The organism is Allobosea sp. GW821-FHT10B12, assembly GCF_059415545.1.
On the sequence record NZ_JBWKNL010000002.1, the window covers coordinates 666,715 to 779,534 of the forward strand.

General features: G+C 66.1%; 107 protein-coding genes and 3 tRNA genes (2 of these 110 only partly in view). 30 read left to right on the forward strand and 80 right to left on the reverse strand.

What is annotated here, in order from left to right; all coding sequences use genetic code 11:
* A protein-coding gene (locus AC07O0_RS08485) for a methyl-accepting chemotaxis protein (protein WP_494621886.1) crosses the window boundary here: on the reverse strand, positions 1-1,320 show its 5' portion. The gene continues 777 nt to the left of window position 1, outside the view; the window shows 1,320 of its 2,097 coding nt (coding positions 1-1,320); its start codon is at positions 1,318-1,320; its stop codon lies beyond the left edge, outside the window.
* A gap of 132 nt (positions 1,321-1,452) precedes the next feature.
* Positions 1,453-1,584, reverse strand: coding sequence for a hypothetical protein (locus AC07O0_RS08490; protein ID WP_494621888.1), 132 nt, complete (start codon positions 1,582-1,584; stop codon positions 1,453-1,455).
* Between the two features lie 189 nt (positions 1,585-1,773).
* Here AC07O0_RS08490 and AC07O0_RS08495 point away from each other — a divergent pair, with 189 nt between their 5' ends.
* Positions 1,774-3,639 (forward strand): ABC-F family ATP-binding cassette domain-containing protein, encoded by a 1,866-nt coding sequence (locus AC07O0_RS08495; protein ID WP_494621890.1) that lies wholly within the window; start codon positions 1,774-1,776, stop codon positions 3,637-3,639.
* A 3-nt stretch (positions 3,640-3,642) separates the two neighbouring features.
* Here the strand turns inward: AC07O0_RS08495 and AC07O0_RS08500 are convergent, their stop codons facing one another.
* The 5 genes from AC07O0_RS08500 to AC07O0_RS08520 form a co-directional block, all read right to left on the reverse strand.
* On the reverse strand, positions 3,643-4,065 hold the full coding sequence (locus AC07O0_RS08500) for a YegJ family protein (protein ID WP_494621892.1): 423 nt from the start codon (positions 4,063-4,065) through the stop codon (positions 3,643-3,645).
* 235 nt (positions 4,066-4,300) lie between these two features.
* Positions 4,301-4,555, reverse strand: coding sequence for a hypothetical protein (locus tag AC07O0_RS08505; protein WP_494621894.1), 255 nt, complete (start codon positions 4,553-4,555; stop codon positions 4,301-4,303).
* A 3-nt stretch (positions 4,556-4,558) separates the two neighbouring features.
* A complete protein-coding gene (locus AC07O0_RS08510; protein WP_494621896.1) occupies positions 4,559-4,969 on the reverse strand; it encodes a hypothetical protein in 411 nt (136 codons plus the stop codon).
* Positions 4,966-5,418 (reverse strand): DNA polymerase III subunit chi, encoded by a 453-nt coding sequence (locus tag AC07O0_RS08515; RefSeq protein WP_494621898.1) that lies wholly within the window; start codon positions 5,416-5,418, stop codon positions 4,966-4,968. The genes AC07O0_RS08510 and AC07O0_RS08515 overlap by 4 nt, the downstream gene beginning before the upstream one ends.
* Positions 5,419-5,464: 46 nt before the next feature.
* On the reverse strand, positions 5,465-6,958 hold the full coding sequence (locus AC07O0_RS08520) for a leucyl aminopeptidase (RefSeq protein WP_494621900.1): 1,494 nt from the start codon (positions 6,956-6,958) through the stop codon (positions 5,465-5,467).
* A gap of 169 nt (positions 6,959-7,127) precedes the next feature.
* Here AC07O0_RS08520 and lptF point away from each other — a divergent pair, with 169 nt between their 5' ends.
* Genes lptF through rsmA form a run of 5 tightly spaced genes read left to right on the forward strand, consistent with a single transcriptional unit; the run spans position 7,128 to position 13,860 of the window.
* Positions 7,128-8,318 carry an LPS export ABC transporter permease LptF gene (gene lptF, locus AC07O0_RS08525; RefSeq protein WP_494621902.1) on the forward strand — a complete coding sequence of 397 codons (1,191 nt, stop codon included), beginning with the start codon at positions 7,128-7,130 and terminating at the stop codon, positions 8,316-8,318.
* A complete protein-coding gene (gene lptG / locus AC07O0_RS08530; RefSeq protein WP_494621904.1) occupies positions 8,318-9,406 on the forward strand; it encodes an LPS export ABC transporter permease LptG in 1,089 nt (362 codons plus the stop codon). Before lptF ends, lptG begins: the two co-directional genes overlap by 1 nt.
* Positions 9,407-9,442: 36 nt before the next feature.
* Complete coding sequence (locus AC07O0_RS08535; protein ID WP_494621906.1) at positions 9,443-11,980, forward strand: LPS-assembly protein LptD; 2,538 nt, start codon at positions 9,443-9,445, stop codon at positions 11,978-11,980.
* Positions 11,981-11,986: 6 nt separating this feature from the next.
* Positions 11,987-13,006 (forward strand): 4-hydroxythreonine-4-phosphate dehydrogenase PdxA, encoded by a 1,020-nt coding sequence (gene pdxA / locus AC07O0_RS08540; RefSeq protein ID WP_494621908.1) that lies wholly within the window; start codon positions 11,987-11,989, stop codon positions 13,004-13,006.
* Positions 13,003-13,860, forward strand: a complete 858-nt coding sequence (gene rsmA / locus AC07O0_RS08545) for a 16S rRNA (adenine(1518)-N(6)/adenine(1519)-N(6))-dimethyltransferase RsmA (protein WP_494621910.1) — start codon at positions 13,003-13,005, stop codon at positions 13,858-13,860. Before pdxA ends, rsmA begins: the two co-directional genes overlap by 4 nt.
* On the opposite strand, the gene gmk is transcribed toward rsmA, so the two are convergent.
* The 3 genes from gmk to pdxR all read right to left on the reverse strand — a co-directional run bounded on the left by gmk (position 13,861) and on the right by pdxR (position 17,051).
* A complete protein-coding gene (gene gmk, locus AC07O0_RS08550; protein WP_454027378.1) occupies positions 13,861-14,508 on the reverse strand; it encodes a guanylate kinase in 648 nt (215 codons plus the stop codon).
* A 5-nt stretch (positions 14,509-14,513) separates the two neighbouring features.
* Positions 14,514-15,395: a YicC/YloC family endoribonuclease gene (locus AC07O0_RS08555; RefSeq protein ID WP_494622374.1), complete on the reverse strand. Its 882-nt coding sequence runs from the start codon at positions 15,393-15,395 to the stop codon at positions 14,514-14,516.
* A 177-nt stretch (positions 15,396-15,572) separates the two neighbouring features.
* Positions 15,573-17,051: a MocR-like pyridoxine biosynthesis transcription factor PdxR gene (gene pdxR, locus AC07O0_RS08560; protein WP_494621913.1), complete on the reverse strand. Its 1,479-nt coding sequence runs from the start codon at positions 17,049-17,051 to the stop codon at positions 15,573-15,575.
* A 41-nt stretch (positions 17,052-17,092) separates the two neighbouring features.
* On the opposite strand from pdxR, the gene AC07O0_RS08565 reads away from it, so the two are divergent.
* Positions 17,093-18,295, forward strand: coding sequence for an MFS transporter (locus tag AC07O0_RS08565; protein ID WP_494621915.1), 1,203 nt, complete (start codon positions 17,093-17,095; stop codon positions 18,293-18,295).
* A 35-nt stretch (positions 18,296-18,330) separates the two neighbouring features.
* Here AC07O0_RS08565 and mltG read toward each other — a convergent pair whose 3' ends face one another.
* From mltG to fabD, 5 genes are all read right to left on the reverse strand, one after another.
* Positions 18,331-19,701 carry an endolytic transglycosylase MltG gene (mltG, locus tag AC07O0_RS08570; protein WP_494621917.1) on the reverse strand — a complete coding sequence of 457 codons (1,371 nt, stop codon included), beginning with the start codon at positions 19,699-19,701 and terminating at the stop codon, positions 18,331-18,333.
* Between the two features lie 134 nt (positions 19,702-19,835).
* Positions 19,836-21,101 (reverse strand): beta-ketoacyl-ACP synthase II, encoded by a 1,266-nt coding sequence (gene fabF, locus AC07O0_RS08575; protein WP_494621919.1) that lies wholly within the window; start codon positions 21,099-21,101, stop codon positions 19,836-19,838.
* A 56-nt stretch (positions 21,102-21,157) separates the two neighbouring features.
* Entirely contained in the window at positions 21,158-21,391 is a 234-nt protein-coding gene (locus AC07O0_RS08580; protein ID WP_043236751.1) for an acyl carrier protein, read from the reverse strand.
* Positions 21,392-21,648: 257 nt separating this feature from the next.
* Entirely contained in the window at positions 21,649-22,386 is a 738-nt protein-coding gene (gene fabG, locus AC07O0_RS08585) for a 3-oxoacyl-[acyl-carrier-protein] reductase (RefSeq protein WP_494621922.1), read from the reverse strand.
* 32 nt (positions 22,387-22,418) lie between these two features.
* Complete coding sequence (fabD, locus tag AC07O0_RS08590) at positions 22,419-23,363, reverse strand: ACP S-malonyltransferase (protein ID WP_494621924.1); 945 nt, start codon at positions 23,361-23,363, stop codon at positions 22,419-22,421.
* 345 nt (positions 23,364-23,708) lie between these two features.
* Between fabD and rpsF the strand changes: the two genes are divergently transcribed.
* The 10 genes from rpsF to AC07O0_RS08640 all read left to right on the forward strand — a co-directional run bounded on the left by rpsF (position 23,709) and on the right by AC07O0_RS08640 (position 33,541).
* Complete coding sequence (rpsF, locus tag AC07O0_RS08595) at positions 23,709-24,161, forward strand: 30S ribosomal protein S6 (RefSeq protein ID WP_494621926.1); 453 nt, start codon at positions 23,709-23,711, stop codon at positions 24,159-24,161.
* A gap of 2 nt (positions 24,162-24,163) precedes the next feature.
* Complete coding sequence (gene rpsR / locus AC07O0_RS08600; protein WP_038367644.1) at positions 24,164-24,409, forward strand: 30S ribosomal protein S18; 246 nt, start codon at positions 24,164-24,166, stop codon at positions 24,407-24,409.
* A gap of 202 nt (positions 24,410-24,611) precedes the next feature.
* The gene (locus AC07O0_RS08605; RefSeq protein WP_494621928.1) at positions 24,612-25,556 is read left to right on the forward strand and encodes a DUF2232 domain-containing protein; all 945 of its coding nucleotides are present in this window, start codon (positions 24,612-24,614) and stop codon (positions 25,554-25,556) included.
* 36 nt (positions 25,557-25,592) lie between these two features.
* Positions 25,593-26,156 carry a 50S ribosomal protein L9 gene (gene rplI / locus AC07O0_RS08610; protein WP_494621930.1) on the forward strand — a complete coding sequence of 188 codons (564 nt, stop codon included), beginning with the start codon at positions 25,593-25,595 and terminating at the stop codon, positions 26,154-26,156.
* A 164-nt stretch (positions 26,157-26,320) separates the two neighbouring features.
* Positions 26,321-27,814 (forward strand): replicative DNA helicase, encoded by a 1,494-nt coding sequence (locus tag AC07O0_RS08615; protein ID WP_494621932.1) that lies wholly within the window; start codon positions 26,321-26,323, stop codon positions 27,812-27,814.
* Positions 27,811-28,941, forward strand: coding sequence for an alanine racemase (gene alr, locus AC07O0_RS08620; protein WP_494621934.1), 1,131 nt, complete (start codon positions 27,811-27,813; stop codon positions 28,939-28,941). The genes AC07O0_RS08615 and alr overlap by 4 nt, the downstream gene beginning before the upstream one ends.
* Positions 28,942-28,948: 7 nt before the next feature.
* Entirely contained in the window at positions 28,949-30,349 is a 1,401-nt protein-coding gene (gene radA / locus AC07O0_RS08625; RefSeq protein ID WP_494621936.1) for a DNA repair protein RadA, read from the forward strand.
* A gap of 107 nt (positions 30,350-30,456) precedes the next feature.
* Entirely contained in the window at positions 30,457-31,170 is a 714-nt protein-coding gene (locus AC07O0_RS08630) for a CvpA family protein (protein WP_494621938.1), read from the forward strand.
* A 141-nt stretch (positions 31,171-31,311) separates the two neighbouring features.
* A complete protein-coding gene (purF, locus tag AC07O0_RS08635) occupies positions 31,312-32,781 on the forward strand; it encodes an amidophosphoribosyltransferase (protein ID WP_494621940.1) in 1,470 nt (489 codons plus the stop codon).
* A 19-nt stretch (positions 32,782-32,800) separates the two neighbouring features.
* Entirely contained in the window at positions 32,801-33,541 is a 741-nt protein-coding gene (locus tag AC07O0_RS08640; protein ID WP_494621942.1) for an SDR family NAD(P)-dependent oxidoreductase, read from the forward strand.
* A gap of 182 nt (positions 33,542-33,723) precedes the next feature.
* Here AC07O0_RS08640 and AC07O0_RS08645 read toward each other — a convergent pair whose 3' ends face one another.
* From AC07O0_RS08645 to AC07O0_RS08660, 4 genes are all read right to left on the reverse strand, one after another.
* On the reverse strand, positions 33,724-34,134 hold the full coding sequence (locus tag AC07O0_RS08645; RefSeq protein WP_494621944.1) for an NUDIX hydrolase: 411 nt from the start codon (positions 34,132-34,134) through the stop codon (positions 33,724-33,726).
* Positions 34,134-35,525 (reverse strand): ribosome biogenesis GTPase Der, encoded by a 1,392-nt coding sequence (gene der / locus AC07O0_RS08650; protein WP_494621946.1) that lies wholly within the window; start codon positions 35,523-35,525, stop codon positions 34,134-34,136. The genes AC07O0_RS08645 and der overlap by 1 nt, the downstream gene beginning before the upstream one ends.
* A 106-nt stretch (positions 35,526-35,631) precedes the next feature.
* Entirely contained in the window at positions 35,632-36,294 is a 663-nt protein-coding gene (locus tag AC07O0_RS08655; RefSeq protein WP_494621948.1) for a tetratricopeptide repeat protein, read from the reverse strand.
* Positions 36,295-36,383: 89 nt separating this feature from the next.
* Positions 36,384-36,989, reverse strand: coding sequence for a TetR/AcrR family transcriptional regulator (locus AC07O0_RS08660; protein WP_494621950.1), 606 nt, complete (start codon positions 36,987-36,989; stop codon positions 36,384-36,386).
* 70 nt (positions 36,990-37,059) lie between these two features.
* Between AC07O0_RS08660 and AC07O0_RS08665 the strand changes: the two genes are divergently transcribed.
* On the forward strand, positions 37,060-37,464 hold the full coding sequence (locus AC07O0_RS08665; protein ID WP_494621952.1) for a VOC family protein: 405 nt from the start codon (positions 37,060-37,062) through the stop codon (positions 37,462-37,464).
* 63 nt (positions 37,465-37,527) lie between these two features.
* A complete protein-coding gene (locus tag AC07O0_RS08670) occupies positions 37,528-38,544 on the forward strand; it encodes a purine-nucleoside phosphorylase (protein WP_494621954.1) in 1,017 nt (338 codons plus the stop codon).
* 3 nt (positions 38,545-38,547) lie between these two features.
* Here the strand turns inward: AC07O0_RS08670 and queA are convergent, their stop codons facing one another.
* From queA to AC07O0_RS08810, 28 genes are all read right to left on the reverse strand, one after another.
* Positions 38,548-39,642 (reverse strand): tRNA preQ1(34) S-adenosylmethionine ribosyltransferase-isomerase QueA, encoded by a 1,095-nt coding sequence (gene queA, locus AC07O0_RS08675; RefSeq protein ID WP_494621957.1) that lies wholly within the window; start codon positions 39,640-39,642, stop codon positions 38,548-38,550.
* An 81-nt stretch (positions 39,643-39,723) separates the two neighbouring features.
* Positions 39,724-40,191 carry a peptidylprolyl isomerase gene (locus AC07O0_RS08680; RefSeq protein WP_493684843.1) on the reverse strand — a complete coding sequence of 156 codons (468 nt, stop codon included), beginning with the start codon at positions 40,189-40,191 and terminating at the stop codon, positions 39,724-39,726.
* Positions 40,191-40,820, reverse strand: coding sequence for a cell envelope integrity protein TolA (gene tolA / locus AC07O0_RS08685; RefSeq protein WP_494621960.1), 630 nt, complete (start codon positions 40,818-40,820; stop codon positions 40,191-40,193). The genes AC07O0_RS08680 and tolA overlap by 1 nt, the downstream gene beginning before the upstream one ends.
* A gap of 4 nt (positions 40,821-40,824) precedes the next feature.
* Entirely contained in the window at positions 40,825-41,385 is a 561-nt protein-coding gene (locus tag AC07O0_RS08690) for a peptidylprolyl isomerase (RefSeq protein ID WP_494621962.1), read from the reverse strand.
* A 392-nt stretch (positions 41,386-41,777) separates the two neighbouring features.
* Positions 41,778-42,008, reverse strand: coding sequence for a DUF1467 family protein (locus AC07O0_RS08695; protein WP_454027353.1), 231 nt, complete (start codon positions 42,006-42,008; stop codon positions 41,778-41,780).
* Positions 42,005-42,406 carry a RidA family protein gene (locus AC07O0_RS08700; RefSeq protein WP_494621964.1) on the reverse strand — a complete coding sequence of 134 codons (402 nt, stop codon included), beginning with the start codon at positions 42,404-42,406 and terminating at the stop codon, positions 42,005-42,007. The genes AC07O0_RS08695 and AC07O0_RS08700 overlap by 4 nt, the downstream gene beginning before the upstream one ends.
* A 3-nt stretch (positions 42,407-42,409) precedes the next feature.
* Positions 42,410-42,814 (reverse strand): methylmalonyl-CoA epimerase, encoded by a 405-nt coding sequence (mce, locus tag AC07O0_RS08705; protein WP_126111733.1) that lies wholly within the window; start codon positions 42,812-42,814, stop codon positions 42,410-42,412.
* On the reverse strand, positions 42,811-43,725 hold the full coding sequence (locus tag AC07O0_RS08710; RefSeq protein ID WP_494621967.1) for a translation factor GTPase family protein: 915 nt from the start codon (positions 43,723-43,725) through the stop codon (positions 42,811-42,813). Before AC07O0_RS08710 ends, mce begins: the two co-directional genes overlap by 4 nt.
* A gap of 89 nt (positions 43,726-43,814) precedes the next feature.
* On the reverse strand, positions 43,815-45,485 hold the full coding sequence (locus tag AC07O0_RS08715; RefSeq protein WP_494621969.1) for a ribonuclease J: 1,671 nt from the start codon (positions 45,483-45,485) through the stop codon (positions 43,815-43,817).
* Positions 45,486-45,592: 107 nt separating this feature from the next.
* Positions 45,593-46,372 carry a biotin--[acetyl-CoA-carboxylase] ligase gene (locus AC07O0_RS08720; protein ID WP_494621971.1) on the reverse strand — a complete coding sequence of 260 codons (780 nt, stop codon included), beginning with the start codon at positions 46,370-46,372 and terminating at the stop codon, positions 45,593-45,595.
* A gap of 115 nt (positions 46,373-46,487) precedes the next feature.
* A complete protein-coding gene (gene nuoN, locus AC07O0_RS08725) occupies positions 46,488-47,918 on the reverse strand; it encodes an NADH-quinone oxidoreductase subunit NuoN (protein WP_494621973.1) in 1,431 nt (476 codons plus the stop codon).
* Between the two features lie 10 nt (positions 47,919-47,928).
* Positions 47,929-49,440 (reverse strand): NADH-quinone oxidoreductase subunit M, encoded by a 1,512-nt coding sequence (locus AC07O0_RS08730; RefSeq protein WP_494621975.1) that lies wholly within the window; start codon positions 49,438-49,440, stop codon positions 47,929-47,931.
* A 4-nt stretch (positions 49,441-49,444) separates the two neighbouring features.
* The gene (gene nuoL, locus AC07O0_RS08735; protein ID WP_494621977.1) at positions 49,445-51,490 is read right to left on the reverse strand and encodes an NADH-quinone oxidoreductase subunit L; all 2,046 of its coding nucleotides are present in this window, start codon (positions 51,488-51,490) and stop codon (positions 49,445-49,447) included.
* A 26-nt stretch (positions 51,491-51,516) separates the two neighbouring features.
* Entirely contained in the window at positions 51,517-51,825 is a 309-nt protein-coding gene (nuoK, locus tag AC07O0_RS08740; RefSeq protein WP_494621979.1) for an NADH-quinone oxidoreductase subunit NuoK, read from the reverse strand.
* Complete coding sequence (locus AC07O0_RS08745; protein WP_137880615.1) at positions 51,822-52,445, reverse strand: NADH-quinone oxidoreductase subunit J; 624 nt, start codon at positions 52,443-52,445, stop codon at positions 51,822-51,824. The genes nuoK and AC07O0_RS08745 overlap by 4 nt, the downstream gene beginning before the upstream one ends.
* 129 nt (positions 52,446-52,574) lie before the next feature.
* Positions 52,575-53,063, reverse strand: coding sequence for an NADH-quinone oxidoreductase subunit NuoI (gene nuoI, locus AC07O0_RS08750; protein ID WP_057192642.1), 489 nt, complete (start codon positions 53,061-53,063; stop codon positions 52,575-52,577).
* A 21-nt stretch (positions 53,064-53,084) separates the two neighbouring features.
* Positions 53,085-53,324 (reverse strand): hypothetical protein, encoded by a 240-nt coding sequence (locus tag AC07O0_RS08755; RefSeq protein ID WP_346356999.1) that lies wholly within the window; start codon positions 53,322-53,324, stop codon positions 53,085-53,087.
* On the reverse strand, positions 53,324-54,343 hold the full coding sequence (gene nuoH / locus AC07O0_RS08760; protein WP_454027343.1) for an NADH-quinone oxidoreductase subunit NuoH: 1,020 nt from the start codon (positions 54,341-54,343) through the stop codon (positions 53,324-53,326). Before nuoH ends, AC07O0_RS08755 begins: the two co-directional genes overlap by 1 nt.
* Before the next feature lie 7 nt (positions 54,344-54,350).
* Positions 54,351-56,414: an NADH-quinone oxidoreductase subunit NuoG gene (gene nuoG / locus AC07O0_RS08765; RefSeq protein WP_494621983.1), complete on the reverse strand. Its 2,064-nt coding sequence runs from the start codon at positions 56,412-56,414 to the stop codon at positions 54,351-54,353.
* Positions 56,415-56,418: 4 nt separating this feature from the next.
* Positions 56,419-57,723 carry an NADH-quinone oxidoreductase subunit NuoF gene (gene nuoF, locus AC07O0_RS08770; RefSeq protein WP_494621985.1) on the reverse strand — a complete coding sequence of 435 codons (1,305 nt, stop codon included), beginning with the start codon at positions 57,721-57,723 and terminating at the stop codon, positions 56,419-56,421.
* An 11-nt stretch (positions 57,724-57,734) separates the two neighbouring features.
* A complete protein-coding gene (gene nuoE / locus AC07O0_RS08775; RefSeq protein WP_494621987.1) occupies positions 57,735-58,976 on the reverse strand; it encodes an NADH-quinone oxidoreductase subunit NuoE in 1,242 nt (413 codons plus the stop codon).
* Positions 58,976-60,166: an NADH-quinone oxidoreductase subunit D gene (locus AC07O0_RS08780; protein ID WP_454027339.1), complete on the reverse strand. Its 1,191-nt coding sequence runs from the start codon at positions 60,164-60,166 to the stop codon at positions 58,976-58,978. The genes nuoE and AC07O0_RS08780 overlap by 1 nt, the downstream gene beginning before the upstream one ends.
* Positions 60,167-60,169: 3 nt before the next feature.
* The gene (locus AC07O0_RS08785; protein WP_494621989.1) at positions 60,170-60,574 is read right to left on the reverse strand and encodes a hypothetical protein; all 405 of its coding nucleotides are present in this window, start codon (positions 60,572-60,574) and stop codon (positions 60,170-60,172) included.
* A complete protein-coding gene (locus AC07O0_RS08790; protein ID WP_494621991.1) occupies positions 60,574-61,026 on the reverse strand; it encodes a GFA family protein in 453 nt (150 codons plus the stop codon). Before AC07O0_RS08790 ends, AC07O0_RS08785 begins: the two co-directional genes overlap by 1 nt.
* A gap of 4 nt (positions 61,027-61,030) precedes the next feature.
* Positions 61,031-61,636: an NADH-quinone oxidoreductase subunit C gene (locus tag AC07O0_RS08795; protein WP_494621993.1), complete on the reverse strand. Its 606-nt coding sequence runs from the start codon at positions 61,634-61,636 to the stop codon at positions 61,031-61,033.
* A gap of 4 nt (positions 61,637-61,640) precedes the next feature.
* Positions 61,641-61,964 (reverse strand): hypothetical protein, encoded by a 324-nt coding sequence (locus tag AC07O0_RS08800; RefSeq protein WP_494621995.1) that lies wholly within the window; start codon positions 61,962-61,964, stop codon positions 61,641-61,643.
* Entirely contained in the window at positions 61,961-62,539 is a 579-nt protein-coding gene (locus tag AC07O0_RS08805; protein WP_454027335.1) for a NuoB/complex I 20 kDa subunit family protein, read from the reverse strand. The genes AC07O0_RS08800 and AC07O0_RS08805 overlap by 4 nt, the downstream gene beginning before the upstream one ends.
* A 79-nt stretch (positions 62,540-62,618) precedes the next feature.
* Positions 62,619-62,984 carry an NADH-quinone oxidoreductase subunit A gene (locus tag AC07O0_RS08810; RefSeq protein WP_137880769.1) on the reverse strand — a complete coding sequence of 122 codons (366 nt, stop codon included), beginning with the start codon at positions 62,982-62,984 and terminating at the stop codon, positions 62,619-62,621.
* A 408-nt stretch (positions 62,985-63,392) separates the two neighbouring features.
* Between AC07O0_RS08810 and AC07O0_RS08815 the strand changes: the two genes are divergently transcribed.
* Positions 63,393-64,016 (forward strand): YcbK family protein, encoded by a 624-nt coding sequence (locus AC07O0_RS08815; protein ID WP_494621998.1) that lies wholly within the window; start codon positions 63,393-63,395, stop codon positions 64,014-64,016.
* Positions 64,017-64,040: 24 nt separating this feature from the next.
* Here AC07O0_RS08815 and AC07O0_RS08820 read toward each other — a convergent pair whose 3' ends face one another.
* Complete coding sequence (locus AC07O0_RS08820) at positions 64,041-65,360, reverse strand: aspartate aminotransferase family protein (protein WP_494622000.1); 1,320 nt, start codon at positions 65,358-65,360, stop codon at positions 64,041-64,043.
* A 130-nt stretch (positions 65,361-65,490) separates the two neighbouring features.
* On the opposite strand from AC07O0_RS08820, the gene AC07O0_RS08825 reads away from it, so the two are divergent.
* Positions 65,491-66,279, forward strand: coding sequence for an IclR family transcriptional regulator (locus AC07O0_RS08825; RefSeq protein WP_494622002.1), 789 nt, complete (start codon positions 65,491-65,493; stop codon positions 66,277-66,279).
* A gap of 8 nt (positions 66,280-66,287) precedes the next feature.
* On the opposite strand, the gene AC07O0_RS08830 is transcribed toward AC07O0_RS08825, so the two are convergent.
* The 6 genes from AC07O0_RS08830 to AC07O0_RS08855 all read right to left on the reverse strand — a co-directional run bounded on the left by AC07O0_RS08830 (position 66,288) and on the right by AC07O0_RS08855 (position 74,173).
* Positions 66,288-67,235 (reverse strand): ABC transporter permease, encoded by a 948-nt coding sequence (locus tag AC07O0_RS08830; protein WP_494622004.1) that lies wholly within the window; start codon positions 67,233-67,235, stop codon positions 66,288-66,290.
* On the reverse strand, positions 67,232-68,110 hold the full coding sequence (locus tag AC07O0_RS08835) for an ABC transporter permease (protein WP_494622006.1): 879 nt from the start codon (positions 68,108-68,110) through the stop codon (positions 67,232-67,234). Before AC07O0_RS08835 ends, AC07O0_RS08830 begins: the two co-directional genes overlap by 4 nt.
* 49 nt (positions 68,111-68,159) lie before the next feature.
* Entirely contained in the window at positions 68,160-69,671 is a 1,512-nt protein-coding gene (locus tag AC07O0_RS08840) for an ABC transporter substrate-binding protein (protein WP_494622008.1), read from the reverse strand.
* Between the two features lie 62 nt (positions 69,672-69,733).
* Positions 69,734-71,242, reverse strand: coding sequence for a M81 family metallopeptidase (locus AC07O0_RS08845; RefSeq protein ID WP_494622010.1), 1,509 nt, complete (start codon positions 71,240-71,242; stop codon positions 69,734-69,736).
* Positions 71,243-71,426: 184 nt separating this feature from the next.
* Positions 71,427-72,722, reverse strand: a complete 1,296-nt coding sequence (locus AC07O0_RS08850) for an alanine racemase (RefSeq protein ID WP_494622012.1) — start codon at positions 72,720-72,722, stop codon at positions 71,427-71,429.
* Positions 72,713-74,173 (reverse strand): M81 family metallopeptidase, encoded by a 1,461-nt coding sequence (locus tag AC07O0_RS08855; protein ID WP_494622014.1) that lies wholly within the window; start codon positions 74,171-74,173, stop codon positions 72,713-72,715. Before AC07O0_RS08855 ends, AC07O0_RS08850 begins: the two co-directional genes overlap by 10 nt.
* 146 nt (positions 74,174-74,319) lie before the next feature.
* Between AC07O0_RS08855 and AC07O0_RS08860 the strand changes: the two genes are divergently transcribed.
* The gene (locus AC07O0_RS08860) at positions 74,320-75,888 is read left to right on the forward strand and encodes a M81 family metallopeptidase (protein ID WP_494622016.1); all 1,569 of its coding nucleotides are present in this window, start codon (positions 74,320-74,322) and stop codon (positions 75,886-75,888) included.
* Between the two features lie 36 nt (positions 75,889-75,924).
* Here the strand turns inward: AC07O0_RS08860 and AC07O0_RS08865 are convergent.
* A tRNA-Asp gene (locus AC07O0_RS08865) sits at positions 75,925-76,001 on the reverse strand.
* Positions 76,002-76,354: 353 nt separating this feature from the next.
* Between AC07O0_RS08865 and AC07O0_RS08870 the strand changes: the two genes are divergently transcribed.
* A tRNA-Val gene (locus tag AC07O0_RS08870) sits at positions 76,355-76,430 on the forward strand.
* Between the two features lie 20 nt (positions 76,431-76,450).
* Here the strand turns inward: AC07O0_RS08870 and AC07O0_RS08875 are convergent.
* The 7 genes from AC07O0_RS08875 to AC07O0_RS08905 form a co-directional block, all read right to left on the reverse strand.
* Positions 76,451-77,533, reverse strand: a complete 1,083-nt coding sequence (locus tag AC07O0_RS08875) for a MerR family transcriptional regulator (protein WP_494622018.1) — start codon at positions 77,531-77,533, stop codon at positions 76,451-76,453.
* 111 nt (positions 77,534-77,644) lie between these two features.
* Positions 77,645-80,074, reverse strand: a complete 2,430-nt coding sequence (gene lon, locus AC07O0_RS08880; RefSeq protein ID WP_494622020.1) for an endopeptidase La — start codon at positions 80,072-80,074, stop codon at positions 77,645-77,647.
* A gap of 392 nt (positions 80,075-80,466) precedes the next feature.
* On the reverse strand, positions 80,467-81,570 hold the full coding sequence (locus AC07O0_RS08885) for a retroviral-like aspartic protease family protein (protein ID WP_494622022.1): 1,104 nt from the start codon (positions 81,568-81,570) through the stop codon (positions 80,467-80,469).
* Between the two features lie 101 nt (positions 81,571-81,671).
* Positions 81,672-82,940 carry an ATP-dependent Clp protease ATP-binding subunit ClpX gene (clpX, locus tag AC07O0_RS08890; protein ID WP_454027322.1) on the reverse strand — a complete coding sequence of 423 codons (1,269 nt, stop codon included), beginning with the start codon at positions 82,938-82,940 and terminating at the stop codon, positions 81,672-81,674.
* 268 nt (positions 82,941-83,208) lie between these two features.
* Positions 83,209-83,829: an ATP-dependent Clp protease proteolytic subunit gene (locus tag AC07O0_RS08895; protein ID WP_454027321.1), complete on the reverse strand. Its 621-nt coding sequence runs from the start codon at positions 83,827-83,829 to the stop codon at positions 83,209-83,211.
* Between the two features lie 142 nt (positions 83,830-83,971).
* Positions 83,972-85,393, reverse strand: coding sequence for a trigger factor (tig, locus tag AC07O0_RS08900; RefSeq protein ID WP_494622025.1), 1,422 nt, complete (start codon positions 85,391-85,393; stop codon positions 83,972-83,974).
* Positions 85,394-85,477: 84 nt separating this feature from the next.
* Positions 85,478-85,562 (reverse strand) — tRNA-Leu (locus tag AC07O0_RS08905).
* Positions 85,563-85,729: 167 nt separating this feature from the next.
* On the opposite strand from AC07O0_RS08905, the gene AC07O0_RS08910 reads away from it, so the two are divergent.
* From AC07O0_RS08910 to AC07O0_RS08920, 3 genes are all read left to right on the forward strand, one after another.
* Positions 85,730-87,175: a multicopper oxidase family protein gene (locus AC07O0_RS08910; RefSeq protein ID WP_494622027.1), complete on the forward strand. Its 1,446-nt coding sequence runs from the start codon at positions 85,730-85,732 to the stop codon at positions 87,173-87,175.
* Positions 87,176-87,242: 67 nt separating this feature from the next.
* On the forward strand, positions 87,243-88,112 hold the full coding sequence (gene kdsA / locus AC07O0_RS08915) for a 3-deoxy-8-phosphooctulonate synthase (RefSeq protein WP_494622029.1): 870 nt from the start codon (positions 87,243-87,245) through the stop codon (positions 88,110-88,112).
* Positions 88,105-89,328, forward strand: coding sequence for an MFS transporter (locus AC07O0_RS08920; protein WP_494622031.1), 1,224 nt, complete (start codon positions 88,105-88,107; stop codon positions 89,326-89,328). Before kdsA ends, AC07O0_RS08920 begins: the two co-directional genes overlap by 8 nt.
* Positions 89,329-89,387: 59 nt before the next feature.
* Here the strand turns inward: AC07O0_RS08920 and queF are convergent, their stop codons facing one another.
* Positions 89,388-89,843, reverse strand: coding sequence for a preQ(1) synthase (gene queF, locus AC07O0_RS08925; protein WP_494622033.1), 456 nt, complete (start codon positions 89,841-89,843; stop codon positions 89,388-89,390).
* Positions 89,844-90,003: 160 nt separating this feature from the next.
* Here queF and eno point away from each other — a divergent pair, with 160 nt between their 5' ends.
* Both eno and AC07O0_RS08935 read left to right on the forward strand, forming a co-directional pair.
* Positions 90,004-91,287: a phosphopyruvate hydratase gene (gene eno, locus AC07O0_RS08930; RefSeq protein ID WP_494622036.1), complete on the forward strand. Its 1,284-nt coding sequence runs from the start codon at positions 90,004-90,006 to the stop codon at positions 91,285-91,287.
* A gap of 88 nt (positions 91,288-91,375) precedes the next feature.
* A complete protein-coding gene (locus AC07O0_RS08935; RefSeq protein WP_494622038.1) occupies positions 91,376-92,296 on the forward strand; it encodes a DMT family transporter in 921 nt (306 codons plus the stop codon).
* Here AC07O0_RS08935 and AC07O0_RS08940 read toward each other — a convergent pair.
* From AC07O0_RS08940 to AC07O0_RS08950, 3 genes are all read right to left on the reverse strand, one after another.
* A complete protein-coding gene (locus AC07O0_RS08940; RefSeq protein WP_494622040.1) occupies positions 92,270-93,061 on the reverse strand; it encodes a hypothetical protein in 792 nt (263 codons plus the stop codon). The two genes, AC07O0_RS08935 and AC07O0_RS08940, sit on opposite strands and share 27 nt — an antisense overlap.
* Entirely contained in the window at positions 93,058-94,182 is a 1,125-nt protein-coding gene (gene tgt, locus AC07O0_RS08945; protein WP_494622042.1) for a tRNA guanosine(34) transglycosylase Tgt, read from the reverse strand. The genes AC07O0_RS08940 and tgt overlap by 4 nt, the downstream gene beginning before the upstream one ends.
* Positions 94,183-94,253: 71 nt before the next feature.
* Positions 94,254-94,604 (reverse strand): ArsC family reductase, encoded by a 351-nt coding sequence (locus AC07O0_RS08950; protein WP_494622044.1) that lies wholly within the window; start codon positions 94,602-94,604, stop codon positions 94,254-94,256.
* A 230-nt stretch (positions 94,605-94,834) separates the two neighbouring features.
* Between AC07O0_RS08950 and AC07O0_RS08955 the strand changes: the two genes are divergently transcribed.
* On the forward strand, positions 94,835-95,419 hold the full coding sequence (locus AC07O0_RS08955; RefSeq protein WP_494622046.1) for a phosphoribosyltransferase family protein: 585 nt from the start codon (positions 94,835-94,837) through the stop codon (positions 95,417-95,419).
* Between the two features lie 15 nt (positions 95,420-95,434).
* On the opposite strand, the gene AC07O0_RS08960 is transcribed toward AC07O0_RS08955, so the two are convergent.
* Positions 95,435-96,061, reverse strand: a complete 627-nt coding sequence (locus AC07O0_RS08960; RefSeq protein WP_494622048.1) for a 2'-5' RNA ligase family protein — start codon at positions 96,059-96,061, stop codon at positions 95,435-95,437.
* A 63-nt stretch (positions 96,062-96,124) separates the two neighbouring features.
* Positions 96,125-97,000 (reverse strand): helix-turn-helix domain-containing protein, encoded by an 876-nt coding sequence (locus tag AC07O0_RS08965; protein WP_494622050.1) that lies wholly within the window; start codon positions 96,998-97,000, stop codon positions 96,125-96,127.
* A gap of 128 nt (positions 97,001-97,128) precedes the next feature.
* Here AC07O0_RS08965 and pobA point away from each other — a divergent pair, with 128 nt between their 5' ends.
* On the forward strand, positions 97,129-98,298 hold the full coding sequence (gene pobA, locus AC07O0_RS08970) for a 4-hydroxybenzoate 3-monooxygenase (protein WP_494622052.1): 1,170 nt from the start codon (positions 97,129-97,131) through the stop codon (positions 98,296-98,298).
* Between the two features lie 27 nt (positions 98,299-98,325).
* Here pobA and AC07O0_RS08975 read toward each other — a convergent pair whose 3' ends face one another.
* The 12 genes from AC07O0_RS08975 to AC07O0_RS09030 form a co-directional block, all read right to left on the reverse strand.
* Positions 98,326-98,739: a GFA family protein gene (locus tag AC07O0_RS08975; protein ID WP_494622055.1), complete on the reverse strand. Its 414-nt coding sequence runs from the start codon at positions 98,737-98,739 to the stop codon at positions 98,326-98,328.
* A gap of 44 nt (positions 98,740-98,783) precedes the next feature.
* A complete protein-coding gene (locus AC07O0_RS08980) occupies positions 98,784-99,248 on the reverse strand; it encodes an SRPBCC family protein (protein ID WP_494622057.1) in 465 nt (154 codons plus the stop codon).
* The gene (locus AC07O0_RS08985; RefSeq protein ID WP_494622059.1) at positions 99,245-99,574 is read right to left on the reverse strand and encodes an ArsR/SmtB family transcription factor; all 330 of its coding nucleotides are present in this window, start codon (positions 99,572-99,574) and stop codon (positions 99,245-99,247) included. Before AC07O0_RS08985 ends, AC07O0_RS08980 begins: the two co-directional genes overlap by 4 nt.
* Before the next feature lie 292 nt (positions 99,575-99,866).
* Positions 99,867-101,294, reverse strand: coding sequence for an HlyD family type I secretion periplasmic adaptor subunit (locus AC07O0_RS08990; protein WP_494622061.1), 1,428 nt, complete (start codon positions 101,292-101,294; stop codon positions 99,867-99,869).
* Positions 101,291-103,030 (reverse strand): type I secretion system permease/ATPase, encoded by a 1,740-nt coding sequence (locus AC07O0_RS08995; protein ID WP_494622063.1) that lies wholly within the window; start codon positions 103,028-103,030, stop codon positions 101,291-101,293. The genes AC07O0_RS08990 and AC07O0_RS08995 overlap by 4 nt, the downstream gene beginning before the upstream one ends.
* A 159-nt stretch (positions 103,031-103,189) precedes the next feature.
* Positions 103,190-105,547, reverse strand: coding sequence for a right-handed parallel beta-helix repeat-containing protein (locus tag AC07O0_RS09000; RefSeq protein WP_494622065.1), 2,358 nt, complete (start codon positions 105,545-105,547; stop codon positions 103,190-103,192).
* Between the two features lie 378 nt (positions 105,548-105,925).
* Entirely contained in the window at positions 105,926-106,117 is a 192-nt protein-coding gene (locus AC07O0_RS09005; protein ID WP_494622067.1) for a hypothetical protein, read from the reverse strand.
* A 107-nt stretch (positions 106,118-106,224) separates the two neighbouring features.
* The gene (locus AC07O0_RS09010) at positions 106,225-108,393 is read right to left on the reverse strand and encodes a GumC family protein (protein ID WP_494622069.1); all 2,169 of its coding nucleotides are present in this window, start codon (positions 108,391-108,393) and stop codon (positions 106,225-106,227) included.
* A 93-nt stretch (positions 108,394-108,486) separates the two neighbouring features.
* Entirely contained in the window at positions 108,487-109,962 is a 1,476-nt protein-coding gene (locus tag AC07O0_RS09015; protein ID WP_494622071.1) for an exopolysaccharide biosynthesis polyprenyl glycosylphosphotransferase, read from the reverse strand.
* 46 nt (positions 109,963-110,008) lie between these two features.
* Positions 110,009-111,019, reverse strand: a complete 1,011-nt coding sequence (locus AC07O0_RS09020) for an NAD-dependent epimerase/dehydratase family protein (RefSeq protein ID WP_494622073.1) — start codon at positions 111,017-111,019, stop codon at positions 110,009-110,011.
* 92 nt (positions 111,020-111,111) lie between these two features.
* Complete coding sequence (locus AC07O0_RS09025) at positions 111,112-111,903, reverse strand: WecB/TagA/CpsF family glycosyltransferase (protein WP_494622075.1); 792 nt, start codon at positions 111,901-111,903, stop codon at positions 111,112-111,114.
* Positions 111,903-112,820, reverse strand: the 3' portion of a protein-coding gene (locus AC07O0_RS09030; protein ID WP_494622077.1) for a UDP-glucuronic acid decarboxylase family protein. The gene runs 66 nt beyond the window's last position; 918 of the gene's 984 nt are visible here — the last part of the coding sequence; the start codon falls outside the window, past its right edge; its stop codon occupies positions 111,903-111,905. The genes AC07O0_RS09025 and AC07O0_RS09030 overlap by 1 nt, the downstream gene beginning before the upstream one ends.

Sequence of the window (112,820 nt, forward strand, 5' to 3'; positions counted from 1 at the left end):
CGAGACGGAGGCCGAGACGGTCCGCACCGACTCCTCGAGCTCGCCCGCAAGCTCGTTCAGCAATGTGCGCCGATGCTGCTCTGCCTCGGCCCGGCGCGTATCCTGTTCCGCCTCGCGCCGGCTTGCCTCGCCGCGCAGGGTTTCGCGGATCAATTCAATCGACTTGGCGATGCCGCCAATCTCGTCGCGACGCCGGGCACCGGGAATCTCCTCTTCGGTCCGCCCTGCGGCAACGCCCGCAAGCCTGTCCGAGAGCCGGGCGATCGGGCGCGCCACCGACCAACCGAGCAGGATCGCGATGCCGAACAGCGGCAACAGCACCAGCAGGCCCGCGGACACGACGGCGCTGCGAATCGTGCCGACCACGGCGAAAGCGCTCTCCTCCGGTGCGGTCAGCCAGAGCAGCCAGCACCAATCGCCGATCACCACCTCCTCGCCGCTCGCGACGAGCGGCAGGCCGTCATGGCTGGTCATGCGGATAAGCGCATTCGTCGGCTGCGCGGCGAGCCGGGTCCGGTCGAGCGTCTCGCGCGGCGAAGCCCCGTTGCGCCGGGCCGCAGGATTCGAGCGCATGAACCCATCGGAGCCGATCACGAAAATCCGCTCGGCGCTGGAGCCGACCGGGTTGAAGGCAAGCACATCGTCGATCAGACGCGTATCGACGGCGATGACGATCGTCCCGACCTGCTCCCCCCCGCCCGCCTCGGCGTCGTAGAAGGGTGCCGCCAGGAAAGCGCGCGGATCGCCGCCAACCGGATTGTAAGGGGCAAAGTCGAGCACCACCTGCTCGCCGGCGGGCTTGCCCCGCGCCAGCTCGACGGATCGGGCGAGGCCAGTGCCTGCCAGGTCCTCGTCGCTCAGCAGGCGGCCGAACTCCGATCCCTTGGTGACGCTGTAGACCACCCTGCCCTTGCGCGAGACCAAGTAGATGTCAGCGTAGTTGAACTGCTTCAACGCCGCGGCATAGGTCTCGTGGATCGGCACATGCCGCCAGGAATAGCCGTGCTGATGCTCGCGGCCGGTGCGGGCGATGCGTTCGGCCAGGGGCAGCGAGCCATCGCCCTGATAATGGCCGAGGATGCTCCGGTAATCGTGTTGGCCGAGCTCCATCCATTTGCCGATCTCATCGAGCGCAGAGACGGTGAAGGCACTGCGGGCCTGGACGGCGAGTTCGGCGCGAAGCTGCGACCAACGACGCTCGATGGCACGGACATGGCTCTCGGCCAGAGCGTGCATGCGCTCGCGCACCGCGCCCTGCGCCCAGCTCGACACGGCGAGATAGGCCGACGAGCCCACAGCCAATGCGGCCAGTAACGCCAAGGCCAACATCGCGATCGGAAGCCTGATCCTGAGGCTGAACACGAATCAGGGTCCCCGCCCGACGTCGACTGCGTCGAAACAGCCAACACGAGCGCGGTTAACGTTGCTTGAAGCGCGAGCGCCTTCTCGGCCTCACAAGGCGTTGGGAAGTGGCGCGAAAGCGGCGAGCGCAGCCGCGCCGCCGAGGATCACGGTGAGCAGCGCGACGGCGACGGCTGCGAGCGACACCCGGCGCGGTCGCCGGACCAGAGAGTCGAGCTGCATGGATCCTCGGTGCGAATCAGTGCGTTACCCCAACCCATGCCTGCTGCGACCGCCCGGCCATGCCGTGGCGGAAACATGGAGAAACCGTGGCTTGCCCTTGCGCAACCGTGACCGCCTGGACTGACTCTGGCGAATTCCCGTACTCGGCCGTTTCCAGCGAGGGCGAAAGCGCGCTAAACCCCGCCCGCCATGCTGACCCTCAACGACATCACCTATCGCCTCGGCGAGCGCCTGCTGCTCGACCACGCCAGTGCTTTCCTGCCGACCGGCTCGCGCGTCGGCCTCGTCGGCCGCAACGGCACCGGCAAGACGACGCTGTTCCGCATCATCACCGGCGACCTCTCGCCGGAGGGCGGCAACGTCGCCCTGCCCAGGGGCATGCGCATCGGCGGGGTGGCGCAGGAGGCTCCCGGTGGCCCGGAATCGCTGATCGAGGTCGTGTTGGCCGCCGACACCGAGCGCGCTGCGCTGATGAAGGAAGCGCAGAGCGCGACCGACCCGATGCGGATCGCCGAGATCGAGACACGGCTTGCCGATATCGGCGCCCATTCCGCCCCGGCGCGGGCCGCGACCGTGCTGTACGGGCTCGGCTTCGACGAGGAGGCACAACGGCGCCCCTGCTCCGACTTTTCCGGCGGGTGGCGCATGCGTGTCGCGCTCGCCGCCGTGCTGTTCTCCGAGCCGGACCTGCTGCTTCTCGACGAGCCGACCAACTATCTCGACCTCGAAGGCACGCTCTGGCTCTACGACTATCTCGAGCGCTACCCGCACACGGTGCTGGTCGTCAGCCACGATCGCGAATTGCTCGACACCTGCGTCGACCACATCCTGCATCTCGACCAGGGCAAGCTGACGATCTATCGCGGCGGCTACAGTGCTTTCGAGAAGCTCCGGGCCGAGAAGCAGGCCCATCTCGCCAAGGCGCGCGAGAAGCAGGAGGCCGAGCGCAAGCACCTGCAATCCTTCGTCGACCGCTTCAAGGCCAAGGCTTCCAAGGCCAGCCAGGCGCAATCGCGCGTCAAGCGACTGGAGAAGATGCAGGAGATCGCGGTCATCCAGGATCGCGATGTCCAGCCGTTCAACTTCCCGCCACCGGAGCGGCCGCTCTCACCGCCGATGATCGTGCTGGAGAGCGCCAGCGCCGGCTATGGCGAGCGCAAGGTGCTGCAGCGGCTCAACCTGTCGCTGGCGCCTGACGATCGCATCGCCTTGCTCGGGGCCAATGGCAACGGCAAGTCGACGTTCTGCAAGCTGATCGGCGGGCGCCTTGCGCCGCTGTCAGGCGAGATGCGCCGCTCCTCCAAGCTGGAGACGGCTTATTTCGCCCAGCACCAGCTCGACGAATTACGGATGGAAGACACGCCGGTCGGCCATATCCGCGAGTTGATGCCCGATGCACCGGAAGCGCGGGTGCGGGCCCGCACCGCGCAGGTCGGCTTTCCCGCCAACAAGGCCGACACTCCGGTCAAGAACCTGTCCGGTGGCGAAAAGGCCCGGCTGATGCTCGGCATCGCCACCTTCGGCGGCCCGCATCTGCTCATCCTGGACGAGCCGACCAACCATCTCGACATCGACAGCCGCACCGCGCTGGTCAACGCGATCAACGACTATCCCGGCGCCGTCATCCTGGTCAGCCACGATCGCTTCCTGATCGAGGCCTGCGCCGACCGGCTCTGGCTGGTCGGGGACGGCACCGTGAAGAGCTTCGACGGCGACATGGACGATTATCGCGACTACGTGCTCGGCCGCGACAAGTCGGCCCAGCGCGGCAAGGCGGAGGCGGATGGCGCGAGCAAGGCCGACGAGCGCAAGGGCGCGGCAGCGAAACGTCAGGCGCAGGGTCCGCTCCGGCAGAAGCTCAATCTGGCCGAAGCCCGCATCGCCAAGCTGACCGGGCTGATCGAGAAGGTCGACGGCGCGCTCGCCAACGGCGCCTTCTCGCGCGAACCGGAGAAGGCATTGCTGCTCTCGCGCCAGCGCGGCGAGCTGACGGAGGCGCTTGTCGCCGCCGAGGAGGAATGGCTGATGCTGAGCGAGGAGCTGGAAAGCGCCTGAGGCTCAGGGCAGCGGCGCGAGCTTGAGGCCGAGCTCCCTGACCTGCGAGGGAGTGAGCTTCTTGACTGCGACACGGGTGGTGTAGCTGCCATGCATCTGGCCGCCCGACATGTAGTTCCAGTCGCTGATCATCGCGCTGCCGGCACGATAGCTGTCGCCGTTGCTCAATCCGTCGAGATGGACGGGATCGTTTGCGATCCTGCCGATGAAGACGTCGCCTTCGATCGCCGTCAGGTTCATCCAGATGTGCTCACGCCCGCGATCATGGGGGATAGCGACCTTCACGGCATGACGCTCGCCCTTGCCGCTGCGATAGAGCGCGACGAAATCCGGCAGGGTCTTGCGGGCCTCGGCGATCGCGCGGTTCATCTCGCGGTCAGAGGAACGGAAGTCGACCACCTGCGCGGCCAAGGGCGACGCGACCATGAGTGCTGCGCCCAAGAACCCCAGGCCGCCGAGCACCGCCCGCCTCTGCCGTTGAACCTGCATTTCGACACTCCCGCTTCTGCGCCTTCGGCCGTTCCGATCAACTCACAAACGAGCCAATCGATCGAACGGTTGCCTTGGCCGGGTCAGAGACGGATTCCTCGGTCAAGCAGCCTCGACGTCTCGCCGAGCCGCAGAGGGATGGTTGATTCTGAGCCGCTTTACACGACGGCTCTTATTGCGGCCATTCGCCACCATTCCGACTACGGACGCGTGCGCGCGCTGCATCCAGCAACGCCCGATAATCGGCGTTCATCGCCTCCGGTATATTGCGTTCGAGCGCCGAATTTAGAGCGTTCAGCGCCCAAAGCTCGGCATCATCCACGATTCTGTCTCGAATAGTTCGACCACATTCGTCATCGAACCAGCGATGCAACAGCTCGGACAGGACCAAAATCTCGTCTTGTCCGATATCGAGAACTTTCGACATCACTCAGCCCTGCTGCTCGGGCTGCCCCGGCCTGACGATCCGGCTCAGCCGGTTGTCGGTGAACATGTAGATCTCGCGATTGGCCGGCTCGGAATAGAGCACCTGCACCTCGCGCTGCCCCCTGCCATTGTCACCGATCAGCACGTCGGTCGGCCGCTTGGCCTTGAGCCTGACGAGCTCGCATTCGGTGATGCCGACCGCGATCTCCTTGGGCAGCGGCCGCGTCGAGGGGTCGAGTGAGACATCGGCGCTGCATTCACCCTCCGGCGTCAGCATCGCCTCCTGCGTCGAGACGCGGGCCGAGGCACTGCTGGTTTGGGTGCCGCGCTCATTGGACACAAAAGAGAATCCGCCCATGTCGACGGAGCAGCCGGCGAGCGCAGCCGCCAAAGCGAGGGCAACAGGAACTTTCACGCTTTCTTCTCCCAGCGGCCGGTCTCGTCCTGCTGCCAATAGGTGGCGGCGATGCCGAGCGTCCGCAGCTTTTTCCAGTCTTCCCGAGCCGAGGCGAGCGCATCGGGATCGTCGCCGTCGAACATCAGGATGACGCGCTCGTAAGACTCCAATGCGTCCGGAATGCGAACGCCATCGACGCAGAAGCGAACCTGCGCGCCGTTCGGGTTGTCGGAGGCGGTGGTGAGCACGATCGGATTGGTGGCGGCGTCCGGCTCGGCCGCCGTCGCATGCGGCAGGAAGGATTCGTCGGCATAGGTCCAGAGCCGGTCGTCGAGCCCGGCCAGACGCTCGCGGCTCGACAATTCCACCACCGCCTTCCAGCCGCGGGCAAGCGAACGCTCGAGCAGGGTCGGAATGACCTGCTCGAGTGGGCGTCCCTGCAGATGGTAGAACAAGACCTCGGCCATAACCAAATTAACTCAAATTCTTATGCGATTCGGCTGATAATCCGAATCAGCTCTCGTAGTGATCTGCCACCAGCCGGTCGAGCAGGCGCACGCCCCAACCCGAGCCCCAGGAACGGTTGGTCTCGCTGTTCGGCGAGCCCATGCCAGTGCCGGCGATGTCGAGGTGCGCCCAGGGCGTATCGTTGACATGACGCTGCAGGAACTGCGCCGCCGTGATCGAGCCGCCATGGCGGCCGGCCGAGTTCTTCATGTCAGCGAACTTGGAATCGATCATCTTGTCGTAGGCGGGCGACAGCGGCATGCGCCAGACCGTCTCGCCGGTCGCCTTGCCGGCAGCCGAGAGCCGCTCCGACAGTTCGTCGTTGTTGGAAAACAGCCCGGCATTCTCCTGCGCCAGCGCGACGAGGATCGCGCCGGTCAGCGTCGCCAGATTGACCATGAAGGCCGGCTTGAAGCGCTCCTGCGTGTACCAGAGCACATCGGCCAGCACGAGCCGCCCCTCGGCGTCGGTGTTGATGATCTCGATGGTCTGCCCGGAGAGCGAAGTGACGATGTCGCCCGGCCGCTGGGCCTTGCCGTCCGGCATGTTCTCGACGAGCCCGATCACGCCGACGGCGTTGACCTTGGCCTTGCGGGCGGCAAGCGCCTGCATCAGCCCAGTGACGCAGGCCGCGCCCGCCATGTCGCCCTTCATGTCTTCCATGCCGCCGGCCGGCTTGATCGAGATACCGCCGGTGTCGAAGGTCACGCCCTTGCCGACGAAGGCGACCGGCTTGTCGCCCTTGCCGGCGCCGTTCCAGCGCATCACCACGACGCGGCTCTCGCGATGCGAGCCCTGGCCGACGCCGAGCAGCGCCCGCATGCCGATCTTCTTCAGTTCCTTCTCGTCGAGAATCTCGACCTCGACACCGAGCTTCTCAAGCTTGCCCGCCCGTTCGGCGAACTCTTCGGGGAACAGGACGTTCGGCGGCTCGTTCACGAGGTCGCGAGCAAGCTCGACGCCGCCGGCAATGGCTTCGCGCGCCTTGAGCGCCTTCTTGACCGCAGCCGGGTCGTCGACGCGCAGTGTCACCGTCTTCGGGTCGGACTGGTCCTTGTCGCGGCTCTTGGTCTTGTAGCGGTCGAAAGCATAGCTCCTCAGCCGCAGGCCAAGCCCGATCTCGGCGATCTCGGCGGCCGAGAGCTCGCCCTCCGGCAACGCCGCGATGATGTCGGCGCTGCGGCCGTGCCCGAGCTTGCCTGCGATGGCGCCGCCGAGCGCGGCGAATTCGAGCTTTCCGCGTTCAGTCGCCGGCCCGGTCCCGATCAAGATCAGGCGCTCATAACCTGCTCCGTCCGGCGCGAGCAGTGTCAGTCCCGAAAGCGCCTTGCCCTTGAAACGCTCGGCGGCGGCGGCGCGCGCGATCAGGGTATGGGCCCCTGGGCCGATCCACTCTTCCGTGGCCTTTGGCGGCGCCAGCCTATCCGAGACAAGGATGACCAGATCCTCCCCGGCAATGGCGTTCAGGGCTTTGACCTCAAGCTTCAGGCGCTGCGACATCGAAGGCTCATCGGTTACGGGATAAGGAGCGGACCGGGATCGGGGCTCGCAAAGGCCACAAACGATTCCCGTTTGCGCCATGATCGAAGCTATACCATAGGGAGTTCGAGGCGAGCCGTCCAAGGGGAGCGCCTTCTTCAAGGATGGCAGCCCCAGGATCCTCACCCTCGTGCGTTTCGGACTTCTCGACCGCTACATCCTGAAGATCGCCACCAGCGCGGCGGTGATTCTGCTCGTCGGCCTGACCAGCGTGATCTGGGTGACGCAGGCTTTGCGCGAGGTCGACCTGATCACCGGCAAGGGCCAGACCGCGCTGATCTTCTTCACCGTGACCCTGCTCTCGCTGCCGGCACTGATCGCCGGTATCGCGCCGGTCGCGCTGTTCATGGCGACGCTCTACACGCTCAACAAGCTCAACAGCGATTCCGAGCTGATCGTGATGAATGCCGCCGGCGTCGCGCCACGCCGGCTGACACGGCCATTCATCGTGCTGACGCTGATAACCGCCGCTTTGGTCGGCTGGATGTCGCTTGGGGTGATGCCGGCCGGCTTCCGGGCGCTGCGAGACCTGATCACGCTGATCCGCGCCGATTTCGTCGCCAATGTAGTGAAGGAAGGCCAGTTCGTCTCGCTCGATTCCGGCGTCACCTTCCACTATCGCGAGAAGCAGGGACAGGCCCTGCTCGGCATCTTCATGCAGGACCGACGCGACCCCAACCAGCCGGCGGTCTACATCGCCGAACGCGGCCAATCGGCCGAAGCCGGTGGCAACAGCTTCCTGATGCTGGAAAAGGGTACGATCCAGCGCGAGAGCCGCAATCAGAACTCGAGCTCGATCATCTCGTTCGAGCGCTACGCTCTCAATCTCTCCGCGCTGACGGGCGACGCCGACGGCGCCGGCGGCGGAGATGGCGACAAGGTGATCTACAAGCCACGCGAGCGCACGACCTGGGCGTTGCTCACTCAGGACCGGAACGAGCCCTACTACAAGATTCAGGAGGGCCGTTTCCGCGCGGAGCTGCACAACCGGCTGTCGGCGCCGCTCTATCCGATCGCCTTCATGCTAGTCGCCTTCGCCATCCTCGGCGAGGCGCGCACGACCCGCCAGGGCCGCGCCGCCGCGATCCAGATCGCGATCTTCCTGGTCGGAGCCATCCGAATTGGCGCCTATGCCGCCTGGACCGCCAGCGTGCGCTCGCCCCTCGCGGCCGCCCTGCTCTATATCCTGCCGCTCGCAACCATCCTCCTCTCGGCCCTCGCCATCGGCTTCGGCTCGCGCACCCGCGTCTTCATCGACCAGCTGACGGAGCCGCTGATCGCCCCCCTCCTCGCCTTTACGGCACGTTTCCGGCGCGCCTGATGCTGCTGTTCAAGACCTTCGGCCGCTATCTGACGGCGCGCTTCCTGCGTGCGATCCTGAGCGTGTTCGGCACCTTCTTCTTCCTGATCGCGACACTCGACTTCGTCGAGCTGATGCGGCGCGCCGGCGATTCTCCCACCGCGACGACGCCGAGCATCATCCAGCTTGCGCTCTATCGCGCCCCCTCCGTCGCCGAGCAGATCTTTCCGTTCGCGGTGCTGTTCGGCGGCATGTTTGCCCTGCTCAATCTCAGCCGGAAGCTGGAGCTGGTCGTCGCACGCTCGGTCGGCATCTCCGCCTGGCAGTTCCTGCAACCGGCAGCGCTGGTCGCCGGCCTGGTCGGCCTCATTTCAATCGGCATCTACAATCCGGTCGCCGCTGAGCTGAAGCAGCGCGCCACCGCGCTCGAAGCCTCGCTCTTCGTCCGCACCGGACAGGTCGTCGGCGGCAAGGAAATCTGGATTCGCCAGCGCAGCGTCGACGGCCAGGCGATCATCCGCGCGGCCGCAGCCCTGCAGGATGGGGTGGGGCTCGCCCAAGTCGCCTTCTTCACCTTCTCGCCCGATGGCGGCTTCAGCGAGCGCATCGAGGCGAAGCAGGCGGTGCTCTATCGCGGCTATTGGGAATTGTCGGAGGCGCGCGTCACCTCGGCCACGGAAGAGCCACAGACGTACTCGACATACCTGGTCGCGACGACGCTGGAGCCCGACCAGGTGCGACAAAGTTTCACCCCGCCCGACTCCGTCGGGTTCTGGTCGATGCCGGCCGTGCTGGACCGGACCCAGAAGGCGGGACTCGACACGACGCGCTACGAATTGCGCTATGAATCCCTCAAGGCACGGCCGTTGCTGCTGATCGCGATGATCCTGGTGGCAGCATCCGTTTCCTTAAGATTTTTCCGGTTTGGTGGTGTGACCAGATTGGTGGTAGGTGGCGTCGCGGCTGGGTTCATGCTCTATGTTGCGACACAGTTATCTGAAGAGCTGGGCTCATCGGGGATCGTCAACGCCTCGGTGGCCGCTTGGCTGCCCGCAGTCGTGGGCACGCTACTCGGCGCACTTGCCCTGCTCCATCAGGAAGATGGCTGAGAATACGGTGGCTATGGTTAATTTTGGATTGAGTTCATGGCTTCCGGCGTAAGACGCATCACGCGCCTTGCGGCTGCGACCGCGCTGGCGACCACCCTCGCCCCGGTCCTTGGCTGGACGAGCCTTGCCTATGCCCAAACTCCGGCGGCCAAGCCGCAGGAGCGCATGGTCGTCGACGCGCGCGAGCTCGTCTACGACAAGGACAACAACACCGTCTCGGCGGTCGGCGATGTCCAGATTCTCTATCAGGGCCGGACGATCGAGGCCGACCGCGTCGTCTATGACCGCCAGAGCAAGCGTGTCGTCGCGACCGGCAACGCCCGCATCACCGAATCCAACGGCACGGTGATCACCGGCGACCGCTTCAACCTGACCGACGATTTCCGCGACGGCTTCATCGATTCGCTGCGCGTGGTGAACACCGACAAGACCCGTTTCTCGGCGCCCCGCGCCGAGCGCACGGACGGCGAGGTCTTCGTCTTCGACAAGGGCATCTACACCGCCTGCGAACCTTGCGTGGACCAGCCCGAGCGCCCGCCATTCTGGCAGGTGCGCGCCGCTCGGATCATCCACAAGAAGTCCGAGCAGATGATCTATTACGAGGAGGCCCGGCTCGAGTTCGCCGGCATCCCGATCGCCTATGTTCCGTTCATGTCGGGGCCGGACGCGACCGTTAAGCGCAAGACCGGTTTCCTGGCGCCGAAGTTCATCAACACCTCGGCGCTCGGCTACGGCGTCGGCCTGCCCTATTTCATCAACCTCGCGCCGAACTACGACCTGACGGTCACGCCGACCTACCTCTCGCGCCAGGGCCTCCTCGGCGAGGTCGAGTGGCGGCACCGCTTCGTCAACGGCTCGTACAACATCCGCGCCGCCGGCATCTTCCAGCAGGAGAAGGAAGCCTTTCTGCCGAGCCCCTTCGGCGCCGGCGACGACAAGTTCCGCGGCTCGATCGAGAGCTCCGGCAAGGTGTTCATCAACCCGCGCTGGAATTTCAGCTGGGATGTGGCCGGCTCGACCGACCGGTTCTTCTTCAAGAACTACCGGATCCGCAGCGAGAGCATCACCGCCTCGACCTATCTGCAGGAATCGACCTCGACCGTTTCGCTCAACGGCCAGACCGCGGATGCCTGGTTCGACATGCGCGGCTACTATTTCCAGCCGCTGACCTATTACGACTGGCAGAAGCAGCAGCCTGTCGTCGGACCGGTGGTCGACTACAACAAGCGAATCCACAAGCCGTCGATGATCGGCGGCGAGCTGTCGTTCACCGTCAATCTGACGCATCTGCAGCGCGAAGCGGCCGCTTTCAAGGAACTGCCGCTGCAGAAGAGCTACCTGATCTCGACGCCGCAATACTCGCTGTTCGACGGCTGTGCGGTCTACCAGAAGGGCCAGTGCCTGGTGACGGGCCTCGCCGGCTCGATCGCTCGCGCCACCGCCGAGGTCGACTGGCGGCGCAACTTCGTCGACCCGATCGGTCAGGTCTGGACGCCTTATGCCTCGCTCCGGGCCGACGTGTTCTCGATCAATCCGAACACGACCAACTACGCCAACGCCAATGTCAGCACGATCGCGGACGTCTCCGATGAGGTGTTCGGCCGCGCGATGCCGGCGATCGGCCTGATGTACCGCTTCCCCTTCGTCGCTTCGACATCCTGGGGCACGCATATCCTCGAGCCGGTCGCGCAGGTCGTGGCGCGCCCGAACGAGACTAACAGCCTGCGCGTCGCCAACGAGGACGCGCAGAGCCTGGTCTTCGACGACACCAACCTGTTCGAATGGAACAAGTTTTCCGGCTACGACCGGGTCGAGGGCGGCAGCCGCGCTAATGTCGGCCTGCGCTACAGCGGCACGTTCGGCAAGGATTCCTACGCCAACCTGCTGGTCGGGCAGTCCTACCATCTCGGCGGCCGCAACTCCTACGCCACCGGTGATCTGGTCAATACCGGCCTCAATTCGGGGCTAGACACCCGCCGCTCCGACTATGTCGCCAAGGCGCAATACCAGCCGTTCAGGGGCCTGCTGCTGCAGGCTGGCGGGCGCTTCGACGAGTCGACCTTGGAGCCGCAGCGTGTCGATGCCTCGGCGGCCTTCAGCTACAAGTTCCTGGCGACCACGGTCGGCTACAGCCGCTACGAGCCGCAACCGGATCTGGGCATCCCGCGCCGCCGCGAAGGCTTGAGCATCAGCCAGTCCGTCTCGTTCGCCCAGTATTGGAGCGTGCGCGGCAGCGTGCTGTTCGACCTCGACAAGTTCAAATACGACCGCGAGCGCTATCGCGATGCGCTGTCGCTCTACATGGCGAACCCCGCCGCCTATGCGAACCCGGTCTATCCGAATACCGGCCCGTTCCAGACGGCGTCGGCATCATTGGGGCTGCGCTATCAGGACGAGTGCACGATCTTCGACGTGTCCTATTCGCAGTCCTATGCCGACCGGCAGGCGGGCTCGACCAAGGATACCCGGACCGTCATGTTCCGCCTGGAACTGCGCACGCTCGGCGAGATCAGCTATTCGCAGAATCTCGGTGCGTCCAGCGCTGGCGACGGCGTCTCCTCCAGCAGCCGCTGAGCGCGCTTGTCGCGGCATCTGCTCGCCCTGACACAAGGCGATCCGGCCGGGATCGGCCCGGAACTGGCGCTCGTCGCCTGGCGGCAGCGCGAGGAGCGGGCCGTCCCGCCCTTCGCCTATCTCGGCAATGCCTCGGCGCTCGCCGGATTGGCGGAGAGGCTCGGCCTCCAGGTGCCATTGCGCACTATCGGCTGGGACAAGGCTGAAGCCTGCTTCGCGACCGCCCTGCCGGTGATCGAACTCGACAACGGTTCGCCGGCAACCGCCGGGTCTCCCGATCCGGCCAACGCAGCCGGCGTGATCGAAGCGATCGAGCGAGGGGTCGACGCGGTCGAGACCGGGCGGGCTGCGGCGCTCGTCACCAACCCGATCGCCAAGAGCGTGCTCTACGCCGCCGGCTTCCGGCACCCAGGACATACCGAGTTCCTGGCGGAGCTGGCGGGCCGTGGCCGAGACGCCACGCCGCGGCCGGTGATGATGATCTGGTCGGAGGAGCTCGCGGTCATTCCGGTGACCATCCATATTCCGCTGGAAGCAGTACCGGAGCAATTGACGACGGAATTGATCGTCGAGACCGGCCGGATCGCTGCGGCCGATCTCAAACGCCGCTTCGGCGTTGCCCGGCCGCGGCTGGCGCTATGCGGCCTCAATCCACATGCCGGCGAAGGCGGCGCGCTCGGCAAGGAGGATGCGGCGGTGATCCTGCCAGCCGTCGAGCAGTTGCGGGCGCTCGGCATCGAGGCGAGCGGCCCCTATCCAGCCGATACCCTGTTTCATGCACGGGCGCGCGCCGGCTACGATGTGGCGCTCGGCATGTATCACGACCAGGCGCTGATCCCGATCAAGACGATCGCCTTCGACGAGGGGGTCAACGTCACGCTCGGCCTGCCCTTCATCCGGACCTCGCCTGACCACGGCACCGCCTTCGACATTGCCGGCAAGGGCATCGCGCGGCCGGACAGCCTGTGCGCGGCCTTGCGGCTTGCGGCCCGCATGGCCGAGGCCGAGCGCGGAACAGAGGCATGAGCAGCGCCACCGCCCAGGACGGATTGCCGCCACTGCGCGAAGTGGTCGAACGCCATGGGCTGATGGCGCAGAAGGCGCTCGGCCAGAACTTCCTGTTCGATCTCAACCTGACTGGCCGAATCGCCCGCGCCGCCGGCCCGCTCGAAGGCCAGACTGTCGTCGAGATCGGCCCCGGCCCGGGGGGACTCACCCGCGCTTTGCTGGCGAACGGAGCCGGGCGCGTCATCGCCATCGAGCGCGACCGGCGCTGTATGCCGGCGCTGGCCGAGATCGGCGCGCATTATCCGGGACGGCTGGACGTCGTCGATGGCGACGCGCTCGCGGTCGACCTCTCCGGCCTGCTCGGCGGCAGCCCGGCCCGGATCGTCGCGAACCTGCCCTATAATATCGGCACGCCCTTGCTGGTCGGCTGGCTCAGCGCCGAGCCTTGGCCGCCCTGGTGGAGCTCGCTGACACTGATGTTCCAGCGCGAGGTCGCCGAGCGCATCGTCGCGACGCCGGAGCAGCGCGCCGCCTATGGCCGGCTCGCCGTGCTCGCCAACTGGCGCTGCGAGACGAAGATCCTGTTCGACGTGCCGAAGACTGCCTTCGTGCCGCAGCCGAAGATCACCTCCTCGATCGTCCAGCTCGTGCCGCGCCAGCAGCCGGAGCCCTGCGACAGGCGTTTGCTCGAACGGGTGACGCTTGCCGCCTTTGGCCAGCGCCGGAAGATGCTGCGCCAGAGTCTCAAGGCCGTGCTCGCCGACCCGGCGGCGATGATCGAAGCCGCCGGGCTGTCGCCGACCATGCGGGCCGAGGAGGTCTCGGTCAGCGGCTTCGTCGCGCTCGCCAACGCCTTTGCTCGGCAGAGCTGATCAGCTGGTCTTTTCGCCCAGCAGGGTTTCGACGAATGCCGGCATGCCTGTGGCCCGGCTGCGCTTCAGCCGTTCGGCGGCCAGGATCGAGCGAACCGCCTCATAGGCGGCGCCGAGATCATCGTTGATGATGACGTAGTCGTAGACGTTCCAGCGCGCGATCTCGTCGCGGGCATTGGCGAGCCGCCGCGCGATCACCTCCGGAGCGTCTTCGGCGCGCCGGACCAGGCGCGAGCGCAGCTCGGCCATGGACGGCGGCAAGATGAAGATCGCGACGACGTCCTCGCGCGCCTTCTCCAGGATCTGCTGCGTGCCTTGGTAATCGATGTCGAACAGGACATCGCGCCCGGCCTTCAGCGCCTCCTCGACCGGCCTGCGCGGCGTGCCGTAGCCATTGCCGTGAACCTCGGCCGACTCAAGCAGATCGTCACGCTCGCGCAGCAGATCGAAAGCGTCGCGCTCGATGAAGCGGTAATGGACGCCATCGATTTCCGACGGGCGGCGCTCGCGCGTCGTCACCGAGATCGAGAGATCGAGATTGGTTTCCTTCTGCGACAGCGTCCGCGTCAGCGTCGACTTACCGGCGCCGGAGGGCGACGACAGGACCAGCATGAGGCCGCGGCGAGCCGGACGGATGAGATCGGCCATTGCGGTCACTCCACGTTCTGGACCTGCTCGCGCAGCTGGTCGACGGTCGTGCGCAGCTCCAGCCCGATCCGCGACAGGCCGGGGTCGCCAGCCTTGGCGCAGAGCGTCGAAGCCTCGCGACCGAACTCCTGCGCCAGGAAATCGAGCTTGCGGCCGATCGGCCCGCCCTGGGCGAGCAATTCGCGCAGCGCCGCGACATGGGCATGCAGCCGGTCGATCTCCTCGCGGATATCGGCCTTGACCGCAAGTAACGCGGCTTCCTGGTGCAGGCGCTGCGGCTCCAATGCGGTGCTCGCTTCCAGCAGCGCCGCGATCTGTCCCGTGAGGCGGGCGCGGATGGCTTCGACGCTGCGGCCAGGATGAGCTTCGGCATCGAGAGTCAGACGGGCGATGGTGTCGAGATGGCCGGAGATGATCGCCTCCAGCGCCCGCCCCTCGGCGAGCCGCGCCTGCTTCAGCGCCGCGATCGTCTCGGCGAGCGCAACGAGCACCGGCTTTTCGAGTTCCGACAGCACATCCCCGCTCTCCTCGGAGACCTCGACCACGCCGCGGATCGCCAGCAGGCCGTCGAGCGTCGCCGGGGCGATGCCGGCCGGCAGCTTCACCTGGCTCGCGGCCTCGATCAGCGCGGCAAGCGCCTCCTGGTTGATGCGCGGGCGCGGAGCGGACGCTTCACTGGTGATGGCGAGGTTGACATGGAGGGTGCCGCGGGTGAAGGCGGCCGAGAACTGCTTACGCGCCGCTTCGGAGAAGCTGTCGAAGCCCGTGGGGACGCGGACGCGGACGTCGAGGCCGCGGCCGTTGACGCTGCGGACCTCCCAGGCGAAGGCATGCATGCCGGTCGTTCCAGCCGCCCGGGCGAACCCCGTCATGCTCTCGATCGCCATATCGTTCAAACCCTCTTCCGGAATGCGGCCGGACCGTAGAGAGGCGTTGCCCCGGTCGCAAGCTGCCGGCGCAGCAAATTTGGGGGCATCATTCCGCCGACGCTCCATCGGCCCTGATCCATCGTAAGTCCGAACTCGCGTCGCTCACGAAGCAAAGTCGAATTTCATTCGGGCCGATCAATCGGCCGGCATGCAGCTTCCCGCGATATAGGTGTCGACGGCTCGGCCGAGCCGCCCGGCAGCCGCGATCAAGTCGCGATCGTCATGTCCTGAAAAGCCGAGAATGAAGCCCTCCGTGCTGCTTGGGGACAGGCTGGTCTCGGACAGCAGTCTTGTTTCGACCGCAGCCATCGCGCGAATGCGGGCACCGGCATCGATGGGAAGGCCGGCGGGGAGATAGGCGACCATATGCAGGCCCTGCGGCGGCACGGCGATGCGCAGCCGCCCACGGCTCGCGTCCTCCAGCGCCGATGCAACGGTTTCGCGAGCCTGACGATAGCGCAGGCGAGCACGCCGAAGATGTGCGGCAAGCGCACCATTCGACATCAACTCGGCCACCGCATCCGACAGGAAGGCGGGCGGAAATCGATCAGCCGCGCTCCTGGCCTTTATCACCTGCTCGGCTACCGTCCGGGGCAGGACGAGGTATGCAAGGCGCAAAGAAGGAAACAGCGTCTTCGAGAAGGTGCCGCTATAGATCACGCGCTCGCCGCCAAGGCCGGCCAGCGCCGTAAGCGGTGGCCCGGCATAACGAAACTCGCTGTCGTAATCGTCTTCGATGATCCAGGCCTGCACCGCATTCGCCCAATCCAGCAACGCCACCCGCCGCGCCATGCTCATGGTGACGCCGGACGGAAATTGATGCGAGGGGGTCACGTAGGCGGCCCGCGCCAAGGGAGCGAGCTCTCGGCCATCGTCCACCCTGATGCCTTCGCCATCGACGGGCACCGGGATCAATTGCATCCCGGCGGCGCGCAAGGTGCCATGGGCTGCGTAATAGCCCGGCTCTTCCAGCCAGATCGCATCGCCCGGGGACAGCAGGGCTTCGGCGCACAGGCGCAAGCCCTGCTGCGTGCCGCCGGTGATCATGATGCAACCGGGATCGCAACGAATGCCCCGGCTGGCCGCGAGATGCCGGGCGATCTCGATTCGAAGCTGCAGGCTGCCGCGTGGATCGCCGTAGCCGAGCTGGTCCGTGCTCGCCGCGACGATATGACGGCGAACGCTCGTGCCGAGTTGGCGCAGCAGGCCGCCATCGACATGAGTCCGCCCCAACGCAAAGGCGCGGCTCGGAAGGCTTTCGACGTCGAGCCGTGTGGGAACCGCTGCTGAATGAGCCGCTGGCAGATTGACTGCCACATAGGTGCCAGAGCCATGCCGAGCCTCCGCCAGCCCATCGCTGAGGAGCTGTTCATAGGCCGCGACGACGGCATTGCGGGGCACACTCCATTGCTCGGACAGCGCCCTGCTGGATGGCAGCTTCAGACCGGCGCTCAAATAGCCGTCGACGATGGCCCCTCGCAGCGCGGCATGAACCCGCGACGCTTGATTGGAGATGCCCGCATCCAATGCGATCGGCAGGTCGAAAGTTCGCCGCGACGAAGTGGTTGCCATTTCCACTCTCAAAGTGGGCCTATCAACAACCACTTTCGCCATGCGACGCCTCTCAAGTCAAACGCCGAGCTGGGAGGCAGATCATGCGGGGAATCGGTGTGGGCTTGTTGTTCCTCGGCGCCTTGCTGACTGCCACGGGCTATGGCGCGACATTCTTGCTGACGGAGCATTTCCGCAGTCTCGGCGGCAGCGAGATCGAGACCGGCAGGGCTCTCGCCGGCGCGATGGTCGGCACCTTTGTCGGAGTTCCCCTGATCGGATGGGTCGGCGCCCGGTTCGGCGGCGCACGCCTTGCCGCCATCGGGTCCGTGCTGGTCGCTGCCGGCTATCTGCTGCTCGCCGGCATCACCTCTCTCCCCAGCTCCATCGTGATCGCCGGCTTTATGGTCGGCTGCGGCTGGGGGATGTTCTATCTGGCCGCCCCGATGGCGGTTTCGGAACGGGTGAGCGATCTCGACCGCGGCTTCTGGTTCACGCGCTTCGGCGCATTTCAGATGGCGGGTATCGGTGGCGGACCGGCATTGGCCCTGCTCTTCGTCAACCTGTTCGGCCTGTCGACCACCGCGCTTTTCCGCCTGCTCGCGCTCGCCTGCCTGTGTGCCTCCGCCTGCTTGTGGGCCTTCGAACTGACCACGCCTCGGCCAGCTCGCCCTCTCGCCGCTGGCACCCAGGCGCCAAAGAACTGGATCATGTCGATCGTCCCCCTGGCCGGAACCAGGGCGATCTATCCAATCCTCATGGTGGGGGTTGGGGCTTGCGTCTTTACGGGCATGCTGACGTTTCAAAGCTCGCTGGCGCGCGGCGGTGGCCTCGACCCCAGCCTGTACTTCACCACTTATGCACTCGTGGTTGTCGTCGCGCGCTTTACGCTCGCTCCCGCCATCAACCGCGCCGACGGCAGCCGGATGTCGGTCTTGCTGCTCATCCTGATGTCGGCTGGCGTTCTGACCTACTTCGCTATCGGCTATGGCGCTCCGGTCCAGATCGTCAGCGGCATCCTGCTGGGGCTCGGCTACGGGCTGGTCTACACGGTCATTCAGACGCAAGTCGTGAACGACGCGCCGGAAGCTCACCGTACCGGCGCGCTCACATGGTTCGTCATGTCGTACTTCGTCGGAATCTTCGGCTTCCCGGTGATCGGCGGGTGGCTGATCGTCCGCTGGGGCACACAGGCCTTCCTTGCGGTCGTCCTTGTCTGTGCCCTGGCCGAGCTTGCTCTGGCTCTCGTGCGGAACCGATCCCGCAGGAGCGATGATGCCGCGCTGACCACTGCTCCCCGCCCGTAATTGGGCGTTTCCTGCGGGGCAACGCCTCAAATGCGTCAGGGCTTCAGCGGCGGGACTTGCTTGGGGCTGTTGAGATCGAAGGTCTTGTTCAGCAGCGGATCGCGCGCCGTGCCTTCCGAAGCGTCGAAAGCGCGCGCCCTCGTACCGGCCGGACCGCTCCCTGCGTCGGCAGCGGCGCGACGGTTGCCCGGAACGGGGAAGGTTTCCGGCTCAGCCGCCTGATTGTCCGGGCGGCCGGCGGCCGGCGCCTCGGTGCGCTGATCGGGTGCCGGCGGCGGCTCGGCGCGGTCGACGCCGCCATCGACCGGCGGGCGGCCGGATTCGCGGCGGGCCGACTCGACCTGGCGCCAGCGCACGACATTGCGGTTGTGCTGATCGAGGGTCTCGGCGAAGGCGTGACCACCGCTGCCATCCGCGACGAAGTAGAGATCCTTGGTCCGCGAATGGTTGACGACCGCCTCCAGCGCCGCGCGGCCCGGATTGGCGATCGGACCCGGCGGTAGTCCCTCGATGACATAGGTGTTGTAGGGCGTCGCCTGGGTGATTTCGGGGCGGGTGATGCCGCGGCCGAGCGTGCCCTTGCCGCCGACGAGACCGTAGACGATCGTCGGATCGGATTGCAGCTTCATCTTGCGGTTCAGCCGATTGATGAAGACACCTGCGACGCGCGGGCGCTCATCAGCGCGGCCGGTCTCCTTCTCGACGATCGAGGCGAGGATCACCAGCTCCGCCGGCGTCTTGATCGGCAGATCGGCCGGCCGCTTGGCCCAGACTTCTCTGAGGATGCGGCTCTGATCGCGCGTCATCCGGTCGACGATGGCCTGGCGCGTCGAGCCGCGCTGGAACTTGTAGGTATCAGGCAGGATCTGCCCCTCGCGCGGCACCTGGATGACATCGCCGGAGAGCATATCGTTCTGCTGCAGGCGAGCCATGATCTGCTCGCTGGTCAGCCCCTCGGGGATGGTGATCGAATGCTCGACCGCCCTGCCCTCGGCGATGACGTCGAGGATGTCCTTCTGGCTGGCGCGCGCCTTGAACAGGTACTCACCGGCCTTGAGGCTGGCCGCCTTGCCCGAGGTGTAGGCCGAGACCTTGAAGGCCCAAGGATGCTCGATCAGCCCCTCGCGCTGCAGCAGGTCGGCGATCTCGGTCACCCCGTTCTCTTTTGGGATGATCAAGACGCGATCGGTCGCGAGCGGGCCGGGTGCCTTGCTGCGGCTGTCGAGATAGGCAATGCCGCCGCCGAGAGCGCCGGCCAGAATGAGGGCCGTCGTGAACAGCCCGCTGAGCAGGGCGATGAAGGGCGAGCGCCGGCGCTTGCGCACCTTCGGCGGCGGGGCCGGCGGCGCGACTGGCTTCAGCGCTTCATTGGGGCTCCTCGGCGCGACGCGAGGCGGCTGACTCATGGTGCTTTCGCCTGATTCCCTGACATCGCGCCCGGCGATGCCGGCGTCGACCCGTTCCAATGGCAATGCCGGCCGCATACTGGCACGACGGCGGCGACAGGCTAGCGAAAATTGTGGCGAAAGCGCGCTTGTCCTCAGTCGGCCAAGCGGCGCATCACCAGCGAGGCGTTGGTGCCGCCAAAGCCGAACGAATTCGACAGGGCGATATCGACCTTCCGCTTCTTGGCCTTGTGCGGCACGAGATCGAGCTCGGTCTCGACGGAGGGATTGTCGAGATTGATCGTCGGCGGCACGATCTGGTCGCGGATCGCCAGCACCGAGAAGATCGCCTCGATCGCGCCGGCGGCGCCGAGCAGGTGGCCGGTCGCCGACTTGGTCGAGGACATGGCCGGCCGGTTCGGCGCATTCGCGAGCAGGCGCTCGACGGCGCGCAGTTCAATCTCGTCGCCAACCTGAGTCGAGGTGCCGTGCGCGTTGATGTAGTCGACATCCGAGGCGCGCAGGCCCGCGCGCTTCAATGCCGCCTGCATGCAGCGATAGGCGCCGTCGCCATCCTCGGAGGGCGAGGTGATGTGGTAGGCGTCGCCCGACATGCCGTAGCCGACGATCTCGGCATAGATGCGCGCACCGCGCGCCCTGGCGTGCTCGAGCTCCTCGAGCACCACGACGCCGGCGCCCTCGCCCATGACGAAGCCGTCGCGATCCTTGTCATAAGGACGCGAGGCCTTCTCGGGCGTCTCGTTGAAGCCGGTCGACAGCGCCCGGCAGGCGCAGAAACCGGCGATGCCGATGCGGTTGATCGCCGATTCGGCGCCGCCCGCCAGCATGACCTCGGCATCGCCGAGCGCGACCATGCGGGCCGCATCGCCGATGGCATGAGCCCCGGTCGAGCAGGCGGTGACGACCGCGTGGTTCGGCCCTTTCAGCCCATGCTCGATCGAGACATAGCCGGCGGCGAGATTGCTGAGGCGGCCGGGGATGAAGAATGGCGAGAGCCGGCGTGGGCCGCGCTCCTTGAGCAGGAGCGAGGCCTCGTAGATGCCGCCCAGTCCGCCGATGCCGGAACCGATGGCGACACCGGTCGCGATCTGGTCCTCGTAGCTCTCGGGCTTCCAGCCGGAATCACGCAGCGCCTGCGTCGCCGCGGCCATGGCGAAGATGATGAAATCGTCGACCTTGCGCTGCTCCTTCGGCTCCATCCAATCATCGGGATTGAAGGTGCCGTTCGAGCCGTCGCCGCGCGGGATGCTGCAGGCGATCTGGGCCGGCAGGTCGGAAACGTCGAAAGTAGTGATCGGGCCGGCGCCGCTTTCGCCAGCCAGAATGCGCGACCAGCTCGGCTCGACCCCGCATCCGAGCGGGGTCACCATGCCCAGTCCGGTGACGACGACACGTCGCATCGGTCTTCCTCAATTCAGCTCCGGCGCGCGTGAAGCGCGCCGGGGCCAAGGCCTTGTCAGGCCGACTTCGACAGGAACTTGACCGCGTCGCCGACGGTCACGATCGTCTCGGCCGCGTCGTCCGGGATCTCGACGCCGAACTCTTCCTCGAAAGCCATGACCAGCTCGACCGTGTCGAGGCTGTCGGCGCCGAGGTCCTCGATGAAATTGGCGCCCTCGACAACCTTCTCCGGCTCAACGCCGAGGTGCTCGATCACGATCTTCTTCACGCGCTCGGCGACATCGCTCATGGGTCTTTCCCTCAAACCTCGAAAACACACCGCTGACAGCGACGCGTGGGTGAAAACTGATTTCCCGGCCCGGATCCTTCGCCTGGCGGCGGACCACGCCGGGAGTTCATGGCTGCACAAACGCAACAACCGGGCCGGCGTCAAGTCCCTTGAACACCGATCGGCGCTTGGCCGGCAGGGTCATTAACACACTCGTAATGGGCTGGCGAGAGCGCAACCCAAACCTTTAAGTGTGCAAAAAGACCCGTCTAACCGGCTCAGATCATTACCATTCCGCCGTTGACGTGCAGGGTCTGCCCGGTGACGTAGCCGGCCTCGTCGCTGGCGAGATAGGCGACAGCGGCGGCAACGTCCGCTCCCTGCCCAAGACGCCCCATCGGAACGTCGGCCAGAATGCCCTCGCGCTGCTTGTCGTTCAGCGCGTCGGTCATCGGCGACTCGATGAAGCCCGGCGCGACGACGTTGACGGTGATATTGCGGCTCGCCACTTCCGCAGCCAGCGACTTCGACATGCCGACCAGCCCTGCCTTGGAGGCGGCATAGTTGCCCTGCCCGGGATTGCCGCCGGTGCCGACGACCGAACCGATCGAGATGATGCGGCCATAGCGGCGGCGCATCATGGTCTTGACCGCGGCGCGCGAGAGCCGGAAGGCGGCTGTGAGGTTGACGGCGAGGACGAGGTCCCAGTCATCGTCCTTCAGACGCATGAATAGGTTGTCGCGGGTCACGCCGGCATTGTTGACGAGAATGTCGAGCCCACCGAGCTTGGCCTCGGCCGCCGGCACCAGCGCCTCGACCGAATCGCGGTCGGACAGATCGCAAGGGGCGATCTCGGTCCGCTCGCCCAACTCCTTCGCCAACGCCTCGAGCGCCTCGACGCGAGTCCCGGACAGGGCGACGGTCGCGCCCTGGGCATGCAGCCTGCGCGCGATGGCGCCACCGAGGCCGCCGGTCGCGCCGGTGACCAGCGCCTTCTTACCCGTCAGATCGAGCATATTGCCTCCCTTGTCCCGGCTCTGGCGCCGGTTCAGCCCTTCTGGGCCTTGTAAGCCGCGATATCATCGGGCGAACCGATCGACACCGCAGCCGTTCCCGCCGCGATGCGCTTGACCAGACCGGCGAGCACCTTGCCCGAGCCGACCTCGTAGAACTGGGTCACGCCGGCAACCGCCATCGCCTCGACGCATTCGCGCCAGCGCACGGTACCGGTGACCTGCGCCACCAGCGAGGCGCGGATCGCGGCCGGATCGCTGAGCGGAGCGGCGCCGACATTGGCCATCACCGGCACGACCGGCGCCTGCATCGAGACCTCCGCGAGCGCCGCCTGCATGGCTTCGGCCGCTGGCTGCATCAGGGCGCAATGGAAGGGCGCGGAGACCGGCAGCAGCATGGCGCGACGCACGCCGCGCTCGCCGGCGAGCGCGATTGCCCGCTCGACCGCCGCCTTGGCGCCGGACAGGACGACCTGACCGCCGCCATTGTCGTTGGCCGCCTGGCAGACCTGGCCCTGCGCGGCATCGGCTGCGATGGCGCGGGCCTGGTCGAGCTCGACGCCGAGCAGCGCCGCCATCGCGCCCTCGCCGGCCGGCACGGCCTTCTGCATCGCATCGCCACGGATGCGCAGCAGGCGGGCCGTGTCACCGATCGAGAAGGTGCCGGCCGCCGCCAGCGCCGAATATTCGCCGAGCGAGTGGCCGGCGACGAAGGCCGCGTCGCTCTTGAGCGAGAGCCCAGCCTCGGCCTCGAGCACACGGATCGCAGCGAGGCTCGTCGCCATCAGCGCCGGTTGGGTATTGGCCGTCAGGGTCAGCTCTTCGCCAGGACCTTCCCACATCAAGGTGGAGAGCTTCTGCGAGAGCGCGGCATCGACCTCGTCGAAGACAGCCCGCGCCGCCGGGAAGGCTTCGGCAAGCGCCTTGCCCATCCCAACTGCCTGCGAACCCTGCCCCGGAAAGATGAACGCCGTCGCCATATCGCACTGATCCTGAAAACGATGCTTGGTTAACAAGTTGGGGCGCACTCGCACCGTGCAGCCGACCAAGTCAAGGCGTTTACGCGACGAAAGTCGACTTGCACCGGCATTTTCCGGTGTTTTCCGCTTGCATGATGGTCTGCCTCGCTGTAACGACCGCCTCGGTTTGTTCGGCCGGAGGCTGAACGGACGGCGAGGCGATTCCCACAAGGAAGCGTTTCGTAGGCTCCTCATTGAAGGGCCGCCGTCCCGTGTCTCCGCCTTCGAAGAAATCCTGTCGGGCCTTTATCCAGGGCTCGGAGGGCTCCGCGTCGAACGAAACCGGTGAACGAAGAAAGGCCAATCATGGCATTGTACGAGCACGTTCTGCTCGCGCGGCAAGATGTCAGCGCGCAGCAGGTCGAGGCCCTTGTCGAGCAGTTCAAGGGCATCGTCGAGGCGAATGGCGGTTCCGTCCCCAAGGTCGAGTACTGGGGCGTGAAGTCGCTGGGCTATCGCATCAAGAAGAACCGCAAGGCGCACTACTCGCTCTTGAACATCAACGCTCCCGCCGCGGCGATCGCCGAGATGGAGCGCCAGATGCGCATCAACGAAGATGTGCTGCGCTTCATGACCATCCGCGTCGAGGAGCTCGAGGAAGGCCAGTCGGTCATGCTGCAGAAGCGCGACCGCGACGAGCGCAGCGATCGCTTCGACCGCGGCCCCGGCGGCGGCGACCGTTTCGACCGCGGCCCGCGCCGCGAGCGTCCGCGTCGTGACGACGAAGCGACCACCGAAACCCCCGCTGGGGAGGCCTGAGCATGTCGACTGCATCCGCCGGCGCTCGCCGCCCCTTCTTCCGTCGCCGCAAGTCCTGCCCGTTCTCGGGCGAGGGCGCGCCGAAGATCGACTACAAGGATGTGCGCCTGCTCTCGCGCTACATCTCCGAGCGCGGCAAGATCGTGCCGTCGCGCATCACGGCCGTCTCGGCCAAGAAGCAGCGTGAGCTCGCCCAGGCGATCAAGCGCGCCCGCTTCCTGGGCCTGCTGCCCTACGTCATCCGCTGAGCGGATGAGGATTTTCCCGGCGGCGCCAAGCGCCGCCGGGTCTTCTATCTGACATAAGCCTACTGCATCGGCTTTTCCGAAAACCGGTTTCCACTTTTCGGGCCGATGCTTTCGAGTCGCCAGGCGGTGAAAACCCGTCTGGTATGTTGAGGCGATCAGCCTCTCACCCTGCCCTTTTGAGCAGCGGGACAGCAGGACGGACATGTTACCTATCGTCGGCATCGGCGCCGGGCTGGTCTCAGCCCTTCTGTTCACAGTGGTGATCACCGGATCGCCGCTGGCGCTGCTGTTGTCCTATGTCGCCCCGCTCCCGGTCTTCATCGCCGCACTCGGCTGGAACCATCGCGCCGGGCTGGTGGCAGTCGCCGCCGGCACGCTTGCCGTCACCGTCGTGCTCAAGCTGTCGCTCGGCCTCGCCTTCGCGATCGGCGCGGCACTGCCGGCCTGGTGGATCGCCTACCTGGCCTTGCTCGCCCGCAACGACGGCCAGGGCAACAGCGAATGGTATCCGCTCGGGCGCCTGCTGGTCTGGATCGCTACCGTCGCGACGCTGGTGACGGTCGGCGGCGCGCTCGCCATCTCGACCGATTTCGAAACCTATCACCGCGTGATGACGCACGGCCTGCAGCTGGTGCTTACCGGGGGCCAGGGCATCGGCCCGGTGGTCCGACTGCCGGCCGGCGTGGATGCCGGCGAGCTCGCGGCGCGGCTCACAGCCCTGGTCCCTGCCGCGGCCGGCGCCTCCTTCGTGCCGATGATCGTCGCCAATCTCTGGCTGGCGGCGAAGGCGGTCCAGCTTTCCGGCCGGCTGCCGCGGCCCTGGCCTTTCATCCCGTCGACCCGTTTGCCGCCCCTGGCCGTGGCCGGCCTCGTCGGCGGCATCCTGCTGAGCCTCGCCGGCGGTTTCGTCGGCCTTGCGGGCGCAGCTCTTGCCGGCGCGCTGATCGCTGCATTCGGGCTCGCCGGGCTTGCCGCCATCCACGATCTCAGCCGCGGCAAGGCCTGGCGGTCGCCGACCCTGTTCGCGCTCTATCTCGCGCTGGTGATCATGCTGATCACCGTCTTCCCATTTCTCGCGCTGCTCGGCATCGCCGACGCGCTGATCGACCTTCGCCGGCGCAAGCCGCCAGCGTCGCCTGCTGCCTGAACCTACGCCTATTCACGAACTCAAAGGAGAAGACTCATGGAAGTGATCCTGCTCGAACGCGTCGCCAAGCTCGGCCAGATGGGCGAGACCGTGCGCGTGCGCGACGGCTATGCCCGCAATTTCCTGCTCGCCCGTGGCAAGGCCCTGCGCGCCACCGAAGAGAACAAGAAGCGCTTCGAGACCCAGCGCGCCCAGCTCGAGACCCGTAACCTCGAGCTGAAGCGCGAGGCCGATTCGGTCGCCGAGAGCCTGAACGGGCAGTCGGTCGTGATCCTGCGCCAGTCGGGCGAGTCCGGCGTGCTCTATGGCTCGGTCTCGACCCGCGACATCGCTGAGGCGCTGAGCGCCGCCGGCTTCTCGGTCGACCGCAACCAGGTCACGTTGAACACCCCGATCAAGACGCTCGGCCTGCACACCGTCCCGGTCGTGCTGCATCCGGAAGTCTCGGTCACCGTGACCGTGAACGTCGCCCGCTCGGCTGAAGAGGCTCAGCGCCAGGCCGCCGGCGAGAACGTCACCGCCCGCGAGGAGTTCGACCTCGACGATCTCGGCCTCGAGGTCGGCGCGGCGCTGGCCGAGGCCGGCGACGACGACCGCTGAGCCCTTTCAGAGGCTTGCACGAGTCAATGGGCGCCGTGGCAACACGGCGCCCTTTTTGTATCGCCTGTGAACTTGGGTGGATTGCGTTCCTGACACTCGCCAAGCGCCAGCAAATGCTAGAGTGAACTAGTCCCGACTCATCCTAGCGAGATTGCCTGCAGGCTATGGCCACTGCCACCGCCCTCGTCGCCCGCCTCGAGACGAATCAAGAGGCGAACTTCCGCGTCCAGCCGCACAATATCGAGGCTGAGCAGGCGCTGCTGGGCGCCATCCTGGTCAACAACGACGCGTTCTACCGGGTCTCGGACTTCCTGCAGCCCGAGCACTTCTTCGAGGAGTTGCACCGGCGGATCTTCGAGCTGATGAGCAGCATGATCCGGGCGGGCAAGATAGCGACGCCGATCACGCTCAAGACCTTCGTCGGCGAGATCGACCTCGGCGGCATCACCGCGCCGCAATATCTCGCCCGGCTCGCGGCCGAGGCGACGACCGTCATCAACGCCGCCGACTATGGCCGGACCATCTATGACCTCGCCATCCGCCGCCAGCTGATCGGCGTCGGCGAGGAACTGGTCAACGTCGCCTATGACGCGCCGGTCGAGATGGCGCCGCGCGAGCAGATCGAGGACGCCGAGCGCAAGCTCTACGCGCTCGCCGAAAAGGGCCGCTACGAAGGCGGCTTCCAGAAATTCGACGGGGCGCTGCGGCTCGCCATCGACATGGCGGCTAGCGCCTTCCAGCGAGCCGGCGGCCTCTCCGGTATCTCGTCCGGCCTGCGCGACCTCGACCAGCGCATGGGCGGCCTGCAGCGCTCCGACCTGATCGTGCTCGCCGGCCGCCCGGCCATGGGCAAGACTTCGCTCGCCACCAACATCGCCTTCAACATGGCCAAGGCCTGGCGCGGCGAGCGCCAGGAGGACGGCTCGATCAAGTCGGTCGACGGCGCCATCGTCGGCTTCTTCTCGCTCGAAATGTCGGCTGACCAGCTGGCCACCCGTATCGTCGCCGAGCAATCCAGCATCTCTTCCTACAAGATCAGGCAGGGCCGCATCACCGAGGCCGATTTCGCCCGGCTGACCGACGTTGCGGCCCAGATCGAGAAGTTGCCGCTCTATATCGACCAGACCGGCGGCATCTCGATCGCCCAGTTGGTCGCCCGCGCCCGCCGGCTGCAACGCCAGAAGGGTCTCGACGTCCTGTTCATCGACTACCTGCAGCTGCTCTCCGGCTCGTCGAAGAAGGGCGAGAACCGCGTGCAGGAGCTGACCGAAATCACCACCAGCCTGAAGGCGCTGGCCAAGGAGCTCAACGTCCCGATCATCGCGCTCTCCCAGCTCTCGCGCCAGGTCGAGAACCGCGACGACAAGCGCCCGCAGCTCTCGGACCTGCGTGAATCCGGCTCGATCGAGCAGGACGCCGACGTGGTGATGTTCGTCTATCGCGAAGAGTACTATCTCAAGGCCAAGGAGCCCCGGCCGGGCACCGATGAGCACAACAAGTGGGTGATGGAGATGGAGGCGGCGCATGGGCTGGCCGAGCTCATCATCGGCAAGCAGCGCCACGGCCCGACCGGAACCGTCGCGCTGCAGTTCGACGCCGACGTGACGCGCTTCTCCGACAGGGCTGACCAGAGCCATCTACCGGAACGCCTCGAATGAACGCCTTCGACACGCCCGAAAACGCCGGTCACGGCGCCATCCTGACGATCGATCTCGGCGCGCTCGTCGCCAATTGGCGCATGCTGAAACAGCGTGCCGGCACGGAGGCCGCCGCCGTGGTCAAGGCCAATGCCTATGGCATCGGCATCGAGCCGGCGGTGACCGCGCTTGCCAAGGCCGGCTGCAAGAGCTTCTTCGTCGCGCACCTCTCGGAAGCCGTGCGGGCGCGCGCCGTCGCGCCGGAGGCGACGATCTACGTGCTCAATGGCCTCGCGCCGGAGACCGGCGGGATTTATGCCGAGCACGACCTCTCGCCGGTGCTGGGCTCGCATGAGGAGCTGCTCGAATGGGCCGGTTTCCGGCAGAGCGGCGCCAGGGTCAGGCCGGCAGCACTGCATGTCGACACGGCGATGAACCGGCTCGGCCTCTGGCCCGGAGAAGGCCTCGACCTGGCGCGCGAGAAGAGCGGGGTCATCGCGGCCGCCGGCATCGGGCTGGTGATGAGCCATTTCGCCGCCTCGGAGGTGATCGACGACCCGGCCAATGCCCGGCAGGTATCGGCCTTCGCCGAAATCGCCGCGGCCTTCCCAGGCGTGCCCGCCTCGCTGCTCAACTCCTCCGGCCACTTCCTGCCGGGCTGCCCGTCCTATCAGCTCACCCGGCCGGGCTATGCGCTCTATGGCGGCAATCCGACGCCCGGAAAGCCGAATCCGATGCAGCCCGTCGTCGGGCTCGAGGCGCAGATCATCCAGCTGCGCGAGGTCGAGGCCGGAACGCAGGTCGGCTATAACGGCACCTGGACGGCGAAAAGTCGGCGCAAGCTCGCGACCATCTGCCTGGGCTATGCCGACGGCTATCCGCGCAATGGCAGCTGGACCGACCGCTCGCAAGGCGGCTCGGCGCTGGTCGGCGGCGTGCGCTGCCCCTTCGTCGGCACGGTCTCGATGGATCTGATCATCGTCGACGTCTCCGACGCCCCGGCCGATGCGGCCGTGCGTGGCGCGGCGGTGACGCTGATCGGCGGCGAGCTCGACCTCGAAGCGGTCGGCGCCGGCGCCAAGACGATCGGCTATGAGATCCTGACCAGCCTCGGCCGCCGCCATGTGCGGCGCTATCTCGGGCTCTAGGGCGTAAATGGCCAAGCGCGGCCCGACTTACATCTGCCAAGCCTGCGGCGCGGTCTACCATCGCTGGCAGGGCAAGTGCGATTCCTGCGGCACCTGGTCGTCTCTGTCCGAGGAGGCGCAGGCTGCGCCGGCTCCCGGTGGCGGCCGGCCGCCCTCGGGTGGGCGGGCGCGCGGCCGTATCTTCGCGCTGGAGAGCCTGAAGGGCGAGACGCAGGATGCTCCGCGCATCGTCTCCAGCATCGGCGAACTCGACCGCGTCACCGGCGGTGGCTTCGTGCCGGGCTCGGTCCTCCTGATCGGCGGCGATCCCGGCATCGGCAAGTCGACGCTGCTGATGCAGGCCTGCGCCGCCATGGCGATGACCGGCCGGCGCGTCGTCTATGTCTCCGGCGAGGAATCGACCAGCCAGGTCCGCCTGCGGGCCCAGCGCATGGGCCTCGCCGAGGCGCCTGTCGACCTCGCGGCCGAAACCAATATCGAGGACATCATCGCGACCCTCGGCCAGGGCGAGCGCCCTGCCCTCGTGGTGATCGATTCGATCCAAACCATGTGGTCGTCCGAAGTCGAGAGCGCGCCCGGCACCGTGACCCAGGTGCGCGGCTCGGCCCAGGCGCTGATCCGCTATGCCAAGACCTCCGGCGCCTGCCTGATCCTGGTCGGCCACGTCACCAAGGACGGCCAAATCGCCGGGCCGCGCGTGGTCGAGCACATGGTCGACGCGGTTTTGTCCTTCGAGGGCGAAGGCACGCATTCCTTCCGCATCCTGCGCGGCCAGAAGAACCGCTTCGGCGCGACCGACGAGATCGGCGTCTTCGAGATGACCGGCGCCGGCCTCTCCGAAGTCGGCAACCCCTCTGCCCTGTTCCTCGCCGGACGCGACCAGGATGCGCCGGGTGCGGCCGTGCTCGCCAGCATCGAAGGCACGCGGCCGGTGCTGGTCGAGATCCAGGCGCTGGTCGCACCGAGCGCGCTCGGCACGCCGCGCCGCGCCGTGGTCGGCTGGGAGAACAGCCGCCTCGCCATGGTGCTGGCCGTGCTGGAGACGCATGGCGGCCTGAAGCTCGGCCAGCACGACGTCTATCTCAACGTCGCCGGCGGCCTGCGCGTCGGCGAGCCGGCAGCGGACCTTGCCGTGGCCGCTGCGCTTGTCTCCTCGCTCACCGGCGCGATCCTGCCCTCGGGCGCGGTTCATTTTGGCGAGATCGCCCTGTCGGGTGCGATCCGACCCGTCTCGGTCGCTGCAGCGCGGCTGCGCGAGGCTGCCAAGCTCGGTTTCGAGAGCGCCGTATTGCCTTCGGCGGGAGCCGATATCGGCGACGGAAACGGCCTGAGACTGAGGCGCCTTAGCCACGTTGGCGAACTCGTTGCAGAAATCGCGGCGAGTGCCCCTCGCCGCAGTGCAAAATGAGCCGACTGCATGGGTGACGCGCGGCACGCGAGCGGGTATAGCAAAATCCGCCCGGCCCACCCATTTGACGCGTGCCGGCCCCGATTTTGCAGCGAAGCGGCCCTGACATGCCTGTGACCATTCTCGATCTCGTCGTCATCGGCGTGGTGCTGATCTCGGCTTTGCTGGCAGCCGTGCGCGGGCTGACGCGCGAAGTGCTGGCGATCGCGTCCTGGGCCGCCGCCGCCGTCGTCGCCTGGATCTTCCACCCACAGCTGCTGCCGCTGGCGCAGCAGTATATTCCCAATAAGACCGTGGCGCTGGTCGCGGTGATCGCGGCGCTGTTCCTCGGCACGCTGATCGTCGTCTCGCTGATCACGGCGCGGATCTCGGACTTCGTGCTCGATTCGCGCATCGGTGCGCTCGACCGCACCCTCGGCTTCGTCTTCGGCGCCGCCCGCGGCCTGCTGCTGGCAGTCGTCGGCTATCTCTTCTTCACTGCGCTGGTGCCGGAGAAGATGCAGCCGGCCTGGGCGCGCGATTCGCGCTCGAAGCCATTGCTGGAAGAAACCGGCCGCAGCCTGCTCACAATGTTGCCGCAGGATATCGATTCAGAGTTCGTGAAGAAGCTGCTGCAGCCGAAGGCGCCCGAGGCGACGGAGCCGCCGGCCGAGGAGCCGCGCACGCCCGGCACCAACCCACCGGCCGGCACCGCCCCTGCCGACCCGCAGCGCCGCACCCAGGCGCCCGCCACCGACCGGCAGGCGCTGCAGCGCGTGATCGATACGACCGCTCCGGCCGCCACCGGCGCGACACCTGCCCCGGCGCAACGCCGGCCCTAACTGAGACCAGAGCATTGTTCATCACAAAACCGGCAACCGTTCTTGTGATGGGGCGATGCTCCAACAAGTAGTTGGCAAATTCTTCCCGTTGGGTCGGTCCGGCCGAATGGAAAGCGTACTGAAGCCGCGATGGAGCCTGCGATGAGCCTGATCCACGATGCCGACGCCGTGTTCGATCCGAACGCCGATCGTTTGCGCGAGGAGTGCGGCGTCTTCGGCATCTTCGGCCATGACGACGCCGCGGCGCTGACCGCGCTCGGCCTTCACGCGCTCCAGCATCGCGGCCAGGAAGCGACCGGCATCGTCTCCTTCGACGGCAAGCGCTTCCACACCGAGCGCCAGCTCGGCCTGGTCGGCGACGCCTTCTCCGACGCCAGCGTGATCGAGAAGCTCAAGGGCAAGCAGGCGATCGGCCATGTCCGCTACTCGACCACCGGAGAGACCATCCTGCGCAACGTCCAGCCGCTCTTCTCCGAGCTGCATGGCGGCGGCTTCGCGGTGGCGCATAACGGCAACCTGACCAACGGGCTGACGCTGCGGCGCAACCTCGTCCGCGACGGTGCGATCTACCAGTCGACCTCCGACACCGAGGTCCTGCTCCATCTCGTGGCGCGCAGCCGCAAGCCCAAATTCATCGAGCGCTTCATCGACGCGCTGCGCCAGATCGAAGGCGCCTACGCCTTCGTCGGCATCACCAACAAGAAGCTGGTCGGCGCCCGCGATCCGCTCGGCATCCGTCCGCTGGTGCTCGGCGAACTCAACGGCTGCCCGATCCTGGCCTCCGAGACCTGTGCGCTCGACATCATCGGCGCCAAGTTCGTGCGCGAGATCGAGAATGGCGAGGTCGTCGTCATCTCCGAGCAGGGCATCGAGAGCCACAAGCCCTTCCCGCCGGTGCCGGAGCGGCCTTGCATTTTCGAGTACATCTACTTCGCCCGGCCGGATTCGATCGTGAAGGGCCGCAGCATCTATGAGCGCCGCAAGGCGATGGGCGCGCAGCTCGCGGCGGAAGCGCCTGCCGATGCCGACGTGATCGTGCCGGTGCCGGATTCCGGCGTGCCGGCGGCGCTCGGCTACGCCCAGGCGAGCGGCATCCCGTTCGAGCTCGGCATCATCCGCAACCACTATGTCGGCCGCACTTTCATCGAGCCGACGCAGAAGGTGCGTGAGCTCGGCGTGCGCCTGAAACACTCGGCCAATCGCAGCGTGGTCGAGGGCAAGCGCATCGTGCTGGTCGACGATTCGATCGTGCGCGGCACGACCTCGCTGAAGATCGTCAAGATGATGCGCGAGGCCGGTGCCCGCGAGGTGCATTTCCGCATCTCTTCGCCGCCGATCACCCATCCCGACTATTACGGCATCGACACGCCGGACCAGGCAAAGCTGCTCGCCGCGACCCATTCGCTCGAGGAGATGCGCCAGTTCGTCGGCGCCGATTCGCTCGCCTTTATCTCGGTCGACGGGCTCTATAAGGCGATGGGGCACGAACAGCGCGACGCGACCCGGCCGCAGTTCACCGACCATTGCTTCACCGGCGACTATCCGACCTCCCTGACCGATGTCGTCGGCGAGAGCGCCAAACAGCAGATGTCGCTACTGGCCGCCGGCTGAGCCTTTCGACGGGACTTTCATGACCAAGCCTCTGGAAGGGCGCATCGCGCTCGTCACCGGTGCGTCGCGCGGCATTGGCCGCGCCGCGGCGCTCGCCTTCGCCGAGGCCGGCGCCCATGTGATCGCGCTGGCGCGCACCACCGGTGCCCTGGAAGAGCTCGACGACGAGATCCGGGCGATCGGCGGCAGCGCGACACTCGTGCCGGCCGATCTCGCCGACGGCGCCGCGATCGAGAAGCTGGGCCCTGCCCTGCTGGAGCGCTGGGGCAGGCTCGACATCCTGCTCGCCAATGCCGGCATCCTCGGCCCGCTGGCGCCGCTGACCCATGTCAGCCCGAAGGAATGGGCCGAGGTCTTCGACATCAATGTCAGCGCCAATTGGCGGCTGCTGAAATCGGTCGAGCCGGCGCTGAAGGCTTCCGCATCCGGCCGGGCGATCTTCCTGTCCTCCGGCGCAGCCCATAAGGGCCTGGCCTATTGGGGGCCGTATGCGATTTCCAAGGCGGCGCTCGAGGCGATGGCGCGCAGCTATGCCGACGAGACCCGGAACACGAATCTGCGGGTCATGCTGGTCAATCCCGGACCCTTGCGGACCCGCATGCGCGCCCAGGCCATGCCGGGCGAGGACCCGATGACGCTGAAGACACCGGAAGACCTGGCGCCACATCTGGTCGCGATCGCCGCGCCAAGCTGGAGCGAGACTGGCAAGATCTTCGACTTCCCGCAGGGCAAGGTGCTGACGTCGCAGATGCCGGCTTAGGGCGCAACCGGTCCCCCTCTCCCCTTGCTTGAGAGGGTTAGGGTGAGGGGGCGCGCGACGCTGATCGCGATCTCACGGTCTCGTAGCCGATGCCTTCCAGACCTGAGCGACCCCTCATCCGCCTGCCGGCACCTTCTCCCGCAAGGGGAGAAGGGAAGAACTGCCCGAGCATGACGCGCTCTTCACACCGTCGCCGCGTACTCCCGCACCACCGCGATCAGATCCGGCACGGTCAGGTTCGGCAATGCCGCCATCTCGTCGAGCGAGAACCAGCCGATCCGGACATGCTCGTCGGAGAGGTTCTCCGCCTCGCCGCCGTCCCAGCCCGAGACGACATAGATGTGGTGCAACGCCGCGCCGTTGCGCTCGGGAAAACGCTCCTCAGCCGAGAGCATCAAGCGGTAGGTCAGAGGCGTCAGCCCGACCTCCTCGCAGCATTCGCGGATGAGCGCAGCGTCGAGAGCTTCATCCTGCTCGACCCGGCCGCCTATGGCGTCCCAATGATCGGCCCAGGCGCGCTTCCATGAGGCGCGCAGGCCGAGCAGCACCCGCCCGTCGGCGCGCAGGAAGAGCGCGCTGACGGTCTCGAGCATCAGCCCTTGCTCTTGTCGTAAGGGTTGCCGCCGCCGCGGGTATAAAGCCGGACGGGCGTGCCCGGCAGCTCAAAAGCCTCGCGCAGGTTGTTGGTGAGATAGCGCAAATAGGAGACCGGCAGATGCTCGAGCTGGTTGCCGAACAGCGCGAAGGTCGGCGGTCGCGCCTTGGCCTGCGTCATGTAGCGGATCTTGATGCGCCGGCCGGCCACCGCCGGCGGCGGATGGGCCGAGAGCACGCCTTCGAGCCAGCGGTTGATCTTCGCCGTCGAGACACGGCGGTTCCAGACCTCATAGGAGCGGAACACCGCCTGCATCAACCGGTCGATGCCCTCGCCGGCGATGCCAGAGAGCGGCACGATCTCGACGCCCCTGATCTGCGCCAGCAGATGATGCGCCTTCTCCTTGAGCTCGGCGAGCAGGCCCTGCTTGTCGGCGACCAGGTCCCATTTGTTCAGGCCGATGACGACGGCGCGGCCCTCACGCTCAGTCAGGTCGGCCAGCGTCAGGTCCTGCTTCTCGAAGGGGATGGTCGCGTCGAGCAGCACGACGACGACCTCGGCGAAGCGGATGGCGCGCAGCGAATCCGCCACGGCGAGCTTTTCCAGCTTCTCGTCGATGCGGGCGCGCTTCCTCATGCCGGCGGTGTCGAACAGCTTCACCGGCCGGCCGCGCCATTCCCATTCGACCGAGATGGTGTCGCGGGTGATGCCGGCCTCGGGGCCGGTGAGCAGGCGCTCCTCACCGATCATCTTGTTGACCAGCGTCGACTTGCCGGCGTTCGGACGGCCGATGATGGTGACGCGCAGCGGCCGGTTCGGATCGGCATCCTCATCGGACGCGTCGGCGGCAGGAGCGTCAGCCCAAGCCTCTTCCTCCTCGTCCTCCTCCGGCTCGTCGACGACGTAGGGCGCCAGCGCCTCCAGCAGGTCGGAGGTGCCCTCGCCGTGTTCGGCCGAGAACGGCACAGGATCACCGAGGCCGAGCGAATAGGCTTCCATGACGCCATCCTTGCCCTTGTTCCCCTCGGCCTTGTTGGCGAGCAGGATGACGGGCTTGCCGGAGCGGCGAACCAGCTCGGCGAAAGGCTGGTCCATCGGCGTCAGGCCGAGCCTGGCATCGATCATGAACAGAATGACGTCGGCCTGGTCGATCGCGGTTTCAGTCTGGGCGCGCATGCGGCCGGCAAGCGAATCCTTGTCGGCCTCCTCTAGGCCGGCCGTGTCGATCACCGTGAAACGCAAATGGCCGAGGCTGGCCTCGCCCTCGCGCCGGTCGCGGGTGACACCGGGCTGGTCGTCGACGAGCGCCAGCTTCTTGCCGACGAGCCGGTTGAACAGGGTCGACTTGCCGACATTGGGCCGGCCGACGATGGCGATGGTGGCGCTCATGATCCGTCTTTAATGCAGCATTGGGCCTCGTCCGGAAAGTGGTCCCACTCTCCGGTCCGAAACCCAGGCCTGGAGGACGACCGCCGGGGGGCGGCGGTGCCCGATTTCAGTTCTTGATGGTAACGGGGCCGCCGCGCACCAGCGTCAGATAGAGCTCGACGCGCTGGCGCAGCACCTGCGGCGATTGCGGATCGGCGACGACAGCGTCGAACCAGCGCCCGGCATCATCGAAGAGATTGGCCTTGAGCGCGGAAATGCCGAGGAATTCACGGGCCGAATGGCGCCAGAGCCCGGTCGGCGTCGCCAGCGGCTCGAGCTCCTTGCGCAGATCGGCATAAGGCAGCGTGTCGACGCGCAGCAGGCCGGCGCGCAGGCGGGCGAGATCGCGATAATACTGGTCGAGCGAAGCGTCGCCGGCGAGTGCGTCGAAGGCCGCCGCACCGGCAGCAGCATCGCGCTTGCCGACCTCGGCCGCGAGACGGAAACGCGAGAGCTGGCGATAGCCCGCGGGCGCATTGGCGGCGAGCTCGGTCAGGGTCGCCTCGGCCGTACTGGCGTCGTTGTCGCGCGAGGCACGTACCGCCGCCTCGAACTTGGCGCCGACGGCCTCGGCCTTCTTGCGCTCCTGCTGCTGCCAGAACTGCCAGCCGCCGACGCCGGCGACAGCCAGGACGGCGATGGCGATGAAGACATTGCCATACTTCTTGAAGATGGCGGTCGCCTTGTCGCGGCGAACCTCCTCGTCGATCTCGCGGAAAATATCGGACATGACGCCTCAAAACTGCTTTCGCCAGCCGGGTAGCATCTTTGCCGGCGGAATGCGAGCCGGAACGGCCACATAGGGCCGTCAGCGCGAGCCTATTGCGGCACAGCGCCAGGCATAGCCAACCCGACGAGTACCGTATCGATGAGCTTGCACCATTCGCCGGGATCGGCGCCGGCTGCGATGGCGAGCGAGGCCCTGTCATAAGCGGCGCCGAGCAGTTGTGTGGTCGCTGCCAATGGCAGGGACGGCAGCGCACCGGCTCGCATCGCGGCGCCAAGCCCCTCACGCAAGGTACGCCCGGCATGGCGAGCATCGATGGCGTCAAGTTCTTCGCGGCCGAGCACGGAGGCGGCATCGATCAGCAGCAACTGGGTCCGGCCCGGCACCTGCATCGCCTCCAGGAAGGCTGCGCCGCCTTTGCTGAGCGCCTTCAAGGGCGGAAGGCCGGGCCGAGCTGCGCTCTCGATCTCGTGCGCAATCGCGGCTGACTCTGCCTCGACGACGGCCCGGAACAGGGCCTTCTTGTCGGCGAAATGATGGTAGAGCGCGCCCCGCGTCACGCCTGCCTCTGCGACGAGCTCGGGCGTGCCGGTCTCGGCATAGCCGCGGCTGATGAAGAGCTTGCGCCCCGCCGCGATCAGCGCAGCGCGGGTGGTGTCGGAGCGGTCCTTGTTAGATCGGCGCGCCATCTCTTGCATACGTGCAGCCTGTATGTTATTTCATTAAAACATACAGATTGTATGTTTATGACGAAAGACAGGCAAGCCCATGAAAGTCACCAGCTATTACCCGGTGATCATGACCGAGAAGGTCGCCGAGACCGCCGCCTTCTATATCGCGCATTTCGGTTTCCAGGCCCTGTTCGAGGCCGACTGGTATGTCCATCTGCAATCGACCGTCGACGAGCGGGTGACGCTGGCGGTCCTCGACGGCAGCCATGAGACGATACCCCTCCCCGGCCGCGGCCGTGTCAGCGGGCTGATCCTCAACTTCGAGGTCGAGGACGTCGATGCGGAGCATGCCCGGCTCAAGGCGGCCGGGCTGCCGATCCTGCAGGAACTGCGTGACGAATGGTTCGGCCAGCGCCACTTCATCACCGCCGACCCGAACGGCGTGCTGATCGACGTGATCAAGCCGATCCCGATGAGCACCCCGCCCGAAGGCCACGCTTGATCGCGCGGTCCGTGGCAGGCACCTTGCTTCGGCTTCCGCCTTCACAGCGGCAAGGAGAGCACCATGAACCGGATCGCCAGCGGGCTGGGAGCAGCCCTTCTCAGCCTCGCCCCGCTCGGCATTGGCGGCGCGGCCGAGGCGGCGCCGATCAAGGTCAAGGTCTTCGTCGCCTCAATGTTCGAGATCGGCGCCAATACCGGCGACAGGGCCGGCGAGTTCCAGCACTGGTATGAGCGCTATTGGCAAAAGAGCCAGCCGCACGAGGCGCGCGGCGCCTTGAAGCCGGTTTACTGCAACGGCGACGGCGTTTGCGGCGCCGTACTCGGCATGGGCAAGGTCAACTCCTCCTCCTCGATGCAGGCGATCCTGCTCGATCCGGACTACGACTTCTCGCAGGCCTATTTCGTCATCACCGGTGTCGCCGGCACGCCGCCCTCGCGCGGCACGATCGGCGACGTCTCCTGGGGCACCTGGCTGGTCGACTATGATCTCGGCCATCGCTGGGCGCCGGAGGAAGGCAAGCCGGGTGAGCCGGTCTTCGTTCCGCGCAAGGGCTATGAGGAGTACCGGGTCTTCAAGCTCAACCCGGCGCTGGTCGGCTGGGCAACGCGGCTGAGCGCCGGCGTCAATCTCCAGGATTCCGATTCCGCGAAACAATATCGCCAGCGCTATCCGGACGAGAAGGCGCGGGCGGCGCCGTCCGTGCAGACCGGCACCCACATGACCGGCGACACCTTCTTCCACGGCCCCGGGCTGTCGAAGGAGGCGCAGTATATGGCCAAGCTCTATGGCGCCGACGACTATGTCATCACCGAGATGGAAGCCGCCGCGATCACGCTGGTGATCAAGCGCCAGTTCGGCACCGACCGGATCCTCAGCCTGCGCGGTGCGGTCAATTTCGACCAAGGCAACCCGAACGAGACGACGCTGCAGCATCTCGACCCGGCGCCGGGCCAGACGGCCGGCGGCTTCGCCGAGACCGTCGCCAATGTCGAGGCGGTCGGCTCGCGCGTCGTCGATCACATCGTCGGCAATTGGGGCGAATGGCAGAAGGGCGTGCCGCCGCTGCCGGCCAAATAGCGCTCAGGCCGGCGTGTCGGCCCGGAACAGCAGGCTGCCGTCGCCATAGGAATAGAAGCGATAGCCCTCGGCGATGGCATGGGCATAGGCGCGCTTCATCAGATCGAGCCCACTGAAGGCCGAGACCAGCATGAACAGCGTCGAGCGCGGCAGATGGAAATTGGTCATCAGCAGGTCGACGGCGCGGAAGCGATAGCCCGGTGTAATGAAGATCGCCGTGTCGCCCGAGAATGGCCCGATGACGCCGTCCTCAGCCGTCGCGCTTTCGAGAAGGCGCAGCGAGGTCGTGCCAACCGCGACGATGCGGCCACCGGCTGCCTTGGCCGCGTTGAGCGCGTCGGCCGTCGCAGCGCCGACGGTGCCCCATTCGGCATGCATGCGATGCTCGTCGGTGTCATCCGCCTTGACCGGCAGGAAGGTGCCGGCGCCGACATGCAGCGTGACGAAATGGCTGGAGACGCCGCGCTGCTTCAGCGCGTCGAACAATTCCGGGGTGAAGTGCAATCCGGCCGTCGGCGCGGCGACGGCGCCTTCCTCGCGGGCATAGGTCGTCTGGTAGTCGCGGGCATCAGCCTGGTCGGTCGCGCGCTTGCCGGCGATATAGGGCGGCAGCGGCAATTCGCCGAGCCGCGCAATCGCCTCGTCGAGATAGGGGCCGGTCAGCGAGAAGCGCAGGCCGATATCGCCGCCCTCCCCCTTGTCCTCGACCTCGGCCTGAAGTCGCGCGAGCTCGCAGGCATTGCCGGCGCCGTCGCTGTCGAAGACGACCGTCTCGCCGATCGCGAGCTTTTTGGCCGGGCGGGCGAAGGCGCGCCAGCGATCATCCGCCTCGCGCTTGTGCAGCATGATCTCGATGCGGGCCGAGGCCTCGCCGCGATAACGCCGCCCCCAGAGCCGGGACGGGATGACGCGGGTATCGTTCAGCACCAGCGCGTCGCCCGGCTGGAGCAGCTCGACGAGGTCGCGGATGCCGCGATCCTCAAGCGGCTCGGGCGTACCCGGGCGGACAACGAGCAGCCTTGCGGCATCGCGCGGGCTCACGGGCCGCAGCGCGATGCGTTCTTCGGGCAGGTCGAAATCGAAGAGGTCGACGTCCATAAGGTCGATCCTAAAAAATCATCCCGGGCCGACCGGAGGTCGACCCGGGATGATTTTGTTTTCTGAAAGCGTGGGAACGCCTCAGGCGTCCGCCTGCACCTTCAGCGAGACGATGGAGTCGGGATCGCGCACCGGCTCGCCGCGCTTGATGTTGTCAACGTTCTCCATGCCTTCCACGACCTGGCCCCAGACCGTGTACTGCTTGTCGAGGAAGCGGGCGTCGTCGAAGACGATGAAGAACTGGCTGTTGGCCGAGTTCGGGTTCTGGGCGCGGGCCATCGAGCAGATGCCGCGGACATGCGGCTCGGCATTGAACTCCTGGGCAAGGTCGGGATAGCTCGAGCCGCCGGTGCCGGTGCCGTGCGGGCAGCCGACCTGGGCCATGAAGCCGTCGATGACGCGGTGGAAGACGATGCCGTCATAGAAGCCCTCGCGGGCGAGCAGCTTGATGCGCTCGACATGCTTGGGGGCAAGGTCCGGACGCAGCTTGATCACCACGCGGCCCTTGGTGGTCTCCATGACGAGGGTGTTCTCGGGGTCGAGCGACATCAGACTGATCTTTCGTTGGTCGGCACGCGGCCGAAGAAGCGGATGGTAATCGGGCGGCCTGCGATACTCCCTCCGAGCCCCGGCGACAACCTCATCGGCGTGCAATCGCGCACGGCGCGCATCAGCGAGTCGGTGAAACGCTCGCGCAGGCCGGGCGGCGCGCGCCGCATCTCCCAGGTGACGCGCGGCTGGCCGAAGAGGCTGCCGTCGCGGCGCAGGCTGAAGCGGACACTGGCGCTCGCACTGTCTCCCACTTGAAGGGCCGGCGGCTTCCAGCAGCGCCGCAACGCCGGGCCGATGTGGTCGAGCCGGTCGACAGTCTCTTCGCCGAGGCCGATCGTCTCTGGGTTGACGGTGCCGATGACGCCGCGATCGACGCCGGGCGTCGGCGACGGCACGACCGGGCGGCGTGCGCCCTCGCCGAAGGGGCCGCCGATGCCGGGCATGTAGCGCTGGCCCGATTGCGGCGGCAGCACCGGGTTCTGCGAACCGGACGGTGGCGGCAGGACGGGGTTCTGGAAGCCGGAGGCGGGTGGCAGGCCAAGATCGCGCGTGTCCTGCGCCAGCGCCATGCCGCCGGCTGAGGCCAGCAGCAGGAGAGCGAGCGCAGGAACGCGCGAGCGGCGCATGGGCTTACTTTGCGTCCGCCAGCAGACGCATGCGGATGATCTTGTCGGGGCCACTGACCGAGCCGTTATTGGCGCTGCTGCCCTTCTTGATCTTGCGCACGGCATCCATGCCGGAGACGACTTCGCCAAACAGGGTGTACTGGCCCGTCAGCGAGCCGCAGCCCTCGAAGCAGATGAAGAACTGCGAATTGGCCGAGTTCGGGCTCTGCGAGCGCGCCATGCCGACCGAGCCGACCTTGTAGGGGGTCGGGGTGAATTCGGCCGGGATGTTCGGCAGGTCGGAGCCGCCGGTGCCGTCGCCCTTCGGGTCGCCGGTCTGGGCCATGAAGCCGTCGATGACGCGGTGGAAGACGATGCCATCATAGAAGCCGCGCTTGGTCAGCGCCTTGATCTGCTCGACATGCTTGGGGGCGAGGTCCGGCTGCAGGCGGATGGTGACGCGCCCGTCCTTGGTGTCGAGCGCCAGGGTGTTCTGCGGATCGAGATTGGCCGGCGCGGGGGCCTGAGCGTGAGCCGCGGCAATCGAAGCGGAAAATGCCATGGCGGCGAGCGTGGTGCGAAGCATCGGAAACGTCTCCTGACCGCCGGAACGGCCCGGCGCATCTGAGGCAGCGAGGTAGCGGCATCCTATGACTGGAACAAGGCGCTGAATCGCCACCGAAGCACAATGTTGCACCGCACAAGAGCAAACTGGAATAATTTTGCAAAAAGTTCGGTCGTGACCTGCCTAAACAGGTGACAACATTATTGCGATCCGCTAATCAATTCAGCGCTGGCTCGCCCGACCGTTTTCAGGGCGCCGCGGACCAGGTCTCGGGAGGAACAAACAGCCGTTCAGTATATGAGTGCGCAGGTATAATGGCGCGCCGATACTGCGGTAAAAAACAGACTTCCAAGGGCAAGGCGCAAGCCTTGCCTTTTGTTTTGGACTATACGCTGGATTGTACTGAACGCTGTTCAGATATCGAACTGGGTCCAGATATACCAGACGATGCAGAAAACGATCGCAGCGATGATCGTTGTCGCGATCGCCTTCTTGGCGAGGCCGGGCAGGACCGGCGCCCCAGGATCGGTCCCCTTCTCGACAGTTCCGCTTTCCGCCTGACTGCGCACGCCGAAGGGCAGCGTGACGAACAGCACCGTCCACCAGATCACGAAATAGACCGCAAGCCCGCCGCCGATCGTCATGATGCGCTGCCCTCCCCGGCCAGGGCTATGCAGGCGAAGGCGACCCTGGCATCGGTCGGCACGCCGAAACGGGCCGTGTGCCGAGCCGGCAAGCCATTCGGAAAATGCTTCACATATTCGGCGTTGCAGGCGGCGTAATCGCCGGGATCGGTGATCAGCATCGTCATCTGCACGACGCGATCGAGACTGGAGCCGGCCTGTTTCAGGATGAAGCCAACGCGCAGCAGCGCGTTGCGCACCTCCTCGGCCGGCGTATCGCCGCGGAAAACGCCAAGCGCGGGATCATGTGGCGCCGACTGGCCGGAGACGAAGACCAGGCCGCCCGCCCGCGTGGCAAGGCTGAAGGGCCGCGGCAAGCCGGCCCCCGGTTCGCCGAAGAATGCGATCTCGGACGTCATGGCTCAGGCTTGCTCCAGCTCGACGAGCGTGCCGCAGAAATCCTTGGGGTGGAGGAAGAGCACGGGCTTGCCGTGAGCGCCGATGCGCGGCTCGCCCGAGCCGAGCACGCGCGCACCCTGCGCCTTCAGCCGGTCGCGCGCCGCGAGGATGTCGTCGACCTCGTAGCAGATATGATGAATGCCGCCATCGGCATTGCGCTCGAGGAACTTGGCAATCGGCGAATCCGCACCCATCGGCTCGAGCAACTCGACCTTGGTGTTCGGCAGCTCGACGAAGACCACGGTGACGCCGTGCTCCGGCTGCGGCAGCGGCTGCGAGACACGGGCGCCGAGCGTATCGCGATAGAGCGCCGTCGAGGCGGCAAGATCCTTCACGGCGATGGCAACGTGGTTGAGGCGTCCGATCATGCAGAATCTCCGAGAGCCAGAATAGCCGGCATACGCAGCGCCATCGCTGCGGGATAGGGCCCATCATCCTTGAATGAAGAGACTGGCTCATAGTGGCTGAAGTGCATTGTATGCGTCCCGCGCCCTCCACTCATCGCTCGGAGCGAATTCGCATAGCCGAACAGAGTCGCAAGTGGCGCCATGGCGCCGACAACCGCCATCGAACCATCTACCTCGCAGCTCAATATGATCGCTCGGCGAGACCGCAAATCGGCAAGGACAGTCTCGATTGCATCGTCAGAGGCACGAACCTCCAATGCCATGATCGGTTCGAGCAGTACGGATCCGCCCTTTTCCAGACCTTCGCGAAACGCGCGACGAGCTGCCTGTCCGAAAGCAGCCTCTGACGAATCCCGATCATGATAGGCCCAGTCGAGCAGCCTGATCGCAATGTCGGTCACGGGAAAACCCGCGAGAACGCCAGAGCGCAGAACCAGATCGACACCTCGTCCGATGGCTTCCCTATATGCGGCGGATTCCAGATCGGGCGCGATATCGGAGACGAAGGTATTACCCTGGCCTCGATCGCGCGGCGCGAGGCCGAATTTGACGCGGGCAAAGGCGCGCTGGTTACCCATCTGCTTGAGGGTGAAATCGACCTCGACGCTTTGCGAGATCGTTTCGAGATACGCGACCTGCGGGCTGCCGACATTCAGGTCGAGCCCGTATTCACGTCGCAGGGCTTCAACCTTGCCGGCAAGATGATCTTCTCCGGCCCCGCCGATGATGATCTGTCCGCTCTCCTCGTCGGTCCGAACCTCAAAGCTGCCATCGGCCGCTTCGAGTTCGCTCAGCGCTGCGATGACGCGAGCCTGATCGGCTCTGAACCGAGGTTCGATGGCCACATTTATCAGAATGGGAGCGGGGTTCATCGCGCAAGCAAGGCCTTAGCGAGAGGTGACGACACAGGGTCGGCTCAAATCCGAACTTGATCAAGCCAACCCCGAAACCATGCCCGATCCTACACCGTGATCACCAGCGCGTTCACCAGCGGCTTCTTGCCCCACTCCTCGTTGACGGCGCTCCGGACGCCACGTTCGAGGGCATTGCGCACGGCCTCGGGATCGCGGCGCTTGCCCCTGGGCAGGCCCTCGATCAGGTCCTCGACCGCGTCGGCGACGATGTCGTCGAAGGGGGTGCCGTCCTTGGCGGCAAGCGGCAGGCCGATCAGCGCGACTTCGGGATCGCCGGCGAGTTCGCCCTTCTCGTCGAGCGCCACCGCGATCGAGATCACACCGGCGAAGGAGAGCTTGCGACGCTCTGGGATCGTCCGGTCGAGCGCACCGACCAGCAACTCGCCATCCTGGTAGAGCCGGCCGTGCTGGACCTCGGTGAGCTTGCGGGCACCGTCCTCGGCGATCGCGACGACGTCGCCATTGCCGGCGCGCAGCACATGCTTGACGCCGAGACTGCGGGCGAAGGTGGCGTGCTCGGAGAGGTGCAGGTCCTCGCCATGGGCGGGGATCGCGATCTTCGGCTTCAGCCAGCCATAGAGCCGCGCCAGCTCCTCGCGCCTGGGGTGGCCTGAGACGTGCACCAGATGAGTGCGGTCGGTGATGATCTCGATGTTGTCGCGCGCCAGCCGGTTGAGGATAGCACCGACCGCCTTCTCATTGCCGGGAATGGTGCGCGAGGAGAAGATCACCCGGTCACCGGGCGAAAGGGCGATCTCGGGGTGATCGTCCGCGGCGATACGCGAGAGCGCGGCGCGCGGCTCACCCTGGCTGCCGGTCACCAGCGCGACGACCTTGTCGCGCGGCAGATAGCCATAGTTTTCGACACCGCGGAAGGCCGGAATGCCGTCGAGAAAACCGCATTCGCGGGCGACATCGATGACCCGGTCCATGGCGCGCCCGACCACGACGACCTCGCGCTGATTGGCCATCGCGGCTTCGGCGACCGCCCGCAGACGGGCGACGTTCGAGGCGAAGGTTGTGACGGCGACGCGGTTAGGCGCGGAGGCGACCAGTTCCTTCAGCTTGGCGGCGACATCCGCCTCGCTCGGGCTGATGCCGTCGCGCAGGACATTGGTGGAGTCGCAGACCAGCGCCAGCACGCCCTCCTCGCCGAGCTCGCGCAGGCGGGCTTCGTCGGTCGGCAGGCCGACGCGCGGGGTCGGGTCGATCTTCCAGTCGCCGGTGTGGACGACGAGGCCAGCCGCGGTGCGGATGGCGAGCGCGTTCGATTCCGGGATCGAATGGGCAACCGGAACGAACTCGATGTCGAAGGGCCCGAGCGTGAAGCGGCCGCCCTGGGCGACAATGTTCATCTCGACCTTGGGGGCGCCCGGCTCCGACAAGCGCCGCGTCGCCAGCAGGCCGGCGGCGAAGCGCGTGCACCAGACCGGCACGCGCAGCGAGGGCCAGAGCGCGGCGAGCGCGCCGATATGGTCCTCGTGCGCGTGGGTGATGACGATGCCGAGCAGGTTGGCCCGGTCCTCGATGATGTAGCTGAGGTCGGGCAGGACGATGTCGACGCCCGGCACCTCCGGCCCGGCGAAGGAAAGCCCGCAATCGACCAGGATCCATTTGCGCTTCTTCTCCGGCCCGAAGCCGTAGAGCGCGGCGTTCATGCCGATCTCGCCAAGGCCGCCGAGCGGAACGAAGACAAGCTGGTCGCTGGAACGGGTCACTGGCTATCCTGACATTCTATGCTGAGGCGGGCAAAGCGGGCGGCGGGCAGGCCTAGCATGCTCTCCGACGCGTCTCCATAGCGGCAGGAGAGGCAGACTGCCTTGCATCAACCTGCCGGAGCTTGCGATGTCGATGTCGAGCCGAAATAGAGGTCGCCGGCGTCGATCAGCCGCCTTCCGCCCTCGATTTCGAGTTCCAGCCGTCCGGATGCATCGAGGCCGAGGAAGCGACCGGAGACCGGGCCCTCCGGCAGGCGCATGGTGATGGTCTCACCGAGATAGGCGGCACGTTCGAGCCAGGCGGAGCGGGTTGGGCCGAAGCCACCGGGCAAAGACCAGGCCGAGAAGCGCTGATGCCAGGCGTCGGACAGTGCCAGCAGCAGGCGTTCGACATTCGCTTCGTCGGCGTGCGCGGCAAGGCGTGTCGCCGGATAGGGCGTATCCTCCGGTGCGGAGGCGACGTTGACGCCGATACCGATGATGACGTTGAACTGCCCTGCCCGATTCTCGCCCTCCAGCAATAGGCCCGAGGTCTTGGCGCCGTCGATCAAGAGGTCGTTCGGCCATTTCAGAGCGAGCGCCGGATGGGACAGCCCGGTCACCGCCGCTGCTGCATCATGCAAGGCGAGGCCGGCGACGAAGCCGAGTTGCGGCGCGAGCGCCGGCTCGCAGGGCGCGACCAGGAGCAGGCTGGCGTAGAGATTACCGGGCGGAGAGCCCCAGTGCCGGCCATGCCGGCCGCGGCCGGCGTTCTGGCTCCGGGCGACGATCCAGAGCCGCCCGGGATCGCCTTCTCCCAGCGCCCGCCGCGCCTCCTCCATCGTGGAGGCGACCTCGTCACGGACGATCAGGCGATAGCCGGCGGCGCGTGCGGATTCGCTCAGCATGCCGATCCCAGGTCGTCATGCTCAGGCTTGACCCGAGCATCTCGGAAACCAGCGTCTTCTGGTCCTGAGATTCTCGGGTCTGCGCTTCGCTTCGCCCGAGAATGACGGCGGAACATCAGAATAGCGACTTCGCCGCCGCAGCAGCGGAATCGAACAGCGGCGCCGGCAGGAAAGACAGCACCAGCACGAACAGCGCCGAGATCAGCAGCACGGTGCGCACCCCGGCATCGCCCTTGTCGAAGGCGGGCTTGGCGTCGTCGAAATAGATCACCTTGACGATGCGCAGATAGTAATAGGCGCCGACGACGCTGGTGACGACGCCGACGACGGCGAGCACGTAGAGCTTGGCCTCGATCGCGGCGAGGAAGACGTACCACTTCGCCCAGAAGCCGGCGAGCGGCGGGATGCCGGCGAGCGAGAACATCATCATCGACATCGCGAACGCCATCCAGCCATTGGTGCGGGACAGCCCGGCGAGTTCGCCGATCTCCTCGACCGGCTTGCCGTTGCGATTCATCATCAAGACGCAGGCGAAGGCGGCGAGCGTGGTGGCGAGGTAAATCGCCATATAGGTCATCACGCCCTGGACGCCGGCAGCCGTACCGGCGGCGAGGCCGACCAGCGCATAGCCCATATTGGCGATCGAGGAATAGGCCAGCAGTCGCTTGATATTGGTCTGGCCGATCGCGGCGAAGGCGCCGAGTGCCATCGAGGCAATCGCCATGAAGACAATGATCTGCTGCCAGTCGTGCAGCGCACCCGGGAAGGCGCCGACGAAGATGCGCACGGTCATCGCCATCGCCGCCATCTTCGGCGCCGAGGCGAAGAAGGCCGCGACCGGGGTCGGGGCGCCCTCGTAGACGTCAGGCGTCCACATATGGAACGGCACGGCCGAGATCTTGAAGGCGACACCGGCGGCGACAAAGACGAGGCCGATGATCAGGCCGATTCCGGGATGACCGCCCTTCACCGCCTCGGCGATGCCGGCATAGCTCACCGTGCCGGTGAAGCCATAGACCAGCGATGAGCCATAGAGCAGCATGCCGGAGGAGAGCGCGCCGAGGACGAAGTATTTCAGGCCGGCCTCGGTCGAGCGCGGATTGTCGCGGTCGAAGGCGGCGACGACGTAAAGCGCGAGCGATTGCAGCTCGAGGCCGACATAGAGCCCGATCAGGTCGCTGGCCGAGATCATCATCATCATGCCGACGGTGGCGAGGACGACGAGGATCGGGAACTCGAAGCGCATAGCGCCGTCGCGGCGCAGGAAATCGGCCGAGAGCACGATCGCGGCCGCGGCGCCGATCAGCGTCAGCACCTTCATGAAGCGGGCGAAGCCGTCGGCGATGAAGGCGCCGTTGAAGGTGACGACCTTGCCCTCGCCGCGCAGGACGAGCACCAGCGCCAGAGCCAGCAGCGCGAGCGCCGCGATCTCGAGCGTGCGCGTCGAGCGCTCGCCCTGGATCGCGCCGTAGAGCACCATGGCGATGGCGCCGAGCGCCATGACGATTTCCGGAAGCGCCGGACCGAGAGCAGGCAAGGTGGTCATCGGAGCAGCCTTACTGGACTGCCAGCATCGCCGTCTTCGCGGCGGTGATGGCGGCCTGATAATTCTTGATGAGGGCTTCGGTCGGCGCCGCGAAGGCGTCGAGGATCGTGCCGGGCGCGATGCCGTACCAGATCGTCAGCAGGACGAGCGGCACGAAGATCGCGATCTCGCGGGCGTTGAGGTCGGTGATATCCTTGAGCCCGGGCTTCACCAGTTCGCCAAAGACGACGCGGCGATAGAGCCAGAGCGCATAGCCCGCCGACAGGATCACGCCGGTGGTCGCCAGGAACGCCACCCAGGGATTGGCCTTGAAGGCGCCCATCAGCGTCAGGAACTCGCCGACGAAGCCGGCGGTGCCGGGCAGGCCGACATTGGCCATGGTGAAGATCATGAACACCACCGCATAGAGCGGCATGCGGTTGACCAGGCCGCCATAGGCGGCGATCTCGCGGGTGTGCATGCGGTCGTAGATCACGCCGACGCAAAGGAAGAGCGCGCCCGAGACCAGGCCGTGGCTGACCATCTGGAACATGGCGCCCTGGATGCCCTGCGGCGTCAGGGTGAACAGCCCCATGGTGACGAAGCCCATATGCGCCACCGAGGAGTAGGCGATCAGCTTCTTGATGTCCTCCTGCATCAGCGCCACCAGCGAGGTGTAGATGATGGCGATGACGGAGAGCGCGAAGACCAACGGCGCGAACATCGCCGAGGCGTCAGGGAACATCGGGATCGAGAAGCGGATGAAGCCGTAGCCGCCCATCTTCAGCAGGATCGCCGCCAGGATGACCGAGCCGGCCGTCGGCGCCTCGACATGCGCGTCGGGCAGCCAGGTATGGACCGGCCACATCGGCATCTTCACCGCGAAGGAGGCAAAGAAGGCGAGCCAGAGCCAGGGCTGCATCTGGACCGGGAACTTGTGGGCCAGGAGCGTCGGGATGTCGGTGGTGCCGGCGTTCCAGTACATCGCCATGATGGCGAGCAGCATCAGCACCGAGCCGAGCAGCGTGTAGAGGAAGAACTTGTACGACGCGTAGACCCGGCGCTTGCCGCCCCAGATGCCGATGATCAGGAACATCGGGATCAGGCCCGCTTCGAACAGCAGGTAGAACAGCACGAGGTCGAGCGCGACGAAGACGCCAATCATCAGCGCCTCGAGGATCAGGAACGCGACCATGTATTCGCGCACCCGCTTCTCGACCGAGGTCCAGGACGCCAGGATGCAGAACGGCATCAGGAAGGCGGTCAGGACCACGAAGGGGAAGGAGAAGCCGTCGACGCCGAGCTTGAACTTGATGATGTCCGAGACCCAGGCATGGCTCTCGACCATCTGGAAGCCGGGATTGGCCGAGTCGAAACGGCCCCAGGCGACCAGGGCGAGAACAAATGTCCCCACCGTGAAGAAGAGCGCCGCCCAGCGGGAGTTGGAATTGACCGAGGCCTCGTCGCCGCGCAGCGTCAGGATGAACGCGGCGCCGACCAGCGGCAGGACCAGGAGACCGGTGAGGATACCGAAGCCTAACATCATCTCACCCGCGGGCCATGAGGTACCAGGTCACCAGCCCGGCGACGCCGATCAGCATGGCGAAGGCATAGTGGTAGACATAGCCGGTCTGCAGCCGCACGACCCGGTTGGTCACGTCGACGACACGGGCCGAGACCCCGTCCGGGCCGAGGCCGTCGATGACGGCGCCGTCGCCCTTCTTCCAGAGGAAGCGGCCGAGCCACATCGCCGGCTTCACGAACAGGAAGTCGTAGATCTCGTCGAAATACCACTTGTTGAGCAGGAACTTGTAGAGAACCGGATTGGCGGCAGCGAGCTTGCCGGGCACGTCCGGGCGCAGCACGTACATGTAGAGCGCCAGCAGGAAGCCGATCAGCATCGCCACGAAAGGCGACCAGACCACCCATTTCGGCACTTCGTGCATGGCGTGCAGGATGTGGTTGTCCTTGCCGGTGAACAGCGCCGCCTTCCAGAAATGCTCGTAGTCGTGGCCGATGAACGCCTCCTTGAAGACGTAGCCGGCCGCGAGTGCACCGAGTGAGAGCACGGCGAGCGGGATCAGCATGGAGAGCGGGCTCTCATGCGGCGTGTGGTCGTGACCATGACCGTGGCCGTGATCGTCGTGGGCATGCGCTGCGTGGGCGTGATCGTCGTGCCCGTGGCCATGCGCGTGATCGTCATGACCGTGCGCGTCATGTCCGTGACCATGGCCAGCCCAGCGCGGCTTGCCCTCGAAGGTCATGAAGTAGAGCCGCCAGGAGTAGAACGAGGTCATCAGCGCGGCGACGACCAGCAGCACGAAGGCGTAGGAGCTGGCGAAGCCGCCATGCGCCACCGAGGCATAGGCGCTCTCGATGATCGCATCCTTGGAGAAGTAGCCGGCGAAGAGCGGGAAGCCGGTCAGCGCCAGCGTGCCGATCGTCATCGCCGCTGCGGTCAGCGGGATGTGCTTCCTGAGGCCGCCCATGTTCCGCATGTCCTGCTCGTGGTGCATCGCGTGGATGACCGAGCCGGCGCCCAAGAAGAGCAGCGCCTTGAAGAAAGCGTGGGTGAAGAGATGGAAAATGCCGGCCGAATAGGCGCCGACGCCCATCGCCACGAACATGTAGCCGAGCTGCGAGCAGGTCGAATAGGCGATGACACGCTTGATGTCATTCTGCACCAGGCCGACGGTCGCGGCGAAGAAGGCCGTGGTGGCACCGATGACGACGACGACGGTCAGCGCGACCGGGGCGTATTCGAAGATCGGCGACAGGCGCGCCACCATGAAGACGCCGGCGGTGACCATGGTCGCGGCATGGATCAGCGCCGAGACCGGGGTCGGCCCTTCCATCGCGTCCGGCAGCCAGGTGTGCAGCAGGAACTGCGCCGACTTGCCCATGGCGCCCATGAATAGCAGCAAGGCGGTCAGCGTCAGCGCATTCCAGTCATAGCCGAGGAAGCGGAAGCTGCGCTCCGTGAGACCAGCGATCTGCGGGAAGATGCTGTCGAAGGCGACCGATCCGGTCAGCACGAAAACCAGGAAGATGCCGAGCAGGAAGCCGAAATCACCGACGCGGTTGACGACGAAGGCCTTGATCGCCGCGGCGTTGGCCGAGGGCTTCTGATACCAGAAGCCGATCAGCAGATAGGAGGCGAGGCCGACGCCTTCCCAGCCGAAGAACATCTGGACGAGGTTGTCGGCCGTCACCAGCATCAGCATGGCGAAGGTGAACAGCGACAGATAGGCGAAGAAGCGCGGCCGATGCGGATCCTCGTGCATGTACCCGATCGAGTACAAGTGCACGAGCGAGGAGACGGTGTTGACGACGACCAGCATGACCGCGGTCAGCGTGTCGATGCGGAAGGCCCAGTCGACGCGCAGATCCGCCGAGGCCAGCCAGGTCGCAACCTGGACGCGGGTGGTGCCGGAGCCGAAGCCGACCTGGACAAAGGAGACCCAGGACAGCGCCGCCGAGATCAGCAGCAGCGTGGTGGTGACGATCTCCGAGGCGCGCGCGCCGATCAGCCGGCCAAAGAGGCCGGCGATCAGGAAGCCGATCAGGGGGAGGAAGACGATCGCTTGATACATGGCAGGTTACGGGCGCGTTGCCGCGCTCAGCCTTTCATCATGTTGATGTCTTCCACCGCGATCGTGCCGCGGTTGCGGAAGTAGACGACGAGAATGGCGAGCCCGATCGCAGCCTCGGCAGCGGCGACGGTCAGCACCAGCATGGCAAAGACCTGGCCGACGATGTCGTTCATGAAGCTCGAGAAGGCGACGAAGTTGATATTGACCGAGAGGAGGATCAGCTCGATCGACATCAGGATGACGATGACGTTCTTGCGGTTGATGAAGATGCCGAGCACGCCGAGCGTGAACAGGATCGCGGCGACCGCCAGATAAGAGCCAAGCCCGACCATCACGCCATCTCCTCGGGAACGCCGGCGCGCGAGGGCACCTTCTTCACATCCATCGCCGCTTCCTTGGTGCGGGCGTTCTGCGTCGGGATATCCTGGCGCTTGATGCCCTTGCGGTCGCGCAGCGTCAGCACGATCGCGCCGATCATCGCGACCAAGAGGACGAGGCCGGCGGCCTGGAAGTAGTAGATGTACTTCGTATAGAGCACCTGGCCGAGCGCCGCCGTGTTGGTGACGTTGGCCGGGATCGCGGCGACCGGAGCGCGCACGATCTGCGGGTCGATCACCCAGGCACCTACGACCAGCAGGAGCTCGACCGCGAAGATCAGGCCGATCAGGCCGCCGATCGGCAGATATTGCAGGAAGCCCTGGCGCAGCTCGGCGAAATCGACGTCGAGCATCATCACCACGAAGAGGAAGAGCACCGCGACGGCGCCGACATAGACGACGACCAGCAGCATCGCCAGGAACTCGGCCCCGAGCAGCAGGAACAGGCCCGCCGCGTTGACGAAGGCGAGGATCAGGAACAACACCGAATGAACCGGGTTGCGCGCCGAAATCACCATCAGCGCCGAGGCGATGGTGACGCCTGAGAAGAGATAGAAGAAAGCCGCTGCGGCATTCATCTTCGCCAGCCTTTCCGCCCTTGCGGGCGGCCCTCGTTTCGTCAAACGGCGGGCCCGAGTCCCGCCGCAGTTTGGAGCGTCTATAGTCAGGCCCGCCTAGCGCGACAACCGCGCGACGGGCCGCAATCCTCAGCGATACGGCGCATCCATCGCGATGTTGCGCGCGATCTCGCGTTCCCAGCGGGCGCCGTTATCGAGCAGCTTGTCCTTGTCGTAGAACAGCTCCTCGCGCGTCTCGGTAGCGAACTCGAAATTCGGGCCCTCGACGATGGCATCGACCGGGCAAGCCTCCTGGCAGAAGCCGCAATAGATGCACTTCGTCATGTCGATGTCGTAGCGCGTCGTACGGCGGGTGCCGTCATTGCGGCGCGGGCCGGCCTCGATGGTGATGGCCTGCGCCGGGCAGATCGCCTCGCAGAGCTTGCAGGCGATGCAGCGCTCCTCGCCGTTCGGATAGCGGCGCAGCGCGTGCTCGCCCCGGAAGCGCGGCGAGAGCACGCCCTTCTCGAAGGGATAGTTCAGCGTCGCCTTCGGCTTGAAGAAGTAACGCATCGACAAGGCGAACGCGCCGACGAACTCCTTGAGGAGCAGTCCCTTGGCGGCTTGCGCGAGTGACATCCTACTCGTCCTTCTCTCGTCTCAGCCGAACAAAGTCCGGCCGATCAGGTAACCGACGATGGGCAGCCCGCCCACCGAAACCACCAGCACAGCCGCCTTCAACAGGCGGATGCGCCGTTCGTAATCATCCTTCTCGGCCTGCGTCTGCGAGCTGTCGGTGCGGCGCAATGCGCCGACCACAACGCCCGTTACGAGCCGATACTCGATCAGGCCGACGACGAAGCCGATCAGGGCTCCGATCAGGCCGGCCTGCCCCGCCATCAGGGAGCGGGCCCCCAACCGGTGATCTGCAACACCGCCGCAACGATCACGACACAAGCCAGCGACAGCGGCAGGAAGACCTTCCAGCCCAGCCGCATCAGCTGGTCATAGCGGTAGCGCGGCACGAAGGCCTTCACCATCGCGAACATGAAGAAGACCATGCAGACCTTGAGCGCGAACCAGAACACGCCCGGCAGCCAGGTGAAAGGCGCGATCGGGAACGGCGGCAGCCAGCCCCCGAGGAACAGGATCGTGGTCAGCGAGCACATGGTCATGATCGCCACGTATTCGCCGAGCATGAACAGCAGATACGGGGTCGAGGAGTACTCGACCATGAAGCCGGCGACGAGCTCCGATTCCGCCTCGGCCAGATCGAAGGGCGGCCGGTTCGTCTCGGCCAGCGCCGAGATGAAGAAGACGATGAACATCGGGAAGAGCGGCAGCCAGTACCAGCCGAACAGGCCCGCCTTCGAATTCTGCGCCTCGACGATCGCCGAGAGATTGAGCGAGCCGACGCAGAGCAGCACGGTGACGATCACGAAGCCGATCGAGACCTCGTAGGAGACCATCTGCGCCGCCGAGCGCAGCGCGCTGAGGAACGGGTACTTCGAGTTCGAAGCCCAGCCGCCCATGATGATCCCGTAAACGCCGAGCGAGGAGATCGCGAAGATGTAGAGGATGCCGACATTGATGTCGGCGATCGCCCAGCCTTCCGCCACCGGGATCACCGCCCAGGCCGCCAGCGAGAGCATGCAGGAGATCAGCGGCGCCAGCAGGAACACGCCCTTGTTGGAGCCCGACGGGATGATCGGCTCCTTGAAGACGAATTTCAACAAGTCGGCGAAGCTCTGCAGCAGGCCGAAGGGGCCGACCACGTTCGGGCCGCGGCGCAGCTGCACCGCCGCCCAGATCTTGCGGTCGGCCAGCAGGATGAACGCGATGAAGACCAGCAGGCAGACCAGCAGCAGCAGGCTCTTGCCGGCGATGATCGCGAGGTCGAGGACGAGGTCCCAGTTCATCTGAGGCTTACTCCGCCGCCTGGCGCATGCGGCCGGAGGCCAGCGCCGAGCATTCCGCCATCACCGCCGAAGCGCGGGCGATGGGGTTCGTGGTGTAGAAATCGGCGATGGCCGGGACGAAGCCAGCCTTCTCGGTCGCGCCGCCCTGCCCGGCCAGTTTCGCCAGACCGGCGCGATCGCTCTCCGCCACCGTGTCGACGGCCGCGAAATGCGGATGGGCGGCATAGAGCTCGCGGCGCAGCGCCGACAGCGAGTCGAAGGGCAGCGCTTTGCCGAGCGAAGCGGAGAGTGCCCGCAGGATCGCCCAGTCCTCCTTGGCGTCGCCGGGGGGGAAGGTGGCGCGGGCCGCCATCTGCACCCGCCCCTCGGTGTTGACGTAGGTGCCGGACTTCTCGGTGTAGGTAGCCCCCGGCAGGATCACGTCGGCGCGGTGGGCGCCCTTGTCGCCATGGCTGCCCTGGTAGATCACGAAGGCGCCGGCCGGCACCTCGATCTCGTCGGCACCGAGCAGGAAGAGCACGTCGAGCGCGCCCGCCGCCGTCATGCCGGCGACGTCGAGACCGCCCTCGCCCGGGACGAAGCCGAGATCGAGCGCGCCGACGCGGGCCGCCGCGGTGTGCAGCACGCCAAAACCGTTCCAGCCGTCCTTGACCGCACCGAGCACCTCAGCGGCCTTGGCCGCGAGCGAGAGCACGGCAGCGCCATCCTTGCGGGAAAGAGCGCCCTGCCCGACCAGCACCATCGGCCGCTCACCGGCCGCCGTCGCGCGCTTGACCAGATCGGCCAGCGTCTCAGGGCCGGCGCCGAGATAGTCATAGGCGTAGGTCAGGTCGACATTCTCGCCGATCAGCGAGACCTTGAAGTCGCCGCGCAGCCAGCGCTTGCGGATGCGGGCATTGACGATCGGCGCCTCGCGACGCGGATTCGAGCCGATGATCAGCAGCGAGGTCGCGTCCTCGATACCGGCGATGCCGGTATTGAGGATATAGCTGGCGCGGCCGAAGGCCGGGTCGAGCTTGGCGCCATCCTGGCGGCAATCGAGGTTGTTCGAGCCGAGGCCTGCGATCAGCGCCTTCAGCGCATAGATCTCCTCGACCGCGGCGAGATCGCCGGCGATGGCGCCGATCCGCTCGGGCTTGGCGGCCTTGAGCTTGGAGGCGACCAGCGCGAGCGCCTCGTTCCAGCTCGCCGGGCGCAGCGCGCCGTTCTCGCGAATGTAGGGGCGGTCGAGACGCTGGGTCCGAAGACCGTCGGCGATGTGGCGGGTCTTGTCGGAGATCCACTCCTCGTTCACCGCCTCGTTGACGCGCGGCAGCACGCGCATCACCTCTCGGCCACGCGAGTCGACGCGGATGGCCGAGCCGACCGCGTCCATCACGTCGATGGATTCGGTCTTGGTCAGCTCCCAGGGCCGGGCCTTGTTCTGGTAGGGCTTGGAGGTCAAGGCGCCGACCGGGCAGAGGTCGACGACATTGCCCTGCAGCTCCGAGCTCATCGCGTGCTCGAGATAGGTGGTGATCTCCATGTCCTCGCCGCGGCCGATCGCGCCGAGGTCGGAGGCGCCGGCGACCTCGGTGGTGAAGCGGACGCAGCGCGTGCACTGGATGCAGCGCGTCATCGAGGTCTTGACCAGCGGGCCGATATACTTGTCCTCGACGGCGCGCTTGTTCTCTGCATAGCGCGAGGTGTCGACGCCGTAGGCCATGGCCTGGTCCTGCAGGTCGCACTCGCCGCCCTGGTCGCAGATCGGGCAGTCGAGCGGGTGGTTGATGAGCAGGAACTCCATCACCCCTTCGCGCGCCTTCTTGACCATGGGCGACTTGGTCAGCACGACCGGCGGCTCGCCGTTCGGGCCGGGGCGCAGGTCGCGCACGCCGATGGCGCAGGAAGCCTGCGGCTTCGGCGGGCCGCCCTTAACCTCGACCAGGCACATTCGGCAATTGCCGGCGATCGAGAGCCGCTCATGGAAGCAGAAGCGTGGCACCTCGGCGCCCGCCGCCTCGCAGGCCTGGAGCACGGTGTACTCCGGCGGAACGTCGACCTCGATGCCGTCGATGAGGAGTTTGGTCATAGTCTCACTCCGCCGCCATGAGCCTGACCGGCTCGCCATGCGGGTTGGCGGCATAGTCGTCGATGCGCTGCTCGATTTCGTGACGGAAATGGTTGATCAGGCCCTGGATCGGCCAGGCGGCAGCATCGCCCAGCGCGCAGATGGTGTGGCCCTCGATCTGCTTCGACACATCGAGCAGCATGTCGATCTCGCGCTTCTGGGCGCGGCCTTCGGCCATGCGGTTGACGACACGCCACATCCAGCCGGTGCCTTCGCGGCAGGGCGTGCACTGGCCGCAGCTCTCATGCTTGTAGAAATAGCTGATGCGGGCAATGGCGCGGATGATGTCGGTCGACTTGTCCATCACGATCACCGCCGCCGTGCCGAGGCCCGACTTCAGCTTCGAGAGCGAGTCGAAATCCATCGGCGTATCGATGATCTGCTCGGCCGGCACCATGCGTACCGAGGAGCCGCCGGGGATGACCGCCTTGAGATTGTCCCAGCCGCCGCGGATGCCGCCGCAATGGCGGTCGATCAGCTCGCGGAAGGTCAGGCCCATCGCCTCTTCGACGTTGCAGGGCTTGTTCACATGGCCAGAGACGCAGAACAGCTTGGTGCCGACATTGTTCGACGTGCCGATCGAGGAGAACCAGCTGGCGCCGCGGCGCAGGATGGTCGGCGCGACCGCGATCGACTCGACGTTGTTGACGGTGGTCGGGCAACCGTAGAGGCCGACATTGGCCGGGAAAGGCGGCTTCAGCCGCGGCATGCCCTTCTTGCCCTCGAGGCTCTCGAGCAGCGCCGTCTCTTCGCCGCAGATATAGGCGCCGGCGCCGTGATGCACATAGAGATCAAAGGGATAGCCGTGCTTGTTGTTCTTGCCGATGAGGTTCGCCTCATAGGCCTCGTCGACGGCACGCTGCAGCGCCTCGCGCTCGCGGACATATTCGCCGCGGATGTAGATGTAGGCCGCATGCGCACCCATGGCGAAGGAGGCGATCAGGCAGCCCTCGACCAGCGTATGCGGGTCGTTGCGCATGATCTCGCGATCCTTGCAGGTGCCCGGCTCCGACTCGTCGGCGTTGACGACGAGGTAGTGCGGGCGCCCGTCGCTCTGCTTGGGCATGAACGACCATTTCAGGCCGGTGGGGAAGCCGGCGCCGCCGCGCCCGCGCAGGCCCGACTTCTTCATCTCGTCGATGATCCAGTCGCGCCCCTGTTCGAGCAGGAACTTGGTGCCGTCCCAGGCGCCACGTTGCATGGCGCCCTTCAGCGACAGGTCGTGAAGGCCGTAGAGATTGGTGAAGATGCGGTCGCGATCAGCAAGCATCGTTGTTCGCCTCAGTTCGCCGGCTTGTCGCCGAGCTTGCTCTCCGGCCGCCAGCCGGTAGCGAGCTTCTTCGCCTGCGAGATCCAGTCGTCGCGGACCGCCCTGCCCTTGAAGCCGGTCAGCCGGGCATCGACCCAGGCGAGCTCGGCGGGGGTCCAGGCGGCAACCTGGTCGAAATGCCAGATGCCCATCTCGTTGAGCATCTTGCCGAGCTTGGGACCGACGCCCCAGATGAGCTCGAGGTCGTCGCCCTTGCCGCCGCGGGCCGCGGTGAGCAACTCGGGCTTCGACTCGGCAACTGCGGCGGCGGGTTCGGCAGCCGGCGCGGCCTTGGCAGCCGGCGCCTTCGGAGCCTCGCTCTTGGCGGTGTCCTTGATCGCCTTGCTCGTCGCCGACGGAGTGTCCTGCGCGGCGCTCGCCGGCTGGTTCGGTTCGGACGGCTTGGGACGAGCTGGCGCAGCGGCCTCGGGAGCCGGCGCGGTCTTGACGTCGGTCGGGCCGGCCTTGGCCGTCGCGGCCGCCGTCTCGGCTTCCGCCTTGGCCTTGGCCTCGGCCGCGGCCTTCTCGCTGGCGATCTTGATCGCTTCTTCGCGCTGGGTGGTGATGCGCTTTTGCCAGTCGCCCAGACCGATCATCGAGCCGTCGAAGAGGGCCGGATCCTTCAGCGTCTCGCCGCCGCCAAGCGGCTCCGAGCAGGAGCGGTCGACCTGCGGGCCGGGCTTGGTCGGCCGGCCCTCGCGCAGATCGCCGAGGAGCTTGCGGAAATTCTCGGGCGTCAGGTCTTCGTAATAGTCGAAATTGATCTGCGCCATCGGGGCGTTGCAGCAGGCGCCGAGGCATTCGACCTCGAGCCAGGAGAGCTTGCCGTCGGCGGTGACGGTCGACTGCGGACCGATGACCTCCTCGCAGACCTTCTTCAGCGCCTCGGCGCCGCGCAGCGCGCAGGGCGTCGTGCCGCAGAGCTGGACGAAGTGCTGGCCGACCGGCTGCAGGCTGAACATGGTGTAGAAGGTCGCGACCTCCAGCACCCGCATCGGCGCCATGCCGAGCTTGCGGGCGACCTCCTCGATCGCGGCACGCGGCAGCCAGCCATCATGCTGCTCCTGCGCTTTCCAGAGCAGCGGGATGACGGCCGAGGCCTGGCGGCCCTCGGGATATTTGGCGATCTGCTGATCGGCCCAGTTCTCGTTCGCCGCGGTGAAGGCGAAGGAGGCAGGCTGAACGTGATCGGGCGCGAGACGACGGACGGACATCAGCGGTCCACCTCACCAAAGACGATATCGAGGGAGCCGAGGATCGCGGAGACGTCGGCGAGCATGTGCTTGCGGCACATGAAATCCATGGCCTGGAGATGGGCGAAGCCCGGCGCCTTGATCTTGCAGCGATAGGGCTTGTTGGTGCCGTCGGAGACGAGATAGACGCCGAATTCGCCCTTCGGCGCCTCGACGGCCGCATAGACCTCGCCCTCGGGCACCTTGTAGCCCTCGGTGTAGAGCTTGAAGTGGTGGATCAGCGCTTCCATCGAGCGCTTCATCTCGCCGCGCTTGGGCGGCACCATCTTGCCGTCGAGCGAGGAGATCGGCCCGCCGCCGTCAGCCGAGAGCAGCTTCTCGCAGCACTGCTTCATGATGCGCACCGACTGGCGCATCTCTTCCATGCGGATGCAGTAGCGGTCGTAGCAATCGCCGTTCTTGCCGACGGGGATGTCGAATTCCATCTCCTCGTAGCACTCATAGGGCTGCGACTTGCGCAGGTCCCAGGGCGCGCCGGAGCCGCGCACCATCACGCCCGAGAATCCCCATTTCCAGCAGGTTTCGAGATCGACGACGCCGATGTCGACATTGCGCTGCTTGAAGATGCGGTTGTCGGTGAGCAGGCCTTCGAGATCGTCGCAGACCTTGAGGAACGGATCGCACCATTCGGCGATGTCATGGATCAGCGAGGTCGGCAGGTCCTGGTGGACGCCGCCCGGCCGGACATAGGCCGCGTGCATGCGCGCGCCGCAGGCCCGCTCGTAGAAGATCATCAGCTTCTCGCGCTCCTCGAAGCCCCAGAGCGGCGGGGTGAGCGCGCCGACGTCCATCGCCTGCGTGGTGACGTTGAGGATATGCGAGAGGATGCGGCCGATCTCGGAATAGAGCACGCGGATCAGCTGGCCGCGGCGCGGCACGGTCACGCCCATCAGCTTCTCGACGCCAAGCGCGAAGGCGTGCTCCTGGTTCATCGGCGCGACATAGTCGAGCCGGTCGAAATAAGGCACGGCCTGGAGATAGGTCTTGTGCTCGATCAGCTTCTCGGTGCCGCGATGCAGCAGGCCGATATGCGGGTCGACGCGCTCGACGATCTCGCCGTCGAGCTCCAGCACCAGGCGCAGCACGCCGTGTGCGGCCGGGTGCTGCGGGCCGAAATTGATCGAGAAGTTGCGGATGTTGTGTTCGGTCATGGTTCAGGACCGTTTCTGCGGCTGGAGAAAGATGTTCTCAAGCGGATCGGATTTGAGGCGGCCCGCATATCGCTTGCAGGCGGTGGCATTCGCTGAATTTTCCGAAGCCGCCGCGAGAACCTCTTCGCGATCGTAACTCGGCAGCGTGGCGGCCTGGCTCAACATGCTTCGAACATAGGAGGGTTCGGCCACGGCCGAGCGCACGATCTGCGGAGCGCAGGCCTTCAGGACATGCTCCGCCGCCAAGGCCATCCGAAAGACCTGAACGCCCATCAGGGTCGCTTCCTGTTCGTTCGGGAGGCGCACCGTCACTGAGCGCGTTTGCTGAGCCCATGCAGCCGGGGCCAAAGCCACGAGCAAAACGGCCGCCAGGCTCTTCAATCCGCGGCGATAGCGAAAGGCACTCATCATTCGCGCCCTCCGGCCTGCTGCGCTCCGAACTGAGCCGTGAACTCGGCGATCACCTGCTCGCCGGTCTTGCGGCGACGCTCGCCCGCGAAGGCGTAGAGGTCAGGCTTCTCGTCGATGAAGATCTCTTCGGCGAAGACGAGATCGGAAGGATTGTCGAGGCTCGGGAACGCCACCGCGACATGGCCCTCGCCGGAACGCTGGCGCCAGAACAGGCTGGTGCCGCAATTGCGGCAGAAGACGCGCTCACCCCATTCGGACGAGGTGTAGACGGCAAGATGCGTCTCGTCGGCGACCGCAACCTCCGTGCAGGGCACGGTCATCAGCACGCCGCCGCTCCATTTGCGACACATGTCGCAATGGCAGACGTCCATCTCCGGCTTCGCCAGCGTCGCCGTAAAGCGAACCGAGCCGCAAAGACAGCCGCCTGAAAGTGTGTGGCCTTCGCCCATCGGCTCAGCCCACCTTGGCCTTCTCGTCGCCCGGCAGGACGTATTCCGTCCCTTCCCAGGGCGAGAGGAAGTCGAAGTTGCGGAACTCCTGGTTCAGCTTCACCGGCTCGTAGACGACGCGCTTCTGCTCGTCGTCATAGCGGACCTCGACGAAGCCGGTCAGCGGAAAGTCCTTGCGCAGCGGATAACCCTCGAAGCCGTAATCGGTGAGGATGCGGCGCAGGTCCGGATGGTTCGAGAACAGGATGCCGTAGAAGTCGTAGGCCTCGCGCTCGTACCAGTTCGCCGCCGGGAAGACCTCGATCACGGAAGGGACCGGGGTCGCCTCGTCGGCCTGGACCTTGACGCGGATGCGCCGGTTATGGCGCGGCGACAGCAGGTGATAGACGACCTCGAAGCGCTTCTCGCGCTGCGGATAGTCGGCGCCGGCGATGTCGGTGAAATTGACGAAGCGGAAGCGCGGATCGTCATAGAGGGTCTTGAGGACCCGCACGATCTCGGCGGCCTCGGCGAGCACGGTCAGCTCGTCATAGGCGACGACGACATCGCTCACCGCGCCGGGCAGCGCCGCCTTGATCTCTTCGCCCAATGTCACGAGCGCTTCGCTCATCGCATCATCCTTCGAGAATGACCTGGTGATGCGTCACCACGTCATCATAGCTCAACAGCACGGCTGCAGCCGCTGGCTCGACCACTGCTGCTTCCAGCTCCGGCTGCGCAAAAGCCACGATCGCTGCCATGCTGTCCCAGCGGGTCTGCACGGTGATCTCGACTTCGCCGGCAACCGGGCGGTTGAGCAGCGAAACGCCGCGAAAGCCGGCCAGCGCCTGCAGCTGCGGCAGCACCGAACCGGACAGGTGCGCGCGATAGGCGAGCGCTCCCTCCGGCGTGGCTCTTGCCCGCCATTGCCGCATCACGCTGGCGCCAGCTTCGCTCACCGCTCGATCGTCCCGGTCCGCCGGATCTTCTTCTGCAGCAGCAGCACGCCATAGAGCAGCGCTTCCGCGGTCGGCGGGCAGCCGGGCACATAGACGTCGATCGGCACGATGCGGTCGCAGCCGCGCACCACCGAATAGCTGTAGTGGTAATAGCCGCCGCCATTGGCGCAGGAGCCCATCGAGATGACGTAGCGCGGCTCCGGCATCTGGTCGTAGACCTTGCGCAGGGCCGGAGCCATCTTGTTGGTCAGCGTACCGGCGACGATCATCACGTCCGACTGGCGTGGGCTGGCGCGCGGGGCGAAGCCGAAACGCTCGACATCGTAGCGCGGCATGGAGAGCTGCATCATCTCGACCGCGCAGCAGGCGAGGCCGAAGGTCATCCACATCAGCGAGCCGGTGCGGGCCCAGTTGATCAGGTCGTCGCTCGCCGTGACGAGGAAACCCTTGTCCGCCAGCTCGTTGTTGATCTCGACGAAATAGGGATCGCGCGTGCCGAGCGGCTTGCCATCCGGGCCGAGCAGGCCCCTGGGTGCCGGCGCGACGAGCGGATCACCGCGATCGATCGCTGTCATGGCCATCAGTTCGAACCTTTAGGTTTCGTCGAATGTAAGAACACGGACAGGAGCGTATCAGGTCTCTGCGACAAAGCGATCAGTCCCACTCGAGCGCACCCTTGCGCCACTCGTAGACGAAGCCGACCGTCAGAACGCCCAGGAACACCATCATCGACCAGAAGCCGACCCAGCCGAGGCCGCCGAAGGCGACCGCCCAGGGGAAGAGGAAGGCGACCTCGAGATCGAAGATGATGAAGAGGATGGCGACGAGATAGAAGCGCACGTCGAACTTCATGCGCGCGTCGTCGAAGGCGTTGAAGCCGCACTCATAGGCGGAGAGCTTCTCGGCGTCCGGCTTGGAATAGGCCACGGCGAACGGGGCGATCAGCAGCGCCAAGCCGATCACCAGCGACAGGCCGATGAAGATCGCCAGAGGCAGGTAGTCCGACAGCAGGGACTGCACAGGAAGAGCTTGCATCTGTCACCCCGCTTCAACCCGGCGCCGAGGCGGCGCCCTCAATCTCGCCAGTCGATTAGACCCTGCTTTAGAATCACGCAAGGGTTCGCCGCGCCGCACAACGCGGCTGTCGCCATGTCTTTGCCGCATATGTCGACCGGGCTTGCGAAAGTGTCATGATTCCCGGTCGTTTCAGCGCCAATTTTCGTGATCGGCCGCACCCGGCGCAAGGTGGTTGTCGCAGCGCGTCGAAGCATGGCAAACGGGGACGTAACGTCAGTCTTCGGTCCCGGCACGATTCGTCGGCCAGCACTGCCGATGCGTCAGGAGAACGGTTGCGGGAATGCCGAGGCCAACAACGCATCGTGACCGTGCGCCCCTGGCCGCTGTCCTGCCGTCGGCGGCCCGCGAAGCATGAGCGCATTGCGGCGAGTCGTGCTGGCCGGCGTCTGTGTCGCCACGATCGGGCTCGGCGGTCCGGCCGCAGCGCAGATGATGCTCGCGCCGCTGCCACCGGAGCGTCCGTTCGATCTCGACTTGCAGATCAATCCCGGCGCACCGCCGATCGTCGTGCTTCCCCAGGCTCCGGTCGAAGCCAGCGTCGTGACGACGCCTGGACCGGCCCCCACTCTCGCCCAGCCCGAGCCCGATGACGATGAGGGGCCGGAATGGCCGCAGCGCACACCGGGGCAAACTGCCGAGGAACCCGCCTTCGATCCCAATGAGAAACCCGACAGACCGGGCATCTCGACCGATCCCGGCACCTCGATCGTCTGCCTGCCGCCGGTGCTGAAGAGCATCCTCGGCAAGATCTCGGACAAGTACGGGGCGGTGAAGGTGACCTCGACCTGGCGGCCGCCCTGGCGGGCGCGGCGCGGCTCCTATCACAAGCGCTGCGAGGCGATGGACTTCCGGGTGCCGGGCGTCAGGCCGCGCACCGTCCTGGAATGGGCCCGCAACCTGCCCGAGGTCGGCGGCCACAAGGTCTACTGGAACGGGCTGATCCACATCGACACCGGGCCGCGCCGGCCCTGGTGATCAGGCGCAGGGCATCAGCCCAGCTCAAATCTCTGTGACGGCTCCCCGAACCGCCTCCAGCGTGGCATCGACGATCGCCGCATCATGCTCTGACGACACGAACCAGGCGCCGCGCTCCAGCACGCGCACGCCGCGCCTGAGCAGCGCATGGGCGAAGCGGCCATAGGCGACCTTGTCCGCGCGTGCGACATCCCGGTAGTTCCGCGCCGGCGCGTCGAGCCCGAAGGCGACATGGAACATTAGCGGGAAGCCGGCGACCTGCGCCTTGATACCCGCATCTGCCAGGATGGTGCGGATGCCGTCCTGCAGGCGCTGGCCATGTGCGGAGCTACGCTCATAGTGCTCGGGCGTCAGCAGCTTCTGCGTCGCGACCATCGCCGCCATCGCGATCGGCTGGGCGTTGAAGGTGCCGCCATGCAGCACCCCGTCTGCGAACAGGTCGACGAGGTCGGCGCGGCCGGCGACCGCAGCGACCGGGAAACCGTTGGCGATAGCCTTGGCCATGAGGGTGAGGTCGGGCGTGACGCCGAAGCGCTCCTGCGCCCCGCCGCGGGCGAGGCGGAAGCCGGTGATGACCTCATCGAAGATCAGCAGCGCACCGTGCTTGCGGCAAGCTGCGAGCGCGCCTTCGAGGTAGCCAGGTGCCGGGGTGATGGCACCCTGATTGCACATCGCCGGCTCCATCAGCACTGCCGCGACGTCGCCCTTGGCGAGGCGCGCCTCCAGTGCCGCCAGATCGTTCCAGCCGAGGATAGAGAGCCCCTCGCCCGCTTGCGGGTCCTGGCCCTTGCTGCCGATCACGGGAGTCGGCACATCCTCCGGCCCGGCCGCATTCAGCCCCGGCGCGGTGGACCAGAGGATGTTGTCGAACCAGCCGTGATAGTGCCCCTCGAACTTCACGATGGTCCGCCGACCGGTGGCGGCGCGGGCGAGCCGGATCGCCGCCTGCGCCACCTCCGAGCCCGATGAGCCGAAGCGCAGCCGCTCGGCTGACGGGATGCGCTCGCAGATGAGTTTAGCCGCCTCGTATTCGACCGGCGCCTGGCCAGCGAAGAGAATACCCTTCTCCGCCTGCCTCCTGACTGCTTCGAGCACCGGCGCTGGCGTATGGCCGAGCACGGTCGCGCCCATGCCGCAGTAGTAGTCGATGATCCGGTTGCCATCGACATCGATCAGGTAGGCGCCCTCGCCGCGCTCGAAGACGAGCGGCCCCGGGGCCATGCCGAGGCGGAAATTGCTGTTCACGCCGCCGGCGATGAAGCGCGCATTTTCTCCGATCTGCCGGGCGGATTCCTCGAAGCGTAGTGCTCCCGTCTGCTGAGTGCCGCTCGCTGCCACCTGCATCGCCTCCGCTGCATTCCGCCCGAGCAGACCAAAGCGCTCCATCCGCGTAAAGGAACGCGCGTTTCGTGTTGCGGAATTCGACTGGACTGGGCTATGCCGGCTGAGCTTTTACGGAGCAACCAGACTCGCCATGCCGAAGACGAGCGAGAATCCTTACGTGGTGCAGCCGGTGATGAAGGCGCTGAGAGTGCTTGAGCTGGTCGCGCGCCACGGCCACGAGATCGCGCTCACCGCCGTCAGCAAGGAATTGCGGATCCCGAAGACGACGACCTTCCGCTATCTGCAAACATTGTCCGCCGCCGGCTTCCTCGACCACAACCGGGCAACCGATCGCTACACGCTCGGCCCGCAGATGCGTTCGATCGCCCGCGCCGATGCCAGCGTCAGCAAGATCCGCACGCTCGCCCGCCCGGCGATGACCGAACTGATGCACGAGTTCAACGAGACGGTGAACCTCGCCGTGAAGGGCAACGGCACGATCGTCTATATCGACCTGATCGAGGCCAATCGGTCGCTCAGGATGCAGGCGCGCATCGGTGACAGCCATCCGATGCACTCGACCGCGCTCGGCAAGGCGATCCTCGCCTTTCTCCCGGAGGCTGAACGGCAGCGCCAGCTCGACCTGCCGCTGACCGAGCGCACCGGCCGCACCCTGCTCGAACGCGAGGAGATCGAGCGGCAATTGCGCCAGGTCGCGCGCACCGGCTACGCCACCGAGATGGGCGAGAACGAGGACGGCGCCATGTGCATCGGCGCGCCGATCCTCGACGAGCACGGCTACCCCGTCGCGGCGCTGTCGATCTCGGCGCCATTGATGCGGATGCCGCATTCGCTTGCAGCCAAGGCTGGTGCGCGTTTGCGCGAGATCGCGGCCGGGATTTCGGCCCATCTCGGCTCTCAGCCAGTGGCGACTGGCTGACGCCCGGCTCATCGGTATTCGATCCGCGGGTCGATCCAGGCGTAGAGCATGTCGACCGCGAGGTTGATCAGCATGTAGGCGATCAGAATCACCAGGATGCAGCCCTGGATCAGCGGATAGTCGCGGGTGGTGATCGCCTGGATCAGGAGGCGCCCGAGGCCGGGATAGGTGAAGACCGCCTCGGTCACCACGGCGCCGCCGATGAAATGCGCCATCATCAAACCGACGATGGTGACGAAGGGCAAAAGCGCATTGCGCATGATGTGCAGGCCGACGACGCGCTTCTCGGGCACGCCCTTGGCGCGGGCGGTGCGGACATAATCGGCCCGCGCCTCGCCGATCAGCGAGGCCCGCAGGAAGCGCCCGAGCACGCCGGAGACGTAGACGCCGAGCGTCAGTGCCGGCAGGGCAAGGCTGCGCAGGGCATCGAGCGGCGCTTGCCAGAGCGGCACATAGCGCGAGGCCGAAGGCAGCCAGCGCAGTTCGACGGCGAAGAGCAGGATCAGGAGGATGCCGAGCCAGAAGGTCGGCACGCCGAGCGCCAGAGCGCTCCAGCCGCTGAGCACACGGTCGAGCCAGGAATTCGGCCTGACCGCGCTGGCGATCGCGACGGGAATGCCGATCACGAGCGCGACAAGGATGGCGCAGAGCGCAAGCTGCAGCGTCGCCGGCAGCCGCTCGCCGATCAGCTGGAGGACCGATTGGCGGCTGTGCAGCGACAGGCCGAAATCGCCGGTCAGTGCCCGGCCGAGCCAGTCGGCATATTGCACCAGCATCGGCCGGTCGAAACCGAAGCGCCGGGTCACCTCGGCGATCTCCTCCGCCGTGGCGTTCTCGCCGGCGATGACCGCGACCGGGCCGCCCGGCACGGCGTAGATCATCGCGAAGATCGCGAAGGAGGCGATCAGCAGCACGGGCAGCATCTGGGCAAGGCGGCGCAGGACGTAAGACGTCATCGCCGGCCTCCGATCGTCGCGCCGGAGGCGTCGGTCTCGTCCCGGTCGAGGATCGCGGTCAGCGCCCGGCCGATCGTATCGAAGGAGAGGATGGTCAGGGTCAGGACGAGGCCGGGCAGTACCGCATAGGTCGGAGCTTCATAGAGATAGGATTTGCCGGTGCGCAGCATCTCGCCCCAGCTCGGCGTCGGCGGCGGCACGCCGACGCCGAGGAAGGCGAGCGCCGCCTCGAGCAGGATCGCGATCGAGGCGAGCACGATCGCCTGCACCACGAGCGGGCTGAGGATGTTGGGCAGCAGGGTCCGGAGCATGATGTAGCCGGGACCGCCGCCGAAGCTGCGCACCGCCATGACGAAATCGAGCTGGCGCAGCGCCATCACCTGCGCCCGAGCAATGCGGGCGAAGCCGGGGATGCCTGCAATGCCGACGGCGATCAGCGCAGCACCCTGGCTGCGGCCGAGCACGGCGATCAGCGCCATGGCGAAGAGGATGTTCGGCAGAGCGAGCAGCACGTCGATGCAGCGCATCAGCAGCGAGTCGCGCCAGTCGCCGTAGAAGCCGGCGACGAGCCCGACCGGCACACCGATCAGCGCCGCGATCAGGACGGCGCCGAAGGCCGTGACCAGCGAGGTGCGGGCGCCGTAGACGACGCGCGCCAGGATATCGCGACCGAGCTCGTCGGTGCCGAACCAGGCCTCGGCCGAGGGTGGCTTCAGGGAATCGGCAATGCTTTGCGCCAGCGGGTCGAGCGGCAGGAGGCCGGCGAAGAGCGCCGTCAGAGCGACGAGTGCGAGGAAGGCAAGACTGAGGGCCGGGCCGCGCCGGGCAAGCAGCCGGCGCAGCAGATTTCCCAGGGTGACCAATGTCTCCGTCATCGTGCCTTGTCGCGCAGGCTGTCAGCTGCGCGCACGGTGCCCAATCGCCTCATTTGAAGCCGATGGTGCGGGCGATGAAGAGGTTGTCGATGTCGAGCGTGATGCCGCCGATCTTCTCGGAAGCGACGATCAAGCCGACATCATAGGAGTTGGTCGGAATGCCGAAGGCGTCCTCGACCATGACGCGGTTGAGGTTGTCATAAGCGGCCTTGACCTCCGCCTCGCCGCCGGCAGCAGCGTCGACCTTGGCGATCGCCGCGACATAATCCGGATGCGGGTGCGGATCCTTGAGGATCGGATTGCCTGAGGTGCGGTAGATCGAGTTGGTCGTCACCCGAGACGGGAATTTCTGGACATTACCGACCGCGCCGAAGGTCGCGGCGAAGTCGCCGCCGAGCAGCGCGGTGACGTATTCGGCGCCCTGGCGCATGTCGAGCTCGATCGGCACGCCGACCTTCTGCAGCGAGCCTTGCACGATCTGGCTGATCGCAACGGAGGCCTCGTCGCTGCCGTTGACCAGCAGCTTCCAGCCCTTGATCTCGTCGGCGGAGAGGCCGGAGGCTGTGATCAGCTTCTTCGCCTTTTCAAGGTCATAGGCGTAAGTCTTGGTGTAAGTATCGTCGAAGGCCGGGCTCGCCGGAGCCCAAGGCAGCGCCACGACCTTGCCCATGCCGGCATAGCCGACACGCAGGATGCTGGCGCGATCCATCAGATGATTGAAGGCCTGCCGGAACGACTTGTTGCGGAACGGGCCGCGCGTCGAGTTGATGCGGAAGACCTGCACCAGCGGCCCCGGCCCGGCGAAGACCTGGTAGCCGGCGCCCTTCAGCCTGACGGCGCTGCGCGAGGAGCCGTTGTAGACGATGTCGACCGCACCCGATTCCAGCGCCGCGGTCGCTGCCGCGTCCTCGCTGAACACGGTGAAGACGAGGTCCTGCGCGACCGGCTGCTTCTCGCGCCAGTATTTCGGATTGGCCTTGAGAACCAGCCCCTGGCCGACGGCGCGGCTGACCAGCGTATAGGGGCCCGTCCCGGCCGGCACGGTCTCGACCGTGTCGATGCCCTTGGCCTCGATCGGGATCAGGAACTGCAAGAGGTCGAGGATCTGGCGCTCGGGCGCCGGCGCCTTGAAGTTGATCACCACCGTGCGCTCGTCCGGCGCCGACCAGTCCTTGACGATCGACATGGTCGAAAAGACGTTCTTGCCGCGCTTGGGATCGGCGCCCTTCTGCAGCGTCGCCAAAACGGAATCCGACTTGAACGGCGCGCCGCTGTGGAAGGTGACGCCGTCGCGCAAAGTCAGGCTGACCGAGGTCTTGTCAGGTGAAATTTTCCACTCGGTCGCGAGGCTCGGCTGCGGTTTTCCGTCCGGCGTGTACTCGATCAGGCTGTCATAGAGGTTCTTGATGACGTGGAAATTGACCGTCGAGAGCTGCTGCGGGTCGAAATTGGCGAGTTCACTGAGCACGCCGACGCGCAGCGTGCCGCCCTTGAGCTGCTGGGCGAAGACCGGGCCGGCCGCCAGCAGCGGCGCCGTTCCAGCGAGGGCGAGACCGGTCATGCAGAATTGACGTCGCGACAACTTCATCATCGCTCTCCCCTTTTTCTTGTTCAGGTCGACAATCAGCCCGTTCCCGCTCCCGGCTGGGACGAATGCGCCCGCCAGTCGCTTATTGTTTCCAGTGGGTAGACCGGCCGTGGAATGCGCTGCCACGGCAGGGTGAAGACATCGGACTGCCCCGGCCCGCGCGTGTCGGCGCGGATCACCTGCGCGGTGATCGGGGCGAAGTACTGGAAGTTCGAGGCGGTCTTGAGCACCGCCATCTTGTAATCGGCGAGGTCGATGCCGAAGGCCTCGTAGACCCCCGGCACATTGCCGGCGACACCGCGCAATTCGCTGATCAGCAAGGTCACCGGTCCGACGTCGAAGATGACGACGCGGCCCATGTCGACCTCAGGCTGGTGATTATAGTCCAGCCGCACCGGGCCGCCGCCGATCCGCCGGACCCGACCGGTCACGGTGAGCGGCCTGAAGAAGGCGATCGCTGCGTCGCCACCGAGCGGCAGCGTCACTTCGGCGCCCTCGCCCGCCGCGACCAAAATCGCAACCGCCTGCGGTGAGATCAGCGGGATCAGGGTGCGGCTCCTGGTGCCCTGCCTCAGGATCGACTCGAGGATCAGGTTGCTGTCGCCGGCCGCGCCGCCGAAGACGGTGTCGCCGGTATCGCTCAGCACGATCATGCCACGCTCGGCGGCATCACCCGCCCGCACGGCCTCGTCGACCGAGACCGCTTCCCGGACCTGGAAGTCGTCGCGCATCGACCAGGCGAGATCGGCGAGCTCGTCGGCCAGCCGCTCAGCCAGGGCCTTGTTGCCATCGGTGACGACGATCGTCGACCAGCCACCCTCGGCGACATCGAGCCAGGGCTGCATCGGATAGTTCGAGGCCTGCAGCACACGCGGATCGGTTTCCAGCGCCCTCGCCCGGTCGAACCAGATCTTCATCGGCCCCTTCGAGGTCAGGAACTGCTCCTGATGCGAGAGCAACGGGATCTTGCGCCAAGCCATCACCGGTTTCAGCCCGTCGGTCAGGATGCGCAGCAGAACCTCGGTCCCGACCTTGCCGGTATCGAAGACGTCGTGCGGCTGAGTGCGGTGGCCGACGATCGCCGTGCAATTGGCCATGATCTTGTGGGTGACATTGGCATGGTGATCGAGCCCGAGCAGGATCGGGACATCGGGGCCGAGGATCTGCCGGCAGAGCTCGGCCTGCTCGCCCTCGACATCGTCGACACCCTCGGCGGCACAGGCGCCATGCAGATGCAGGACGAGCCCGTCGATCGGCCCGATCGCTTCGAGGCCGATGCGGATCTTCTCCTGGAAGAAATCGAAGGCTTCGCGCGAGATCCGCCCGCCGGCGACCGCCCATGCACGGATGATCGGGATCGTCTCGATCTCAAGACCTGACTCTCGGACGGCGGCATAGTGACCGCCGATCTGGCCGATATCGCTGAAATGCCGGGCGATGTCCTCGCCTTCATAGAGGCCGAAGGCCTGGAAGTCGGCGAGCGTGGTCAGCACCGGATTGAAGTCGTTGGTCTCCTGGACAATGTGGATCAGCGCAAGACGCACATCGACCTCCCGGACATCGGCAGCCGCTACCGGACCGCCGATCGCAGCAGTGAGCCGCCTCCCTCAAGTCTCACTCTGGCAAGGCTTGTTTGCCGAGACGGAAGGCGCACAACCTAGCCAAAAGCGTAGTTGCCGCGGTTATTTCGCGTCAAGGATCGCCGGTTTCGCGACAAGAAACATGAACTCAGAAGAAGCTCCGGATCGCTCCCGTGACGCGATAGTCATCGTCGACCAGCATCAGGTGCGCCCATTTATCGAAGGTGGTGCAGGGATGGCCGATGCCGAAGGCGACCATGTCGCCGACCTCAAGCGGGCTCTCCAGCGGCGTCCCGAGATGGCAGTGCTGGTCGTTGAGCGCGAGCACCGTGTGCCCGGCCGGCATCGGCTCCGGTCGGGCCATGGCACCACCAGGCCGATACCAGCGCAACGGCACCGGGAAGCCGGAATCGTAGCTGATGTCGCGCTTGCCGACGGTGAGTAGGCTGCGCCCGCGCTCGGGCCGCGACTGGACATAGGCCCAGACTTCCAGTGCCGGTTCCAGCCCGCCCGGTGGCAGCGTCAGGCTGGTTTCCATGGTGATCCGGCGGAACGAGGCTGTGTAGGTCGTCGAGTCATGGGTGAGATAGCAGCCGGAGCGCAGCAGCTTCAGGATCGGCCGAACGAAGGAGGCGGCGTTGAAGCGCTCGCCGGCACGGTCGAACAGCGAGGTGCCGCCGGCGCTGAGCACCATCGGCTCGGGGCCGAGCAGCCCTTCGGCTTCAGCTGCCGCTGCGGTCGCGACCACTTCGTCGAGCAGCCGATCGGCTGCCTTGGGCTCGCTGAGCAGGCCTTCGAAGCACTCGAAGCCGGAGAGCCGCAGGCCCGGCGAGGCAGCCACGGCGCATGCCACTGCCAAGGCTTCCTCCCGGCTGCGTGCGCCGGTGCGCCCGCCCATGAAGCCGATCTCGACGAGGATGCGCAGTGGATTGATGTTGCGATGCTTCGCGGCGGCCTCCGCCAGCAATGCGACGCCGGCGGTGCTGTCGGCGAGGCAGTAGAGCTCGAAGTCCGGCTCAGCCAGCGCGTCGAAGCAGGCGGCGATCTCCTGCTTGCCGACCGGCTGGTTGGCAAGGATGACGCGCTTAACCCCATAGCGGCGGCAGACGGCGAGCTGCTGCACGGTCGCGACCGTGATCGCCCAGGCGCCATCGGCGATCTGCAGGTCGAAGAGCTGCGGCGCCATGGTCGTCTTGCCGTGCGGCGCGATCAGGAGATCGTTGGCGGCGGTGAAGGCAGCCATCCAGGCGCTGTTCGCCTTCAGCACGCTCTCGCGGATGACGGCGAGCGGCATCGGCATGTCACCGGCCAAGACGTTCCAGCCCTGCTTGCCGATCTCGCCGAGCCGGAGCGAGGCTCCGGGCGGCACGCCCTTGATCGTCCCGTCGAGCTGCTGGTCGTCGATCTCGCCGAGCGACAGGCGTGGAATAGCAGCTATAGCCATGGGTTCGGATCCAGAGGTGAGAAAGGTCGCCTGACCTTGGTATAGGGGATCTTGCTGGCATCAGGCGGATAGGGCCCGCCGCTGTCGAGATAGAGCACGCTCGCGGCGATCGGCGCGAAGGCGGCGTGGAAATGGTTCGAGGATTTGACCACGACCAGCGTCTTCGCCGTAAGGTCGACCCCGAGATCGGTGAACACCGGCGGGCTGAAGGTCTGGGCGCGGGTCGAGGCCAGCACGATGTCGAGCTTGCCGATCCGGATTGCAGCGGCAGGACCGAGCGAGACCCAGCTCTGCTCGAACGGGATCAGCAGATCGGCTGTCGTCCCGACGACCTGTACAACGGCGTCGATCGGCCGACCGGAGGACGGCGCGGCCTTGCCCGCGAAGCGCAGCGGAATCTCAGCGCCGATGCCGGCGGCGCGGCAAAGGCTGACGGCGATCGGGTCCCAGAGCGCGCCGATCGCCGCCAGTATCTCGGGATGGCGCAGCAGCGCTTCGACCATCACTGAGGAATCGCCAGCGACGCCGCCGCCGGGATTGTCCCAGCGATCGGCGAGGATGACGGGCTTCCCCGGCTTGGCCAGTTCGATCGCAGCCGTGATTCCCTCATCCGGCTTGTAGTGTTTGGGCGAGGCGCCCTGCCGCCAGCCGAGAATCTCCAGTCCGAGCTGCTTTGCCAGCGCCGCGGCCTTGTCCCGATCGCCATCGGCGATGACGAGGACCTTTGTGCCGACATCGGCGACATCGGCCGCCTGGAATCCGTGCGCGACCGAGATGCTGAGGATGCCGTCCCGGCCCTCCAACGCCTTGATCCGGTCGACGAAGCCGCGGCCGGGTTCGCGGCTGGTCATGAAGGCGGCAAGCCCGCGGCAATCGAAGACGGCGCTCACTGGCTGCACCCCGCCACGCGCGGTCCTGAGGCAGAGCTCCAGCAGGTCCTCGGCCCGCGCCAGGAAGTCGGTATGCGGGAACTCCTTGAAGGCGACGATGATGTCGGCGCCCTTAACCATCTGCGTGGTCAGATGGCAGTGCATGTCGAGCTCGACGCCAATAGTGCAGTGCGGCCCGGCGAGCGCTCGCACCCGCTCGATCAGGTCGCCCTCGCAGTCGTCGTAGCCCTGCGCCACCATGGCGCCATGCAGGCCGAGCAGCACGATGTCGACCGGCAGCGCCGCGCGGAGCTGGCTCAGAATCTCGTCGCGCAGGCTCTCATAGCCGTCGCGCGAGACGAGCCCCGCCGGCTCGGCCCAGGTCGCCGTGCCCTCGACCAGCTCGTAGCCCTCGCTGGCGGCACGGCGCCGCGCTGCGACGATCGGGGCCGAGCACAATGTCGGCGTCTCCGGATGCGTGCCCGGTGGGCAATAGAAGGCGCTCTCGAAGGCGCTGCGATCGACATAGAGCGGCGCGAAGGTGTTGGTTTCCGTCGCCAGCGACGCAGTGAAGACGCGCATGCGGATCCATTCCCGAGCAGCGCCGGCGCCGCCTCTTCGGTCACCGGCGCGGTCATGAAACCGGGAGCGGACTTGCCCTGTCAAAGCGTCGGCGTTCCCTGCAATGGAACAATGCAGGCTTGATCCGGAACAGATGAGCCGCCGAGATGCTCCTGCTTCGTCTCCAGGGAGCTGCCGAGACCATGTCGCAACGTCGCCGCATCCTGCTCGGAGCGCTCTTCCACGAGACGCACAGCTTCGTCGACGAGATCACCGGCCTCGCCGACTTCACCATCCGCAAGGGCGACGAGCTCCTGCAGCGGCGCGGCGACGGCTCGACCGTGGACGGCTTCCTGGAGGTCGCGGATGCGGAAGGCTGGGAGGTCGTGCCGACGGTCGACTACACCGCCCTGCCCGCCGGCAGCGTCGACCATGCTGTGTTCGCGCATTTTCTTCGCAAGTTCGATGCCGGACTAAAGGCGGCGCTGACCTCCGGCGGCCTCGATGGCATCTGGCTGGCGCTGCACGGCGCCATGGTCACGACCGAATGTCTCGATCCCGAGGGCACACTGCTGGCTCATATCCGCAAAGTGCCTGGTTGCGAGACGCTGCCCGTTTTCGGGGTCTTCGACCTGCACGCCAACTTCACCGCCGCCATGGCGCTGAACGCCAACGCCCTCGTCGCCTATCGCGAGAACCCGCACATCGATGCCCGCGACTCCGCCGTTCGCTCGGCGCGGTTGCTGGCGCGGGCTTTGAACGAGGGCGAGCTGCCGCGCATGCTCTCCTGCAATGCGCCGGTGATGTGGCCGCCGACCGGCACCAGCACGGCCGACCGGCCGATGCGGGACCTCGAAGCCTTGGCGCGCCGGATCGAGGAAGAGAATGCCACGATCTGGGTTGCGAACGTCATCGGCGGCTATTCCTTCTCGGATGTGCCGGAGGCTGGCGTCGCCTTCTCAGTGGCCTTCACCGGGTCGGAAGCCGCGGCCCAGGAAGCACTCGAACGGCTGGCGCAGAGCGCGACAGAGCTGCGCGAGCTCGGCCTGCCGGCGGAATGGGATCTCGACGAGGCCATCGCCGAGATCCTGCGCTCGCCAGGCGGACCCTACATCGTCGTCGAGCCGGCCGACAATATCGGCGGCGGGGCGCCGGGCGACAGCACCTCGGTGCTGCGCGCCTTCTTGCGCCATGGCGTCGAGAACTGCGCAGTTGCCATCGCTGACCCGGCCGCCATCGCTGCGATGTCCGGCGCGAAGCTCGGCGAAGTGCGCAGGCTCTCGATCGGCGGCAAGGGCAGCGCGATCGCCGAGGGGCCGGTGGAGATCGAGGCAACCTTCGTCAGCGCCAGCGACGGCGCGTTCGCACTCGAAGACCGCAACAGCCATCTCGCCGCATCGCAGGGCTCGCGCTTCAGCATGGGCCCCAGCATCGTCGTGGAGGCCAATGGCGTCACCATCCTGCTGACGAGCCGCAAGACGCCGCCCTTCGACCTCGGGCAATTGCGCTCGCAAGGCATCGAGCCAGAGGCTCTCAAGGCTATCGGCGTCAAGGCAGCGGTGGCGCATCGGCGCGCCTATGACAAGATCGCCAAGGGCAGCTTCACCGTGGCGACGCCCGGCCCCTGTACCAGCCGGATCGAGACCTTGCCATTCAAGCGGCTGCGGCCCGACGTCTTTCCGATCAACGACGGAACGTCCCGCCGAGCACCGACGAACGGATCCGGCGCGCTTTAAGAAGCAATTTCAAATATCTGGATTGTTTCTGGAAAATGGCGCGGGCGACGGGGCTCGAACCCGCGACCTCCGGCGTGACAGGCCGGCACTCTAACCAACTGAGCTACGCCCGCGCGGGCGGCGGAGGAACTCGTCCCCGGCGGCGTTGGGATTATGGCCCCAGGCTCTGCCTGTCAAGCACTGAAGCCGTCAAAATGTTGATCATCTCCAAAGTGCAGCGAAACAGGCCGAAACCCGACGGTTTCCTGATTTCCAGATCGCTGCGATGCCGACGGACCATCGTTACGCTCACCAGGCGATAGCGAATCTCGAGTTTTGCCTCGGTGGCAGCGCCAAGCCAGCGTGGCAGCTTTCGCCTTCGGGGGCGGCGCTCGCCGCCCCCGCCCCGAGTTCGCAGTCGACCAAAGGCTTCGCGGGCTGCACAGTGGCTTGCGAAGCCGGGCTCATGGCCTTAAACGGCGGACAAGGGCGGTTAGCTCAGTCGGTAGAGCGCCTCGTTTACACCGAGGATGTCGGCGGTTCGAGCCCGTCACCGCCCACCAGCCCTTGCCTGAAAGCCCGCTCAGGCCGGCAGCATCCAGAGCGTATGGACGCGGCCGTCCTGGCCGAAACCGATGCCGCATTGCAGGGCGCCCTTGGCGAATTGCGCCTCGTAGACGTCGACTCCGTCCTCGCCGATGCGGCGGAGTGCCAGCTCCCGGAGACTGCCCTTCGATTCGAGCTCGGCGCTGACGATCGGCTGCTGCTCGCGCACGATTTCCGCCAGCTCCTCGCTCAGAAGCTCGAACGGCATGGTGCCGCGCTGCTGCTGTACGAGGAACTCGCGCAAGGTCTCCTCGCTGCGCGGATGTGGGACCCGGTCGCGCACCCGCTGGCCGAGCTCCTCCCGCTGGCGCTTCGCCTCCGCCTCGTCGATGCGCGTGGCGACCGCCTCGTACCCGCCCTGATGCAATGTCAGTGCTTCGGCCCTGTCGTTGTCGGATGGCGCGAAGGTGAGCTGGGCCGGCACGACCTTCAGGAAGAAATCGCTGCCGCTCTCGGCGAAGAGCTCGACCTTGGGCTGCCCGGTGAGTTGCAGAAAAAAGCGATCCCCCTCCAGGGTGACGGCCATGATCTGGCCAGCGGGGTGCCGGTAGAAGCCGGTGCAGCGCTCGAAGCGACTGGGATCGATCTTGACCTCGGTGCGCGGCCGCGCCTGCTCATAGCGCCGCCAGGCGACAGTATCGGTATTGTTCTGCGTCATATTGGCCTCCTTCGCGAGCCTGATCAGTTCATCGGCGGTGAGGGAGGTGCCGGTTGCGAGCTTGCTTTGCGCGGCACGGACGAGAGCAAGGCCCTGTTCGGCCCGCTCGCGCTGCTCGCTGAGCAGGTCGTGCTGGATGGCGAGCACGCCGGAGAGATCGACCGCCTTGCCTTGCAGCAAGGCGGTGATCCGCTGCAGGCTGAGGCCCAGCCGCTTCAGCGCCAGGATCTCGTGCAGACGGGCGATCTCGTCGGCGCCATAGAGCCGCCAGCCCTTTTCCGTCCGGCGCGGGCGGATCAGGCCATGCTCCTCGTAAAGCCGCAGAGCCCGCTTCGACAGCCCGATCCGGGCCGCGCACTCATTGGCCTCGAGCCAGATCTCACCCTTGTTTCGCGCGCTCATCGGCACCTCCTGACCCAGCGCTAAGCTATGACGCAGGGTGCGGCTCAAGCCCCTGCCAACGAAAAAGGCCGCCGGCGATGCCGGCGGCCTCTTCATTCGCGAGCGCTGGGCTCAGTGGGCGACGGAAGCCAAAGCCGCGTCGTCCTCGGCGCCCTTGGGCACGGGTGCCTTCAGGTCCTCCTCCCAGACGATCGGCGTCGGCTGGCGCACCAGCGCGTGCTGGAGCACCTGGTCCATCCGCGAGACCGGGACGATCTCGAGCCCGTTCTTCACGGACTGGGGCAGATCGACCAGATCCTTGGCGTTGTCCTCGGGGATCAGCACCTTCTTGATGCCGCCGCGAAGCGCCGCCAACAGCTTCTCCTTCAGGCCGCCGATCGGCAGCGCCCTGCCCCGCAGCGTGACCTCGCCGGTCATGGCGACGTCGCGACGGACCGGGATACCGGTCATGACCGAGACGATCGCTGTCGCCATGCCGATGCCGGCCGACGGACCGTCCTTCGGGGTCGCCCCTTCGGGAAGGTGGACGTGGATGTCGCGGCGGTCGAACAGCGGCGGCTCAATGCCGAAATCGATGGCGCGGGAGCGGACATAGGACGCCGCCGCCGAGATCGATTCCTTCATCACGTCGCGCAGGTTGCCGGTGACGGTCATCTTGCCCTTGCCGGGCATCATCACGCCTTCGATCGTCAGCATCTCGCCGCCGACCTCGGTCCAGGCCAGGCCGGTAACAACGCCAACCTGATCCTCGGTCTCCGCCATGCCATAGCGATAGCGCGGCGGACCGAGATAATCCTCCAGCACCGCAGGCGTGACCGCGACCTTCTTCTTCTTGGTCAGCACGATCTCCTTCACCGCCTTGCGGACGGTGTTGGCGATCTCGCGCTCGAGGTTACGAACGCCGGCTTCGCGGGTGTAGCGCCGCACCAGCGTCGTCAGGGCCTCGTCATCGATCGACCATTCCTTGGACTGCAGGCCGTGCTTGGCGATCGCCCCTGGGATCAGGTGGCGGCGCGCGATCTCGGCCTTCTCGTCCTCGGTGTAACCAGCGATGCGGATCACCTCCATGCGGTCCAGCAGGGCCGGCGGGATGTTCAGCGTGTTCGCCGTGGTCACGAACATCACGTTCGACAGGTCGTAGTCGACCTCGAGGTAATGGTCGTTGAAGGTCGAGTTCTGCTCGGGGTCGAGCACCTCGAGCAGGGCCGCCGACGGATCGCCGCGGAAGTCCTGGCCCATCTTGTCGATCTCATCGAGCAGGATGAGCGGGTTCGAGGTCTTGGCCTTCTTCATCGACTGGATGATCTTGCCGGGCATCGAGCCGATATAGGTGCGGCGGTGGCCGCGGATCTCGGCCTCGTCACGCACGCCGCCGAGCGACATGCGCACGAACTCACGGCCGGTCGCCTTGGCGATCGACTTGCCGAGCGAGGTCTTGCCGACGCCCGGAGGGCCGACGAGGCACAGGATCGGGCCGGCGAGCCGGTTGGCGCGCTGCTGCACGGCGAGATATTCGACGATGCGGTCCTTGACCTTGTCGAGGCCGAAGTGATCGTCGTCGAGCACCTGCTGGGCTGCGGCGAGGTCCTTCTTGATCTTCGACTTCTTGCCCCACGGAATGCCGAGCAGCCAGTCGAGATAGTTGCGCACGACGGTGGCCTCAGCCGACATCGGCGACATCTGCCTGAGCTTCTTGACCTCGGCCAGCGCCTTGTCGCGCGCCTCCTTGGTCAGCTTGGTCTTGGCGATGCGCTCTTCCAGCTCGGCCAGCTCGTCACGGCCTTCCTCGCCGTCGCCGAGCTCCTTCTGGATCGCCTTCATCTGCTCGTTGAGATAGTACTCGCGCTGGGTCTTCTCCATCTGGCGCTTGACGCGCGAGCGGATGCGCTTCTCGACCTGCAGCACCGACATCTCGCTCTCCATCAGGGAGAGCACCTTCTCGAGCCGGTGGGCGACGTTCATCACCTCGAGCACTGCCTGCCGGTCGGCGATCTTGACCGCCAGATGCGAGGCGACGGTATCGGCGAGCTTGGCCGGCTCGTCGATCTGGGAGACCGCCGCGACGATCTCGGGCGAGATCTTCTTGTTGAGCTTCACATAGTTCTCGAACTCGCTGACGACCGAGCGGGCGAGCGCCTCGACCTCGACCTTCTTGCCATCCTCCTCGGCGAGAGCCTCGGCCTGCGCCTCATAGAAGTTGTCGGTCGCGGTATAGGTCGTCGCCTTGGCCCGGCCGATGCCCTCGACGAGCACCTTCACGGTCGAGTCGGGCAGCTTCAGCAGCTGCAGCACGCGGGCGAGCGTGCCGATTTCGTAGATGTCTCCGGTCTCCGGATCATCGTCGCCGGCATTCTTCTGCGTGGCGAGCAGGATCAGGCCATCGTTCTTGACCACCTCCTCGAGCGCACGAATGGACTTCTCGCGGCCGACGAAGAGCGGCACGATCATATGCGGGAAGACGACGATGTCGCGCAGCGGCAGGACCGGATAGGTGTCGGTCGTACCGGGGACGAGCGGAGCGCGGGGCGTCGAGCCAGTCATGTCTAGTCCTTCAAGTTTTCGCCCGGCCGACCCCTTTGAAAGGCAATCGAGCGGACGTACCGCGCGGCGCGACCATTCGCGCCAGGCGCCCCTGCCGGCCGCGCCCTCGACAGGCACGCGACTCTAGCAGGTGATCCTAAGGTGGATGCTTCGACGCCGGCTTTCAAGCGACGCCTCACGCAGTCCACCGCCGCTTCTGCCACAGCCGGCACACGAGGCCGTGATGGCTCCGGCACGGCAAAAGCAGGATCGGGGCAGCTTTAGCCGCCCAGGCTCGCAAGGCAAAACGCGCGCCAAGGGCGCGCGTTCTGAATTGAAGCAGAAACCGGTCCGCGCCGGCCGAGCTAGTCCTGAATTCACCTTCGGCTACACCGATGAGCGACCGCACGCTGCTACAGCTTCACGCCGCCACGCGAGCGAATCCGCACGCTGTTCCGGTCGATCGTCACATCGAAGCGTGCGAGGAAGCTCATGCCGAGAAGGCCGTCGACACCGGCGCCGTAGCTGCCCGCCGCGTCCGACTGCACGACGACGGCAACCTCAGTCGCCTGAACGCGCTTGAGCTCGATCAGGGCGGCCTTGCCGCGATGAGCCTCGATGATGCCGTTGGCCGTATGCAGGCGGACCTTGCTCGTCGCATCGACGGTGACCTTGGCGCGCTCGGCAAAGCTCTTGCGGAGCGAAACGAAGGTCGCGCCTGTATCGATCACGAAGACCCCTTTCGTGCCGTTGATGGTGGCCGCCACGGTCACGACCTGGCCGCTTCGCGTGATCGGAATGGTCTCGTCCGCGGCAAAGGCCTTCTCGGCGCACTGGCCCTTGCTGCGCAGTGTGCCAATCACGGCTTGCGTGCGGCTATTGTCGTTGCGCAGCGGATTCAGGGCGATCCAGGCCTCGATGGGAACGATCGCGTCGCAGTACTGCCCGAGCTTCTCATAGGCGCGGGAAGCGGCGAAATAGCCGACCGAGGAGATTCGCTCCTTGTTGGCAAAGAGCGCGATCGCCGTCAGGTAGTCGTCGATCGCTTCGTTGAGCTTACCCGCCTTGTCGTTGGCGACGGCCCGGAGATAGTAACCATTGTCGGAATGCGGCTGGTCCTCGATGATCTTGTTCGCGACGGCGGCGGCCTCGCTCCAATCCGACAGATCCATCAGGATGTTCGCGGCGCGGCGCAGGGCGTCGGTAAAGCCGCCGCAATTCTCGGAGAAGCGGACCAGCGCCCGAGCGCCCTCGCGGCGATAGCCGGCCTGCTTCAGGCTCTCCGCGAAGGCCACGACGGCCTCGCGATCGCAGCGCTCGCGCGCCAAGGTGTCGATATGTCTGGCGACCGGCCGGGAGGTCGAGACCACGGCCGGCAGTTCGCCGATCCCCAGATCGGTCAGGACCCGCATCACCGGGTCCGCACCGGACTGCGCCGAAGCCGGCCCGGGCAGCAGCGTCGCTCCCAGCAGCCCCAGGAAAACGAAAACGCGGCCGACGACGGCACCAACCGTCATCGAACCGCGCATGCAGCGTCGTCGCTTGATCACGTAGCCCCCAGCATAGCCCCGCTTACGAGGCTACGCCGTGGCGACGGACCGTCAAGCCAGCAAGCGGCTCAGGCCGAGGCCGACTTGGTCTCTTCTTCGCGGTCCGCGTAGATGAACAGCGGGCGCGACTTGGATTCGACCGCTTCCGGCCCGATGACGACCTGCTCGACGCCTTCCAGCCCCGGCAGTTCGTACATGGTCTCGAGCAGGATGCCTTCCATGATCGAGCGCAGACCACGGGCGCCGGTCTTGCGCTCGATCGCCTTGCGGGCGATCAGGCTGACCGCCTCGTCGGTGAAGGTGAGCTCGGTGTCCTCCATCTCGAACAGGCGCTGATACTGCTTGACCAGCGCGTTCTTCGGCTCGGTGAGGATGGTCTTGAGCGCGGCCTCGTCGAGGTCCTCAAGCGTCGCCAGCACCGGCAGACGGCCGACGAACTCGGGGATCAGGCCGAACTTGAGCAGGTCCTCCGGCTCGACCTCGCGGAAGATCGCGCCGGTGCGCCGGTCGTCAGGAGCCTTCACGGTCGCGCCGAAGCCGATCGAGGTGCCCTTGCCGCGGCTCGAGATGATCTTGTCCAGCCCGGCGAAGGCGCCGCCGCAGATGAACAGGATGTTGGTGGTGTCGACCTGCAGGAACTCCTGCTGCGGATGCTTGCGCCCGCCCTGCGGCGGCACGGAGGCGACGGTGCCTTCCATGATCTTGAGCAGCGCCTGCTGGACGCCCTCGCCCGAGACGTCGCGGGTGATCGAGGGATTGTCCGACTTGCGGCTGATCTTGTCGATCTCGTCGATGTAGACGATGCCGCGCTGCGCCCGCTCGACATTGTAGTCGGAGGCCTGGAGCAGCTTCAGGATGATGTTCTCGACGTCCTCGCCGACATAGCCGGCCTCGGTGAGCGTCGTCGCGTCTGCCATGGTGAACGGCACGTCGAGGATGCGGGCGAGCGTCTGCGCGAGCAGCGTCTTGCCCGAGCCGGTCGGCCCGATCAGCAGGATGTTCGACTTCGCCAGCTCGACGTCATTGTGCTTCGTCGCGTGGCTGAGCCGCTTGTAGTGGTTGTGGACCGCAACCGAGAGGACCTTCTTGGCGTGGTCCTGGCCGATGACATAGTCGTCGAGAACCTTGCGGATCTCCTTCGGGGTCGGCACGCCGTCCTTCGACTTCACCAGCGCGGACTTCGATTCCTCGCGGATGATGTCCATGCAGAGCTCAACGCATTCATCGCAGATGAACACGGTCGGGCCCGCGATCAGCTTGCGGACCTCGTGCTGGCTCTTGCCGCAGAAGGAGCAGTAGAGCGTGCTCTTCGAATCGCCGCCGCTGGCCTTACTCATCGTGGTTCTCCATCTCGGAGGACAAAATCCGCCACCGAAAAACGGCAGGCTGATGTCGTCTCCCCGTCATAATAGGCGCTCAGATCACGATTATTAGGTTAACGCGTCGCTCTGGCGCAGGCGGCGACGAAACTGACCCAAAATCGGACCGCTCGAGCGCCTTACCGCGCCCTTCCGATGCCCCATGCAAACATGGGGCCTAGTCTCAAAGCAATATGGCCCTTCGGAAGCCACTCGCCAACCCACAGGCGCGTGTACCTGGACGACCTCAAGCCGCCTCGTCCGCGCGCTTGTCGATGACCTTGTCGATCAGACCGAACTCCTTGGCCTGATCGGAGGTCATGAAATTGTCGCGCTCCAGCGCGCCCTCGATGTCCTCATAGGAGCGGCCGGTGTGCTTGACGTAGATCTCGTTCAGGCGCCGCTTCAGGCTCTCGACCTCGCGGGCGTGGATGAGGATATCGGTGACCTGGCCCTGGAAGCCGCCGGAAGGCTGGTGGACCATGATGCGCGCGTTCGGCAGGGCGAAACGCATGTCCTTGGCGCCGGCGGTCAGCAGGAGCGAGCCCATCGAGGCGGCCTGGCCGACGCAGAGCGTCGTCACCGGGCAGCGGATGAACTGCATGGTGTCGTAGATCGACAGGCCCGAGGTGACCACACCGCCGGGCGAGTTGATGTAGAAGGAGATTTCCTTCTTCGGGTTCTCGGCCTCGAGGAACAGCAGCTGCGCCACGATCAGCGATGCCGAGTAATCCTCGACCGGACCGGTCAGGAAGATGATGCGCTCGCGCAGCAGGCGCGAATAGATATCGAAGGCGCGCTCGCCGCGGCTCGACTGCTCGACCACCATCGGGACGAGATTGTTATAGGTCTCGATCGGGTCACGCATCATCGTCGGTCCTTGGGGTCAAAGCGGGCGGGAATCAGCCGATAGCGGCGAACCCTCACATAAGCATGCCGGCGGCGGCTGAAAAGGGAAACGCCGCCCGCAGAGTGCGGGCGGCGTGGACTTCGCAAGCCGAGGGGGAGGATCAGGCCGAAGCCTCGTCCGCCGCCTTCTTGGTCTTCTTCGCCTTGGCGGCCTTCGGCTTGGCCTCGGCAGCGCCTTCTTCCTCGTCATCGGCGAAGAGCGCTTCGCGCGAAACCGACTTGTCCTCGACCTTCACCTGGCCGAGCAGATGGTCGACGACCTTCTCCTCGAAGATCGGGGCGCGGATCTCGGCGAGCGCCTGCGGGTTCTTGCGGTAGAACTCCCAGACTTCCTTCTCCTGACCCGGGAACTGACGGGCGCGCTGGATCAGCGCCTGCGTCACCTCGTCATCGGAGATCTGGACCTTGGCCTGCTCGCCGATCTCGGCCAGCACCAGGCCGAGGCGCACGCGGCGCTCGGCGATCTTGCGGTACTCGGCGCGAGCCTCGTCCTCAGTGGTGTTCTCGTCGGCGAAGGTCTTGTTGGCGTTCTTCATGTCCGCCTCGACCTGGCTCCAGACCGCGGTGAACTCCTGCTCGACCAGGGTCGGCGGCAGTTCGAAGCTGTACTTGCCGTCGAGCGCGTCGAGCAGGCTCTTCTTGACCTTGCGGCGCGACTGTTCGCCGAACTCGCGGCCGATCTGCTCGCGGATCGCGGTCTTGAGTGCGTCGAGCGACTCCATGCCGAAGCCCTTGGCGAGTTCATCGTCGATCTTGAGCTCGCCCGGCGCCTGGACATCGTCGACGGTGACGGCGAACTCGGCCGGCTTACCGGCAAGATGGGTCGCGGTGTAGTTCTCGGGGAAGGTCACCGAAACAGTGCGCTGCTCGCCCTTCTTGACGCCATCGAGCTGCTCCTCGAAGCCCGGGATGAACTGGCCGGCGCCGAGCTCGAGCGGGATTTCAGAACCGGTGCCGCCGTCGAAGGGCTTGCCTTCGAGCGTGCCGACGAAGGAGATCAGCAGGCGGTCGCCCTTGGCAGCCTTGGCGCCGTCCTTCTTCGACTCGAAGCTGCGATTCTGCGAGGCCATGCGCTCCAGCGCGGCATCGACATCAGCCTCGGGAACCTCGGCAACGGGCTTCTCGAGCGAGACGTCCGAGATATCGGCAACCTCGATCTTCGGTAGCACTTCGAGCGCGACGGTAAAGGCGAGATCGCCCTTGGCCTCCATCGCGGCCTCGATCTCGTCCTTGTTGTCGGGGAACTTGATCTGCGGCTCGAAGGCGAGCTTGAGCTCGTTGTCGGCGACGATCTTCTGGTTCGCCTCGTTGACGGCGTTCTGGACCACATCGGCCATGACCGAGCGGCCATAGAGGCGGCGCAGATGGCCGACCGGGACCTTGCCGGGCCGGAAGCCGTTGATCTTGGCCTTGCCCTGCAGGTTCTGCAGCTCGCCATCGAGCCTCGTCTTGAGGTCCGTGGCGTTCAGCACCACCTGGAATTCGCGCTTGAGGCCCTGGGACAGGGTTTCCGTCACGTTCATTGTTCGATCCGCCAACAGCTCTTTACTTCAATGTCCAAAGCGCGACGCCGGGTGACCGCCGCCGCGCTCGCGAAACTTGCATCCTGGTGCGGGCGAAGGGACTCGAACCCCCACGACTCACGTCGGCGGAACCTAAATCCGCTGCGTCTACCAGTTCCGCCACGCCCGCCGACCCGGTGCGCCGCACCGCGGTCGTCGCGACAGCAGCACCGATAGGCCGCGCCGCTATAGCATTTCGGGCGCGTCATGCAGCAAAAAAATGCGACATTTCTGCGAAGGTCGCTCCCGCGCCGCTTTGCGCTCGCCAGAACGGCGCCATCCCGCTATGTCGCGGGCATGAGCAAAGACGCTTCGCCAACGGCCTCATACCCTCATCCGAGCCGCCGCCGGGTCATTGCGCAAGGCGCGGGGCTGGCGACGCTGCTCACCCCCCTGCTCGCGCTGGCCCAGCAAGCACCGACGGCCCCGCAAACGGCTTCGGCAGGGGACACGCGGAACCTCGTCGCCGCCTCCGCCAAACTGCGCCTGCGGCCAGCGCCGGCGCCAGAAACCGAAATCTGGGCCTTCGACGGCGCCGCTCCCGGCCCGGTGCTCAAGGTGAAGCAGGGCGAGACCTTGCGTCTCAACCTGCAGAATCGCACCGACAAACCGCTCTCGCTGCACTGGCACGGCCTGCGCGCCGACCACGCCATGGATGGCGTCGGCGGCTTCAGCCAGGAGCCGGTGCCGCCAGGCGGGCAGTTCGAATACCGGCTGACGCCGCCTGATTCCGGCACTTTCCTCTATCGACCGATGCTGCTCGGCGGCTCGTCCGAACCGGCCGGGCGTGGGCTTTCCGGCCTGCTGATCGTCGAGGAGAAGGAGCCGCCGGCGGTCGATCTCGACCTGCCCGCCCTGATCGGCGACTGGCTGCTCGGCGACGACCAGAAGCTGCTGCCCTTTGCTGCGGACGGGCAGGACGGCGCCGCAGCCGGCCGGCTCGGCAGCTGGCTGACGGTCAACGGCAAGCCGCCGCCGCTGCCGGTCAAGCTGCCGCCGGGATCGCGTGTCCGCCTGCGCCTCGCCAATGCCTGCAATGCCCGGATCATGCGGCTGCGTTTCGACGAGATGAAAGCCTTCGTCGCGGCGGTAGACGGCCAACCTACCGAGACCTTCGAGCCCGTCCGGGGCCAGCTGCCCTTCGCGCCGGGCACGCGCTACGACGTGATCTTCGACATGCCGGAGACGGTCGGCGCCGCAGCCAGCATCACCGCACTTATCGGTCCCGGCGTGCCGCTTGTGCGCTTCGTCAGCGAAGGTGCGGCGAAGCCGGCCCGCCCGGCGATCGCGGCAATGCCGCTCAATCCGGCGCTGCCGGCGGCGGTGCGGCTCCAGGATGCCCGGCGCAGCGAGATGATCATCGAAGGCGGGGCGAAAATCATGCCGGAGAACAAGCTCGACCTCGCCGGGCTCGATCTCGCCCGGCCCTGGACCGTCAATGGCGGCCAGGGCGATCCGAAGGGCAAGCCGCTGTTCAACGTCAAGCGCGGCGCGCCGGTGGTGATCGGCATCACCAACAAGACCGCTTTCCTGCAGCCGTTGCACGTCCACGGCCACAGCTTCCGCCTGCTGCATCCGCTCGACGACGGCTGGGAGCCCTATTTTCTCGATACTGTGCAGATTCCTGAGGGCAAGCGCCTGCACATCGCCTTCATCGCCGACAATCCCGGGCGCTGGCTGATCTCGTCGACCGTGCTGGAGCGCTTCGACCGCGGGCTGTGGAGCTGGTTCGAGGTGACGTGACGCTACGGCTGCTTGTCACGGCGACAGGCGGCTTCTAATACCCGCGACCTTGAGCAAGGAGCCCGCCATGACCGCCAACGCCATCGTCACCGTGGGCACCGATCTCGCCAGCCCCGTCCGCTTCGGCAACGAGCTGCCGCTCGCCTTGATCGCCGGCCCCTGCCAGATGGAGAGCCGCGATCACGCGCTCGAGGTCGCCCTGGCGCTGAAGGAGATATCGGACAAGCTCGGCATCGGCCTCGTCTTCAAGACCTCCTTCGACAAGGCCAACCGCACCAGCGTGAAGGGCCAGCGCGGCGTGGGCCTGGACGCCGCCCTGCCCGTCTTCGCCGAGATCCGCGAACGCACCGGCCTGCCCGTGCTGACCGATGTGCATGACGCCAGCCAATGCGCGCCAGTGGCCGAGGTCGTCGACGTGCTGCAGATCCCGGCCTTCCTCTGCCGGCAGACCGACCTGCTCGTCGCCGCCGCCAGGACCGGTCGCGTCGTCAACGTCAAGAAGGGTCAGTTCCTGGCGCCCTGGGACATGGTCAACGTCGCCGCCAAGGTGACCGAGAGCGGCAATCCGAACGTCATGCTGACCGAGCGCGGCGTCTCCTTCGGCTACAACACGCAGGTCACCGACATGCGCGCTTTGCCGATCATGGCGGAGATCGGCGCGCCGGTGATCTTCGACGCCACCCATTCGGTGCAGCAGCCCGGCGGCAAGGGCGCTTCGAGCGGCGGCCAGCGCGAATTCGTGCCGGTGCTGGCGCGCGCCGCGGTCGCGGTCGGCGTCGCCGGCGTCTTCATCGAGACCCATCCCGACCCCGACAACGCTCCGTCGGACGGGCCGAACATGATACCGCTGCGCGATTTCCATGCGCTGATCGCAGAGCTGCAAGAGTTCGATCGGCTTGCCAAGCGCAAGGCGCATTCTACGCTGGCGTATGTCTGAGATATCAGCCAATGCGGCTCCTCCTCCCGCGGCGCCCCCGCCTCGTTCGCTGAATTCGCTCATCCTCGTACTCGGGGCGTGCGGCTTCGCCTCGACCTTCACCATGCGTCTACTCGACCCGCTGGTGCCGACGCTGGCGGCGGAGTTCACCCGCAGCATCGTCCAGATCGCAGCGGTCGCGACGGCCTTTTCCTTCGCCTATGCGGTTGGCCAGCCCTTTCTCGGCCCGATCGCGGATTCGATCGGCAAGCTCAGGACGATCGCGATCTGCCTCGGCGCGCTCGCCCTGCTCTCGATCGCCGCCGGCTTCGCCGGCTCTTTCGAGATACTGACAGCGGTCCGCACGATCGCCGGCGTCGCCGCGGGTGGCGTCATTCCTGTCGCGATGGCAGCGATCGGCGACCGTGCGCCCATGGCCGAACGGCAGATCATGCTCGGCCGCTTCCTCGTGCTGATGATCGTCGGACAGATGGTCGGCGCCGCCTGCTCCGGGCTGATCGCCGAGCATCTCGGCTGGCGCTACGTCTTCGTGATGGCGGGTGTGGTCGCCGGCATTGCCGGGTTACTGGTCGTGCTGGTGCTGAAGCCGAGGCCGGACGCGCTGCGCCCACCGCTCAGCTTCAAGACCGCGCTGGCGAGCTATTCCGCCGTTTTCGCCAATCCACGCTCGAAACTGCTCTACGGGCTCGTCGTCGTCGAGGGCAGCCTGATCTTCGGCATGCCGCCCTATATCGCCGCGATCCTGCACGAGCGTGCCGATGTCGGCCCCTCGCAGGCAGGCCTCGTAATCGCGGGTACCGGACTGGGTGGCATCATCTATGGTGTTCTGACCCGGATCCTGGTCGAGCGGCTCGGGCCGACCCGGATGACCAAGTTGGGCGGCATCGTGATGGGCTTCGCCTACGCGCTGTTCTCGCTCGCCTTCCTGCCCTGGTGGAGCGCGATCGCGATCTTCACGCTGAGCGGCTTCGGCTTCTTCCTGATGCACGGGACCTTCCAGGCGCAGGCGACCGAACTCGCCCCAACCGCCCGCGGCTCGGCGGTGGCGCTGTTCGCCTGCGCCCTCTTTTGCGGCCATGCGCTCGGGCCGGTGCTGATGGGCACCGCCCTGCACCTGTTCGGAACCAGCGGCGCGATCCTGATCTTCGCTGCCGGGATCACAGTGCTCGGCGTGCTGGCGCCGCGCATCCTGCCGCTCTCCGGCAGCAGAACGTGAGTTCCTCTTGAGCGTGCCGTAGCCCGAAAACCGCTTCGCAGTTTTCGGCGGCAAGCTCGTCAGCGGCCGCGATAGGGCGCGACGCCCTGGTCGGGCAGCCACAGACCCTTCGGCGGCTCTCCGGTCTGGAAGAAAACGTCGATCGGGATGCCGCCGCGCGGATACCAGTAGCCGCCGATGCGGAACCATTTCGGCTCGAGCAATTCGACCAGCGTCTTGCCGATGCCGACGGTGCAATCCTCGTGGAAGGCGCCATGGTTGCGGAAGGCGCCGAGATAGAGCTTGAGCGACTTCGATTCGACCAGCCAGTCGCCCGGCAGGTAGTCGATCACCAGGATGCCGAAATCGGGCTGTCCGGTGACCGGGCAGATCGAGGTGAATTCCGGGCAGGTGAAGCGGGCGAGATAGTCGGTACCGGCATGCGGGTTCGGCACGCGGTCGAGACGGGCTTCCTCCGGCGAGCGCGGCAGCTCGCTCGCCTTGCCGAGGTGGAGGGTCGAGGCGTCGATGGTCATGGGCGTCATCCTGAACAGGTGGGCACCCGTCGATAACGGGCGCTGGAGTTGCCGCGGCTTTTAATGCCGGGCCCGGATAAACGCCACCGCCCCTTCCCGTCGCCGCCGCTTGTGTCTAGAAGCGCGGCATCGCTTGCCCACCTCAGCTCCGGAGCCTGACATGACCGCGATCATCGACATCATCGGCCGCCAGATCCTCGATTCCCGCGGCAACCCGACGGTCGAGGTCGATGTCGTGCTCGAAGACGGCTCGATGGGCCGCGCCGCCGTGCCGTCGGGCGCCTCGACCGGCGCACATGAAGCTGTCGAACTGCGTGACGGCGACAAGAGCCGCTATCTCGGCAAGAGCGTTCTCAAGGCTGTCGAGGCCGTCAATGTCGACATCGCCGAGGCGATCGTCGCCATGGACGCAGAAGACCAGACCGCGATCGACCAGGCGATGATCGAGCTCGACGGCACTCCGAACAAGAGCAAGCTCGGCGCCAACGCCATTCTCGGCGTCTCGCTCGCCGTCGCCAAGGCCGCGGCGGACGCCTCGGGCCTGCCGCTCTATCGCTATGTCGGCGGCACCTCGGCCCGTGTCCTACCCGTTCCGATGATGAACATCGTCAATGGCGGCGCCCATGCCGACAACCCGATCGACTTCCAGGAATTCATGGTGATGCCGATCGGCGCGCCGTCCTTCGCCGAAGGGCTCCGCATGGGCGCGGAAATCTTCCACACGCTGAAGAAGGCGCTGCACGACGCCGGCCACAACACCAATGTCGGCGACGAGGGCGGCTTTGCCCCCAACATCAAGTCGGCAGAGGCGGCACTCGATTTCGTCATGCAGGCGGTCGAGAAGGCCGGCTACAAGCCCGGCGAAGACGTCGCGCTGGCGCTAGACTGCGCCGCGACCGAGTTCTTCAAGGACGGCTCCTATGTCTATGAAGGTGAACGCAAAACCCGCGATCCGAAGGCGCAGGCCAAGTACCTTGCCAAGCTGGTTGCCGGCTATCCGATCATCTCGATCGAGGACGGCATGGCCGAGGACGACTGGGAGGGCTGGAAGGCACTGACCGATCTCATCGGCAACAAGTGCCAGCTGGTCGGCGACGACCTCTTCGTCACCAACGTCACCCGCCTGTCGCAAGGCATCAAGGCAAAGACCGCGAACTCGATCCTGGTCAAGGTCAACCAGATCGGCACGCTGACCGAGACGCTCGCCGCGGTCGAGATGGCCCAGCGGGCCGGCTACACCGCGGTAATGTCGCATCGCTCGGGCGAGACCGAGGATGCGACCATCGCCGACCTCGCCGTGGCGACCAATTGCGGGCAGATCAAGACCGGCTCGCTCGCCCGCTCCGACCGGACGGCGAAGTACAACCAGCTGCTGCGCATCGAGGAGGAGCTCGGCAACCAGGCGATCTACGCCGGCCGCTCGGCGTTGAAGGCTCTCGCCTGAGTTTATTGCGCTGCAACAGCCACTGGCGCGGCAGCGCCATGCGCCTGCGCCACTAACTGCATGCTCCGGCCTCGAAGTAGGCTGGAGCATGCATCAAACTGTGCCCCTATCGGACCAGCGGCTGCGCCGGCGCCGGCAGCTTGCCTTTGCCGGCATGGCCCTCGCCATGGTGATCTTCGGGGCCAATTTCGTCGTCAGCCGCCATGCGGTGCTGAACGGCCTCTCCTCGCACGACATGCTGGCGCTGCGCTTCGTCACAGCCGGCTTCCTGCTGCTGCCCAGCTTCATGATGGCCGGAGGCCTGCGCGACTGCGCCGGTCTCGGCTGGAAGCGCGGCCTGATCCTGGCGGTGATGAGCGGCTTCCCGATGAGCTTCCTGCTCATGACCGGGCTGACTTTCGCCCCGGCAGCCCACGGTGCGGTGATCGGGCCCGGCACCGTCACGGTGATCGGCATCGTCGGCAGCGTCGTCCTGTTCGGCGCGCTGCTGACGCGACAGCTCGTGCTCGGCGTCGCGGCGGTGCTCATCGGCCTCGCCTGCCTCGGCATCGCCGGCACCACCCATGCCAATCCAAGCATAGTCTTCGGCGATCTCTGCTTCCTCGGCGTCGGATTGGTCTGGGGCGGCTATCCCCTGCTGATCCAGCTCTGGCGGGTCGACGCGCTCAAGGCGACGGCGGTCGTGTCCGTGCTGTCGATGGTCTATCTGCCGATCTACTTCGCCTTCTATTTCCGCGGCTTCGACGTCGCGCCATGGTGGGTGCTGCTGGCGCACGCGATCAATCAGGGCGTGCTCAATGTCATTGTCGGCCTGTGGATCTGGAGCTGGTCGACGCCGGTGCTCGGCCCCTCGGTCGCCGGGCGTTTTCCACCGATGATCCCGGTCGTCGGCACGCTACTCGCCATCCCCGTGCTCGGCGAAATCCCGGGCGGGCTGCAGATCGGTGGCATCGCGCTGATCATCGCCGGACTGTTCGTCGCCTCATGGCGGCGCGCGGCGGCGCGCTAGCATCATCAAACCCAAATTCCAGACGATACAGACGAGCAGGCCGAGGCCGAGCCCGGCCCATGAGCCAACGAGCGGCGCCGTGGCGTGAACCGTGGCGAGCCCCAGTCCGAAGCCAAGCAGGCCGAGCGCGCTGTTGGCGATGACGGCCGCGCTGGCCGGCCCGCCGATCCGCGGCTGCAGGATGGCGATCAGGCTCGACAGCACGAGCGGCACGGCAGCAAGCACGCCCGACCAGGTCGGGCCCACCGTGGCGCTCAAGGTGGTGACGACGCCAGTCAGTGTGGCGACGGCAGCGGCACGCAGCGGCAGGACATACCAGACCCGGCCCGGAGGCTTGGCTGGGCGCGCTGCGAGATAGGGCCGAAAAATTCCATGGAGCACCGGGAAGACGACGATCGTCAGGGCGAGCATCGCCGGAAAGGGCAAGGCGAGCTCTCGCAGCACAACAATCGCCAAAACCCAGGTGACCACCCCGGCGCCGAGACTGACGACCGTGCCGAAACGCTGCGCCAACAGGACGTAGACCAGCGACAGACTGGCGTTGCCGAGATTGGAACTCATGCTGCCGAGCGCGCTAGCCGAGATGAAGGCCGCATCATGGTCGAGCGCGAGGAACGCCAGGACCGGCCCAGCCGAGATCGGCAGCGTCGCGATCATCGCCGCGAGCAGCGGCCCGGTCCGCTCGGCCAGCAATGAGCAGCTGACGACGATGGCGGCCGCAACCGCCATCTTGATGAGCAGCAGGCCAAGCCCGGGGTCGATCACGCCGGCTCGCCCCTGGCCCAGCCTTCCTTGGTTTCGGCGATGAAGTTTTCCAGGCGGCCGGCGGCGATGGCGGCGCGCAGGCCCGCCATCAGCTCCTGGTAATAGGCAAGGTTGACCCAGGTCAGCAGCATCTTGCCGAGCATCTCCTCGGCCTTGACCAGATGGTGCAGATAGGCCCGCGAATAGGTGTTCGCCGCCGGGCAGGAGGATTGCGGATCGACCGGCCTGATATCCTCGGCATGCTTGGCGTTCTTCAGGTTCATCCGGCCGAAGCGGGTGAAGATCTGGCCATGGCGGCCGGCTCTGGTCGGCATCACGCAATCGAACATGTCGACACCGCGCCTGACGGCCTCGACGATGTCGTCCGGTGTGCCGACCCCCATCAGATAGCGCGGCTTCTCCTGCGGTAGATGCGGCTCGACCGTCTCGATCATCGCCAGCATCACGTCCTGCGGCTCGCCGACCGCGAGCCCGCCGATGGCGTAGCCCTTCAAGTCCATGGCGGCGAGCTCGCGGACGCTCTCGACCCGCAGGGCGGGCACGGCTCCACCCTGCACGATGCCGAACAGCGCCCTGCCCGCCGGGTCGCCGAAGGCTGCCTTGCAGCGTTCAGCCCAGCGCAGCGAGAGCCGCATTGCCTTTTCGGCGACCTTGTCCTCGCAAGGCAGCGAGACGCATTCGTCGAGCTGCATGACGATGTCGGAACCGAGCAGGTTCTGGATCTCGACCGAGCGCTCGGGGGTGAGCACATGCTTCGAGCCGTCGATATGGGATTGGAAGGTGACGCCCTCCTCGGTCAGCTTGCGCAGATTGGCGAGCGACATCACCTGGAAGCCGCCGGAATCGGTCAGGATCGGGTGCGGCCAGTTCATGAACTTGTGCAGGCCGCCGAGCCTGGCGACGCGCTCGGCGCCGGGCCGCAGCATCAGGTGATAGGTGTTGCCGAGCACGACATCGGCGCCGAGCGCCTTGACCTGCTCGGGATACATGCCCTTGACCGTCGCGGCGGTGCCGACCGGCATGAAGGCTGGCGTGCGGATCACGCCGCGCGGCATGCGAACCTCGCCGGTGCGAGCAGCGCCGTCCCGGCCGAGGAGATGAAAGCTGAATTCCGTCGTCATGGCCGCCGGCCTAGCCCAGCGCTGCCTTGGACGGAAGAGCCTTGCGCGCCGTGCGGGCCTGTGCCGGCGGCTCAGCGCTTGGCGAAGGCCGCCTCGTAGACGTCCGGCTTGAAGGCGAGGATGCGGCGGTCGCCGAGATCGAGCACCGGGCGCTTGATCATGGTCGGCTGCGCCAGCATCAGCATGATCGCCTTCTTGGCATCGAGGCCCTGCCTGTCGGCCTCGGGCAGTTCGCGGAAGGTCGTGCTCGCCTTATTCAGGACCTTCTCCCAGCCGAGTTCGCGACACCAGCCCTCGAGCCGAGCCTTGTCGATGCCGGAGACGCGATAGTCGTGGAAGGCGTAGGCGATCTTGTGCGCGTCCAGCCAGCTCCAGGCCTTCTTCATCGTGTCGCAGTTCTTGATGCCGTAGAGCGTGACCATCGTCCCGACCGTCTCCGATTGCCGTCGGCGGCGGCGTGGCATGCGGCCGGCGCGAGATCAAGCAATCCCGTCGCCGGACATCGGCCCGGGGCGAAGAATGCTGAGTGTTTCGAGTGGGCGCTCGTTGCCATCGCCCATCAGAGTGCGGACAATCGAGCCTCTCTCGCGCTCTGTCATCCGGCCGGCAACGATGGCGCGTATCGGCGAGCAAGGAATCGGATGGGCGCGCCATGATCGAGCAATTGCAGCAGGCCGCTACGAGCGACGACAAGCTCGACATCCCCTTCCGCCCCTGGAAGGACCACACCGCGGCCGGCGTCGACTTTCCCGACCTCTCCATTACGACCAGCGAAGCGGCTTTGACCCGCCCCATCATCGATGCGCTCGCGTTGCGGATACCGGCCAATATCGAGGTGCTCGCCGGCATCGATATCGGCGGACTCGGCCTCGCCGGAGCGCTGGCCTATCGCAATGGCCTCGGCTTCATCGACGTCCGCAAGGTCGATTCGCTGCGGAACGGCGTGATGCGCAGCATCATGGCGAATTATGAGCTCGGCGAGGGTGTGGTGATCTCGAAGGGCTCCCGGCTGGCGGGGCGCCAAGTTGCGATCGTCGACGACTGCCTGATCTCGGGCGGCACGGCGATGGCAGCGGCGCGGCTGATCCGCCGGCTCGGCGGCCTTTGCGATACAGCGCTCTTCGTCTTCGGCATCGAAGGAATGGGCGGTCGGGAGCGCCTCGCTGGCGGTGGTATCACGGCAGCGGTGTTGCGCACCGTCCCACGAACGGCGCCGGAGACAGCGGAGGGCGGCTGAAGAGCGCCGGCGCGATCATTGGCGACCGAGCGGCCAACGGGCGAGATGATCGTGATGGCTTGTGCCATGGACGCTGCGGATGAGCACGAACTCCCGCACGGTGAAGCTTACCTGCGGTATCCCGATCTGCGGTGCTGGCCGCTTGTCATAGAGCAAGGTCATGTGGGGGTTCGAGGGTTCGTCGCAAGGCAGCTTAGCCAGCTGCATGGCACTATACAGATGTGCTTGAAGGTCGACCAAAGCGGGTGGCGTGTCACTGGAGGTGAGCACAAGCGACCGCTTTCCATAAGAGCCACCGAACGCAGCGGTCTGATCAAAAAATATATCGAAGACCGGCCCATGTATCGACGCGCCAATCTGCTTGAGGCGCTCGATAATTTCGAGAGGCGGCTCGCCAAATGCGCCGGTGCCACACAGGGTGATATGGTAGCGATCAGGCCCGATAAGCTTGCCGCGCAGTCCTATCGCGCGCCGAATCTGATGCCCGTGCGCGTGGACGGACTGAGCGACGGCGGGCGGTGGCAGTACGGCAAAGAAGCAGCTAGTCCAGGGCTGACCGCCGAACCGTTGCGAGTGGGCGACGGGCCCAGAACTACCTCCTCCACCGAAGAGGTCCAATTGGTCAGGAGATGATCTCCTCATCGCGCATTTTTAGAACAAAATAAGAACATGTGCAAGTGTGGAGTTTGGCGGGCACAACCTCCCTCACCCCGTCGCCCGGTACTCCGACGGCGACATCCCCGCTCGCGCGGCGAAAAAGCGGGAGAAATAGGCAGGATCCGAGAAGCCGAGCCGGAAGGCGATCTGCGAGATCGGCGAGCGGGTGTAGACGAGGTCGCGCCGCGCCTCGATCATCAATCGGCCCTGGATCACCCGCATCGCCGAATGGCCCAGTACCTCACGGCAAACCCTGGTGAGATGCGGGCCGGTGACGCCCAGGGCCAGCGCATAGACATCGAGCGGCTCATGCGTGTGGAAATGGCTCTCGACGCGCTCGATGAAGCGCCTGACCAGCACTGCGCGCCCATCGTTCGAGCCGCTGGTTGCCACCGCATGCGAGCGCGCGATGCGGGCGAACCAGATCGCGACCAGCCGGGCATGGGCGGCGAGCGCCAGTTCGCGGCTGCCGCGGTTCCGGCCGAACTCGGTGAGCGCCGCCTCCATCGTCAGGACAAGCTCAGCTATGCCGGCATCGTTCGGCCCTCGCCTGTCGACGAAGGCCTCGCTCAACACGGCGCCGAGGGCAGGCTCGGCCTCGATCAGCGGCGTCAGAGTCGAAGTCGCGACGCTGGCGACGAAGCCCTCGGTATCCGGATCGAACCGGAACTCGTGGATCGCCAACGGCGGCAGCAGAAGAACCGTGCCGGGGATGAGCCGATGCTCCACACCGTCGACGCGCACCAGCCCTCCACCCGAGGCGATCAGGAAGAACTGGGCCATGTCCTGATGGCGATGCGGCTCGATCCGCCAGTCGCGTGGAGCACTGCGGGCGCTGATGCGTTCGATATGCAGCGCATCGGGGAAACGCTGCTCGCGCGGCTCGTCATAGAGCCAGTAGGCCGGTACCGAAGCGAGCGACATGCGAGTAACCCGATGTTCGTTTTGTCCAAAAGGTTGGGTGAAAGCTCCATTCCGGTCAAGCAGATAGGATGGCAAATTCGCGTGAAAGTACCGGGCCCTGTGCCCGCATTGAATCATGGGAGGACGCCATGCGCACGCAGGTCGTGATCGTCGGCTCCGGGCCATCCGGCCTTTTGCTCGGCCAACGGCTCACTCGCCAGGGCATCGATAATGTCATCCTGGAGCGCAAGAGCGCCGACTATGTCCTCTCGCGCATCCGCGCCGGTGTGCTCGAACAGGGCACTGTCGAGCTGCTGCACGAAGCCGGCGTCGGGGCACGCCTTGCCGAAGAGGGCCTGCCGCATGACGGCTTCTCGCTTGCCTTCGAAGGGCGCCTGCAACGCGTCGACCTCAAGGGCCTGACCGGCAAGCAGGTGACGGTCTACGGCCAGACCGAGGTGACGCAGGATCTGATGGAGGCGCGGCAGGCGGGAGGCACGACGACCTTCTACGAGGCCGAGGACGTCCAGCTGCATGATTTCCACAGCGGCTCGCCGCGCGTCAGCTTCATTGTCGACGGCAAGCGGCGCGAGATCACCTGCGACTTCATCGCCGGCTGCGACGGCTTCCACGGCGTCTGCCGCGCCTCGGTGCCGGCTGGCGCGATCGAGACCTTCGAGCGCGTCTACCCCTTCGGCTGGCTCGGCCTGCTGACGGACCAGCCACCGGCGGCGCATGAGCTGGTCTATGCCAGTTCGCCCTTCGGCTTCGCGCTGTGCTCGATGCGCTCGCAGACACGCAGCCGCTACTATGTCCAGGTCGCGCTCGACGATAAGGTCGAGGCCTGGTCGGACGAGCGCTTCTTCGACGAGTTGCGCCGGCGTGTCCCCGAGGAGGTCGCGGCGGCGGTGACGCCGGGGCCGTCGCTGGAGAAGAGTATCGCGCCGCTGCGCAGCTTCGTCGCCGAGCCGCTGCGCTTCGGCCGGCTCTTCCTCGCGGGCGATGCCGGCCACATCGTGCCGCCGACCGGTGCCAAGGGGCTGAACCTCGCCGCCAGCGACGTGCATTACCTGTTCGAGGCGCTGCGCGAGCACTATGCCGAGCGCTCCGATGCCGGACTCGACGCCTATTCGGCGAAGGCGCTGGCACGGGTCTGGAAAGCGGTGCGCTTCTCCTGGTCGATGACCAACCTGCTCCACCTTTTTCCGGAGGCGAGCGCCTTCGACCAGCGCATCAGGCGCGCCGAGTTCGACTATCTGGCGCAATCCCAGGCCGCGCTCACCAGCGTGGCGGAGAACTATGTCGGCCTGCCCTATTGAGATTGGGCAGGCCCGGCCGGCTTCCAGTCACCGCGGCGGCAGCTTCTCGTGCTTCGGGATGTCCGAAGGCACATGGTCCCAGGGCTGGGCGACCGAATGCCAGAACACCATTTCCGGCTTGTAGCGGCCGGGCTCGTCGAGGCTGCCGGCGCGGACGATGAACAGGTCGGGAATATCCGGAAAGGTCAGATAGACGGGTGAGCCGCAGGTCGGGCAGAAGGCGCAGCGCTTGACCGTGCCGCCCTCGCCGACGACGTCCCAGGTGCTTGCCTGCCCGTCGACCGTGACCGGCGCGCTGACGAAACTCAGATAGGAACTGTGGCCGGTGCCGCTCTGCAGCTGGCACTGGCGGCATTGGCAGTCATTGCTCTCGACCGGCTCGGCCGCGATCTCGTAGCGGATCGCGCGACAGGCGCAGCCGCCCGTATAGGCATGGCTCATCGTCATTCTCCAGAAAGGATCGGACAGCGTCGGGACCGGTCCGATCAGTTCAGATCGCCAGCGACGTCGCCGAGGCGCGGCAGAATTGTCTTCCAGCCGCGGCCCATATTCGTGAACGCGGCCTCGTTGCGCGGCAGCTCGAAGCCGGAATGGACCAGGCGTACCCGTGTGCCGTTCGCCGCCTTGCTCAACGTCCAGGTGACGACGGTGTCGAGCCGGGAGCCATAGCCGGCATTACCGTCGTCGCCGCCCTTCCAAGAATAGGTCAGGCGCTCGTTCGGGATCACCTGCAGCACCTGGCAACGGATCGTGCCGTCCCAGGCTCCGGCCGGCGTCGTCTTGAAGGTGAAGCGTGTCCCTTCGATCGGGGCAAAGCCCGCGGGCTCCATGATCCAGCGTGCGATCAGCGCGCTCGAGGTCAGGGCCTTCCAGATCGCCTCCGGCGCATGTGGGAGAACTTCGTCGACGACGATATCCTGCGTCGCAGGCTGCAGGTCGATTGCAGTCATGGATCGATCTCCTTGAGAAGATTGCGAAGATTGGCGAAGCGCTCGCGCCAGAACACGCCGTAATGGCCGATCCAGTCGACCAGCGGCGCCAGGCCTTCCGGCTCGGCGCGATAGAAGACGTTGCGGCCCTCAGGCCGCTCGGCGACGAGGCCGGCCTGCTTCAGCGATTTGAGATGCTGGGAGATGGCGCCCTGCGTCACACCGCTGCCGTGGGTCAGCTCGGCGACGGTGATCTCATCGCAGGCTGATACCCGCTCGAACACAGCCCGCCGTGTCGGGTCGGCGAGCGCGCGCATGACGGTGGAGACGGAAGCGGCTTCGAGCATGCTAATCAATTAGCATTTGCTAATTGATTAGTCAACACTAATTTGTTGGCGTGACTCCCCTCTTCTCTGACAGGGGCCGGCTGCCACAGGTGCTCGGATCGGTGCGGTTGGTCGGTGCTCCAAGCGGCGACGCGGGCCGGCAGGCGACCCCGACCGTGATGGTCATTCTGAAGCCGAGGCGCACGCGTCGCGTGTATGGCTCTATACGCGTCCGGCCGTCGCTGACGGCCGGAATGCCCGGGAAACCGCGCGGATGCGCGCGGTCAAAAAGGCCGAGCGGGCCTTTCCGAGCTCACTCTTCCCTCAAGCTGGAGCGCATCGAATCGGTCAGCGGCTGCATCAGATAGGCGATAGCGGTCCGCTCGCCGGTCGGCACATAGACCTCGGCCGGCATGCCCGGCCTGAGCTTGGCCCTGACCTTCGGCGGGAAGCCCGAAGCCGACACACTGACGCGAAGCTCATAGACCGTTTGCTGCAAGACCTCGTCGCGCAGCGCATCGGCCGCAACGGATTTCACCTCGCCGATAGTGAAGGGCGTCGCCCGTCCTTTGAAGGATGGCAGGCGCACCTCCGCGGCCATGCCCGGATGCAGGTTGTTCACGTCCATCGGGGACACCTTGGCGGTAACGATGAGGTCGTCGTCCTGCGGCACGATCTCCATCAGGGTTTCACCCGGCTTCACCACCGCGCCCACTGTATGGACCTTCGAGGCCACGACCCGCCCGGCGCGCGGCGCACGGACCTCCGCGCGTGCCAGCACATCCTCGGCGATGCGCAGCTTCTCGCGGGCATCGGCGAGCTTGACCCGGCACTCGGCGAGCTTGGTCGAGGCCTCTTCGGAGGCTTTCAGGCCAATCTGGCTCATCTGGAGCCGGATCTCGTCATTGGCGACCGCGAGCCGCGCCAGATCGGCCTCCAGCGAGCCCATACGGCCCTGCAGCTCGGTCAATGAGCGCTTGAGCGGATTGATCCGCGTCGCGGCGACATAACCCTTGTCGGCAAGCGGCCGCAGATTAGTGAGCTCGTCGTTGATGCTGGCGGCCTGTCCGATGGCAGCCTCGCGCTGCGCCTCGTTCGACTGATACTGCTTCTCGGACTGCGTCAACCGCTCCTTGAGGATCGAGACTTCGAGCTTCTGCGTGGATTGCCGTTCCTTGAACAGGCGCTCCTGGTCGAGCATGATCCGGCGCGCTTCCTTGCTCTCTGCAGCCTCGAGCAGCTCGCTCGGGAAGGTGATGCGGTCGAGCCGGTCGATCTCGGCCGTGAAGCGCGCTTCCTCACCCAGGGCCTGCAACACGATCAGCCTCGCCACGCTGCGCTGCGCTGCCGCTTGCGTCGTATCGAGGCGCAGCAGGGTTTCGCCGGCCTTGACGTCGGCGCCGTCCCGCACCGCGATCGACTCGACGAGGCCACCCTCAAGATGCTGCACCGCCTTACGATCGCTCTCGACGACGATGCTGCCATGCGCCACCACGGCGCTGTCAAGGCGCGCGGTCACCGACCAGAGGCCGCCTGCGCCCAGTGCGAGGCCGACGATGACATAGCCCTTGCGCACCGGGGCGCGCCAATCGCCATCCCCTGCTGCGGGCAAGCTCGTGCGCTGGAGCCATTTCCTCACGACCGCGAGCAAGGGTTCGAGGCGCTGGCGCCAGGCCAGCCGGTTCAGGACGGATTTCATCGTGTTCGGGACGAGCTTCAGCTTGCTCAAGACGGAGTTCATCGACGTGCCCACCTTGCGGCCGAAAGCGGCTCGACCTGCCCTGTCTGGCCGCGCTGCGGCGGCTGAATGCGTGCGCCGCTGCCCGGCTGCAGCAGAACCGGCAGGATCTCGTCACGCCCGCCGACCCTGACCGCCTGGCCCTTCTGCATCAGGATGATCTTGTCGACCTGCGACAGCAGCTGCGGGCGATGGGTGATCACGACCACGATCGCACCGGTGTCGCGCAAGCCAGACAAGGCTCGCGCCAGCGCAGCATCGCCGTCCATGTCGAGATTGGCGTTCGGCTCGTCGAGCACGACCAGCGCCGGCTGGCCATAGAGCGCCCGCGCCAGCCCGATCCGCTGGCGCTGCCCGCCGGACAGGATCGCCCCGCCCTCGCCGATCTGCGTCGCATAGCCGTCCGGGAAGCTCTGGATCAGCTCATGTGCGGAAGCGGCCGTGGCGGCGGCGACGGCGGCCTCGTCCGTCGCGTCGGGATCAAAGCGGGTAACGTTGTCGCGCACGCTGCCGGCGAACAGCTCCACGTCCTGCGGCAGATAGCCGAGAATGCCGCCGCGCTGCTCGTCGGGAAAATGCCTGATGTCGTTACCGTCGAGGCGCACGACACCCTGAACCGGCTGCCAGACCCCGACCAAGGCGCGCGCGAGCGACGACTTGCCGGAACCGGTCAATCCGACGACAGCTGCGATCTCGCCAGGCTCCACCTCGAATGAGACATTGTGCAGCAGCAACGCATTCCCGTTGGGAGAACGCACGCTCAGCCCTTCGACGCGCAAGGAGCCCGCCGGGTGGGGCAAGGTCATCGGCCCGGCGTCACCTGACGGCGCCTTCAGGGCCGACCCGAGCCGCTGGAAGGCACTGCGGGCGGAGACGAAGCTCTTCCACTGGCCGACAGCGCCCTCGATCGGCGCGAGTGCCCGGCCCATGATCAGGGATGCGGCGAACATCGCGCCGGCGGCCATGCTCTGGTTGATCGCGAGATAGGCGCCAACGCCCAGGACAGCGCATTGCAATGCGAGCCGCAGCAGCTTCGTCACCGCCAGCAAGGTCCCGCCCCAATCGGCGGCGGCGGTGTGATGGATCAGCGCCTGCCCGCGCTGGCGTTGCCATTGCCCGCGGATCGGCTGGCCCATGCCGAGCGCCTTGATGACCTCGGCATTCCGCAGCGAGGCTGTGAGCCGCTCATTCGCGCCGTGGCCAAGTTCCGAAGCACGGATCAGCGATCCCTTGGTGATGCGCTCGTTCAGCAGGGCGACGCCCAGGATCGCGACAGCGCCGAGCGTGGCGACGGCGCCGATCGCCGGATGCAGCACGAAGCAGAGGCCAAGATAGATCGGGATCCAGGGCGCATCCATCAGCGACGGCACGAGGCTGCCAGAGAGCGTCGCCCGCAGGGTTTCGACATCGCGAATAGGCAAGGTCGGCGAGCCCTTCGCATCGAGCGCGCCATGGAAGGCGGCTTCGAAGGCCGGCTCGGACAGCGCCTTGTCGACGCACAGGCCGAGCTGGACGAGCGCCCGGCTGCGGAAGTGCTCGAGCGCGGCATAGGCAACGAACAGGGCGAGCACGATCAGCGACAGCATGACCAGCGTCGTACCGTTCCGGCTGGTCAGCACCCTGTCATAGATCTGCATCGTGTAGAGCGGGGAGACGAAGACGAACAGGTTCAGCACGAAGGAAAGCCCGAACAGCGATGCGAATGCGGGCGTCAGCTTGCGAACCGTTTGCGAGAGCATGTCCGTCGGTTTCCTTGGCGCGATTGCAGCCGTCGACGCCGGCGTATCCGGGCGGGCGGCAATCATTGGGGAGAGGAAGGCGAAGCCCCCGCGAGGCTAGCCGCGGAGAACGGCGACCCGGCCGCCATGGCCGGGTCGCCTCAAGGCAGCGGCTAGGCGCTACCAGTGCCAGTGCGAGAGCTGGCCGTGATGGTCGTTGTCGTTGTCGTCTTGGCGCGACTGGATGTCCTGCGACCAGTTGCGGCCGCCGCCGCGGTTGTCGTCGTCATCGTGGCGCCCCCGGTTGCTTCCGAACCAGTTGCGACCGCCGCCCTGATCGTCGCCGTCGTCACGCTGCGCCCAGGCTTCCTGGAACCAGCCGCGACCGCCGCCGAGACTGCCCCAGCCATGGTGACCGCCCCAGCCTGACCAGTGGCCCGGATTCGACGGGGTTTCCACATCCGTCCCGCCCGTACCGGTATCGACCTCCGGTATGGTGATCACGTCCGGGTTCTCGGACGGATTCGAGACCGGCGTTTCCGATTGCGGCGTTTCGGGCTGGGCGGTGACCGGCGGGGTCTCGTTGCCGGGCTCAGAGGTTCCGGGCGTCGTGCCCTCCCCGGTCGCAGGTGTCGTCGGCGTCTCCTCGCTCGGAGTCGTCGGCTCGGCGGTTACCGGAGGCGTCTCTGTGATCGGCTCGGAGGTCACTGGAGGCGTCTCTGTGACCGGCTCGGAAGTCGCCGGCGGCGTGCCGCTCCCGTTCCCGCTCGATGGCGTCTCGACTTCGGGCGAGGTCCCGGTCAGCGCCGAACCGACCGAGTCGAACGGCACCGACTCGATGCCATGCGCCTGCGCCGCCGACCCCGAGACGAAGCCATAATTGCCGTTCGCCGCGTCAACGAAGCCCGCCTGACTCGTCTCGGCACTGCCGGAATCGCCGCCCTGACGCTGGAAGCTCGCCAGTGAGACGTCGGCGATGGTCAGCTCGCGGCCATCCGGGTTGTAGTAGACATTGTCGTGGATCAGGCTCGGATCGGTCTGGTCGGTATCGATCGTGTTGCTGCCGTCCTCCGAGACCTCAATGAAGTTGTTATAGGTCTGGTTGCCCGAGATCGGGTTGTCATCGGCAACGATCGTCGAGACACCGTACTTGCCATTGTCGAGCAGCGTGTTGTCATGGATGTCGTTGTTCGACCCGCCATGGATGAGGATGCCGCTGAACGTCGTCCCCTGGACGAAATTACCGTAGATCTGGGCATTGCTCGCCATATTGTCGAGATAGATGCCGGAGCTCCAGTCTTCAGCGAAGCCGCCATCCTTCGTGTTCGTTCCACCGGTGTCGACAATGGTGTTGTAGCGGATGACGCTGCCGTCCGCGCCGGAATCGTCGGACGAGAACAGGTAGATGGCGCCGGTGTCCGGCGTCTGCTGGCCGGAATGGCGGACATCGTTGTATTCGATGGTGTTTCCGCCCGACGGATTGCTCGGATCGTAGTTGATCTCCGAGATGCCGAAGCGCGGCACGTTCGTGATCGTGTTGTGATCAATCTGGTTGCCGGCCGACTCCTGCATGTCGATGGAGCCGTACTGGACGAACACCTCGTTCGAATGGTCGACGGTATTGTTCGTGATGCGGTTGTCGCTCGTTCCCGCCGTCATGGCGATGGCGCTCGACCAGGTGTGCTCGAAGCTGTTGCCCGAGACGAGGTTGCCGCTGCTGTCGCCGTGCAGAGCGACGCCGACGCCGACATTGGTGAAGTGGTTGCCCTCGACGACCAGCCCGGTCGCATCATGCGCCTCGATCGCCGCGGTGGTCGGGTCGCCCGACTTCGAGGCGGTGTCGGTGAACGTCATGCCCTTAAAGGAGACGTTGTCAGCGCCGTCGACAACGAAGATGCTGTGATCCCCGGAGACGACTCCGCCCTGGCCGGCGAAGCCGTCCGGAGCCTTGTAGGAGATGGTCTGCGTCGCGGCGTCGTAGGACCACTCGCCGACATTGTCCGGCGTGTCCTGCGAAACAAAATAGCGGCTCGCGGCGCCAAGATCGTAATTGGCCTCCGTCGTGAAGGTCATCACATTGCCCTGGACCGAGGCAACGGTCAGCACCTCGCTGGAATAGCCGTTCTCCGTGAAGACCGTGACCGTGTCGCCGGCCTTCGGTTCCTGGCCGGCCGGGTAATCCGACGGGTTGTACGCCATCGACTTCTGGGCGTCGTATCCTGCCGGGAGATCCTGCCCCCAGAGCCAGCCGCCATGAATCGGATCGTTCGGATCGACGTCGGGGTAGCGGCTTTCGGTCTGCTTCTCGCCGTTGACGGTGAACTGCTGGACATCCTCAGCATCGACATGCGCCGTCCAGATGCCGTTTGCGCCCTGGGTCCAGCCGGTCACTTGCGTGCCGCCGCTGATCACGACGTTCTCTCCGGACATCGCCACGAAGGACGAACCGGAATCAGCCGAGGTCAGCTGGAGAGCGTCATCTACATAATAGGTACCACCAGCGAGGTAGACCGTGTCTGCCCCATTGCTCTGGTGCATGGCTTCGACAGCCCGCTCCAACGTTTTGAAAGATGACGATGCATCAAGTCCTGTATTGTTATCGTTTCCGGTCGCCGACACATAAATTGTGGCCATAAAGGGGCTCCTTTTTTGGCTGGAACACGTTAAGTGATCGCTGCCTAGATACCCTTGAGGCCTGATTCGGCGCTACCCGACCCGATGAATCCTTACTCCGAAGGATTAGTACAAACGGACTAATCGTCTTGTTTTGGCACAATATATCAATGGATTGTTTCTTGGCCGCGCTTCGCCCACCCTGTTGATGGATCGGCCTGATCGGCCCCGAAGCATCGATTTGCTCCGCTGATGGAGCCCTCAAATGGCCTTATTCTCGAAACCAGAAGGCGAAATCAGCGCCTAAGTCAACGCCGTCTGGTCCGGCTTGGTTCCAGCGTCCGCATGACAGACGGTCAGATGGTGGTCGCAGAACTGGGTGCTGGCAGCGAGGCGATCGACATAAGCCCGGAACGCGGCCAGGGTCGCGACCGGACGCTGGCAGCCGTCGCAGATGACCAGCGCCTCGGCCGACAGGTCGCTGGGCAAGTGCACGGCGGGTGATCCGCAGTGCTGGCAGCTGAACCCGCCTCCCCGCGACGGCGAAGCCGCCCGGAGATCCGGAGCCGCCAGCAGCGCGGCATAGCGATGCGAGCGCCTGCTCATGCCGAGGCCTGATAGAAGGATTTGTAGTTGCGATAGACCTGCCCGCGATCGGACACGTCGTAGCGGCCCTGCTCCTCGAGGTCGACGCCGTTGAGCACGACGCCCGCGACGTCCAGACCGAGCTTGCCGAGATGGTCGAGCGTCGCGGAGACGGTGCTCTTCAGCGTGTCGTTCCATTTGACGACGTGCAGCACGGTATCGGCGTGCTCTCGCAGCAAGGCGCTGTCGGCCGAGAGCAGAACGGGCGCGACCTCGAACAGGATGACATCGTAGCGCGCCCGCGCCTCCCGCAGCATCGCCTCGAAAGCCGGATTCGAATAGACGTTCTGGCTGTCGCGCAGGCCGGAGGCACGCCGAACCGTGGCGACCGGGCTCGCGCCCGGACCGCCTGCATCGCCGACCTGCGGCAGACACTGGTCGAGCAGCGCCTCGTGCGGGAAGTTCTGGCCGAGCAACAGGCGGCGGGGCGAGCCGTCCACCACCAGGACCCGCTGACCCATCATCGCGAGCACGCGCGCCATGGCAGAGGCGACGAAGGATTTGCCTTCGCCGGGCGCCGAAGAGGTGATCAACACGAATTTCGGCGGATTACTGGCGGGAAACAGCTCGGCCACCATCGACCGCACGGCCTCGGCGAAGACCAGGCTCTCCAGCCCACCCGGATAATGCTCGAGATTCGGGAGAAGGCCGACGCAGTTGGTTCGTGTCTCGGCTGCGAACTCATTCTCGCTGCGATAGCCGCGATCCCGCTTCTCCAGCAGGTAGGAGAGCCCGGCCCCAGCCGCCAGCCCGCCCATCATTGCGAGCCCGAGCACGAGCGACGGCTTGGCCGAACTCGGCAACGAGGGGACGTCGGCCGGCGCGACGATCTGAGCGATGATGGGCCGCAGCTCGCTCACGGCGCTGGCCTGCTGATGGGCATCGGACAATTGCTTCAGGCGGTCGCGCGCCGCCGTCGCTTCGGCCTGCAGGGTGCGCAGCTGGCCCTCCAGCCCCCTCGCCTCGATCGACTTGGTCTGCAATGCTGCGACGCGCTCGTGCAAAGCGGCCTCGGCAGCGCGGGCAGCCTGGACGTCGGTCTCGATATTGGCGACCGACTGCGTCAATTGCTTCTGCAGCCGCTCCTGCACGGCCGCCAGCGACAAGCGCAGCCGTTGAACGGCAGGGTGACGCTCACCAGACACCGCGACCATCTCGTCGAGAGCCCGGCGGGCCTTACCCTCCTCGTCCAGCAACTGCTGAACGACCGGCGAGCTGCCGAGATCGCTCGTCTGCGGGATGTTGCCGGCGGCGAGCGAGACCTGCGCACGCTGAAGCCGGGTCTCCTCTGCAAGCCGCGTCGCGGACGTCGTGTTGAGCTGGGTCAGCATGTCACGCAGCTGTTGCTGCTGGATGTCGGCGCCGTCCTGCCCGAGTTCGACGAAGCCGGTCCTGACACGGAAGGCCTCGATCTCCTTCTCGATCCTTCCGAGATTGGCACGCGCCTCCTGTGCCTGCGCGCCATACCATTGGCTCGAGCGCTGCGAGGCATTCGTGGTCGCTTCCATCTTGCGGCGCAGATACTCGTTGCCGAAGGCGTTCACGATCAGCGCCGCACGGTCGGGGTCGGTATCGCGATAGGTCAGCGTGACGAGATAGGCCTTGGTGTCGTTGCTCACGCCAAGCGATGCGAGCAGCCGTTGGGCAGCCATATCGCGCGGTGTCGGCTCGGACGCGTCACCAAAGCCCGTAAGGTCGCGCAACGTCCTGCGCACAGACGAGGGAAATATCAGTTCGGCCGCCCCCGCAAGCAGCCCGGTAGACTGCGTTCTCGTCTCTTTGTCGAGCCCAAGGCGCGAAGCGACGGCGCGTGCCGTGGCGAGCGAACGGATGATCCTCGCCTCGCTTTCGACGAGCGTGGAGGCGTCGAGCGCCACGCTGCTGGCCTTGCCGCCGCCGCCGCTGTCCTCCCGGGTGAAATCGAACTGCAGCACCAGATCGGCGGTATAGCGCTGGGGCGTCACCATCAGATACAGCGCCGCCGTCAGCATGACCCCACAGGTGACGGCGAGGATCAGCAGCCGCCTCCTCCAGAACATGGTGAGGATATCGAAGGTCACCGCATCATAGTGCTTGGCGAGCGTGGCCGGGACGCGGGGGGCTCGCATGTCGTTGAAGAGATCCATCGTCCCGTGCCTCGTCTACTGATTGCCCCGAGATGCCGATCAAAGCTGGCGGCGTTCCGTGGAGAACTGGCTCCGGCGGAAGCCGTCTGCGCGCTATTTCGCCCCTCGCCCGCGGAGAACGGCCGGAAGGGTCTGCAGCAGCACGTAGAAGTCCAGCCAGAACGACCAGTTGTGGATGTAGAAGCTGTCCTGCCGCTTCTGGACGACGAGATCGCCCTCGCTCCGATCCGTGACCTGCCAGAGACCGGTCAATCCCGGCGGTACGCTGGTCCGCAGCGCCTGGAAGGCGGTGTCGAAGCATTGATTGTGATAGGCCGGGAACGGCCGCGGCCCGACGATGCTCATCTCGCCGCGCAGGACGTTCCAGAGCTGCGGCAACTCGTCGAGACTGGAGCGGCGAATGAACTGCCCGACCCTCGGCAGGATCCGCGGGTCGTTCGACAGCTTGAAGAAGCGCTCCCATTCCTGCCGCGCGGCGCTGTCGGCTTCGAGGTGCGCGGCGAGCCTCGCCTCGGCGTCGGCATACATGCTGCGAAGCTTGTAGACCTTGAAGACGTGGCCATTCCGGCCGATCCGTGGCTGGGAATAGAAGGCAGGCCCGTTGTCGACCGCCTTCACCGCAAGCGCGAGGACAGCGACCACCGGCAGGGCCAAGAGGCCGAGTGGAATCGCGACGACGAGATCGAGCGCCCGTTTCAGACGCAGGTTGCGCGGCATGTGGATGGCGCTGCGCAGCTCGAGCCCAAGCAGCCCGCCCATGGCCCGCAACTGCGGATTCAAGACCTGGAGCGTCGAGGCATCGTGGACGACGAAGATCTGGCGCAATGGCAGACGCGCCAGCCAGTCGGCCTTCTCGACGTGCAAGTCGCCCGATGCGCACAGGGCGACCTCGATCCCCGGCGAGATGATATTGGCCTGGCCGCGGGTGATCACCGGAAGATCCGCCGCCTCCGAAGCATCGGAGAACGCATCTCCCTCGTCGTCGGTGAGGATGGCGACCGGTTTCAGGCCGAGTTCCGGCCGCAGGGCCAGATCGCGCGCCAGGGCCATGCATGCCGCCATCGTGCCGTAGAGCACGGTCTGTGCAGTCCACAGGTCGCGCCGCAGCAGCGCGCCCCGGACAAGTGCCTCGACATAATAGCCGAGCAGGACCGTCAATCCCGCGCCGGCAATCACGAAGCCCCAGAGATGACTGGTCGGATCATCGACCGCCAGCCAGACGAGCACCACGCCAGCGGCGACGACGTTGCCGAGCGTGCGCCGGCGCAGGCGGTCGACCGGCTCGGCTCGATCCGATCCATACAGCCCGAAACCGCCCAGTGCGCCGCATAGCGCCAAGGCCCAGACCAGGACCAGGCTCGCCATGTTGGTGTCGGTATCCGACACTGCCATGGCAGCGCCGAGCTGGAGGAGGCCCGTCACAATCGTCAGCGTGACGAGGTCTCCGACCAACAGAGCGGCGGCGACCAGCCGCCGCCGCTGTGCCGGAGTGACATTGGTGCCGAGCTGCCGGCCCGGCTTTGCCATGCCGACCGAAGTGGACACGACAGTCGTGACTACATCCGGCATGGCAAGCTCCCGCGATCCCGCTCGGCTAGATGGAAGGTTGAGCGCGCTACTGCGCCGCGATCGTGGAGATGGTCTCGGTCATCGCCTCGCGATCGGCCCTGGCCTTCACTTCGCCCGAAATCCAGGCATAGGTCGGGGTCAGCCCCTGCCTGAGATGGATCGAGGGCTCCCAGCCGAGCACCTCGCGCAAACGATTGTTGTCGCTGTTGCGGCCGCGCACGCCCTGCGGACGGCTGGTGTCGTGGCGCTTGTGAATCGTCTTTCCGGAGATCTCGGCGATGATGTCGACCAGGCCGTTGACGTCCACGAGCTCGTCCGTGCCGAGATTGAGCGGCCCGGAATAATCCGAACGCATGATCCGGTAGATGCCCTCGACACAGTCGTCGATATACATGAAGGAGCGAGTCTGCTTGCCGTCGCCCCAGACCTCGATGGCATCGCCCGATTTAGCCAGGGCGACCTTGCGGCAGATGGCAGCCGGCGCCTTCTCCTTGCCGCCATCCCAGGTGCCGAGCGGCCCGTAGACATTATGGAAACGGACCAGCCTCGTCTGGAAACCGTAGTCTTCCGTGAAGTATTCGCACAGCTTCTCGGTGTAGAGCTTCTCCAGCCCGTAGCCCGGCTCGGGATCGGCAGGGAATGCATCGTCCTCCTTCAGCGGCACCACCGAGGGGACGTCCTGGAGATGCTGCGGATAGACACAAGCCGAGGAGGAGAACAGGAAACGCTGGACCTTCGCGTCGAACGCCGCCTTCAGCATCTGCGCGCTGATCATCGTATTGTTGAAGGTGATCGAGGCGTGCGCACCGGAGATGTAACCGATTCCGCCCATGTCGGCGGCGAGGTTGTAGACCTCGTCCATGCCGTGGACAGCCTCGCGGCAATCGTCCATCTCGCGCAGGTCCAGAAGGCGGAATTCATCCGCGGAGCTGGCTTGGTACTCCGGATCTTTGATATCGACCCCTCGGACCCAATAGCCTCGATCCTTGAGGTAATTGACAAGATGGAAGCCGATAAAGCCACCAGCGCCCGTAACCAGCACAGATTTCTTGGACATTACTTCACCCCACTGAGATTGGAATTCAGCGATAGCGTTTTTATCTTTTTAAATCAGGTGGTTAAACCGAACTATACCCCTTTTGAGACGACCTATCTCTTGGGACTAGCCGCAAGTGCGGCCTTCTGCCGGAGGAGCTGCAGGCTGGCACCAACCATGAACTGCGGCACGATCTTGCCGTAGCGGCGCCAGAGCCGCCGCGGCTCCGACAGCAACCTGAACAGCCATTCGAGCCCGCGCTTCTGCATCCAGGCCGGCGCCTGGCGCTTGGTGCCGGCGAGGAAATCGAAGGCGGCGCCGACGCCGATCATGACCGGCGCCTCGATCCGGCCGAGATGCCCGGCCATCCAGTATTCCTGCTTCGGTGTGCTGAGCCCGACCCAGACGATGTCCGGCCGGGCCGCATTGATCATGCGCACGACCTCCTCGTCCTCTTCGGCCGAGGCTGGCCGGAACGGTGGCGAGAAGGTGCCGGCCACGGCGAGATCCGGAAAGCGCTCCGTAAGACGCTCGCGCAGGCGCTCGGCGAGGCCGGGGGCACCACCGAAGTAGTATTGGCGATAGCCCTTTTCGGCCGACAGCGCCGTGAGGCGCTCCATCAGTTCCGGGCCATAGACGCGCTCGGTATGGCCATGTCCGAGCTTGCGGGCCATCCAGACCAGCGGCATGCCGTCAGGCGTCGCCATTCCGGCGCGCTCATGGATCGCCATGAGCCTGGGATCCGACTGGCTCTCGATCACGCCATGCACGCCGGTGATGCAGACGTAATTGTGCGCCTTCCGGTCGATCCAGCTCTCGACCGTGCGCAGGGCATCCGCCATGGTGATGGCGCTGACGTTCACGCCCATGATGCGGGCCCGGGGAAGCGGAGCTTCGGACGCCATCAGCCCGCCCTCGCGACCTCGACCCGCCGCACGGGGTCGTGCATCGCCGACAGCACGCCATCGAAATAGGCGATCGTCCGCTCGAGCCCTTCCTGCAGCGGCACCTTCGGCGCCCAGTGCAGCAGCTCCTGCGCCTTGCTGATGTCGGGGCAGCGCTGGCGCGGATCGTCCTGCGGCAGCGGCCGATAGACGATCTGCGAGCGCGAGCCGGTCAAGGTGACGATCAGCTCGGCGATCTCGGCCATTGAGGTCTCGACCGGATTGCCGAGATTGACTGCGCTGTCCAGCTTCTGGGTCACGTTCATCAGGCGCATCAGCCCCTCGACCAGGTCGTCGACGAAACAGAAGGCGCGGGTCTGACGGCCGTCGCCATAGAGCGTGATCGGCTCGTTGCGCAGCGCCTGGACGATGAAGTTGGAGACGACGCGGCCGTCCTCGAGATTCATCCGCGGCCCATAGGTGTTGAAGATGCGGGCGATGCGGATCTCGACGCCGTGGCGCCGCTTGTAGTCGTAGAAGAGCGTCTCGGCGCAGCGCTTGCCCTCATCATAGCAGGCGCGCGGCCCACTGATGCTGACGAGGCCGCGATAGTCCTCGACCTGCGGGTGGACGTCGGGATCGCCATAGATCTCGCTGGTCGAGGCCTGCAGGATCGGGATGCCGAGGCGCTTGGCCATGCCCAGCATGTTGATCGCGCCGAGCACGCTGGTCTTCGTCGTCTGCACGGGATCGCGCTGGTAGTGCACGGGCGAGGCTGGGCAGGCGAGATTGTAGATCTCGTCGACCTCGAGATAGAGCGGGAAGGTCACGTCGTGCCGCAGCGCTTCGAAATTGGGCAGGCCGAGCAGCGCGCTCAAATTCTCGCGGCGCCCCGTATAGTAGTTGTCGACCGCCAGGACCTGGTGCCCCTCGGCGAC

Excerpts from the sequence above, each read along its gene's own strand:
- AC07O0_RS08490 (WP_494621888.1), bottom strand. The coding sequence starts at position 1,584 with ATGCAGCTCGACTCTCTGGTCCGGCGACCGCGCCGGGTGTCGCTCGCA.
- AC07O0_RS08495 (WP_494621890.1), top strand. The coding sequence starts at position 1,774 with ATGCTGACCCTCAACGACATCACCTATCGCCTCGGCGAGCGCCTGCTG.
- AC07O0_RS08500 (WP_494621892.1), bottom strand. The coding sequence starts at position 4,065 with ATGGTCGCGTCGCCCTTGGCCGCGCAGGTGGTCGACTTCCGTTCCTCT.
- AC07O0_RS08505 (WP_494621894.1), bottom strand. The coding sequence starts at position 4,555 with ATGTCGAAAGTTCTCGATATCGGACAAGACGAGATTTTGGTCCTGTCC.
- AC07O0_RS08515 (WP_494621898.1), bottom strand. The coding sequence starts at position 5,418 with ATGGCCGAGGTCTTGTTCTACCATCTGCAGGGACGCCCACTCGAGCAG.
- AC07O0_RS08520 (WP_494621900.1), bottom strand. The coding sequence starts at position 6,958 with ATGTCGCAGCGCCTGAAGCTTGAGGTCAAAGCCCTGAACGCCATTGCC.
- lptG (WP_494621904.1), top strand. The coding sequence starts at position 8,318 with ATGCTGCTGTTCAAGACCTTCGGCCGCTATCTGACGGCGCGCTTCCTG.
- AC07O0_RS08535 (WP_494621906.1), top strand. The coding sequence starts at position 9,443 with ATGGCTTCCGGCGTAAGACGCATCACGCGCCTTGCGGCTGCGACCGCG.
- rsmA (WP_494621910.1), top strand. The coding sequence starts at position 13,003 with ATGAGCAGCGCCACCGCCCAGGACGGATTGCCGCCACTGCGCGAAGTG.
- gmk (WP_454027378.1), bottom strand. The coding sequence starts at position 14,508 with ATGGCCGATCTCATCCGTCCGGCTCGCCGCGGCCTCATGCTGGTCCTG.
- AC07O0_RS08555 (WP_494622374.1), bottom strand. The coding sequence starts at position 15,395 with ATGGCGATCGAGAGCATGACGGGGTTCGCCCGGGCGGCTGGAACGACC.
- pdxR (WP_494621913.1), bottom strand. The coding sequence starts at position 17,051 with ATGGCGAAAGTGGTTGTTGATAGGCCCACTTTGAGAGTGGAAATGGCA.
- AC07O0_RS08565 (WP_494621915.1), top strand. The coding sequence starts at position 17,093 with ATGCGGGGAATCGGTGTGGGCTTGTTGTTCCTCGGCGCCTTGCTGACT.
- mltG (WP_494621917.1), bottom strand. The coding sequence starts at position 19,701 with ATGAGTCAGCCGCCTCGCGTCGCGCCGAGGAGCCCCAATGAAGCGCTG.
- fabF (WP_494621919.1), bottom strand. The coding sequence starts at position 21,101 with ATGCGACGTGTCGTCGTCACCGGACTGGGCATGGTGACCCCGCTCGGA.
- AC07O0_RS08580 (WP_043236751.1), bottom strand. The coding sequence starts at position 21,391 with ATGAGCGATGTCGCCGAGCGCGTGAAGAAGATCGTGATCGAGCACCTC.
- fabG (WP_494621922.1), bottom strand. The coding sequence starts at position 22,386 with ATGCTCGATCTGACGGGTAAGAAGGCGCTGGTCACCGGCGCGACCGGC.
- fabD (WP_494621924.1), bottom strand. The coding sequence starts at position 23,363 with ATGGCGACGGCGTTCATCTTTCCGGGGCAGGGTTCGCAGGCAGTTGGG.
- rpsF (WP_494621926.1), top strand. The coding sequence starts at position 23,709 with ATGGCATTGTACGAGCACGTTCTGCTCGCGCGGCAAGATGTCAGCGCG.
- rpsR (WP_038367644.1), top strand. The coding sequence starts at position 24,164 with ATGTCGACTGCATCCGCCGGCGCTCGCCGCCCCTTCTTCCGTCGCCGC.
- AC07O0_RS08605 (WP_494621928.1), top strand. The coding sequence starts at position 24,612 with ATGTTACCTATCGTCGGCATCGGCGCCGGGCTGGTCTCAGCCCTTCTG.
- rplI (WP_494621930.1), top strand. The coding sequence starts at position 25,593 with ATGGAAGTGATCCTGCTCGAACGCGTCGCCAAGCTCGGCCAGATGGGC.
- AC07O0_RS08615 (WP_494621932.1), top strand. The coding sequence starts at position 26,321 with ATGGCCACTGCCACCGCCCTCGTCGCCCGCCTCGAGACGAATCAAGAG.
- alr (WP_494621934.1), top strand. The coding sequence starts at position 27,811 with ATGAACGCCTTCGACACGCCCGAAAACGCCGGTCACGGCGCCATCCTG.
- radA (WP_494621936.1), top strand. The coding sequence starts at position 28,949 with ATGGCCAAGCGCGGCCCGACTTACATCTGCCAAGCCTGCGGCGCGGTC.
- AC07O0_RS08630 (WP_494621938.1), top strand. The coding sequence starts at position 30,457 with ATGCCTGTGACCATTCTCGATCTCGTCGTCATCGGCGTGGTGCTGATC.
- purF (WP_494621940.1), top strand. The coding sequence starts at position 31,312 with ATGAGCCTGATCCACGATGCCGACGCCGTGTTCGATCCGAACGCCGAT.
- AC07O0_RS08640 (WP_494621942.1), top strand. The coding sequence starts at position 32,801 with ATGACCAAGCCTCTGGAAGGGCGCATCGCGCTCGTCACCGGTGCGTCG.
- AC07O0_RS08645 (WP_494621944.1), bottom strand. The coding sequence starts at position 34,134 with ATGCTCGAGACCGTCAGCGCGCTCTTCCTGCGCGCCGACGGGCGGGTG.
- der (WP_494621946.1), bottom strand. The coding sequence starts at position 35,525 with ATGAGCGCCACCATCGCCATCGTCGGCCGGCCCAATGTCGGCAAGTCG.
- AC07O0_RS08655 (WP_494621948.1), bottom strand. The coding sequence starts at position 36,294 with ATGTCCGATATTTTCCGCGAGATCGACGAGGAGGTTCGCCGCGACAAG.
- AC07O0_RS08660 (WP_494621950.1), bottom strand. The coding sequence starts at position 36,989 with ATGCAAGAGATGGCGCGCCGATCTAACAAGGACCGCTCCGACACCACC.
- AC07O0_RS08665 (WP_494621952.1), top strand. The coding sequence starts at position 37,060 with ATGAAAGTCACCAGCTATTACCCGGTGATCATGACCGAGAAGGTCGCC.
- AC07O0_RS08670 (WP_494621954.1), top strand. The coding sequence starts at position 37,528 with ATGAACCGGATCGCCAGCGGGCTGGGAGCAGCCCTTCTCAGCCTCGCC.
- queA (WP_494621957.1), bottom strand. The coding sequence starts at position 39,642 with ATGGACGTCGACCTCTTCGATTTCGACCTGCCCGAAGAACGCATCGCG.
- AC07O0_RS08680 (WP_493684843.1), bottom strand. The coding sequence starts at position 40,191 with ATGTCGCTCGACCCCGAGAACACCCTCGTCATGGAGACCACCAAGGGC.
- tolA (WP_494621960.1), bottom strand. The coding sequence starts at position 40,820 with ATGCGCCGCTCGCGCGTTCCTGCGCTCGCTCTCCTGCTGCTGGCCTCA.
- AC07O0_RS08690 (WP_494621962.1), bottom strand. The coding sequence starts at position 41,385 with ATGCTTCGCACCACGCTCGCCGCCATGGCATTTTCCGCTTCGATTGCC.
- AC07O0_RS08695 (WP_454027353.1), bottom strand. The coding sequence starts at position 42,008 with ATGACGATCGGCGGCGGGCTTGCGGTCTATTTCGTGATCTGGTGGACG.
- AC07O0_RS08700 (WP_494621964.1), bottom strand. The coding sequence starts at position 42,406 with ATGACGTCCGAGATCGCATTCTTCGGCGAACCGGGGGCCGGCTTGCCG.
- mce (WP_126111733.1), bottom strand. The coding sequence starts at position 42,814 with ATGATCGGACGCCTCAACCACGTTGCCATCGCCGTGAAGGATCTTGCC.
- AC07O0_RS08710 (WP_494621967.1), bottom strand. The coding sequence starts at position 43,725 with ATGAACCCCGCTCCCATTCTGATAAATGTGGCCATCGAACCTCGGTTC.
- AC07O0_RS08720 (WP_494621971.1), bottom strand. The coding sequence starts at position 46,372 with ATGCTGAGCGAATCCGCACGCGCCGCCGGCTATCGCCTGATCGTCCGT.
- nuoN (WP_494621973.1), bottom strand. The coding sequence starts at position 47,918 with ATGACCACCTTGCCTGCTCTCGGTCCGGCGCTTCCGGAAATCGTCATG.
- AC07O0_RS08730 (WP_494621975.1), bottom strand. The coding sequence starts at position 49,440 with ATGTTAGGCTTCGGTATCCTCACCGGTCTCCTGGTCCTGCCGCTGGTC.
- nuoL (WP_494621977.1), bottom strand. The coding sequence starts at position 51,490 with ATGTATCAAGCGATCGTCTTCCTCCCCCTGATCGGCTTCCTGATCGCC.
- AC07O0_RS08745 (WP_137880615.1), bottom strand. The coding sequence starts at position 52,445 with ATGAATGCCGCAGCGGCTTTCTTCTATCTCTTCTCAGGCGTCACCATC.
- nuoI (WP_057192642.1), bottom strand. The coding sequence starts at position 53,063 with ATGTCACTCGCGCAAGCCGCCAAGGGACTGCTCCTCAAGGAGTTCGTC.
- AC07O0_RS08755 (WP_346356999.1), bottom strand. The coding sequence starts at position 53,324 with ATGGCGGGGCAGGCCGGCCTGATCGGAGCCCTGATCGGCTTCGTCGTC.
- nuoH (WP_454027343.1), bottom strand. The coding sequence starts at position 54,343 with ATGAACTGGGACCTCGTCCTCGACCTCGCGATCATCGCCGGCAAGAGC.
- nuoG (WP_494621983.1), bottom strand. The coding sequence starts at position 56,414 with ATGACCAAACTCCTCATCGACGGCATCGAGGTCGACGTTCCGCCGGAG.
- nuoF (WP_494621985.1), bottom strand. The coding sequence starts at position 57,723 with ATGCTTGCTGATCGCGACCGCATCTTCACCAATCTCTACGGCCTTCAC.
- nuoE (WP_494621987.1), bottom strand. The coding sequence starts at position 58,976 with ATGTCCGTCCGTCGTCTCGCGCCCGATCACGTTCAGCCTGCCTCCTTC.
- AC07O0_RS08780 (WP_454027339.1), bottom strand. The coding sequence starts at position 60,166 with ATGACCGAACACAACATCCGCAACTTCTCGATCAATTTCGGCCCGCAG.
- AC07O0_RS08785 (WP_494621989.1), bottom strand. The coding sequence starts at position 60,574 with ATGAGTGCCTTTCGCTATCGCCGCGGATTGAAGAGCCTGGCGGCCGTT.
- AC07O0_RS08790 (WP_494621991.1), bottom strand. The coding sequence starts at position 61,026 with ATGGGCGAAGGCCACACACTTTCAGGCGGCTGTCTTTGCGGCTCGGTT.
- AC07O0_RS08795 (WP_494621993.1), bottom strand. The coding sequence starts at position 61,636 with ATGAGCGAAGCGCTCGTGACATTGGGCGAAGAGATCAAGGCGGCGCTG.
- AC07O0_RS08805 (WP_454027335.1), bottom strand. The coding sequence starts at position 62,539 with ATGACAGCGATCGATCGCGGTGATCCGCTCGTCGCGCCGGCACCCAGG.
- AC07O0_RS08815 (WP_494621998.1), top strand. The coding sequence starts at position 63,393 with ATGAGCGCATTGCGGCGAGTCGTGCTGGCCGGCGTCTGTGTCGCCACG.
- AC07O0_RS08820 (WP_494622000.1), bottom strand. The coding sequence starts at position 65,360 with ATGCAGGTGGCAGCGAGCGGCACTCAGCAGACGGGAGCACTACGCTTC.
- AC07O0_RS08825 (WP_494622002.1), top strand. The coding sequence starts at position 65,491 with ATGCCGAAGACGAGCGAGAATCCTTACGTGGTGCAGCCGGTGATGAAG.
- AC07O0_RS08830 (WP_494622004.1), bottom strand. The coding sequence starts at position 67,235 with ATGACGTCTTACGTCCTGCGCCGCCTTGCCCAGATGCTGCCCGTGCTG.
- AC07O0_RS08835 (WP_494622006.1), bottom strand. The coding sequence starts at position 68,110 with ATGACGGAGACATTGGTCACCCTGGGAAATCTGCTGCGCCGGCTGCTT.
- AC07O0_RS08840 (WP_494622008.1), bottom strand. The coding sequence starts at position 69,671 with ATGACCGGTCTCGCCCTCGCTGGAACGGCGCCGCTGCTGGCGGCCGGC.
- AC07O0_RS08850 (WP_494622012.1), bottom strand. The coding sequence starts at position 72,722 with ATGGCTATAGCTGCTATTCCACGCCTGTCGCTCGGCGAGATCGACGAC.
- AC07O0_RS08855 (WP_494622014.1), bottom strand. The coding sequence starts at position 74,173 with ATGCGCGTCTTCACTGCGTCGCTGGCGACGGAAACCAACACCTTCGCG.
- AC07O0_RS08860 (WP_494622016.1), top strand. The coding sequence starts at position 74,320 with ATGCTCCTGCTTCGTCTCCAGGGAGCTGCCGAGACCATGTCGCAACGT.
- AC07O0_RS08875 (WP_494622018.1), bottom strand. The coding sequence starts at position 77,533 with ATGAGCGCGCGAAACAAGGGTGAGATCTGGCTCGAGGCCAATGAGTGC.
- lon (WP_494622020.1), bottom strand. The coding sequence starts at position 80,074 with ATGACTGGCTCGACGCCCCGCGCTCCGCTCGTCCCCGGTACGACCGAC.
- AC07O0_RS08885 (WP_494622022.1), bottom strand. The coding sequence starts at position 81,570 with ATGACGGTTGGTGCCGTCGTCGGCCGCGTTTTCGTTTTCCTGGGGCTG.
- clpX (WP_454027322.1), bottom strand. The coding sequence starts at position 82,940 with ATGAGTAAGGCCAGCGGCGGCGATTCGAAGAGCACGCTCTACTGCTCC.
- AC07O0_RS08895 (WP_454027321.1), bottom strand. The coding sequence starts at position 83,829 with ATGCGTGACCCGATCGAGACCTATAACAATCTCGTCCCGATGGTGGTC.
- tig (WP_494622025.1), bottom strand. The coding sequence starts at position 85,393 with ATGAACGTGACGGAAACCCTGTCCCAGGGCCTCAAGCGCGAATTCCAG.
- AC07O0_RS08910 (WP_494622027.1), top strand. The coding sequence starts at position 85,730 with ATGAGCAAAGACGCTTCGCCAACGGCCTCATACCCTCATCCGAGCCGC.
- kdsA (WP_494622029.1), top strand. The coding sequence starts at position 87,243 with ATGACCGCCAACGCCATCGTCACCGTGGGCACCGATCTCGCCAGCCCC.
- AC07O0_RS08920 (WP_494622031.1), top strand. The coding sequence starts at position 88,105 with ATGTCTGAGATATCAGCCAATGCGGCTCCTCCTCCCGCGGCGCCCCCG.
- queF (WP_494622033.1), bottom strand. The coding sequence starts at position 89,843 with ATGACCATCGACGCCTCGACCCTCCACCTCGGCAAGGCGAGCGAGCTG.
- eno (WP_494622036.1), top strand. The coding sequence starts at position 90,004 with ATGACCGCGATCATCGACATCATCGGCCGCCAGATCCTCGATTCCCGC.
- AC07O0_RS08935 (WP_494622038.1), top strand. The coding sequence starts at position 91,376 with ATGCATCAAACTGTGCCCCTATCGGACCAGCGGCTGCGCCGGCGCCGG.
- tgt (WP_494622042.1), bottom strand. The coding sequence starts at position 94,182 with ATGACGACGGAATTCAGCTTTCATCTCCTCGGCCGGGACGGCGCTGCT.
- AC07O0_RS08950 (WP_494622044.1), bottom strand. The coding sequence starts at position 94,604 with ATGGTCACGCTCTACGGCATCAAGAACTGCGACACGATGAAGAAGGCC.
- AC07O0_RS08955 (WP_494622046.1), top strand. The coding sequence starts at position 94,835 with ATGATCGAGCAATTGCAGCAGGCCGCTACGAGCGACGACAAGCTCGAC.
- AC07O0_RS08960 (WP_494622048.1), bottom strand. The coding sequence starts at position 96,061 with ATGAGGAGATCATCTCCTGACCAATTGGACCTCTTCGGTGGAGGAGGT.
- AC07O0_RS08965 (WP_494622050.1), bottom strand. The coding sequence starts at position 97,000 with ATGTCGCTCGCTTCGGTACCGGCCTACTGGCTCTATGACGAGCCGCGC.
- pobA (WP_494622052.1), top strand. The coding sequence starts at position 97,129 with ATGCGCACGCAGGTCGTGATCGTCGGCTCCGGGCCATCCGGCCTTTTG.
- AC07O0_RS08975 (WP_494622055.1), bottom strand. The coding sequence starts at position 98,739 with ATGAGCCATGCCTATACGGGCGGCTGCGCCTGTCGCGCGATCCGCTAC.
- AC07O0_RS08980 (WP_494622057.1), bottom strand. The coding sequence starts at position 99,248 with ATGACTGCAATCGACCTGCAGCCTGCGACGCAGGATATCGTCGTCGAC.
- AC07O0_RS08985 (WP_494622059.1), bottom strand. The coding sequence starts at position 99,574 with ATGCTCGAAGCCGCTTCCGTCTCCACCGTCATGCGCGCGCTCGCCGAC.
- AC07O0_RS08990 (WP_494622061.1), bottom strand. The coding sequence starts at position 101,294 with ATGAACTCCGTCTTGAGCAAGCTGAAGCTCGTCCCGAACACGATGAAA.
- AC07O0_RS08995 (WP_494622063.1), bottom strand. The coding sequence starts at position 103,030 with ATGCTCTCGCAAACGGTTCGCAAGCTGACGCCCGCATTCGCATCGCTG.
- AC07O0_RS09000 (WP_494622065.1), bottom strand. The coding sequence starts at position 105,547 with ATGCACCAGAGCAATGGGGCAGACACGGTCTACCTCGCTGGTGGTACC.
- AC07O0_RS09010 (WP_494622069.1), bottom strand. The coding sequence starts at position 108,393 with ATGGATCTCTTCAACGACATGCGAGCCCCCCGCGTCCCGGCCACGCTC.
- AC07O0_RS09015 (WP_494622071.1), bottom strand. The coding sequence starts at position 109,962 with ATGCCGGATGTAGTCACGACTGTCGTGTCCACTTCGGTCGGCATGGCA.
- AC07O0_RS09020 (WP_494622073.1), bottom strand. The coding sequence starts at position 111,019 with ATGTCCAAGAAATCTGTGCTGGTTACGGGCGCTGGTGGCTTTATCGGC.
- AC07O0_RS09025 (WP_494622075.1), bottom strand. The coding sequence starts at position 111,903 with ATGGCGTCCGAAGCTCCGCTTCCCCGGGCCCGCATCATGGGCGTGAAC.